The organism is Nostoc sp., assembly GCF_036918015.1.
In the GTDB taxonomy this organism is placed as follows: domain Bacteria; phylum Cyanobacteriota; class Cyanobacteriia; order Cyanobacteriales; family Nostocaceae; genus Nostoc.
Map to the genome: position 1 here is coordinate 115,063 of NZ_JBALEO010000074.1, position 115,343 is coordinate 230,405.

102 protein-coding genes and 33 tRNA genes (2 of these 135 only partly in view) are annotated in these 115,343 nt (G+C 42.2%); 88 read left to right on the forward strand and 47 right to left on the reverse strand.

Annotated features, from left to right (window positions below; translation table 11 throughout):
• The 5 genes from V7K61_RS20655 to accD all read left to right on the forward strand — a co-directional run.
• Nucleotides 1-2,691, forward strand: partial view of a cation-translocating P-type ATPase gene (locus V7K61_RS20655; RefSeq protein ID WP_335056109.1) — the 3' portion only. Its footprint begins 78 nt before the window's first position; 2,691 of the gene's 2,769 nt are visible here — the last part of the coding sequence; its start codon lies beyond the left edge, outside the window; its stop codon occupies nt 2,689-2,691.
• Between the two features lie 236 nt (nt 2,692-2,927).
• Nucleotides 2,928-4,016, forward strand: a complete 1,089-nt coding sequence (gene leuB, locus V7K61_RS20660) for a 3-isopropylmalate dehydrogenase (protein WP_099102670.1) — start codon at nt 2,928-2,930, stop codon at nt 4,014-4,016.
• Between the two features lie 90 nt (nt 4,017-4,106).
• Complete coding sequence (locus V7K61_RS20665; protein ID WP_094347451.1) at nt 4,107-4,367, forward strand: hypothetical protein; 261 nt, start codon at nt 4,107-4,109, stop codon at nt 4,365-4,367.
• Between the two features lie 267 nt (nt 4,368-4,634).
• The gene (locus V7K61_RS20670) at nt 4,635-5,462 is read left to right on the forward strand and encodes a prepilin peptidase (RefSeq protein ID WP_335056113.1); all 828 of its coding nucleotides are present in this window, start codon (nt 4,635-4,637) and stop codon (nt 5,460-5,462) included.
• 639 nt (nt 5,463-6,101) lie between these two features.
• On the forward strand, nt 6,102-7,052 hold the full coding sequence (gene accD, locus V7K61_RS20675) for an acetyl-CoA carboxylase, carboxyltransferase subunit beta (protein WP_335056115.1): 951 nt from the start codon (nt 6,102-6,104) through the stop codon (nt 7,050-7,052).
• A 198-nt stretch (nt 7,053-7,250) separates the two neighbouring features.
• Here the strand turns inward: accD and V7K61_RS20680 are convergent, their stop codons facing one another.
• Nucleotides 7,251-8,672 (reverse strand): MFS transporter, encoded by a 1,422-nt coding sequence (locus V7K61_RS20680; RefSeq protein ID WP_335056117.1) that lies wholly within the window; start codon nt 8,670-8,672, stop codon nt 7,251-7,253.
• 225 nt (nt 8,673-8,897) lie between these two features.
• Here V7K61_RS20680 and V7K61_RS20685 point away from each other — a divergent pair, with 225 nt between their 5' ends.
• Nucleotides 8,898-10,118 (forward strand): ABC transporter substrate-binding protein, encoded by a 1,221-nt coding sequence (locus V7K61_RS20685; RefSeq protein ID WP_335056339.1) that lies wholly within the window; start codon nt 8,898-8,900, stop codon nt 10,116-10,118.
• Nucleotides 10,119-10,299: 181 nt separating this feature from the next.
• Here V7K61_RS20685 and V7K61_RS20690 read toward each other — a convergent pair whose 3' ends face one another.
• Nucleotides 10,300-12,750 carry an ATP-binding protein gene (locus V7K61_RS20690; RefSeq protein ID WP_335056119.1) on the reverse strand — a complete coding sequence of 817 codons (2,451 nt, stop codon included), beginning with the start codon at nt 12,748-12,750 and terminating at the stop codon, nt 10,300-10,302.
• 107 nt (nt 12,751-12,857) lie between these two features.
• On the opposite strand from V7K61_RS20690, the gene V7K61_RS20695 reads away from it, so the two are divergent.
• On the forward strand, nt 12,858-13,823 hold the full coding sequence (locus tag V7K61_RS20695; RefSeq protein WP_442936340.1) for a carbohydrate ABC transporter permease: 966 nt from the start codon (nt 12,858-12,860) through the stop codon (nt 13,821-13,823).
• Nucleotides 13,816-14,652 (forward strand): carbohydrate ABC transporter permease, encoded by an 837-nt coding sequence (locus V7K61_RS20700; protein ID WP_335056121.1) that lies wholly within the window; start codon nt 13,816-13,818, stop codon nt 14,650-14,652. Before V7K61_RS20695 ends, V7K61_RS20700 begins: the two co-directional genes overlap by 8 nt.
• 13 nt (nt 14,653-14,665) lie before the next feature.
• On the opposite strand, the gene V7K61_RS20705 is transcribed toward V7K61_RS20700, so the two are convergent.
• Nucleotides 14,666-14,809: a hypothetical protein gene (locus V7K61_RS20705; RefSeq protein ID WP_335056123.1), complete on the reverse strand. Its 144-nt coding sequence runs from the start codon at nt 14,807-14,809 to the stop codon at nt 14,666-14,668.
• Between the two features lie 26 nt (nt 14,810-14,835).
• Here V7K61_RS20705 and V7K61_RS20710 point away from each other — a divergent pair, with 26 nt between their 5' ends.
• From V7K61_RS20710 to petJ, 4 genes are all read left to right on the forward strand, one after another.
• Nucleotides 14,836-15,051: a hypothetical protein gene (locus tag V7K61_RS20710; protein ID WP_335056125.1), complete on the forward strand. Its 216-nt coding sequence runs from the start codon at nt 14,836-14,838 to the stop codon at nt 15,049-15,051.
• Between the two features lie 133 nt (nt 15,052-15,184).
• On the forward strand, nt 15,185-15,676 hold the full coding sequence (gene psbV / locus V7K61_RS20715; protein ID WP_335056127.1) for a photosystem II cytochrome c-550: 492 nt from the start codon (nt 15,185-15,187) through the stop codon (nt 15,674-15,676).
• A gap of 255 nt (nt 15,677-15,931) precedes the next feature.
• On the forward strand, nt 15,932-16,351 hold the full coding sequence (gene petE / locus V7K61_RS20720; protein WP_335056129.1) for a plastocyanin: 420 nt from the start codon (nt 15,932-15,934) through the stop codon (nt 16,349-16,351).
• 246 nt (nt 16,352-16,597) lie between these two features.
• Entirely contained in the window at nt 16,598-16,942 is a 345-nt protein-coding gene (petJ, locus tag V7K61_RS20725; RefSeq protein WP_335056131.1) for a cytochrome c6 PetJ, read from the forward strand.
• A gap of 409 nt (nt 16,943-17,351) precedes the next feature.
• On the opposite strand, the gene V7K61_RS20730 is transcribed toward petJ, so the two are convergent.
• On the reverse strand, nt 17,352-18,857 hold the full coding sequence (locus V7K61_RS20730) for a hypothetical protein (protein WP_335056133.1): 1,506 nt from the start codon (nt 18,855-18,857) through the stop codon (nt 17,352-17,354).
• Nucleotides 18,858-19,604: 747 nt separating this feature from the next.
• Between V7K61_RS20730 and V7K61_RS20735 the strand changes: the two genes are divergently transcribed.
• Entirely contained in the window at nt 19,605-20,300 is a 696-nt protein-coding gene (locus tag V7K61_RS20735) for an esterase/lipase family protein (RefSeq protein ID WP_335056135.1), read from the forward strand.
• Between the two features lie 100 nt (nt 20,301-20,400).
• A complete protein-coding gene (locus tag V7K61_RS20740) occupies nt 20,401-21,033 on the forward strand; it encodes a cytochrome b N-terminal domain-containing protein (protein ID WP_335056137.1) in 633 nt (210 codons plus the stop codon).
• A gap of 152 nt (nt 21,034-21,185) precedes the next feature.
• On the opposite strand, the gene V7K61_RS20745 is transcribed toward V7K61_RS20740, so the two are convergent.
• Nucleotides 21,186-23,105 (reverse strand): cation:proton antiporter, encoded by a 1,920-nt coding sequence (locus V7K61_RS20745; protein ID WP_335056139.1) that lies wholly within the window; start codon nt 23,103-23,105, stop codon nt 21,186-21,188.
• A 326-nt stretch (nt 23,106-23,431) separates the two neighbouring features.
• Here V7K61_RS20745 and V7K61_RS20750 point away from each other — a divergent pair.
• Nucleotides 23,432-23,504: transfer RNA gene (locus V7K61_RS20750), tRNA-Glu, on the forward strand.
• A gap of 93 nt (nt 23,505-23,597) precedes the next feature.
• Here V7K61_RS20750 and V7K61_RS20755 read toward each other — a convergent pair.
• From V7K61_RS20755 to V7K61_RS20765, 3 genes are all read right to left on the reverse strand, one after another.
• Nucleotides 23,598-24,185 carry an SRPBCC family protein gene (locus tag V7K61_RS20755; RefSeq protein ID WP_335056141.1) on the reverse strand — a complete coding sequence of 196 codons (588 nt, stop codon included), beginning with the start codon at nt 24,183-24,185 and terminating at the stop codon, nt 23,598-23,600.
• Between the two features lie 8 nt (nt 24,186-24,193).
• Nucleotides 24,194-26,212: a GAF domain-containing sensor histidine kinase gene (locus V7K61_RS20760; protein ID WP_335056143.1), complete on the reverse strand. Its 2,019-nt coding sequence runs from the start codon at nt 26,210-26,212 to the stop codon at nt 24,194-24,196.
• Between the two features lie 861 nt (nt 26,213-27,073).
• A complete protein-coding gene (locus V7K61_RS20765) occupies nt 27,074-27,409 on the reverse strand; it encodes a hypothetical protein (protein WP_094347436.1) in 336 nt (111 codons plus the stop codon).
• A gap of 437 nt (nt 27,410-27,846) precedes the next feature.
• Here V7K61_RS20765 and V7K61_RS20770 point away from each other — a divergent pair, with 437 nt between their 5' ends.
• On the forward strand, nt 27,847-28,353 hold the full coding sequence (locus tag V7K61_RS20770; protein WP_335056343.1) for an HNH endonuclease: 507 nt from the start codon (nt 27,847-27,849) through the stop codon (nt 28,351-28,353).
• Between the two features lie 16 nt (nt 28,354-28,369).
• Nucleotides 28,370-28,759: an alr0857 family protein gene (locus V7K61_RS20775; RefSeq protein WP_335056145.1), complete on the forward strand. Its 390-nt coding sequence runs from the start codon at nt 28,370-28,372 to the stop codon at nt 28,757-28,759.
• 175 nt (nt 28,760-28,934) lie between these two features.
• Here V7K61_RS20775 and V7K61_RS20780 read toward each other — a convergent pair whose 3' ends face one another.
• Complete coding sequence (locus V7K61_RS20780; protein WP_442936341.1) at nt 28,935-29,780, reverse strand: polysaccharide deacetylase family protein; 846 nt, start codon at nt 29,778-29,780, stop codon at nt 28,935-28,937.
• A 200-nt stretch (nt 29,781-29,980) separates the two neighbouring features.
• Complete coding sequence (locus V7K61_RS20785; RefSeq protein ID WP_334704939.1) at nt 29,981-30,103, reverse strand: hypothetical protein; 123 nt, start codon at nt 30,101-30,103, stop codon at nt 29,981-29,983.
• 187 nt (nt 30,104-30,290) lie between these two features.
• Here V7K61_RS20785 and V7K61_RS20790 point away from each other — a divergent pair.
• The 31 genes from V7K61_RS20790 (at nt 30,291) to V7K61_RS20940 (ending at nt 33,186) form a co-directional block, all read left to right on the forward strand.
• A tRNA-Asp gene (locus V7K61_RS20790) sits at nt 30,291-30,364 on the forward strand.
• Nucleotides 30,365-30,368: 4 nt separating this feature from the next.
• Nucleotides 30,369-30,445: transfer RNA gene (locus V7K61_RS20795), tRNA-Glu, on the forward strand.
• Between the two features lie 3 nt (nt 30,446-30,448).
• Nucleotides 30,449-30,521, forward strand: a tRNA-Cys gene (locus V7K61_RS20800).
• 4 nt (nt 30,522-30,525) lie between these two features.
• Nucleotides 30,526-30,601 (forward strand) — tRNA-Met (locus V7K61_RS20805).
• Nucleotides 30,602-30,604: 3 nt separating this feature from the next.
• Nucleotides 30,605-30,676 (forward strand) — tRNA-Trp (locus V7K61_RS20810).
• A 72-nt stretch (nt 30,677-30,748) separates the two neighbouring features.
• Nucleotides 30,749-30,821, forward strand: a tRNA-Glu gene (locus V7K61_RS20815).
• A 7-nt stretch (nt 30,822-30,828) separates the two neighbouring features.
• Nucleotides 30,829-30,911 (forward strand) — tRNA-Tyr (locus V7K61_RS20820).
• Nucleotides 30,912-30,915: 4 nt separating this feature from the next.
• A tRNA-Ser gene (locus V7K61_RS20825) sits at nt 30,916-31,005 on the forward strand.
• Between the two features lie 4 nt (nt 31,006-31,009).
• Nucleotides 31,010-31,084 (forward strand) — tRNA-Arg (locus V7K61_RS20830).
• A 25-nt stretch (nt 31,085-31,109) separates the two neighbouring features.
• Nucleotides 31,110-31,184 (forward strand) — tRNA-Phe (locus tag V7K61_RS20835).
• Between the two features lie 6 nt (nt 31,185-31,190).
• Nucleotides 31,191-31,265, forward strand: a tRNA-Asn gene (locus tag V7K61_RS20840).
• 150 nt (nt 31,266-31,415) lie between these two features.
• Nucleotides 31,416-31,488: transfer RNA gene (locus V7K61_RS20845), tRNA-Gln, on the forward strand.
• 3 nt (nt 31,489-31,491) lie between these two features.
• Nucleotides 31,492-31,567 (forward strand) — tRNA-Gln (locus V7K61_RS20850).
• A 6-nt stretch (nt 31,568-31,573) separates the two neighbouring features.
• A tRNA-Leu gene (locus V7K61_RS20855) sits at nt 31,574-31,676 on the forward strand.
• A 6-nt stretch (nt 31,677-31,682) separates the two neighbouring features.
• Nucleotides 31,683-31,760: transfer RNA gene (locus V7K61_RS20860), tRNA-Leu, on the forward strand.
• 1 nt (nt 31,761) lies between these two features.
• Nucleotides 31,762-31,834 (forward strand) — tRNA-Pro (locus V7K61_RS20865).
• A 3-nt stretch (nt 31,835-31,837) separates the two neighbouring features.
• A tRNA-Leu gene (locus V7K61_RS20870) sits at nt 31,838-31,911 on the forward strand.
• A 4-nt stretch (nt 31,912-31,915) separates the two neighbouring features.
• A tRNA-Leu gene (locus V7K61_RS20875) sits at nt 31,916-31,991 on the forward strand.
• A gap of 6 nt (nt 31,992-31,997) precedes the next feature.
• Nucleotides 31,998-32,070: transfer RNA gene (locus V7K61_RS20880), tRNA-Pro, on the forward strand.
• A 4-nt stretch (nt 32,071-32,074) separates the two neighbouring features.
• Nucleotides 32,075-32,147, forward strand: a tRNA-Leu gene (locus tag V7K61_RS20885).
• 10 nt (nt 32,148-32,157) lie between these two features.
• A tRNA-Met gene (locus tag V7K61_RS20890) sits at nt 32,158-32,234 on the forward strand.
• A gap of 7 nt (nt 32,235-32,241) precedes the next feature.
• Nucleotides 32,242-32,314, forward strand: a tRNA-Thr gene (locus V7K61_RS20895).
• A gap of 4 nt (nt 32,315-32,318) precedes the next feature.
• Nucleotides 32,319-32,389: transfer RNA gene (locus V7K61_RS20900), tRNA-Gly, on the forward strand.
• A gap of 9 nt (nt 32,390-32,398) precedes the next feature.
• Nucleotides 32,399-32,470: transfer RNA gene (locus V7K61_RS20905), tRNA-Gly, on the forward strand.
• Between the two features lie 5 nt (nt 32,471-32,475).
• Nucleotides 32,476-32,551: transfer RNA gene (locus tag V7K61_RS20910), tRNA-Val, on the forward strand.
• A gap of 6 nt (nt 32,552-32,557) precedes the next feature.
• Nucleotides 32,558-32,631, forward strand: a tRNA-Arg gene (locus V7K61_RS20915).
• Between the two features lie 4 nt (nt 32,632-32,635).
• Nucleotides 32,636-32,712 (forward strand) — tRNA-Ala (locus V7K61_RS20920).
• A gap of 5 nt (nt 32,713-32,717) precedes the next feature.
• Nucleotides 32,718-32,791 (forward strand) — tRNA-Ala (locus V7K61_RS20925).
• Between the two features lie 6 nt (nt 32,792-32,797).
• A tRNA-His gene (locus V7K61_RS20930) sits at nt 32,798-32,871 on the forward strand.
• Between the two features lie 7 nt (nt 32,872-32,878).
• Nucleotides 32,879-32,961: transfer RNA gene (locus V7K61_RS20935), tRNA-Ser, on the forward strand.
• A gap of 154 nt (nt 32,962-33,115) precedes the next feature.
• Nucleotides 33,116-33,186, forward strand: a tRNA-Lys gene (locus V7K61_RS20940).
• A 94-nt stretch (nt 33,187-33,280) separates the two neighbouring features.
• Here the strand turns inward: V7K61_RS20940 and V7K61_RS20945 are convergent.
• Nucleotides 33,281-34,369 (reverse strand): glycoside hydrolase family 3 protein, encoded by a 1,089-nt coding sequence (locus V7K61_RS20945; protein ID WP_335056147.1) that lies wholly within the window; start codon nt 34,367-34,369, stop codon nt 33,281-33,283.
• Between the two features lie 443 nt (nt 34,370-34,812).
• Here V7K61_RS20945 and pds point away from each other — a divergent pair, with 443 nt between their 5' ends.
• From pds to V7K61_RS20965, 4 genes are all read left to right on the forward strand, one after another.
• The gene (gene pds / locus V7K61_RS20950) at nt 34,813-36,252 is read left to right on the forward strand and encodes a 15-cis-phytoene desaturase (protein WP_335056149.1); all 1,440 of its coding nucleotides are present in this window, start codon (nt 34,813-34,815) and stop codon (nt 36,250-36,252) included.
• The gene (crtB, locus tag V7K61_RS20955) at nt 36,236-37,168 is read left to right on the forward strand and encodes a 15-cis-phytoene synthase CrtB (protein ID WP_335056151.1); all 933 of its coding nucleotides are present in this window, start codon (nt 36,236-36,238) and stop codon (nt 37,166-37,168) included. The genes pds and crtB overlap by 17 nt, the downstream gene beginning before the upstream one ends.
• 116 nt (nt 37,169-37,284) lie before the next feature.
• Nucleotides 37,285-37,376: transfer RNA gene (locus V7K61_RS20960), tRNA-Ser, on the forward strand.
• 192 nt (nt 37,377-37,568) lie between these two features.
• Complete coding sequence (locus V7K61_RS20965; RefSeq protein WP_335056153.1) at nt 37,569-38,891, forward strand: ABC transporter substrate-binding protein; 1,323 nt, start codon at nt 37,569-37,571, stop codon at nt 38,889-38,891.
• An 82-nt stretch (nt 38,892-38,973) separates the two neighbouring features.
• On the opposite strand, the gene V7K61_RS20970 is transcribed toward V7K61_RS20965, so the two are convergent.
• The gene (locus V7K61_RS20970) at nt 38,974-39,798 is read right to left on the reverse strand and encodes a hypothetical protein (protein ID WP_335056155.1); all 825 of its coding nucleotides are present in this window, start codon (nt 39,796-39,798) and stop codon (nt 38,974-38,976) included.
• Nucleotides 39,799-40,463: 665 nt separating this feature from the next.
• Here V7K61_RS20970 and V7K61_RS20975 point away from each other — a divergent pair.
• The gene (locus V7K61_RS20975; RefSeq protein WP_099102821.1) at nt 40,464-40,781 is read left to right on the forward strand and encodes a hypothetical protein; all 318 of its coding nucleotides are present in this window, start codon (nt 40,464-40,466) and stop codon (nt 40,779-40,781) included.
• A 239-nt stretch (nt 40,782-41,020) separates the two neighbouring features.
• Nucleotides 41,021-42,748: a succinate dehydrogenase/fumarate reductase flavoprotein subunit gene (locus V7K61_RS20980; protein WP_335056157.1), complete on the forward strand. Its 1,728-nt coding sequence runs from the start codon at nt 41,021-41,023 to the stop codon at nt 42,746-42,748.
• 82 nt (nt 42,749-42,830) lie between these two features.
• Here the strand turns inward: V7K61_RS20980 and V7K61_RS20985 are convergent, their stop codons facing one another.
• The gene (locus V7K61_RS20985; protein ID WP_335056159.1) at nt 42,831-43,031 is read right to left on the reverse strand and encodes a DUF6887 family protein; all 201 of its coding nucleotides are present in this window, start codon (nt 43,029-43,031) and stop codon (nt 42,831-42,833) included.
• Between the two features lie 243 nt (nt 43,032-43,274).
• Here V7K61_RS20985 and V7K61_RS34180 point away from each other — a divergent pair, with 243 nt between their 5' ends.
• The 3 genes from V7K61_RS34180 to V7K61_RS20995 all read left to right on the forward strand — a co-directional run bounded on the left by V7K61_RS34180 (nt 43,275) and on the right by V7K61_RS20995 (nt 44,109).
• Entirely contained in the window at nt 43,275-43,457 is a 183-nt protein-coding gene (locus tag V7K61_RS34180; RefSeq protein WP_322728555.1) for a DUF6888 family protein, read from the forward strand.
• Nucleotides 43,439-43,663 carry a DUF6887 family protein gene (locus tag V7K61_RS20990; RefSeq protein ID WP_335056161.1) on the forward strand — a complete coding sequence of 75 codons (225 nt, stop codon included), beginning with the start codon at nt 43,439-43,441 and terminating at the stop codon, nt 43,661-43,663. Before V7K61_RS34180 ends, V7K61_RS20990 begins: the two co-directional genes overlap by 19 nt.
• A 260-nt stretch (nt 43,664-43,923) precedes the next feature.
• Entirely contained in the window at nt 43,924-44,109 is a 186-nt protein-coding gene (locus tag V7K61_RS20995) for a DDE transposase family protein (RefSeq protein ID WP_335056163.1), read from the forward strand.
• Nucleotides 44,110-44,187: 78 nt separating this feature from the next.
• Here the strand turns inward: V7K61_RS20995 and ctpC are convergent, their stop codons facing one another.
• Nucleotides 44,188-45,471 carry a carboxyl-terminal processing protease CtpC gene (gene ctpC, locus V7K61_RS21000; protein ID WP_335056165.1) on the reverse strand — a complete coding sequence of 428 codons (1,284 nt, stop codon included), beginning with the start codon at nt 45,469-45,471 and terminating at the stop codon, nt 44,188-44,190.
• A gap of 211 nt (nt 45,472-45,682) precedes the next feature.
• A complete protein-coding gene (gene ispG, locus V7K61_RS21005) occupies nt 45,683-46,909 on the reverse strand; it encodes a (E)-4-hydroxy-3-methylbut-2-enyl-diphosphate synthase (protein WP_335056167.1) in 1,227 nt (408 codons plus the stop codon).
• Nucleotides 46,910-47,264: 355 nt separating this feature from the next.
• On the opposite strand from ispG, the gene V7K61_RS21010 reads away from it, so the two are divergent.
• The 4 genes from V7K61_RS21010 to V7K61_RS21020 are packed head-to-tail and all read left to right on the forward strand — an operon-like array spanning nt 47,265 to nt 47,834.
• The gene (locus V7K61_RS21010) at nt 47,265-47,462 is read left to right on the forward strand and encodes a DUF2281 domain-containing protein (protein ID WP_179065931.1); all 198 of its coding nucleotides are present in this window, start codon (nt 47,265-47,267) and stop codon (nt 47,460-47,462) included.
• Nucleotides 47,459-47,554, forward strand: a complete 96-nt coding sequence (locus V7K61_RS34185; RefSeq protein WP_442936342.1) for a type II toxin-antitoxin system RelE family toxin — start codon at nt 47,459-47,461, stop codon at nt 47,552-47,554. Before V7K61_RS21010 ends, V7K61_RS34185 begins: the two co-directional genes overlap by 4 nt.
• A 27-nt stretch (nt 47,555-47,581) precedes the next feature.
• The gene (locus V7K61_RS21015; protein ID WP_335056170.1) at nt 47,582-47,719 is read left to right on the forward strand and encodes a type II toxin-antitoxin system RelE family toxin; all 138 of its coding nucleotides are present in this window, start codon (nt 47,582-47,584) and stop codon (nt 47,717-47,719) included.
• The gene (locus V7K61_RS21020; protein WP_335056172.1) at nt 47,703-47,834 is read left to right on the forward strand and encodes a hypothetical protein; all 132 of its coding nucleotides are present in this window, start codon (nt 47,703-47,705) and stop codon (nt 47,832-47,834) included. Before V7K61_RS21015 ends, V7K61_RS21020 begins: the two co-directional genes overlap by 17 nt.
• Nucleotides 47,835-48,105: 271 nt before the next feature.
• Here the strand turns inward: V7K61_RS21020 and V7K61_RS21025 are convergent, their stop codons facing one another.
• Complete coding sequence (locus V7K61_RS21025) at nt 48,106-48,999, reverse strand: pentapeptide repeat-containing protein (RefSeq protein WP_335056174.1); 894 nt, start codon at nt 48,997-48,999, stop codon at nt 48,106-48,108.
• A gap of 23 nt (nt 49,000-49,022) precedes the next feature.
• Between V7K61_RS21025 and V7K61_RS21030 the strand changes: the two genes are divergently transcribed.
• Genes V7K61_RS21030 through V7K61_RS21040 form a run of 3 tightly spaced genes read left to right on the forward strand, consistent with a single transcriptional unit; the run spans nt 49,023 to nt 50,731 of the window.
• A complete protein-coding gene (locus V7K61_RS21030) occupies nt 49,023-49,355 on the forward strand; it encodes a hypothetical protein (protein ID WP_335056176.1) in 333 nt (110 codons plus the stop codon).
• On the forward strand, nt 49,352-49,636 hold the full coding sequence (locus V7K61_RS21035) for a type II toxin-antitoxin system RelE/ParE family toxin (RefSeq protein ID WP_335056178.1): 285 nt from the start codon (nt 49,352-49,354) through the stop codon (nt 49,634-49,636). Before V7K61_RS21030 ends, V7K61_RS21035 begins: the two co-directional genes overlap by 4 nt.
• 60 nt (nt 49,637-49,696) lie before the next feature.
• A complete protein-coding gene (locus V7K61_RS21040) occupies nt 49,697-50,731 on the forward strand; it encodes an isochorismatase (protein WP_335056180.1) in 1,035 nt (344 codons plus the stop codon).
• Nucleotides 50,732-50,816: 85 nt separating this feature from the next.
• Here V7K61_RS21040 and V7K61_RS21045 read toward each other — a convergent pair whose 3' ends face one another.
• On the reverse strand, nt 50,817-51,716 hold the full coding sequence (locus V7K61_RS21045) for a LysM peptidoglycan-binding domain-containing M23 family metallopeptidase (protein WP_335056182.1): 900 nt from the start codon (nt 51,714-51,716) through the stop codon (nt 50,817-50,819).
• Nucleotides 51,717-52,016: 300 nt separating this feature from the next.
• Between V7K61_RS21045 and V7K61_RS21050 the strand changes: the two genes are divergently transcribed.
• Nucleotides 52,017-53,225: an HhoA/HhoB/HtrA family serine endopeptidase gene (locus V7K61_RS21050; RefSeq protein ID WP_335056184.1), complete on the forward strand. Its 1,209-nt coding sequence runs from the start codon at nt 52,017-52,019 to the stop codon at nt 53,223-53,225.
• A gap of 97 nt (nt 53,226-53,322) precedes the next feature.
• Here the strand turns inward: V7K61_RS21050 and V7K61_RS21055 are convergent, their stop codons facing one another.
• The 3 genes from V7K61_RS21055 to ispD form a co-directional block, all read right to left on the reverse strand.
• Nucleotides 53,323-53,670 carry a DUF760 domain-containing protein gene (locus V7K61_RS21055; protein WP_094347414.1) on the reverse strand — a complete coding sequence of 116 codons (348 nt, stop codon included), beginning with the start codon at nt 53,668-53,670 and terminating at the stop codon, nt 53,323-53,325.
• A 285-nt stretch (nt 53,671-53,955) separates the two neighbouring features.
• Nucleotides 53,956-54,498, reverse strand: a complete 543-nt coding sequence (scpB, locus tag V7K61_RS21060; RefSeq protein WP_094347413.1) for an SMC-Scp complex subunit ScpB — start codon at nt 54,496-54,498, stop codon at nt 53,956-53,958.
• A gap of 223 nt (nt 54,499-54,721) precedes the next feature.
• Nucleotides 54,722-55,405, reverse strand: a complete 684-nt coding sequence (gene ispD / locus V7K61_RS21065; protein WP_335056186.1) for a 2-C-methyl-D-erythritol 4-phosphate cytidylyltransferase — start codon at nt 55,403-55,405, stop codon at nt 54,722-54,724.
• Nucleotides 55,406-55,474: 69 nt separating this feature from the next.
• Between ispD and V7K61_RS21070 the strand changes: the two genes are divergently transcribed.
• Nucleotides 55,475-56,434, forward strand: a complete 960-nt coding sequence (locus V7K61_RS21070; RefSeq protein WP_335056188.1) for a glycosyltransferase family 9 protein — start codon at nt 55,475-55,477, stop codon at nt 56,432-56,434.
• 255 nt (nt 56,435-56,689) lie between these two features.
• On the opposite strand, the gene V7K61_RS21075 is transcribed toward V7K61_RS21070, so the two are convergent.
• A complete protein-coding gene (locus tag V7K61_RS21075) occupies nt 56,690-57,160 on the reverse strand; it encodes a CRR6 family NdhI maturation factor (protein WP_292817316.1) in 471 nt (156 codons plus the stop codon).
• A gap of 662 nt (nt 57,161-57,822) precedes the next feature.
• Between V7K61_RS21075 and V7K61_RS21080 the strand changes: the two genes are divergently transcribed.
• A complete protein-coding gene (locus V7K61_RS21080; RefSeq protein ID WP_099102549.1) occupies nt 57,823-58,269 on the forward strand; it encodes a Fur family transcriptional regulator in 447 nt (148 codons plus the stop codon).
• A gap of 141 nt (nt 58,270-58,410) precedes the next feature.
• On the opposite strand, the gene V7K61_RS21085 is transcribed toward V7K61_RS21080, so the two are convergent.
• Complete coding sequence (locus V7K61_RS21085) at nt 58,411-61,410, reverse strand: pentapeptide repeat-containing protein (RefSeq protein ID WP_335056190.1); 3,000 nt, start codon at nt 61,408-61,410, stop codon at nt 58,411-58,413.
• A 143-nt stretch (nt 61,411-61,553) separates the two neighbouring features.
• Between V7K61_RS21085 and V7K61_RS21090 the strand changes: the two genes are divergently transcribed.
• The 4 genes from V7K61_RS21090 (at nt 61,554) to V7K61_RS21105 (ending at nt 66,139) form a co-directional block, all read left to right on the forward strand.
• Entirely contained in the window at nt 61,554-63,341 is a 1,788-nt protein-coding gene (locus tag V7K61_RS21090) for a DUF3685 domain-containing protein (RefSeq protein WP_335056346.1), read from the forward strand.
• A 92-nt stretch (nt 63,342-63,433) separates the two neighbouring features.
• Nucleotides 63,434-64,171 (forward strand): diacylglycerol/polyprenol kinase family protein, encoded by a 738-nt coding sequence (locus V7K61_RS21095; RefSeq protein ID WP_335056192.1) that lies wholly within the window; start codon nt 63,434-63,436, stop codon nt 64,169-64,171.
• Nucleotides 64,172-64,860: 689 nt separating this feature from the next.
• Complete coding sequence (locus V7K61_RS21100) at nt 64,861-65,460, forward strand: DUF4360 domain-containing protein (protein WP_335056194.1); 600 nt, start codon at nt 64,861-64,863, stop codon at nt 65,458-65,460.
• 160 nt (nt 65,461-65,620) lie between these two features.
• A complete protein-coding gene (locus V7K61_RS21105) occupies nt 65,621-66,139 on the forward strand; it encodes a hypothetical protein (protein ID WP_335056196.1) in 519 nt (172 codons plus the stop codon).
• Between the two features lie 275 nt (nt 66,140-66,414).
• Here the strand turns inward: V7K61_RS21105 and V7K61_RS21110 are convergent, their stop codons facing one another.
• The 4 genes from V7K61_RS21110 to V7K61_RS21125 form a co-directional block, all read right to left on the reverse strand.
• Nucleotides 66,415-67,866, reverse strand: coding sequence for a dihydrolipoyl dehydrogenase family protein (locus tag V7K61_RS21110; RefSeq protein WP_335056198.1), 1,452 nt, complete (start codon nt 67,864-67,866; stop codon nt 66,415-66,417).
• Between the two features lie 121 nt (nt 67,867-67,987).
• Complete coding sequence (cobD, locus tag V7K61_RS21115; protein ID WP_335056200.1) at nt 67,988-69,091, reverse strand: threonine-phosphate decarboxylase CobD; 1,104 nt, start codon at nt 69,089-69,091, stop codon at nt 67,988-67,990.
• A gap of 26 nt (nt 69,092-69,117) precedes the next feature.
• Nucleotides 69,118-69,402, reverse strand: coding sequence for an HU family DNA-binding protein (locus V7K61_RS21120; RefSeq protein ID WP_010998076.1), 285 nt, complete (start codon nt 69,400-69,402; stop codon nt 69,118-69,120).
• Nucleotides 69,403-70,318: 916 nt separating this feature from the next.
• Nucleotides 70,319-70,960, reverse strand: a complete 642-nt coding sequence (locus tag V7K61_RS21125) for a Uma2 family endonuclease (RefSeq protein ID WP_335056202.1) — start codon at nt 70,958-70,960, stop codon at nt 70,319-70,321.
• 111 nt (nt 70,961-71,071) lie between these two features.
• Between V7K61_RS21125 and V7K61_RS21130 the strand changes: the two genes are divergently transcribed.
• From V7K61_RS21130 to V7K61_RS21140, 3 genes are read left to right on the forward strand one after another with little or no spacing between them, the layout of a single operon-like run.
• The gene (locus V7K61_RS21130) at nt 71,072-71,692 is read left to right on the forward strand and encodes a Uma2 family endonuclease (RefSeq protein WP_335056204.1); all 621 of its coding nucleotides are present in this window, start codon (nt 71,072-71,074) and stop codon (nt 71,690-71,692) included.
• 58 nt (nt 71,693-71,750) lie between these two features.
• A complete protein-coding gene (locus tag V7K61_RS21135) occupies nt 71,751-72,041 on the forward strand; it encodes a DUF2281 domain-containing protein (RefSeq protein WP_335056206.1) in 291 nt (96 codons plus the stop codon).
• The gene (locus V7K61_RS21140) at nt 72,041-72,490 is read left to right on the forward strand and encodes a type II toxin-antitoxin system VapC family toxin (protein WP_335056208.1); all 450 of its coding nucleotides are present in this window, start codon (nt 72,041-72,043) and stop codon (nt 72,488-72,490) included. Before V7K61_RS21135 ends, V7K61_RS21140 begins: the two co-directional genes overlap by 1 nt.
• A 36-nt stretch (nt 72,491-72,526) precedes the next feature.
• On the opposite strand, the gene V7K61_RS21145 is transcribed toward V7K61_RS21140, so the two are convergent.
• The 5 genes from V7K61_RS21145 to pilM form a co-directional block, all read right to left on the reverse strand.
• Entirely contained in the window at nt 72,527-72,769 is a 243-nt protein-coding gene (locus V7K61_RS21145) for a hypothetical protein (protein ID WP_335056210.1), read from the reverse strand.
• A 163-nt stretch (nt 72,770-72,932) separates the two neighbouring features.
• Nucleotides 72,933-75,116 carry an AMIN domain-containing protein gene (locus tag V7K61_RS21150; RefSeq protein WP_335056212.1) on the reverse strand — a complete coding sequence of 728 codons (2,184 nt, stop codon included), beginning with the start codon at nt 75,114-75,116 and terminating at the stop codon, nt 72,933-72,935.
• Between the two features lie 273 nt (nt 75,117-75,389).
• Nucleotides 75,390-76,157, reverse strand: coding sequence for a pilus assembly protein PilO (locus V7K61_RS21155; protein ID WP_335056214.1), 768 nt, complete (start codon nt 76,155-76,157; stop codon nt 75,390-75,392).
• The gene (locus V7K61_RS21160; RefSeq protein ID WP_335056216.1) at nt 76,154-76,930 is read right to left on the reverse strand and encodes a PilN domain-containing protein; all 777 of its coding nucleotides are present in this window, start codon (nt 76,928-76,930) and stop codon (nt 76,154-76,156) included. The genes V7K61_RS21155 and V7K61_RS21160 overlap by 4 nt, the downstream gene beginning before the upstream one ends.
• Before the next feature lie 4 nt (nt 76,931-76,934).
• On the reverse strand, nt 76,935-78,041 hold the full coding sequence (pilM, locus tag V7K61_RS21165) for a type IV pilus assembly protein PilM (protein ID WP_094347393.1): 1,107 nt from the start codon (nt 78,039-78,041) through the stop codon (nt 76,935-76,937).
• A gap of 152 nt (nt 78,042-78,193) precedes the next feature.
• Between pilM and V7K61_RS21170 the strand changes: the two genes are divergently transcribed.
• Entirely contained in the window at nt 78,194-79,492 is a 1,299-nt protein-coding gene (locus tag V7K61_RS21170; protein WP_335056218.1) for an ABC transporter substrate-binding protein, read from the forward strand.
• Between the two features lie 59 nt (nt 79,493-79,551).
• Here V7K61_RS21170 and V7K61_RS21175 read toward each other — a convergent pair whose 3' ends face one another.
• From V7K61_RS21175 to V7K61_RS21185, 3 genes are all read right to left on the reverse strand, one after another.
• Nucleotides 79,552-80,895 carry a bifunctional folylpolyglutamate synthase/dihydrofolate synthase gene (locus tag V7K61_RS21175; protein WP_335056220.1) on the reverse strand — a complete coding sequence of 448 codons (1,344 nt, stop codon included), beginning with the start codon at nt 80,893-80,895 and terminating at the stop codon, nt 79,552-79,554.
• Nucleotides 80,896-81,038: 143 nt separating this feature from the next.
• Nucleotides 81,039-81,164, reverse strand: a complete 126-nt coding sequence (locus V7K61_RS21180; protein ID WP_292747505.1) for a photosystem II protein Y — start codon at nt 81,162-81,164, stop codon at nt 81,039-81,041.
• 293 nt (nt 81,165-81,457) lie between these two features.
• The gene (locus tag V7K61_RS21185) at nt 81,458-81,985 is read right to left on the reverse strand and encodes a gamma carbonic anhydrase family protein (RefSeq protein WP_335056222.1); all 528 of its coding nucleotides are present in this window, start codon (nt 81,983-81,985) and stop codon (nt 81,458-81,460) included.
• Between the two features lie 242 nt (nt 81,986-82,227).
• Here V7K61_RS21185 and V7K61_RS21190 point away from each other — a divergent pair, with 242 nt between their 5' ends.
• From V7K61_RS21190 to map, 5 genes are all read left to right on the forward strand, one after another.
• Nucleotides 82,228-82,743 (forward strand): TIGR02652 family protein, encoded by a 516-nt coding sequence (locus V7K61_RS21190; RefSeq protein WP_442936344.1) that lies wholly within the window; start codon nt 82,228-82,230, stop codon nt 82,741-82,743.
• Nucleotides 82,744-82,898: 155 nt separating this feature from the next.
• Nucleotides 82,899-83,342, forward strand: coding sequence for a VOC family protein (locus V7K61_RS21195; protein ID WP_335056226.1), 444 nt, complete (start codon nt 82,899-82,901; stop codon nt 83,340-83,342).
• Nucleotides 83,343-83,484: 142 nt separating this feature from the next.
• Nucleotides 83,485-86,409, forward strand: a complete 2,925-nt coding sequence (locus tag V7K61_RS21200) for a M16 family metallopeptidase (protein WP_335056228.1) — start codon at nt 83,485-83,487, stop codon at nt 86,407-86,409.
• Between the two features lie 104 nt (nt 86,410-86,513).
• Nucleotides 86,514-87,038 carry a plastocyanin/azurin family copper-binding protein gene (locus tag V7K61_RS21205; RefSeq protein WP_335056230.1) on the forward strand — a complete coding sequence of 175 codons (525 nt, stop codon included), beginning with the start codon at nt 86,514-86,516 and terminating at the stop codon, nt 87,036-87,038.
• Between the two features lie 207 nt (nt 87,039-87,245).
• Nucleotides 87,246-88,073 (forward strand): type I methionyl aminopeptidase, encoded by an 828-nt coding sequence (gene map / locus V7K61_RS21210; protein WP_335056232.1) that lies wholly within the window; start codon nt 87,246-87,248, stop codon nt 88,071-88,073.
• 248 nt (nt 88,074-88,321) lie between these two features.
• Here the strand turns inward: map and V7K61_RS21215 are convergent, their stop codons facing one another.
• A complete protein-coding gene (locus V7K61_RS21215) occupies nt 88,322-89,800 on the reverse strand; it encodes a hypothetical protein (protein ID WP_335056234.1) in 1,479 nt (492 codons plus the stop codon).
• Nucleotides 89,801-90,008: 208 nt separating this feature from the next.
• Between V7K61_RS21215 and V7K61_RS21220 the strand changes: the two genes are divergently transcribed.
• Nucleotides 90,009-91,406, forward strand: coding sequence for an amidase (locus V7K61_RS21220; RefSeq protein WP_335056236.1), 1,398 nt, complete (start codon nt 90,009-90,011; stop codon nt 91,404-91,406).
• A 56-nt stretch (nt 91,407-91,462) separates the two neighbouring features.
• On the opposite strand, the gene V7K61_RS21225 is transcribed toward V7K61_RS21220, so the two are convergent.
• The 4 genes from V7K61_RS21225 to V7K61_RS21240 all read right to left on the reverse strand — a co-directional run bounded on the left by V7K61_RS21225 (nt 91,463) and on the right by V7K61_RS21240 (nt 96,390).
• Nucleotides 91,463-92,506 carry a 1,9-bis(guanidino)-5-aza-nonane synthase gene (locus V7K61_RS21225; RefSeq protein ID WP_335056238.1) on the reverse strand — a complete coding sequence of 348 codons (1,044 nt, stop codon included), beginning with the start codon at nt 92,504-92,506 and terminating at the stop codon, nt 91,463-91,465.
• Between the two features lie 247 nt (nt 92,507-92,753).
• Entirely contained in the window at nt 92,754-94,004 is a 1,251-nt protein-coding gene (gene rocD / locus V7K61_RS21230; protein ID WP_335056240.1) for an ornithine--oxo-acid transaminase, read from the reverse strand.
• 888 nt (nt 94,005-94,892) lie between these two features.
• The gene (locus V7K61_RS21235) at nt 94,893-95,759 is read right to left on the reverse strand and encodes an aldo/keto reductase (protein ID WP_335056242.1); all 867 of its coding nucleotides are present in this window, start codon (nt 95,757-95,759) and stop codon (nt 94,893-94,895) included.
• A 430-nt stretch (nt 95,760-96,189) separates the two neighbouring features.
• Nucleotides 96,190-96,390 carry a heavy-metal-associated domain-containing protein gene (locus tag V7K61_RS21240; protein ID WP_099104264.1) on the reverse strand — a complete coding sequence of 67 codons (201 nt, stop codon included), beginning with the start codon at nt 96,388-96,390 and terminating at the stop codon, nt 96,190-96,192.
• 867 nt (nt 96,391-97,257) lie between these two features.
• Here V7K61_RS21240 and V7K61_RS21245 point away from each other — a divergent pair.
• A complete protein-coding gene (locus V7K61_RS21245) occupies nt 97,258-97,521 on the forward strand; it encodes a DUF3146 family protein (protein WP_094347376.1) in 264 nt (87 codons plus the stop codon).
• Between the two features lie 40 nt (nt 97,522-97,561).
• Here the strand turns inward: V7K61_RS21245 and V7K61_RS21250 are convergent, their stop codons facing one another.
• From V7K61_RS21250 to ntcA, 3 genes are all read right to left on the reverse strand, one after another.
• On the reverse strand, nt 97,562-98,017 hold the full coding sequence (locus tag V7K61_RS21250; protein WP_094347375.1) for a Holliday junction resolvase RuvX: 456 nt from the start codon (nt 98,015-98,017) through the stop codon (nt 97,562-97,564).
• A gap of 149 nt (nt 98,018-98,166) precedes the next feature.
• Nucleotides 98,167-99,657, reverse strand: a complete 1,491-nt coding sequence (locus tag V7K61_RS21255; RefSeq protein ID WP_335056244.1) for a DUF3084 domain-containing protein — start codon at nt 99,655-99,657, stop codon at nt 98,167-98,169.
• Between the two features lie 168 nt (nt 99,658-99,825).
• The gene (ntcA, locus tag V7K61_RS21260; protein ID WP_094347373.1) at nt 99,826-100,497 is read right to left on the reverse strand and encodes a global nitrogen regulator NtcA; all 672 of its coding nucleotides are present in this window, start codon (nt 100,495-100,497) and stop codon (nt 99,826-99,828) included.
• Nucleotides 100,498-100,876: 379 nt separating this feature from the next.
• Between ntcA and fabI the strand changes: the two genes are divergently transcribed.
• The 5 genes from fabI (at nt 100,877) to V7K61_RS21285 (ending at nt 107,805) form a co-directional block, all read left to right on the forward strand.
• Complete coding sequence (gene fabI / locus V7K61_RS21265) at nt 100,877-101,653, forward strand: enoyl-ACP reductase FabI (RefSeq protein ID WP_094347372.1); 777 nt, start codon at nt 100,877-100,879, stop codon at nt 101,651-101,653.
• 138 nt (nt 101,654-101,791) lie between these two features.
• Nucleotides 101,792-102,433: an imidazoleglycerol-phosphate dehydratase HisB gene (gene hisB, locus V7K61_RS21270; RefSeq protein WP_292730822.1), complete on the forward strand. Its 642-nt coding sequence runs from the start codon at nt 101,792-101,794 to the stop codon at nt 102,431-102,433.
• A gap of 218 nt (nt 102,434-102,651) precedes the next feature.
• Nucleotides 102,652-103,635: an ABC transporter ATP-binding protein gene (locus tag V7K61_RS21275; protein WP_335056246.1), complete on the forward strand. Its 984-nt coding sequence runs from the start codon at nt 102,652-102,654 to the stop codon at nt 103,633-103,635.
• 498 nt (nt 103,636-104,133) lie between these two features.
• A complete protein-coding gene (locus V7K61_RS21280; RefSeq protein ID WP_335056248.1) occupies nt 104,134-105,603 on the forward strand; it encodes an SLBB domain-containing protein in 1,470 nt (489 codons plus the stop codon).
• A gap of 816 nt (nt 105,604-106,419) precedes the next feature.
• On the forward strand, nt 106,420-107,805 hold the full coding sequence (locus V7K61_RS21285; protein WP_335056250.1) for a right-handed parallel beta-helix repeat-containing protein: 1,386 nt from the start codon (nt 106,420-106,422) through the stop codon (nt 107,803-107,805).
• 141 nt (nt 107,806-107,946) lie between these two features.
• Here V7K61_RS21285 and V7K61_RS21290 read toward each other — a convergent pair whose 3' ends face one another.
• The 3 genes from V7K61_RS21290 to V7K61_RS21300 all read right to left on the reverse strand — a co-directional run bounded on the left by V7K61_RS21290 (nt 107,947) and on the right by V7K61_RS21300 (nt 112,979).
• Complete coding sequence (locus tag V7K61_RS21290; RefSeq protein ID WP_335056252.1) at nt 107,947-110,175, reverse strand: GumC family protein; 2,229 nt, start codon at nt 110,173-110,175, stop codon at nt 107,947-107,949.
• Between the two features lie 646 nt (nt 110,176-110,821).
• Nucleotides 110,822-112,018: a glycosyltransferase family 4 protein gene (locus V7K61_RS21295; RefSeq protein ID WP_335056253.1), complete on the reverse strand. Its 1,197-nt coding sequence runs from the start codon at nt 112,016-112,018 to the stop codon at nt 110,822-110,824.
• A gap of 280 nt (nt 112,019-112,298) precedes the next feature.
• Nucleotides 112,299-112,979 carry an O-antigen ligase family protein gene (locus V7K61_RS21300; protein ID WP_335056255.1) on the reverse strand — a complete coding sequence of 227 codons (681 nt, stop codon included), beginning with the start codon at nt 112,977-112,979 and terminating at the stop codon, nt 112,299-112,301.
• A 40-nt stretch (nt 112,980-113,019) separates the two neighbouring features.
• On the opposite strand from V7K61_RS21300, the gene V7K61_RS21305 reads away from it, so the two are divergent.
• A complete protein-coding gene (locus V7K61_RS21305) occupies nt 113,020-113,280 on the forward strand; it encodes a hypothetical protein (RefSeq protein ID WP_335056257.1) in 261 nt (86 codons plus the stop codon).
• Nucleotides 113,281-113,523: 243 nt separating this feature from the next.
• On the opposite strand, the gene V7K61_RS21310 is transcribed toward V7K61_RS21305, so the two are convergent.
• On the reverse strand, nt 113,524-114,627 hold the full coding sequence (locus tag V7K61_RS21310; protein ID WP_335056259.1) for a glycosyltransferase family 4 protein: 1,104 nt from the start codon (nt 114,625-114,627) through the stop codon (nt 113,524-113,526).
• An 80-nt stretch (nt 114,628-114,707) separates the two neighbouring features.
• Nucleotides 114,708-115,343: the 3' portion of an oligosaccharide flippase family protein gene (locus V7K61_RS21315; RefSeq protein WP_335056261.1), read on the reverse strand. Its footprint extends 798 nt past the window's final position; 636 of the gene's 1,434 nt are visible here — the last part of the coding sequence; its start codon lies beyond the right edge, outside the window; it ends in the stop codon at nt 114,708-114,710.

Consider the following 115,343-nt stretch of genomic DNA (forward strand, 5'->3'; position numbering starts at 1 on the left):
GGCGAACAAAAGGTTGTGCAAACGTTAGCCAGCAATCCCGAAGCAGGTTTGACCCATAAAGAAGCTACCAAACGACACCAGCAGATGGGTGCAAATCAACTGACTGGTAAAAGTGGAAAAAGTCCTTGGCTACAATTTTTAGAGCAATTTAATCAACCACTACTATATATTTTGCTGACGGCGGGAGTGGTGACGCTGCTGCTGCGAGATTGGCTAGATGCGGGAGTAATTTTTGGTGTCACCCTAATTAACGTCATCATTGGCTACATTCAAGAATCGAAAGCAGAAGGCGCGATCGCTGCTTTATCCAAAGCTGTCACTACCGAAGCAACTTTGATTCGCGATGGTCAAAAAACCCGTCTGGCTTCGACTGAACTTGTTCTGGGTGATTTGGTATTGCTGGCATCTGGGGATAAAGTACCTGCGGATCTGCGGTTATTAAGTGTGCGTGGGTTGCAAGTTGATGAGTCTGCCTTAACAGGCGAATCCGTTCCGGTGGAGAAAGCAACGCCATCACTGGCTGTGGAAACACCGTTAGCCGAACGCAGCAATATGGTGTATGCCGGAAGTTTCGTTAGTTTTGGACAGGCAGAAGGGATTGTAGTCGCGATCGCAGATGCAACTGAAACCGGTCGCATCTCCCAGTTAATTGAAAGCAGCACAAATCTGAAAACACCACTGACGCGAAATATTGACAAGTTTAGCAAAAGCTTGTTGTATGTCATTTTAGCTTTAGCTGCTCTGACATTTGCAGTTGGATTAGGACAAGGCGAATCTTGGATTGATGTTTTCAAAGCGACTGTGGCTCTGGTAGTCAGCGCGATTCCCGAAGGATTACCTGCAATTGTTACCGTCACTTTGGCGATCGGAGTTTCCCGGATGGCACGACGTAAGGCGATTATTCGCAAGCTACCTGCTGTGGAAACTTTGGGAAGTACCACCGTTATTTGCTCTGACAAAACTGGGACGTTAACTGAAAATCAGATGACGGTTCAAAAGATTTATGCAGGTGGACAACGTTACACCGTTAGCGGTATTGGTTATGCCCCAGACGGTGAAATCCTGATCGATCGACAACCTGTTGATTTCAATGCAGATGGACATGTTGCTCTTTGGGAATCTCTGGAAGCAGGATTGCTGTGCAATGATTCTCATATCGAATGGGGAGACGGACAGTGGGACTTAGTAGGAACCCCAACTGAGGGAGCATTGATTGCGGCTGCCAATAAAGCGGGATTGACGCAAGGGAATCTAGAACAAGAATTACCCAGAATAGACACCATTCCCTTTGAGTCTCAATTCCAGTACATGGCGACTTTGCATGAATTGGATGCAAAGCGATCGCTGAATGTGATTTATCTCAAAGGTTCTGTAGAGGCAATTCTCCAACGATGCGTAGTTTACCGCCGCAGGCATCGCCTGCTCGATGCTCAAGGACAACTCGCTCGTCTCAATCCTGCCGCAGTGGAAGAGGAAGTTGCTGGCATGGCAAACCAAGGGTTACGAGTATTGGCGTTCGCCAGCAAAGAAGTTGCCACTAAGCGCTCTTTAAATCGCAATGATATCGATCGAGGACTGGTGTTTCTGGGACTTCAAGGTATTATCGATCCGCCTCGTGAGGAAGCGATCGCCGCAGTAAAAGCCTGTCAATCTGCTGGAATTCAGGTGAAGATGATCACTGGGGATCATGCGCTAACAGCAGCTGCGATCGCCCGTCAAATGGGAATTTGCTCGACTGAAGCACAAGTTTTCACCGGACGGCAATTAGCTCAGATGGATGAAAAAGAATTTGCCCAAGCGGCTGAACAAGGTATGGTATTTGCGCGAGTTGCTCCAGAACAAAAGTTGGATCTGGTAAAAGCATTGCAGTCTCAGGGTGAAATTGTTGCGATGACTGGAGATGGTGTCAATGATGCTCCCGCTCTCAAACAGGCAGATATTGGTGTAGCGATGGGCATAGCCGGGGCAGAAGTTGCTAAAGAATCGGCGGATATGCTGCTAACTGACGATAACTTCGCCTCAATAGAAGCCGCTGTGGAGGAAGGGCGTGGGGTTTACCGCAACTTGCGAAAAGCGATCGCCTTCTTGTTGCCGATTAACGTTGGCGAATCCATGACAATTTTGATTGCCATTCTCCTAGCAACCGCGCTTCCCATCTTACCAATCCAAATTCTCTGGCTCAACATGGTCAGTTCCATAGCATTGATTGCTCCCCTTGCCTTTGAGCCAAAATCTGGACACGTGATGCAACAACCACCGCGCAACCCCAGAGAAAGACTTTTATCGGGTGGGTTACTCCAGCGCATCATCGCGATTTCCGTCTTCAATTGGCTGGTAATTTTTGGGATGTTTCAATGGATACTTCAAACTACAGGCAATGAACCATTGGCGCGCACGATGGCAATTAATGGGCTGGTGGCGGCAGAAGTCTTTTACCTGTTAAGTATTAGCCAGTTTTTACCATCTCTAGTTGCCAGAATCCAAGGTAAACGCACACCCGTAGCCTATGCACCTGCGATCGGAATTGTGGTTGTGGTGATTTTACAATGCCTGTTCAGTCAGTGGAGCATGATGAATCAAGTGTTTGACACTACACCTTTAACATTTATCCAAGCTCTCATTTGTATGGGTGTAGGTTTGCCAGTGGTGTTTATAGCTCTCATCTTGCAGCGTTTCGATCCGCTCAATTAGTAATCTGTCAATAAATAATTGATGGATAAATTACGGTAGAGACGGCGATTTATCGCGTCTCTCTAACCGTCAAAATGAATTTGACAGACTACTAGGGATATAGGACTTTTTTAGTCGTTTCATCCAATGCCAGATGATTACGTTAGAGCTACACCCAAATAAATTAAAAACTCCATCAGTACATTTTGCTAGGTATGATATTTAATCTGTAAGCATTTACCTAGTAAGAACCAGCTATGACCCAGAACTACCGCATTACTCTACTACCCGGCGATGGTATTGGCCCTGAAATTATGGCAGTGGCGGTAGATGTACTGAAAGTCGTAGGGAAGCAATTCGATCTGAAGTTTGAATTCCAAGAAGCCCTTATCGGTGGTGCAGCAATTGATGCCACAGGGGAACCCCTACCATCTGCTACTCTAGAGGCTTGCCGTAACAGTGATGCTGTGTTACTTGCAGCCATTGGTGGTTATAAGTGGGATTCTTTGCCATCCAATTTACGCCCAGAAGCAGGTTTGTTAGGACTGCGTGCAGGTTTGGGATTATTTGCCAATTTGCGCCCAGCGAAAATTTTGCCCCAGCTAATCGACGCCTCAACTTTGAAACGCGAAATTGTTGAAGGCGTGGATATTATGGTGGTGCGCGAACTCACTGGCGGGATTTACTTCGGTAAACCTAAAGGGATTTTTGCTACGGAAAACGGTGAGAAACGCGGTGTAAATACAATGGTTTACACCGAATCAGAAATTGAACGCATTGGACGAGTGGCTTTTGAGGCGGCTAGAAAACGCGGTGGAAAACTTTGTTCGGTGGATAAGGCGAACGTATTAGAAGTATCTCAGTTGTGGCGCGATCGCATCACCCAACTTTCTCAAGAATATCCAGATATCGAACTCTCTCATTTATATGTAGATAATGCTGCGATGCAGTTGGTACGCGCTCCCAAGCAGTTCGATACCATCGTCACAGGCAACTTGTTTGGTGATATTCTCTCTGATGCTGCTGCCATGCTCACAGGTAGTATTGGGATGTTACCCTCAGCTAGTTTGGGTGCTTCTGGGCCTGGTGTATTTGAACCCGTTCATGGTTCCGCCCCAGATATTGCTGGACAGGATAAGGCAAATCCTCTAGCACAGGTTTTGAGTGCGGCGATGATGTTGCGCTACGGTTTAGACCAACCAGAAGCGGCAAATCGCATCGAACAAGCCGTATTGCAAGTTTTAGAACAAGGCGATCGCACCGGGGATATAATTTCTCCAGGCAAAAATCTCCTTGGTTGCCGCGCTATGGGAGACTCACTCATCAAAGCTATCGAACAAAAATAATTTTGTATAGCAACTTGGGCAATTTGGCAACCTTTGCTATAAGTTTCGGGTAGACTAAAGGGAAATCTAGCAATCAAATAACAGTCGATAGTGTACGCATTACGACAAGGTCAAGTAAATTTTACCGCCCCAAAGAACCAATCGCCTTTGATTGATCCCTCTGTAATTAGAGCTGCTGGGCAGATATACTATACTCACTGTGAAGTACATCCCGAAATCGCTGGGCAACCTTCCGGTGTAGCAATTAATCGTGTGACTCATCGAGGTAAGGTTATTTTTACTAACCAACCAGTTCTTTTACCTCAAGAGTGTTTTGTACCCTTAAGTCAAATTGAATCCCACATGTATTAGTCATTGGTCATTAGTCATTGGTCATTAGTCATTGGTCATTAGTCATTGGTCACTTGTACTGAGTTTCGACACTTCGACAAGCTCAGTGCATCGCTGCGCGGTAATCGAGCGAAGTCGAGATTCAACTACCGCGTAGTCGTTGGCGTGGTCACTGAGCGTAGTGGAAGTGCAGCCTCTCGTAGAGAAGTATTAGTCATTAGTCATTGACAAAGCGCAAATGACAAAGCACAAATGACACAGGACAAATGACAAAGGACAAATGACTGTATGGACATTTTGTTCGCCATCCCGGCGAGTGTAATGGTCTTTGCTTTGGGTGCATCTATTGGTAGTTTTCTCAATGTTATTGTTTATCGCCTACCTGCTGGGTTGTCAATTCTTTGGCCGCCTTCTCGTTGTCCTAAATGCTTAAACCAGCTAAAAGCTTACGACAACGTACCAGTGTTCGGCTGGATTTCCTTAAGAGGGCGGTGTCGATATTGCAAAAGCAAAATTTCTGTCCGTTATCCCGTGGTAGAAGGGGTGACGGGCATAATTTTTTTACTAATTTTTTTGGTATTTCAAGTTTCGACTTTAACAATAGGCTATTGGGCTTTTTGCAGTTGGCTATTGGCGCTATCACTCATCGACTTAGATACAATGACCCTACCCAATCCACTTACTCAGTCGGGTTTAGTGGTAGGGATTTTGTTTCAAATGGTAGTTGGTTTTCTACCAGAAGGTAGTTTTGTGGCATTGGTAAATCACCTTATGATGGCGATAGTTGGTGCAGTATTAGGCTTATGGCTGTTTGATGCGATCGCCCTATTGAGTTCAATTGCCTTTAGGAAAACTGCAATGGGTGCAGGTGACGCCAAGTTAGCAGCCATGATGGGAGCCTGGTTAGGCTGGAAATATTTGCTCTTGGCTAGTTTTATTGCCTGTGGGCTGGGAGCATTAATTGGCATCGGTATTTTAATTATGCAGCGATCGCGACAAAAATTAGGACAAAAAATACCTTTTGGCCCTTTTCTGGCTTTAGGATCTGTGATTACCCTGTTTAGCGGCGAAGCCATTTTGTCTAGCTACCTGCGGTTATTTTTTCCAGCGTCTTGAATTGGAGTAGGGAGCAGGGAGTGGGGGAGCCAGGAGAGCAAGGGGGCAGGGGAGCAGGGGAGCAGGGGAGCAGGGGAGCAGGGGAGAAGGAAGTTGCAGTAAGATTTTCCCCTCTGCTCCCTTGCCCCTCTGCCTCTTGTGCCCAATGACCAATACCCATAACTTATGCCCTTTCATAAGAAATATTTATAATTCGTGACTGTAACCAACATTACCCCATCTGCCCTTCACATTTTGATAATATTCAGCTTGTGACTTGTATTACCCTCTTAACGACGATTAACCGTTGGCAAGTACAACTAGTGCAACAGATGCTGATTGTTCAAAACCCAGCAATACAAATAATTGATTAGGGTGGGAGGGGGAAAGCATCTTATTTGGAGGTTGGTATTCTCATGGTTTTGTCACTACGTCCATATAATTAAGTCTGCTGAAAAAAAGAGCAAGAGACTTGTATTGGTATAAGTATTTTCGTTAAGCTGGCAACCAAAGACGAAAATTAAGGTCTGAATTGCTTAAAAACGTAGTTTAACGATGTATCCATAAGTCATTAGTAAAGACAAATGACTTATGAATAAGGACAACCCAATACGGTTTGAAATGTTTTCGACCTCATACCCACTTAAAATAAAATAAAAAATGGCTAACAACGAAGAATCACGTGGTTTAAAGTCTCTATTTGATTGGTTTGCAAATCGAAGGAAGTCAGGATCTACCAGCCTCGAACGCCAAGAACGTGAAATTGCTGATGGTCTGTGGCATAAATGCTCTAAGTGTGGCGTGTTGGCATATACAAAAGACTTGAAAGCCAATCAGATGGTTTGTGTCGAATGTGGTCATCATAATCGGGTAGACAGCGATGAGCGCATCCGTCAATTGATAGATCATAATACCTGGAAACCGATGGACGAGCATTTGCGTCCAACCGATCCGCTAGAATTTCGCGATCGCAAACTCTACAGCGATCGCTTGCGGGAAACACAAGATAAAATTGGCTTAATAGATGCAGTTAGAACTGGTTTAGGTCAAATCAATGGTTTGCCTATTGCCCTTGGGGTTATGGACTTCCGCTTCATGGGTGGTAGTATGGGTTCCGTCGTGGGAGAAAGACTCACCCGAATGATTGAGCAAGCCACTCAACGACGCTATCCTGTAGTTATCATCTGCACCTCCGGTGGCGCGAGAATGCAAGAAGGTATGCTCTCTTTGATGCAGATGGCGAAAATCTCCGCAGCCTTACAGCGCCATAAAGACGCTCGATTATTATATATCCCAGTTTTGACCAATCCGACAACGGGCGGCGTTACCGCTAGTTTTGCAATGTTGGGCGATATAATTTTGGCAGAACCCAAGGCAACCATTGGTTTTGCTGGTCGGCGAGTGATTGAGCAAACCTTGCGGGAAAAACTACCCGAAAATTTCCAGACTGCTGAAGATTTGCTCCAGCATGGTTTTGTTGATGATATCGTACCCCGTACCCAATTAAAGAACACCCTAACCCAGCTGATTGCTCTACACCAGCCGGTATTAACAACACCTCACATGGTTTTGTGGGAAACAATGTCCTTGACTTCTACCGCCGCAGAATAAACAAAAGTTAAAAGTTATGAGTTAGGAGTTATGAGTTATGAGTTAAAAATTTACAACTCCTAACTTCTAACTACTAATACCAATTCAATTAATGATTGCAACACATCCTTGGGTAAAGACGCGATGAATCGCGTCTCTACAAATGGTCTATTTGTCGCATCCTTTTTTCAAATTGGTATAACTTCTAACTCCTAACTCCTAACTTCTGCTTGGCTCTTGGAGAAACATGAGTGGAACCAGGGCTACTAGTCGGAATAGAGCAGAGAGGACAAACAAGCTTAGTAAACCTCCAGACTGGGCAAATTGGGCGATGAAACTGCCTATAGTTGTGCCCAAAGCACCACTTACTCCAGCAACGGCAGCTGCGATCGCAAAATAGATAGACTGATTTTTAGTTGGTGCGATCGCCAATTGTATATTGTTGTTGCACAAGTCAATTGCCGCCCAAGTCCCTCCAGCTAAGATGTGTAACAGAGGTAGCCACAACCAGATGTCAAGGCGATTAACACTAATCCCCAGCCACAGCAATGGTGTAGCTGCAACCAAAATCCCAATACAGATGAGGATGGGACGATTACCAATCTTATCTGCTAATCTTCCCCACAGGATAAGCATTAGCAAAGTCGCCGCCGCCTGAAAGCTGTTGTAGATAGTCACATAGCTCACATCCAAATCCAGCGTATCCAGCATATAGAGGTTAAAAAAAGGACTGCTGAGGTTAACAGCAAGTGTCCAGAAGCTGAAATACAGCAGAAAAATCAAAAAGTTAGAGTTTTTCCAAACACTGTTAGCTAATTGGTCTTGTGGTGGATGAATTGATTGAAGCACTTCAGAAAATTCATCTTTTGCAACCTCTGATTGAATCTCACTTGTTTGAGTTAACTTGCCATAATAAGTGTTTTGCGATAGTGGATTCATATCCACCTGGAAATACTGGCATCCTAATCCCATAATCCCAAACACAACGCTTACCAGTAGAACTATTCCATAACCTTGTAGAGATCCCCCATACCAATGTGATACAACTAGACCGGCCATTGGTACGCAAACCAAAGTGGTAAGGTTAGCAGCACTATTGCGTGTCCCAAAAAACCTGCCTCGTAATCGCCGGGGAACTATCATTGCCACCCAACTTAGCCACGATGCAGTTCCTAGTCCTCCCAAAAGATTGCTGAATAGGACAATCAACAGTGTCAATATGACTAACTGGTGAGTATCAACCACTCCCCAACTGGCGCTGGCAATCCCAATTACTAAAATCAGCCATAGCAGCCGACCAATTCCGTGTGTCCGAAGCGAATATTGAAAGCGGCTGGTGCTGCGTTCTGACAAGTAAGCACCCAACGGCTGAATGAGATTGACCAACATCGGGATAGAAGATAGCATCCCAAATACCACTGGACTAGCACCCAATTCCACCAATAAATTGCTGAGTAAAATCCCGCCAGTTCCAAGAGAGTAAACCGATGCTAAGACAGAATCCGCAGTGGAAGCTTTTAAACTAGTGCGAATAGTATCCTTGGGAATTCGAGAGTTTGGAGAGATTGCTATTGGTGATGAGGCAATCTGGGTAATTTCTAGAGTCAGTGGCGCAGTTGTTTCAACCTGAACAGAATCCATAATCTATGCTTATGGGTGAAGTACCCTGGATAAATCCGGTTGCAGAGAAACTCAGTATGCTTTAATTAGCATTGCTGATAATTTTCGTTATTTTAGCTTGCAATTTTCAACAAAAATTTTAAATAAGTAAAACATCATTCCTTCGTAACACAAGGTATAAGCGAAGAAAGAGAATATTAGTTGTTTGTGAACACTAAAGGATTATTTAATTTTTTGGCATTGGTGATGGCGATCGCGATCGCTATTATTGCTTGTCAAAGCCTACAATTGCCAAGCAAACCGTTAGCATCTACCGCAATCACCATCAAACTCAGTGGTTGGGGAGGTTCTCCCGTTGAGCAAAAACTCTTGAGACAAGTATTGCAAGACTTTGAAGCACAACATCCAACGATTAAGGTCAAATATGAGGTAATTTCTGACCAATACATGGATGTAATTAAAACTCGTTTGGTTGGGGAAGCTGCACCCGATGTTTTTTATCTAGATGCGCTGGAAGCTCCTTTCTTGATGAGTCAAAATGTCTTAGAACCGTTAGATGCTTATATCACCCCCAAATTTGACCTAGCAGACTTTGAGGATAACCTACTCGACAGTTTTAAATATCAGAACCAGATTTATGGTCTTCCCAAAGACTATTCCACCCTGGCTCTGTTTTATAACAAAAAAGCCTTCGCCGCCGCCGGCTTGAGTAGTCCACCAGCGACTTGGGATGAATTACGTAACTACTCGAAACAATTGACAGGCAAACTTAACAAATATGGGTTTGGGGAAATTCCAGAATTAGCGCGTCAAGCTTATAAGATTAAAGCCTTTGGTGGACAACTCATCAATCAAAACGGTTATGCTACCTTTGCCAGTGAGACGGGTTTACAGGGTTTAGAGTTGGTAGTAAACCAGTATCAAAAAGACCGCTCCTCTGCCCAAAAATCTGATGTGGGGACAAACTCAGGTAGTGAAATGTTTGGTCAAAGTAAAGTGGCAATGGTGATTGAGGGTAATTGGGCAATTCCCTATCTAACTGAAACCTTTCCCCAAGTAGAGTTTGCTACCGCACAATTGCCTACTATTAATAACAAAAAAGGCACGATGGTCTTTACTGTTGCCTACGTAATGAATAAGCAAGCACAACATAAAGCCGAAGCCTGGGAGTTGATTTCTTATCTCACAGGTAAAGAAGGAATGCAGAAGTGGACAGGAACAGGCTTTGCTTTGCCAACACGTAAATCAGTAGCAAAGAATTTGGGTTATGACCAAGATCCACTGCGATCGCCATTAGTGGCAGGAGTTAATTATGCTACACCGTGGCAGGTGGGGAAATATCCAGGTGCGATCGTCAATAATTTTGATAACCAATTCGTCAGCGCCTTATTGGGACAACAACCATTAAAACAAGCAATGCTGAAGGCAGAGAATGAAGCTAATCAGCAAATTAGGGCGATGGAGTAATACTTAGTCTAAGCAATCTTTCTTGCCTCTACAAAATCACTTCTTGTCCATTCCTCGGTTGGTATAGTTAAATCCTCAAAGGTGTCTTCACGGAGGGACAGGAGTACCCCACGGCTACTTAGAACCATTAGAAGCGATGCCTACGACGGGCTACGCCTACGCCATTTTTCTTAGCTTATTGCTAATACAATCCCCATTCTAATTTCAGGGTTTCTAACTTAGGATTTTTTACACTCATTCTCCTACACTCTTCCAAAAAATCTTTGACTTGTCCTTCGTTAAGACTTAAGCCACCATCTTGAAGATTATTGATATAAGTAATCACATCTGAAGTTGTTAAAGCCGAACTGATTTCTTCTAGCAGAATAGCATTTCTAACTTCCCGGCAAACCAACTCAATATCTGATGAAGTAAATCTCCCACTTTTATCCGCCAGAATTTCAAAATTGACTAGCTGATTCATATCAATTTTTGATAGATAGTGTTTGAATAAATCTATTCTTTCTACTCGATCGGGTGGGAAAACAGGAATCTTCCAATCCAATCTACCAGAACGCTTCAAAGCGCTATCAATACCACTCAAATAATTAGTAGCAGCAATGACAATTACATCACTATTTTGCAGATTATTTAGTTCTATAAGTAATTGGTTGATAGTTGCCTTTTGGTCTGTGTGTGCATTGTCATCGTTACGATTAAACCCAATACTGTCTAACTCATCAATGAATAAAAGTGAAGGAGATTTTTTCTTAGCTTGAGCAAAAATATCTCGAATATTCTTTTGACTTTGCCCTATCCAAACACTGACAATATCGGCAGGAGAGAACTTAAAGAAGTATCTTCCAGACTCATTAGCAAAGGCATTTGCTAATAGAGTTTTACCGCATCCCGGTAAGCCATAGAAAAGAATTCCGCCAATTGAACTCTTATGTCCTTTAGATTGCAGCTTCAAAAGTCTAGTTAGTTTTTCTTTTTCTTCGTTTAGCCCTTGTACTTGGCTAAAGTCAAGCTTAAATTCTTTGATGCGGTTAGTAATTGGATATGCTTGGACTAAACTAGGTTTTTTGGCTCCATACTTAAAGGATGGATATTCGATAGAATCAAATGATACCGGGACTAATTGGTGTTTTTCATAATCAGGAGCCATAATTATAACTTGGAAGCGATCGCCATAATATCCAGAAAACTTATATTCTAATATTTCCTTAACTTTTTTCAGTTGGTAATAGTTGCGTGCTATCTCAAAACCGGGAATTACCAACCAAAGACTTTCTAGTTTATTTGGCCATACTTTTGATTTTCTTAAAACTCTTTTAATTGAATCTAAAAAGAGATTATTATCCTGAAATTCTTGGTATTTTAGAGTTTCTATCTCAACCACTACCTGATTTTTTACATAGACTTCTATAATTTCATTTTGGTACTCTTCATCATCGTCTGATGGATCTTCATCGATTGCTTCTTCATCTCTAGAAGTCAACTCAACTTCACAGTCAATATTAGACAATCCATATCCTAAGCTTTCCAACGTTTTAATAGCAAAATATTTAAGATAGATATATTCTTTACTTTCCTGCTGCCACTTCAGAGTGTAAAAATGTTCAGATTTCATCTTCAGAAATAACTGAGACTCAGCCTGTATTTGAGCCTTTTGTAATTCGACAAAGTAATCTTGCAAAAATGCATCATCTTCCTCTATTTCATAATATGGAAGTTCCAACAGTAGACGGAAATGGGCGTAAACTTCCTCTTTATATTCAATAGAGGCTTCATTTGGGTATTTACACCGGAGAGTAAAAGTAAAAGGAATTTTACTAGCAACTCTATCTACCAAGTACCCTAAAGCATCTTCTTGCTGATGGGCTTGAATTTCTAATGCCGATGGACAATGAAATAAAATAAAGAACTGTTCGGAATTATATTTATTCGCATATAGAGATATCTGTTCAAACTGCTGATCGAATTTTTCAGAATCAAGCAACTCTAAGCCAGTATTGCCAAGGATAATACTGGTCATAATTGAGCGATGAAACTGGAAAATACTAGCATCGGATATAGGATTTTCTTGCTCATCTGCACAATCTTTATCTTCTGAGAGAATACTTGTAGGAATTTTCCTATTGGCAACTTTTGGTATACTATGATAGCCTCCATATTGAGATTTTCTAATTAATTCATAATTAAAGATTTTGACAACAATATCACAGAAGAAATCTTCTACTTGTGGAATCAAAAAAATACCTACTGGCTGTTGAGAATCTAAACACGCTTGAAATCGTTCATATTCTTGTTCAGAACCAAAATCAAACAAGTAGTAGAAAAAATCATGTTTGACTGAAACTGCCTCTTTTAGTTTGGCTGAAATTGATTGAGGTTCAGCAACTTGATTTGTTGGTTCTACACCTTTAATAGAAATAGCTATTTTTGTATCTAAGGGAATATGTAAATCTAACCGAGGATTTGCACAAAGCCCCAATTCATCCAGGGCAGTATTAAAATCATCTATGAATGATTGACTTCTACGCTGGTAGCCAAACTGTTCTATGATAGTTTTGACCCGTAGACTTTTTTGAGTTTTACCAGTTCTCTGAAGTTTACTTTTAATTGAACGTAAGTAGGCTGTATATGACATTTTGTGAGCATTCCAAGGAAACTAAATATATAGTTCCCTAACTTACATATCCAGCTAACTCACACAGGCAATGTCTTTATTTTTGTCTGGGAGTACGATAAATAATCATGCACGACCTATCGCTACAGTCGGGTTGTGCGGGATTAAGCGGAGGTTCAGTAGTGTTTGAAATCAACAGGCGACGGAATAACCCCAAATGGAATATGACCGAAGACTTGGCTGGGTATATGTTTATGATGCCCACAATTCTAGTTTTGGGAACTTTTGTAGTCTTACCCATTCTCTACGCCGTTTTTCTTTCCCTGCAAAAAGTCCAACTTCTCGGCGGTATTGAGTACGAGTTCATTGGTTTTCGGAACTTCACGCGATTAGCTGAAGATGAACGGGTTTGGATTGCTTTGAGAAACACATCACAATACGTAGCCATTGTTGTGCCAACTCAAACCGTACTAGCTTTAATTCTGGCGGTAACACTAAATTCTGGGATTCGTGGTAAAAACTGGTGGCGCATCCTCTATTTTTTGCCCACAGTCACTTCTTCAGCAGTGCTGACACTGATCTTTATGTGGATTTATAACACTGATGGGCTACTAAACGATTTCCTCGCATTTGTGGGGCTACCGACTTATAACTGGTTGGGCGATCCAGCAGTTGCGCTCAAAGGCATTATGATCATGAACATTTGGTCAACTGCACCGTTTTTCATGGTGATTTATCTGGCGGCGTTGCAAGATATACCCCAAACACTTTATGAGGCGGCGGAACTCGATGGCGCAAATGGGTGGCAGCAATTTATCTACATTACTCTTCCCCTGCTTAAGCCTGTAACCTTCTTTGTGGCAACAGTGGGGGTAATTGGGACTTTTCAACTTTTTGACCAGTCTTACATCTTTTCTGGCGGTACTGGCGGGCCAAACAACGCTACCTTAACTGTGGTGCTACTGATTTATCAAGCTGTGTTTCGGAATTTACAAATGGGATATGCAGCAGCGATCGCATTTTTGTTAGCAGCAGCGATCATTCTCATCACTTTGATTCAGCGGCGACTTTTCGGAGGCGAACGATTTGACTAACACCTCTGGCTTATCCTGGCTCAAAGCCTTGTTATACGTCCTGCTGACACTTTATGCCATTATTACCCTAATACCCTTTCTCTGGGCACTTTCAGCATCATTTAAGCCGTTATCAGAGATTGTCAGTGGTGAACCCAACTTTCTCCCCAATAATTTTACTCTCGATAACTACAAGCAAATCTTTCTCCAAGAACCGCTATTTTGGCGCTGGTTATTCAACAGTGTAGCGATCGCTATCAGCGTCACGCTTTTAAATTTGTTGTTAAATTCAATGGCTGGTTATGCTTTGGCAAGACTGCGCTTTGTAGGTAAACGTTTTTGGTTCTTCCTAATTTTGGCTGTGCTGGCAGTACCGGCGCAAATCACGCTAATTCCCACATTTTTAATTTTAAAAGCGATCGGCTGGCTAAATTCTTACCAAGGCATGATAGCGCCTAGCATGGTTAATGCCACTTTTATCTTCATGATGCGGCAGTTTTTCGTTAATTTTCCTAAAGAACTAGAAGAAGCAGCTCAACTCGATGGCTTAAATACTTTTGGAATTTTTCGACACATTGTCTTACCTTTGGCAAAACCAGCACTGGCGGCGCAGGCGGTTTTTGTCTTCATGGGGAGTTGGAATAATTTTTTACTGCCTATAGTTATCCTATTTGACCCAGAAATGTTTACCCTCCCCTTGGGGCTGAACACCTTCAAAGGTCAATACATCAGCTATTGGAACTACATTATGGCGGCTTCTATGGTCTTCACCCTACCAGCTTTAGGCATTTACGCCTTTTTTAACCGTTACTTTATTCAAAGCGTCACCTTTACCGGGGGAAAAGGTTAATAGGCATTAGTCATTAGTCAAAAGTTAAAAATTCTTCCCCTGCTTCCCCTGCTTCCCCTGCCCCCTGCCCCCTGCCCTCTGCCCCTCCCATTCCCCAAACAGTATTTTGGGCAACAAATTGCACTCCTAACGTGATATTGGTATTACAGCGACTCAATCTCTATCTATCAGTAAACAAGCATTATGGGTTTTGCAGACCTATCGATCGCAGAGATAGCAGACGACTACAGCATTCCTGTAGAACAAGTGTTTTCTCTGTGCAACCAACTGGGAATCGCCTACAAACACCAAAAGACCCGTTTGGCGTTAGAAGATGCAAAGGCAATTATTTCCCAAATATCCTCTGAAATATGCCCCAAAGGTACTAACGACTTGGTGGACGATCGCGAAGTCACCTGAAGGGTTATCTCAGAACTTTGGCTAATAACTGATAGCTAATGATAAAAAACAATGAGTCATTAGCAATTAGCAGCTTGGAGATTGAGAATCGCGTTCTTAGCTGTGTTGAGCGTCAAAATCTTTAAGGGGAAACATGTTTATAAGACTAATTGGCGTTGTTGTGGCTACTGTTTTACTCTCGTTTCAGTTGATTGTCGGTAGCGCGACAGCAGTGGAACTAGACGAAGCTACCCGAACAGTGCCATTAAATACTCAGGGTGATACCGTTGTACTCAGCCTTAAACAAGTCAAAGAAGGCAAACGCTTATTTAATTACGCTTGTGCCCAATGTCATGCTGGTGGAGTTACCAAGACAAACCAAAACGTGGGACTCACTCCAGACGACTTGGCACTGGCAACACCTAACCGTAACAACATTGAAGGTTTAGTAGATTACCTGAAAAATCCCACTACTTACGATGGTGAAGAAGAGATTTCCGAAATACACCCCAGTCTCAAAAGCGCAGATATTTTCACAGCAGTGCGAAATCTGACGGAAGATGACTTGGAGGCGATCGCCGGTCATATTCTCTTACAACCCAAAATCGTTGGTACTAAGTGGGGAGGCGGAAAAATCTATTACTAAATCTCGTAGTTGAGTCCTTGGGAATAGGGTATTGGGCATTGGGAATAGGGCATTGGGAAGAATTCAGTCTCCATTCCCCGTTCCCCATTCCCCGTTCCCTGTTCCCTGTTCCTCATTTACTGCTTATGGGACAGCTTTTTGCAATAAATTGCTCTCCATTCTTAAAAAAAAATTGATCTATGACAGATTGTCATATTTGGTGTTGATTTTATTTAAAATGAGAAAGGGAAAAAAATTGTTTGTTAGGAGAGAGCTATGAAATTAATTTCGGCAAGCTGGCGACGCCTTAGTTTAGCTGTGTTGACAATCCTTTTAGTTGTTAGCAGCTTTGCTGTTTTTACTCCCAGTGCTTCAGCTGAAACCTACAAGGTGAAATTGGGTAGCGATAAAGGAATGCTGGCATTTGAACCGAAAAAGTTGACAATTAAGCCAGGTGACACTATTGAATGGGTGAACAATAAAGTTCCTCCCCATAATGTTGTGTTTGATAATGCCAAAAACCCCTCTAAGAGCGCCGATTTAGCTAAATCTTTGTCTCATAAGAAGTTGCTCATGAGTCCTGGTCAAAAGGAAACAACCACCTTTGCAGCAGACGCACCTGCTGGTGACTACACCTTCTACTGTGAACCTCATCGTGGTGCTGGTATGGTTGGTACAATCACTGTCGAAAGCTAGAAACACCAGCGTTTGACACGAGATGATTACTCAGTGAAATTAGCTCATCGCCACACGCTACACTCCTAGAGTGACGCATAAGAATGCAGAAATGGCGGTAACGAGTTCTATCCTTCCCTAAGACGCTAAACTAATTTGTAGCGATCGAGGAGTGAACTTGTTACCGCCAATTTTGATCAAATTTGACTTAATCAGGGATTAATCGCGTTTATACTCTTGCTGGAGGCTTGTTGCGAGGAAATACTGTTGAGAATACTTTTATTAATTCTACTGTCGGCGATCGCCCTATTCAAATTTACATTCATTAGTCCAGCACTAGCTGCTGAAACATCCAACGGTGCGAAAATTTTCGAGGCTAACTGCGCTTCTTGCCATATAGGTGGCGGTAACATCCTTATCAGCCAGAAAACCTTGAAAAAGGAAGCATTGTCAAAGTACCTAGAAAATTACAATCAAGACTCAATCGAGGCGATTATCCACCAAGTGCAAAATGGTAAAAATGCCATGCCTGCCTTTAAAGACAAGTTAAGTTCTGAGGAGATTCTGGAGGTAGCTGCTTACGTTTTTCAAAATGCGGAACAAGGCTGGTAAAGTAGCTATACCGTATAGTTTTTTGGGGTGAGCGTTTGCCTATCTTTAGTTAATAGCCTGGCTAGACGCTCACCCCACAGGAGAATTTATTTGTTGGAAATCCCTCAGTGCATTTCCTTCTTGGATTTAACGAACTTCTAAATTAAGTATTATGTATAACGAACTAGCGATCGCTAGTTCGTCAACTACTAAAAACAATATTTTAAACCCAAAAACCTGATGTAGAAACGCGATTTATCGCGTCTTGAAACTACACCAATAACCCTTAACTCAAACGTATTGTATTTTAAATAGGACTTATGCAAAAAATAGTCGAAAAGAATGATTTTCAGGTAGGCTTTTTTATCAGACGCTGCAAATGCATCTAGATAAATTCCCCCTACCTGAATCCAAAATCATCAACGGGCGATTATTTTTCTGGATTAGACTTTTGTCGGTTTTCCTTAACTTCGCGCAACCGTTCTACTAATTTTTTATCTGATTCAGCAGCAGATGTAGACTGGCCCTGATTGATTTTCGGCAACAATAAAGGTTCAGAAGTAGTAGCTGTCGATGAAGGCGTAGGCTGGTTATTTTTAATTTGCAGTTCAGATAATGGTTTGGGAGTAGCTGCTGGTGTAATTAATGGTTTGAGAGTACCTGTTGGTGAGGACGTAGGCGGGTTATTTCTGATTTGTAAATCAGGTAATGGTTTAAAAGTAGCTGCTGGTGAGGGGGTAATCTGATTGTTATTGATTCCCGGTGCAGATAATGACGAGGGGTTTTGCTCTTGAGTAGTCCCAGTAAGATTGCTCGTGCTGTTTTGGAAACGTAGGTTGAATGGATAGGAACTAATCTGTTTATCTCCCTTGGGGGATTGCTTGTTGAAGTATTGCCTTGCTTTTAATTGCAATTCTGGGGAAATTAACTTGTCTTGAAATTTGATATCTAAGACCTTACCATCAGGATCTACCACCAATACACCCAAAACAGCACCTTCAAGATTTGACTTATTCGTGGATAATGTTTGACGGATGACTGGTTTTTGTTCAGCGTTGGGGTATTGTTGCTGAACTTCCTTTCTCAGGTTGGCGTAAGAGTCTAGCTGTGCAATTGCCTGTTGAGTTCCCTTCGTTGATAAATCCGCTGTTTGTAGCGTGCTTCCCCTAGTTCCAATTAAAGTATCCCCATTCCTTGGAGCTTGTTTTAGAGAATTTATCAGCGGGTTTTGAGCAATTGTAGACGACGCATTAGGAATTGGTTGCGTCATTGGCTGCGAAGTCGGATTTACCTGTGCTGTTGCAAGTGGTGTAGTCTCAGATAAGATTGGGGGCTGGGCATTCCGCAGTATATCAGCAGGTATTTGCTGCGACTGCAATTCTGGCAACCTATTTACAGCTAGCGGCTTAGGTGACTCGTATTTGGCGACACTCTCATTCACATTCACACGAGGAACTGGTTGAGAGAATCTGGCGCTGGTATTAAATTTAGAACTATCAAATTTAGAAGCATCAAACCGCAAATTATCACTAGGAATCATCCGCAAAGACTGCCTTGTAGGCAAGGAAGAGACTCGATAGTTATTTGATGATGCGGGTAGCGGAGGCAGTACCAGCTGGCTGGATGGTGATGGCGCTAATGGGGTTAATCCCGGTTGGAGGCTAAAGTTTGAACCAGCAAGTGGGGCGACTGGAGGTAATTGTTGTAAACCAATTTGGGGGGTGCTTTGCGGCAAACGGTTTTGGTCAGCTTGGCTCAATTCCAAAAGTCCGACTGTTTTGGATGATGCTGTTTCTTTGGGCTTGTTAGACTCCATCGGCATCAATGGTACGATCATGGCGATCGCACCGTGGATACCAAGGGAGGCTATAGCTGCTATCCCAATTGGCTGGCTTAAGATTTCTGGTATATTTTTCAGCAGGGAGACGTAAGACATGGCTGTTATCGTTCACTCACTCAGTTGCAGTTGACTAGCGATTTTCTCTTTTCGACATTGCAATATCTTGCAAGATATGCGTTCTTCATAAGGAAATAATAACTTCCTCTCCTGGCAATCAAAACGCCAAAATTGCCATTTATTCAAATTTTTAATTAATCAATGACGCTGTATCATATTTTCAAAATTCGAGTCTGCTAAAGAGGTATTTGAAAAATTACTACTTTTGATTTTTTATTGTTAGTTATGACACACAATTAAAATTAATATCTGGGAGTTTTATAAAGTTTAGGTGATTTCCGACAAAGAAAATACCTATGTTGGCGAGTTTCGACTTCACTCAACTCTCGATCTAATCAGTTGGTTGAGCGAAGTCGAAACCAACGGCATCGGTATATTTATTCTTGTAAATCACCTTAAGTAAACGCACAAGTTTGAATACATCAAAACATCTGCCGAAGTTACCTTGTTTTTCAACTGTTTTTCAGTCAACTAAACTTCTGTAACAGATGACACACGTGTTTCTCCGAGACTAGTCCCTATTTGAAAATACTACCACATTGGTAGCCCCTCAAACTGTTGCAAACCGTACAATTTTATTGACATTCTAGCCTTAAATTCCACCAAAGCTATTGGTTTTTTCTCCAAGCGGTGAGTTAGACGATCGCAATTCTAGCTCCTCAATATGAATGACTACTTCTTCGTCAAAAAAGTTCAAACCCTCAATCATCGCATCCAAAATTTCAAATGCCGTTACCGACAGTTATTTTGCCTGGATATCTAGAAAGTGCGATCGCTTATCGCCAACTAGAACAATCCCTACAAAACTTAAATTTTCCCACAGTTACAGTCCCACTGCGGCGGCGTGACTGGCTCCCCACTTTAGGAGTAAGACCCGTAACATTGATTCTGCAACAACTCGATTACACGATCAAGCATATATTACGTCAATGTAATGCTACTCAAATTAACTTAATTGGTCACTCAGCCGGAGGTTGGATATCCCGCATTTACATGGGAGAAAAGCCCTATTTAGCACGCGGCGATGTCAAACCATTTCTCTGCCAAGGGCATCCCTTGGTTGCTACTTTCGTCACCTTGGGTACACCCCATATTAGCCAAGAACGCTGGACACGTTCCAATCTAGATTTTGTCACCAATAACTACCCAGGAGCGTTTTACAAAAACGTTCGTTACGTTTGTGTGGCTGGCAAAACTATCTTTGGGAAAAGGCGTCCTGGTAGTTGGTTAGCTTACAGTAGTTACCAATTAACCTGTGGTAAGGGCAACACATGGGGAGATGGCATTACGCCCATTGAAGCTGCTCATTTGGAGGGGGCGGAAAATCTGGTGATTGAAGGTGTCAAGCATTCTCCCAGAAGTCCCGGAATTTGGTATGGCTCACCAGAACCCTTAAAAGCTTGGGTGCAATATTTGATTTAAAAAACTTTATTTTTATATAAGAAAAGTAAAATTTATTAAAATTTCTTAGCTAAAATTGTAATAAGAATAAATACTTAGTTAAGAACAGGAGGGGTGAGCCATGCAAAGCACCCAGTTCGATCAGATTTTGCGACGAATAGCGACGATATTATCAGTCGTGATTTTGACTCTGTGTTTAATTTATATCTCTACCGGAGTTTTGCTGTCTTTTTACTATGAACCGACAGCAGGCGGAGCTTATAACTCATTAAAGATGATTAATACACAACTGCCATACGGCTGGTTGTTTTGGAGAGCGCACGATCTTGCTGGTAACGGGGTAATTGCGATCGCTCTCATTCAAATTGTGGTGATGTTTTTAGGTCGGCAATTTCGCAAGAGTTGGCTGGCTGCTTGGATTAGTGTGATTTTGTTAACCCTAAGTGCGATCGGGCTGAATTGGACAGCAATGATTTTAGATTGGACTCAGGAAGGGTACTGGCGTTTTAGCATTGAGCTAGGAACCATCGAAGCCATTCCTTTGATTGGTGGGCAACTGCGCGAAATCCTGACTGGTGGTGGAGCCATTAACACAATTACCGTCGAACACCTTTACACAATCCACAGTTATCTGATTTCGGTAGCGACGCTAATTCTCGCCATAGTACATTTGTCTGCTTTACTCTGGCAAGAATGGCAAATGTATCAAGAAACGCCAAAACCAGAAAGCGAATTTATTCCTTCCGAAGGCTAATAAAGAGCCAAAGAGGAGTAAAAGGGGCAGTGGTTATAAGGAAGGGACAAGGTAAATGGGGAAGATAACGGAGAGACTTGTTCAATAATTTCCCCTTGTCCCCCTCTGCCCCTCTGCTCCTCTGCTCCTCTGCTCCCCTGCTCCCCTGCCCCTCATCCCCCAGAAGCCTCACTAGTAGAAAGTTGAGATAATTGGGCGAGGGATAAATCTTCAACCTCTGGTAACTTTTCTAAAGATAGGGGAGTGGATTGGGTAGCACCAGATAAACGTTTTAAAAGGCTAGGCCTGGGGTCATGTAATAGATAAATAATGCGATCGCCAATTTCCCAATCTTGGTTAGCTGGCATTACCTGTAAGCGTTCTGCTCGTTCTACCAATAGTGGTATCAACACCCCAGTCCGAATCTTTTCTTGGATGCGATCGCATTGAGTTGAAAACTCCAACTCATCTAGCGTAGTTGTCCCCAACTTCACTCGCCCATCATTCAAATACTCATTCCAAGTTTTAATTGCTAAGTCTGGGATAAAAGCTTGATTAACTTTATTACTAGCCGAGGTACTCGCTTGCGGATCGCGGGGAAAAACAGCTAAGACACGCGGAGGTTTAAACTCCTCAGCTGCTCGTTGAGCCAAAACAAAATTCACCTCCCCATTACTTGTCATCGCCAAAAAAGTACCCATAGAGGCAAGTCCTGCCTCTTCTAAAACAGCAGCATCCAGCGCACTGCTGGCAATCACCCGGAGATTTTGCGCCTCGGCTTGCACAAGACATTCGGGGTCAGTATCAATCATCACCACGTTTTCTCCGCGTTCTTGAAAGAAGCGGGCAATCACAAGACTCAAGGGATTACAACCCACAATCACTGCCCCAGTTACGTCCTTAGAGGTGATTTGCAGCCATTTAGCAACCCAGCCAGCTGTTAGTCCTTGGCAGACAACAGTCATGATAATTGTGAGGAATACTAAAGCTTTGATGGAATCACCGCCGTTAATGCCTCGCTGTGTCAACGAAATCGCAAAAAAAGAAGCTACAGAAGCGGCAACAATTCCTCTCGGAGCAACCCAGCTTAAAAACAGTTTCTGTCTCCAGTTGAGATCACTGTTCCAGGTACATAACAAGATATTAATCGGGCGAACGACAAACATTAGTACTAAAACAGTGAATAAACTACCCCAACCCAAAGCAAACACACTGGCAATGGATAGGTCAGCAGCTAATAAGATAAATAGCACCGAGACGCTGAGAATTGTCAGCTGACCTTTAAAGCTGCGTAACAAACGTTCTTCCGGGACTGAGGAGTTAGCAAAGACTGCTCCTGCAACTACTGTTGTCATTACTCCCGATTCACTGCGGATCATCTGCGATAAGGTAAACAAGCTCCAAAGTATCGCCAACACCACTAAGTTTTTTAGCTCAAATGACAGAAAACTGGCGCGTTTGAAAATCAAACTCATCAGATAACCGCCAGCACCACCAATTGCTGCTCCGACACCCAGACGTATAAGTAAACCGACGATCGCATTAATCGGGTCAGCATCGCCGTTCAAAATCGTATCGAGGACAACGAAGGCGAGGATAGCCCCTACAGGGTCAATTAACACCCCTTCTCCTTCCAAAAGTGTTGCCACTTGTCGATCTACATTGATTTGTTTGAGCAAAGGGCCAACGACGGTTGGGCCTGTCACCACGACTATGGAAGCATAGAGAAAAGCTATATTCCAGGGAAATTCACCCAGCCAGTGAGCAGCCATACTCCCGCCAAGCAGGGTGATTAGCGTTCCTTGAGTGACGAGCAATTGTAGGCTGACTGAAACTCTACCTAACTCACGCAGATCCAAGTTAAGCCCGCCTTCAAACAAAATGATTGCCGTTGCTAGAGCGACTATAACTTCCAGTCCAGTGCCTAGCGAATGGGGATGCAATAGCCCTATGCCATCGGAGCCAAACAAAATGCCCAACAGCAATAACAAGACGATGCTGGGTACACGAAGGTATGCAGCCAGCACTTGGGCGCTAATGCCTGCAAAGACAGCGATCGCCATCTGTATGGTGATTTCAAAAGATGCTTCCATGTTGTAGATTTTGAGCGATTTATTTCAAAATCTCTTGTAAAAAACCGTAGATATTAACTCTACAGGGTACAACATCATACCCTTTGTTCCTTGCTGTCTTCAGCGTTTGTTAGATATGTGTATACCCCGAAATTCCCCACACCCAACGCTGATGCACCCTGCGACTGACCGCAGAAGTATCTACGGACTTTTTTCTCTGTCTCCATATCTTTGTATCCTCTTTAAGCTTTTGCTTCCACCCAGTTTAGCTGCCACAAACTTTTTTTGGCAAAACCTGTTGACAAGAGCAAGAAAATTGGTTAACTTATAAAAGGTCTGAGTCCGATGCCCCCATCGTCTAGAGGCCTAGGACACCTCCCTTTCACGGAGGTAACGGGGATTCGAATTCCCCTGGGGGTACTTAAAAACAATAAAAAGCAAAAGCTTTTTTGTTTGAAATCTAGCAATAAAAACCATCATCCAGGAATACCCTGAATGATGGTTTAATTGTTGTTATGCATACGGTTCTTTGCTGGCTAGCTCTTCTACACGTTGGTGAATAGCCAAAAGATTTAACCGCAAATCTTTGCTTAGGCGATTTTCAATAATTCCCACTGGCATAGTGAGTTTAGGCCAAACTTGAATTGTGTAGGACAGATTTGTTCCTAGATACTCACCGAAAGAATAAGGCTCTAAGCACCAGCTACCAGAAAAGCCTTTAAAATCTCCCTCTACCATGCGGAAATTAATTGTTTTGGGGAAGCATTCTTCCAAATCCAGAACTACCCGCGCAGAAAAATTGAAATTCAGTAAGCGCTGGGAGCCTACTTGCTCCAGTCGAATCCCACCATCGGGATGCTCAATTAGACAACTCTTAGCGAGGTTGGGGAGGAAGTCAGGTAAGGCTTCATAATTTGTCAGAACCTTCCAGATTTGCTCCACGGGGTGGGGAATTTGGACTCTAGCACTGATTTGCCGCTGTCGCTCTGCTATTTTCTCAATTTGAACTTCTACCTGAGCAAGCAAATCCTCTTCTAGTTTGGTGTCATCAGTGGAAGACTGCAAATCAGGGTTCTCTGTGATGTTCTGTTTTTTAGTCACTTTCAGAATTATGGTTTGCTTTCGTCAGAAAATTGGGGCAGAGTCAGGGTGAAGCAAATTTCGCTCTGTTCAGAATCCGAAATTGGGAGACTTTCAACTGCGATCGCTCCATTCAGATGCTGCACTAAAGACTTGACTAAAGCAAGTCCCAAGCCAGTCCCTGGAGTCCAGCGCCCTTTTCCTCGACGGAACTTATCAAAGATGTAGGTCGCTTCTTCTTCAGAGATGGCACGTCCTGTATTCGTCACCTTCATGATAACTTGATCGATTTGCTGATCGACTCGGTGAGCCGCTTCAAGGCGGACTATTGTATCAGCCTCTGAGTATTTACAGGCATTCGTTAATAATTCTTGCAGGATACGGTCAAAACTCTCCAGTTCAGTTTGCAGTTTGAGGGATTCCTCCGGCAAATCTATAGAAATTTTTAATCCCTTTTCCGCAAGTTTTTTCTCAAAAGATGCTGCTATATCTTGAATTCTAATATTTAAATCTATAGATTCTAATTGCGGGGCTTCGTGAGGCGACTCTAGCTTTTGGAGTGTCAACAAGTCATTAATCAAGTTGATTTCCTTTGAACATTCCTGCTCAAGAATATCTAGATATTTACCCTGACGCTCTGGCGCTATTCCTGGCAAACGCAAGTTTTTTATTGACATCAGCATATTTGTCAAAGGATAGCGGAGGCGATCGCTCATGTTACTCAAAAATTCATCTTTGAGTTCATTAAGTTTTCGCAGCTGCTCGACATATTGCCGTGTTCTTTCATGCAATTTTGCCTGGAGTTCTAGACTACTCTGGAGTTTCGCCGTCCGTTCATCTACCAACATTTGCACTTGGCGCAATGTCTGTGACTGAATTATGGCGTTACTCACTTGGGCGCAAACCATTTCCACAAGATTTAATTCTGCTGGTTGCCAATCGCGAATCACAGATTGCTGTAGCACCAAGAATCCTAAAATTTTACCTTGACTTTCCAATGGCACTAAAAGTACCGCAGGCAATTCCTCTATTGCAAATAATGGAGCAGCTGTCAAGTTCTCGTTTTGATCTGTATAGTCATCGAAGATTACTGGTTTTCCAGAATCCATGAAGGCACGCTGGCTTAAACCACAGTCTGAAATCAAGAAAGACTGAGCTAACGTATCTAGTTTACTAGTGCCAGAATTTTGTGTTTCTCTAGCCCATTCACCAATCACGGTACCTTTCGCTTTGGGAATTTGTTTTTTAGCTTGAGTCCTAAATAGTGGATCTGTATATTTCAGCAATATGAGCAAACCCCGATCTGCCTGTAGAGATTCGGCAGTCGAAGCGATAACTAACTGGAGCATTTGATTCAGCTCCAAGTTGCTACGACTCAATATAGTTAATTGCTTGATCAAGCTTTGGTGCTGGTTGCTCTTTTGCAGGGATTGCTCTTGATGGGCAATTTGTTGAGCTTGTGCCACTCCAGAAAAAGCGATCGCGCAAGCCGACTCCACTTCTTTGAGCAATTGTTTTTCTGATTCACTCCATTCATAAGGTTGGAATTTAATCAGATTAATCACTCCATTATTATTGCCACCAAACCGAGTCGGAATTGCCAAAACCGCTTTTATCGGTAGTGGTAAATATTGACACCCAATTACCAGACTGTTCTGAATGATCGAAATGTCTTCAATAGTCAATGGTTGGGCAGCGCATTGCAGCACTGGCGAGTGCATAAGCAACTGTTCCATCGAAAACATTTCTTCTGGGTGCGGCAACCCTAGATACTCATCAGCACACCAATTAGTAGTAGTTGCTTCGTCTGATGTCTCATCCGCCACTGAAACCAAGCAGCAGCAATCTACTTGAAAAGCAACTCCTAGTAATTGGGCAATCTCTTGCAGCATCAATGCTGTAGCCGAGCTATTAGCAATGATTTGGTTAATCTTTTGTACCAGATCGCGGGCAGGTTCTTCCTGATGCTGCATCAGCTTGACTTGGTAAGGTTGTAGTCGATCTATGTCATCTATGTAATGTGGCGGCGATGATAAAGGCTTTTTCATTTTTGGCACGCCCTCGGATAATAACCCCATTGTTCTTGCACCCAACCTCTTGGCATATTTTTCACCGTTAGTTGTGTTGCGACACCCTGAATAATTGACAAATTTTTTGTGAATACTTTCTCTCACCTGTTATAGCCCTTTTCTATCTCAGATGGCCAAATTTCCACTGTATCAAGCAAATTGCTACATTGGTACATAAGTAATAGAATACTCAAGATATCCTATAAATGCTTAAGTTAGCTTATTTTTAACTGCTCTATTTTGAAATAATGCACTAACTTTATCCTGTCTGTAAGTATACATAAACCGTAATTTCTCTGGAATTACAGCAAAATTCCCCTTTTGAGCGCGTAAAATTACGTAACTTGCTTTATGAAGCTTTATTACATTTATTCAAAAAACTAGTAGGTTTAACAAGCTACTCCTCGATCTCCGTAACTCTCAGTAAAATATCAATAAAAGTAAAGGATGCAAGAAGAGGTTGCTCTTGCAGTGTAAGTAAGCTTCTCTTCTCTAGGAGAGGCTGCATCAACGAGACGCACTCGTGTTCAGACCCGATCTACACTGATATCGTAACTATGCTAGCGAGTTCGTAAGCGTCTTCCAACCTGTGGCAGAAATTTGGAGTAGAGCTTAAATTTAAATAAATTCTTGCTCACTAGAGGTTGCGGCAGTTCTGGCTAAATTGTGAATGCAGCCTAGTTATTAGTAAAAATAACTAGGCTGCATTCGTTTGAATATAAAAAAACCACATTTATTTTCAGAACTATATTTTTTAAAGTAGTAGAGCATTTTGTACTCCCTGCTGGTGTAGGGCGGACTAGATGCCCGCCTTACACCAGGTTTCAAAATGGACGAAGTTTATCCAGCCAAGCTCTCGACACTCAGAGGAACCATATCGCCATTCCTCGTTAGTCCTAACAACATCGGTTCTTGGGGTTGAATTAGTTGACCTGTAAGTACACAGCGTTCTTCTTGCTGAGCTGTAGCAGCTATGCTAGCTCGAATGTCGGATCGCGAAAATCGAGGCTTCCACTCACCTGATTTTTGCTGGACATAATTCCAAAGGATATCTCGGATCAGAGCTTGATATCCCTGATTCCCAGCTATTTCTTTGAGTTTATCTTTGAGTTCCCGTTCTAGGCGAATGCTGGTAACTTCCATATCGGTGGTTGGGGTGCGAGCGATCGTATGCATCAGTTTTTCTCCTTAAAGGTATAGACAGGATAGTAATACAAGTGTAGTATGTTTAAAGGAATGTTCAATAGGTGAAATTTTCTGTGAAATCCATTTACCCCATCTCTACTTCAATTTTGTGCCCTACCAATTGCCGAACCAATTGGGAATCAGCTGCTATGGAAGTGGAGTATTTATTTATGGGCGATGGTAGCCGAGATCATGGGCAAATCACAGAGGGTAATGATGATTATAAGTATGTAGGCTTTAGTGCACTAATTGCAAAACCACAACTAAATCAAAAAAGCGGGGGGTACAGGCGAAGGAATCCTGTACCGATATGAGACCAGAAAATTTTCCGGTCAATTCTAACCCCCGCTTCACCGAAAACTTGAAGCGGGGGTTTTTTTATAAGGAGTTAAGCTGTGACGATATCTTCCATGCGCGGCGCGAACGCAATGCAAGTGTTAGAGCAATCTGTGGTGGTGTTTTCTCAAAATTACTTGCCACTATGTCGGGTCAATATCAAGCGGGCGATTGTGCTGTTAGTAACCAACAAGGCGCAACCGCTGGGTTTTACCACAGAAAGCGGCTGGCAAGTTCACTCACCCAGTTTGGTAATTGATGTGCCAAAACATATTCGCTTGACAATCACTTCTAATGAGCGGATGTGGAAAGTTCCGCCAGTGAATCGGCGGGAAGTGTTGCGACGAGATCATCACAGTTGCCAATATTGCGGTAGCAGCAAACATCTAACGCTAGATCATGTGATGCCGCGTTCTAAAGGCGGTTCTCACACTTGGGATAACGTAGTCGCAGCTTGTGAAAGATGTAACTCCCGTAAAGGCGATCGCACCCTATTTGAAGCTGGTATGCAACTGCGTACCAAACCAAAAGCGCCAATGCACCCCGCGATTTCTTTTGCTGAACAGTTTTGGATAGATATGCAAGCAAACCTGGAATAACAGGAGAGCATAAGGAATGCTGAAATTAACTTACACTGAAAGCAGTTTTGATTTGGAATGTGTCACTCTGTCGCTAGAAGAATGGGTAGCGCAGCGAGTGATTTTAGCCCTGCGAGTTGGGCAAAGTTTATGCATTGAACCCACTACCGCTTCCTTTTTGCTTCCTGTTGATTTGCCAGGAGTAGAAGTACTCAGGGCTGAGGTAAAAAGAGATGACAGAGAAATCATTGCCCTCTGTGCCTGCGATGCCGAATATCTGGAAGTCACCCTGCGCGGTTCTTGGCTATCAGATAGTTCTAAGGGTTCTGTAGGTGTGTTTGTCACCGCTATGAGCGATCGCGCTGAGTTCTTTTTGCACAAACTTTGGCAGGAAGCTCAATCTTGTGCTTCTGTCCTGAGCGAATAAACGAAATAGTCGGGTGACTCAATTTTGGATTTTGGATTTTAGATTTGTTCTCACGTTGAAATTCGGGGGTAACTCTTGGAGACGCTGCGAGAACAAACATTTTGGGATTTTGGATTGAGTAATCCAAAATCCCAAATTTAAAATCTAAAATCAGGTGAGGAGAATTTCTCACCCTTTATTGCGCCATTTTTAGTAGTTCAGGAATTGTCACAAATTGGTAGCCTTGCTGTTTGAGTCCGCTGATAATTTGTGGCAAAGCTTCTACAGTTCTGTGGCGATCGCCACCACCATCATGCATTAAAACAATAAAACCAGGTTTTGCGCCTTTCAGGACATTATTTACAAATGCCTGCGGTTTGGCGTGAGGATCGGTATCCGCTGAAGTTAGTGACCACATAATTACAGCATCTTTCTGGCTTTTGGCGTAAGCGGCTAGTCCGTTGTTTAAAAAGCCTCCAGGAGGACGAAATAGAGAAGTTTTGACTCCTGTAGTTTTGTATATCAAATCGGCTGTGCGATCGATTTCACTCTTGGTTGTGGCTTCATCCATCCGCCGATACCAATGATGCCAAGTATGGTTGCCGATGGCGTGTCCCTCGGCTACTTCACGCTTGGCTAGGTCGGGATTTGCTTGTAAGGCTTGTCCTACCCAAAAGAATGTGGCTTTAACATCATTTTGCTTGAGGATGTCCAGCATTTCTAGGGTTGTTTTTGGCCAAGGTCCATCATCAATGCTTAAAGCAATAACCTTTTCGTTATTGCTGGGTTGCACCTTATAAACTGTTTTTCCCTGAAATTCATCTGGGACTGTAAAGGTAGGGTTTTCTACTTTGGCTGATGGCGGTAACTGGGCATTAATTTGGCCCTTTGCTGGATCTTGAAGTGCAGTATGAATTTTGCTTAGTGGCTGGTTCAACCCCGATTGTGGGGAGATACCTGGAGCAATACTACAAGCTGTAATACTAGAGGCGATCGCGACAATACTAATTATCTTTTGTCGCATGAGGTAGTTGTCTGTCACGTCAGGCTTTTAAAGACTCACCCAATCATAAGCTGTAGTTTGACTTTTCAGAGGGTTTAGCAAGTTCAAATCTAAGTGCAGAAGCTTTTATAGACAATTTAAAAAAAAACTTTCTAAAACCCCTTGACACCTCTTGTAGTATTTTGTAGTATATTTGTAGTGGAGCAAAAGACAAGCTTCCCAAGAGTCAAAGTTACCTTCTACATACAACTAAAGGAAAGGCGTTGAAACAAACCAGAGTCCTTAGTCAACAAAGCTGCTCCTACTTGCAAACCATCGGCAGTAGAGGCAATAAACGAAAAAAGTTCTAATTTTGCACTCATCAAAACCACTGAATACATCCGTAATACACAACAGGCTTGCTACCTAGAGTTTCGGTTGTTTTCCTCACAGTTTCTAACAGTTAAAAGTAAATTTTCTGAACCTTGAAAACTAAATAAGAAATGGGCAAGTTCACCAACCAAATCTGTGCCTAAAAACTTCAAAGTTTAGGCACAGATTCCAAAAAATCGGGGTGTAGCTCAATTGGCTAGAGCGTTCCGTTGTCTGCGGAAATGTTGCGGGTTCAAGTCCCGTCACCCTGGTTGCAGTCCTGTAGGCGAATAGTTTAAGCCGTCAGCCTCTCAAGCTGAAGATTGCGAGTGCAAATCTCGTCGGGACTCCCAAATGGTCAGGTAGCCAAGTTGGTAAGGCGTTGGTCTGCAAAACCGATTAGCGCGGGTTCAAATCCCGCTCTGACCTCTGTCGCAGCGTAGCTTAACCAGCAAAGCCCCAGGTTCATACCCTGGTATATGCGGGTGCAAATCCCGCCGCTGCCACCAAATGCAGGGATGGTGTAACGGTAACACCTCGTGACTCCAAATCCGATGTTCTAGGTTCAAATCCTAGTCCCTGTGTCAGACAATTTTGGATTGCCGATTTTAGATTAAAAAATTTAATCCAAAATCTAAAATCTAAAATTCCAATTATGCCCTCGTGGACTAATGGTTAAGTCAGTGTTCTTTCAAAGCACAGATGCGAGTTCAATTCTCGTCGGGGGAATGATTATGGGTCGGTGGCCGAGTCTGGTTGAAGGCGACAGTCTGTAAAACTGTTCTTTTTTGCGCGCAGGTTCAAATCCTGCTCGACCCACTATGGAGAGGTGGCTGAGTGGCTAAAAGCGTCCTCCTGCTAAGAGGAAACGGGTAGCTAATACCCGTCGCAGGTTCAAATCCTGTTCTCTCCGTTTTGAGAGTGTGGTGTAACTGGATAACATCTCAGTTTACGAAACTGAAGACGTGAGGGTTCAAATCCCTCCACTCTCGCTCGTTACATGATCTCTTCTCATATCCCCCAGTAGCTCAGTTGGTAGTTAGCGCCTGTCTGAAGAACAGGAGGTCGTCGGTTCGATTCCGACCTGGGGGGCTTCGTTGCCTCATAGCTCAATGGTAGAGCAAGCGGCTGTTAACCGCGCGGTTGTAGGTTCGAGTCCTACTGAGGCAGCCAATCATAATTCGTAATGACTAATTCGTAATTCGTAATTAAATAGGGGTCGATACCCAAGTTTCTATAAACGGCTTGTATGTTAGTTGGGGTTTAAATCCCTGTCACAAAACATAATTACGAATTACGAATTACGAACTACGAATTGTTTAATGCCGGGTGGACGAATTGGTAAGTCGCATCGCTCTGAACGATGAGGTTGCAGGTTCAAACCCTGCCCTGGCAATAAAGCCCTGTGGTGTAATTGGCAACATAGCGCCCTTTGAAGGCGAAGATTCCAGGTTCGAGTCCTGGTGGGGCTGCCAAACTTTGCTCTTGTAGCCCAACTGGAAGAGGCTGCCGTCTCAAAAACGGTAAGTTGTGGGTACCCTGCGGGAAGCCGCTCCGCGTCTACGACTCCCACCAAGAGTACCAAAATTTGCTCCTGTAGCCCAATTGGAAGAGGTGGCAGACTTAAAATCTGTTTGGTTGTGGGTTCGACTCCCACCAGGAGTACCAACGGGATGTAATTCAGTGGCCAGAAGCCATGCTTTGGGAGCATGGAGTCGCAGGTTCGAGTCCTGCCATCCCGATATGCCCCTGTGACGGAACTGACATACGTGCTGGAATCAGAGTCCAGATTTTGCAGGTTCAAATCCTGTCAGGGGTACTAAGCTCTCGTGGCGGAACGGAAGACGCACTAGACCGAGGATCTAGTTTTTGCAGGTTCAAATCCTGTCGGGAGTACCAAAATATCTGGGTGTGGCGCAGTTGGGAGCGCGGGAGTTTCGGGAACTCCAGGTCGCAGGTTCAATCCCTGCCACTCAGACTTTGCCCTTGTAGCCCAACGGAAGAGGCGCTTCGCTTAGAACGAAGAGGTTGCTGGTTCAAATCCAGTCAGGGGTATTGGTGAATATGCGGGGATAGAGCAACGGTGGCTCGTCAGGTTCATAACCTGAATATCGGCAGGTTCAACTCCTGCCCCCGTCACCAAAACAGTGCTGGTGTAGCTCAATTGGCAGAGCAACTGATTTGTAATCAGTAGGTTGCAGGTTCAATTCCTGTTACCAGCTTGATGCGGGTGTGATGTAACGGCAGCATGAGACGTTTCCACCGTCTTCGTGCGAGTTCAAATCTCGCCGTCCGCTCTGAAACTTGCGGGTGTGATGTAATCGGTAGCATCTGAGTACGCCATACTCAGTGCGTGGGTTCAACTCCCTCCACTCGCTTGCGTAGTCCTGTAACTCAATTGGTAGAGTGTCTTCCTTACAAGAAGAATGTTGCGGGTTCAATTCCTGCCAGGACTACCAAATATTGGGAGTGTAGCTCAATGGAATAGAGCTTCGAGCTTCTACCTCGAAAGTTGTGGGTTCAAGTCCTACCACTCCCGCTATGGGTCTGTAGCTTAATTGGTAAAGCGTCTAACTGGCTGTTAGAAGGTTGTCGGTTCGATTCCGACCAGTATCCACCAAATATGGGGTCATAGCTCAAATGGCTAGAGCGCCTGCCTTGCAAGCAGGAGGTTATGGGTTCAATTCCCATTGATTCCACTGATGGTATCTGAAGCCAAAGTGGTCGAGGCGCTGGTTTGTGGAACCAGTCATAGCGGGTTCAAGTCCCGTCAGATACCCCTGAATGGAAGATGCTGCTGAATGGACGGCAACTGGTCTTGAAAACCAGGGTATGGGCAACTGTAGGGGTTCGATTCCTCCATCTTCCACCTATCCACCTGGAGCCGAAAAGCGAGGCGCTGTGCTGATAACACAGAAATAGGAGGGGCAGTACCTCCCTGGTGGATTTATATCTAGTGTTGGTGTTACAAGGCTTGCGATGTAATACGATCGCAGCGGCTCATTTCTTTTTCACATTAACTAGGGTGGTTGGCATACCGGCTGTGCAGCGGGCTTTTAACCCGCAGAAATAGGTTCGACCCCTATACCACCCATTAAACAATTAAAAATTAAGAATTAAGAATTAAAAATTGCAATCTTTGTTAGCCTTTTAGCAATTGCTAATATACAACTTGAATGCACGTTGGGTTATGAATAGCAACTAGCGATCGCTAGTTGAGCATGTTGCAATAATACATCTTTATCCAAAGCATGTATGGGATATTGCGGTGTTACTGCCAGCAGTTTCTCAATTCTTTCTCTGGCTGCTTCTACCACTGCTTCATCTAAGCTACCGTTACTGAGCGAATCAGCAAAATCTTCAGCAATCCGATAAGTTCTTTCAATAGATGATGAGTTGATATTGCGCGAAACAATAAACAAGTCACAGCCTGCATTAAATGACCGCGCCACAGTACCAGCTTTCATAAACATATCTGAAATAGCTTTCATATCTAAATCGTCAGATACAACTACTCCCTCAAAGCCAAGTTCCTCTCTAAGTATGGTTTTGAGGATAGCCTGGGAAAGGGTTGCTGGCACATCAGCATCTATTCTGGGAAATAAAATATGGACAGTCATCATCAAAGGAATCTGTACTTCGATTAAGGCTTTGAAAGGTATAAGTTCTCGAAGTCGCAGGTCTTCTAGAGTTAAATTCAGTATTGGTAGCTCAATATGAGAGTCTTTGCTGGTGTCTCCATGTCCGGGGAAGTGTTTGGCGCATCCCAAAATTCCTGAATCTCGAAGTCCAAGGTAATAGTCACGGGCACCTTGAGTAGCAGTTTCGGGAGTGTTACCAAAGGCGCGAGGCCCAATCACGGGGTTGTCGGGATGGGAAAAAATATCGGCTACGGGTGCCCACGATAAGTTAATGCCCAGTGATTTTAGTTCTACTGCTGTGGCTTTTGCTACTTCATAAGCGTGCGATCGCAGCAATAAGGCATGAGGAAAGCGGGTAATTGGCGGTGGTGTACGAATTACACGACCGCCTTCATGATCGAGAGTGATGAACATGGAATCACGCTCAGTGTATTCTCGTATCTGCCTGTTTAAATCCTTGAAGCTTTCCAGCCAAACCTGATATGGGGCGCCATCCAAAAAGTTCTTAGCAAAAAAGATCGCCCCAATCGGTTTCAATTCATTGAGTGCGCGTTTATCGTCATCGCTTAATGTCGTGCCGGAAATACCTAAAATCAGGTGATGTCCAAAGCGCTTGAGCTCTTGCGATACACCCATAACTTTTACCTATAAGTTGTGCGGTAAACAACTCGGTTGTTCAGCCTAGAGGACATAGATTTTTATCCTACACCTTATGGGAAGCAGAAAGTTTTCCAAGTAGTCTTTAACCAATACCCCCGATATTTACTCAAAGCAAATACACGAATTAGCAAATAAATCAACTATTTTAAGACAATATTTGAGATTAACTTATTTTCAGTCAAAGGAAATACTTTTGTTTGCCTAATTTTTCTCCATGTAAAGATAGATGAAATGCTCGCTCAAACCTATTACCAACAATGGTATTGATAGTTTGCTTGGGTAGGTGCGCGTAGGTAAAATTCCCTTTGGCAAAAGTTTTTTGCGGAAGCGATCGCACAATAAATGCCAAATGTAACGGATTGCAACGTATAATGAGAACGATAAAACGGTTAAGAAATATTGAAGAGCAGTAGGGTTACATGCGAGTAGCGATCGCGGGAGCGGGACTAGCAGGACTTTCCTGCGCGAAATATCTTACGGACGCAGGCCACACACCCATTGTCTTGGAACGTCGAGACGTTCTAGGCGGTAAAGTGGCTGCATGGAAAGATGCTGATGGAGACTGGTACGAAACAGGTCTGCACATCTTTTTTGGCGCATATCCCAATATGTTGCAGTTATTCAAAGAACTGGACATTGAAGATCGATTGCAGTGGAAAGAACACACAATGATCTTCAACCAGCCAGATGCACCAGGTACTTACAGTCGCTTTGATTTCCCAGATTTGCCAGCACCAATTAATGGTATAGTGGCAATTCTGCGAAACAACGACATGCTGACATGGCCAGAAAAAATCCGCTTTGGCATCGGATTATTACCGGTCATGATTCAGGGGCAAAAGTACGTTGAAGAAATGGACAAATATTCCTGGACAGATTGGCTGCGGAAACACAACATACCAGAACGGGTCAATAAAGAAGTTTTTATTGCCATGGCCAAGTCGCTGAACTTCATCGACCCAGATGAAATTTCGGCAACCATTCTTTTAACTGCCCTCAATCGTTTCCTCCAGGAAAAAAATGGCTCGAAAATGGCCTTTCTGGATGGTTCGCCCACAGAACGATTGTGTCAGCCACTAGTGGATTACATCACCGAACGCGGTGGAGAAGTCCGCTTGAATGCCCCTTTGAAAGAGATTTTGCTAAACGCCGATGGCAGCGTCAAAGGATATTTAATTCGGGGATTGAATGGCAAAGAGGATGAAGTTTTCACAGCGGATTTGTATGTATCTGCCATGCCGGTTGACCCTCTGAAGGTGATTTTGCCAGCACCTTGGAAGGAAATGGAGTTTTTCCAAAAGCTAGAAGGCTTGGAAGGCGTACCTGTGATTAACGTGCATTTGTGGTTTGATCGTAAACTTACGCAAATTGATCACTTGCTATTCTCGCGATCGCCCCTCCTCAGCGTTTATGCTGATATGAGCAATACCTGCCGTGAATACGCCAACCCCGAACGCTCGATGCTGGAATTAGTTCTAGCGCCGGCAAAAGATTGGATTGCCAAATCCGATGAGGAGATTGTGGCTGCCACTATTGCCGAGTTAGAAAAACTCTTCCCCGACCACTTTGGGGGAGACAATCCAGCAACATTGCTGAAATCTCATGTGGTGAAAACGCCCCGTTCAGTTTACAAAGCGACCCCTGGTCGTCAACAGTACCGTCCCTCGCAAACAACCCCCATTAGTAACTTCTATCTCTCAGGGGATTACACCATGCAACGCTACTTAGCCAGTATGGAAGGTGCCGTACTTTCTGGTAAGCTGACAGCGCAGGCGATTTCTGAGGCCCTCCCGGTAGCAAATTCCTCAAACCTGCAAACGCTCACCCGACCGCCCGCAACGAATGCTGCAACTGCCTGATTCCCCGCCGCGCATGAAAACGCTGGTCTCTGTAGACGAGTCATATAAACTTTGTCGGCATCTCACAGCAAAGTATGCCAAGACTTTTTACCTGGGTACTTTGCTCATGAGTCCGGTAAAACGTCAATCTATTTGGTCAATTTACGCTTGGTGTCGCCGTACAGATGAATTGGTGGATGGCCCCGCATCTGCTATTACCACGCCAGAAACCCTAGACCTATGGGAACAGCAGCTGGAATCGATTTTTGCGGGACGCCCATTAGAAAATTACGATGTAGCTTTAGTTGATACCCTCCAGCGCTTTCCGATGGACATTCAACCATTTCGGGATATGATTGCCGGTCAGCGCATGGACTTATATCGCAGTCGTTATGAAACCTTTGAGGATTTATACCTCTACTGTTACCGTGTTGCTGGCACTGTTGGCTTGATGTCAACATCAGTTATGGGTGTGGATAACACCATATATACAGCACCGTGGCGGCAAAATAAACAACCATATCTTCCCATAGAAGAAGCGATCGCTCTCGGAATTGCCAATCAACTCACCAACATCCTGCGGGATGTGGGAGAAGATGCCAAACGGGGACGGATCTACATTCCCCTTGAAGACTTGGCAAAATTCAACTATACCGAGCAAGACTTCTTTAAAGGTGTGGTAGACGATCGTTGGCGGGCATTGATGCGCTTTCAAATTGACCGCGCCCGCCAATTTTACACCACATCCGACCAGGGAATTACTTATTTAGCATCCGATGCCCGTTGGCCTGTGTGGGCAGCATCAATGCTGTACGGTCAAATTTTGGAGGCGATTGAACGCAACGATTACGATGTATTCAGTCAGCGGGCTTACGTTCCCCAGTGGAAAAAGTTACGCACCTTGCCCATAGCTTGGATGCGATCGCAAGTCCTTTGAATTAGTCATTAGTCATTAGTCCCTAGTCCTTAGTATTTTGTGAATAACCAATGACAAATGACAAATGACTATTGACTATTCCCAACAAACCTGCTACTATTGTTATTCGTGAGTCAGGAGAGGTGGCTGAGTGGTCGAAAGCGGCAGATTGCTAATCTGTTGTACGGCAGGCAACTCCGTACCGAGGGTTCGAATCCCTCCCTCTCCGTTTTTCAGCTTTTGATACACGGAGAATATTCTGTGTACAAAAACAATTACTAATATCAGCGTAAATATTTCTACTCCCAAAGATGGATGATATGATTTATCCTTTGGAGTCTTGATAAGATCCAGCTAAGTTACAAACCTAGTTTGGATCTTATTTTTAGGCTCCTAAATATCTGAGGAGTGAAAGTAATTTATGAGAAAAATTAGCGCCGCCTTAAGTTTAAGTATAGCTACCCTTGCGGCAGGGTTTCTACTTGGGGCTTGTGGTGATAGCAGTACCCCCAACGGCACAGCTAACAACGGAAATACCGCTACCCCAGCGGCAAACTCAACGACTACAAGCAGTGCTAAAGGGCTAAAAATTGGTTCCTTGCTACCGACGACAGGCGACTTAGCTTCTGTGGGACAGCAGATGCTAGGCTCAGTACCTCTACTAGTGGATACAGTCAACGCTTGCGGTGGAGTGAATGGCGAACCTGTTACCTTGGTGCAAGTAGACGACCAAACCGACCCCAAAGCTGGAGCTGCCGGTATGACTAAACTAGCAACTTTGGATAAAGTAGCAGGTGTAGTTGGTTCCTTTGCTAGTAGCGTTTCAAGTGCAGCAGTTTCCATTGCCACACCGAATAAAGTCATGCTGGTTTCCCCTGGTAGTACCAGTCCTGTATTTACTGAAAAAGCCCAAAAAGGTGACTATAAAGGCTTTTGGGCGCGTACTGCTCCCCCCGATACCTACCAAGCACTAGCTTTAGCCCAACTTGCCAGAAAAAAAGGTTTCAAGCGAGTTTCTACAGTCGTAATTAATAACGACTATGGCGTTGGTTTTGAAAAAGCATTCGTGCAAACCTTTGAAAAATTGGGTGGAACCATCGTTAATAAAGATAAGCCTGTCCGCTACGACCCAAAAGCTCAGACCTTTGATACAGAGGCGGCTGCTGCATTTGCAGGTAAGCCAGATGCAGTACTGGCCGTACTCTATGCGGAAACTGGTAGTCTGTTCCTAAAGGCCGCCTATCAGCAAGGTGTGGCGAAGGGAGTGCAAATTCTGCTGACAGATGGGGTAAAATCACCTACTTTTCCCGAACAAGTTGGCAAAGGCAGTGATGGTAAATATATTTTAACTGGAGCGATCGGTACAGTACCGGGTTCCGATGGTAAAGCATTAGAAGCTTTCAACAAGCTGTGGAAGGATAAAAAGGGTAGTGCGCCAGGGGAATACGCTCCTCAAGCTTGGGATGCAGCAGCTTTATTGACATTGGCGGCGCAAGCTGCTAAGGAAAATACAGGCGTTGGCATAGCCAGCAAAATCCGGGAAGTTGCTGATGGGCCTGGCACAGAAGTTAGTGATGTCTGCGAGGGACTGAAGTTACTTAAAGATGGTAAAAAGATTAACTACCAAGGAGCCAGCGGCAACGTAGATGTTGATGCTAACGGCGATGTCGTCGGTGTATACGATGTTTGGACAGTAGGAGACGATGGCACAATCAAGGTGATTGACAAAGTTACCCCTAAGTAGAAATTTAGGAGTTAGGAGTGATGAGTTATAAATTTAATAATTGAATCTTAATAACTCCTAACTCCTAACTCCTAACTCTTAACTATTTAATTCCACTGAAGTTATAACCAACTCCTAACAAAAAGCCCACATCAGTTTGATCGAAAAATCCGGCATTGATAGCAGCTGTTGCCGTAAATTGAGAAGTTAGCGGCACATCAATGCCACCAGACACCAAAAAGGCAAATTTTGAATCATCACCAGTTTTGTAAGCTGCACCCACTCCGACGTAAGGTGCGATCGCTAATGGTTCGCTAAAAGCATCTGCTGATTTGAAGGTAAAATCGTAGGTGATCGGAAGTAGAACTGTGGTGTTATCCCCAAATATGGCTGAGGGTCGCACTGATATAGAATTTGTCAGTCCGATTTTGCTAACTACTGCGAAATTACCGTCGCCCAAAGACGTGTCACCACCGCTCAAACCAATGTTAGCAGCGATCCCAAGATAGCTACTACCACCACGGGTAGTTCTACCTAAATCAATATCCGATTGCGCCACTCTTGTCGCAGATGGTTGAGCAGTCGTTTGAGAAGTCGGTTGTACAGACTCAGAGGTAAGCGTTGCAGATGAGGTCGCCACTGTGCCTGGAACGGGTATGGGTGTTACACTGGCGTTTTCTTGTATCGCAGTGTTGGGCAGTTGCTCTACCTTAGTTAAATTTGTGACTGTAAAAGTTTCAGTTGTTTCTGTAGAGAGATTTTGGCTAAACTCTTTGGGAGACGCTACGGTTGCGGAAGGTTCGGTTAATGGCTGATTACTCGACTTGTTTACTGTCTGGGCGCTTGCAGATAAACCGCTACTCAGGAATGCAAGAGCAGCTATACTTGGCAACCAAAAAACACCTTTACGAAAAAAAATAGTATTCACGTTCACTCCTAAAACAATGTTGCCGCGAAAAATAAAGATTTTTGTTGATTTAAATCAACAAATTTGGGCAATATTCAAAATTTAACATCAAAAAATCGGTTTTTGCATTCTGACTTTACTTGATTTCTCTAATTAATATTTACTAGCAAAAAATTAAATTCTATAGCAATCCTAAATAACTTGTCAGAAACAAGATACCCCAATACTGTTCGGTTCAGGCAAGAGACGCGATGAATCCCCGTCTCTACAATAATCAGTTTCGTATATACGGCAATTTATCGCATCTTTGGCGATCAATAATTTTCATAAAATAAACCTTAACCGAACCGTATTGCAAGATACCCAACAACTTTTACAAAATCGGGGATTTGTGGGTTGCAATTTTCAGCAACTCCTAAATAAAATTGATATATTTATTTTAAATATCCTTAATTTGATAGATGACAAATAGTCTCTTTGCTTAAAACCAAGATAGTATTTGTTAAGGAGGCGATCGCAACCTCTCCTAATGCAGAGAAGAAGTTTTTTAGCATAGCTGTCTTAGCGCCAAAGGCAGCTAGATTGTGAAGTGATATTACGAAGCTTGCAAAAATATTTAGAAATTGCCTAGAAGGCAAACATAGTTCTAACGTAGAACCTATTAGGAGAGACTGGAGGCAAATGTGATGAGCGAAAATAATATTCAAAAGTATCGGTTTGTCTGTACCCTGACTTTCGGTGATATCTACGGTCAAATAATTGTTTGGTTGATTACGATTACCCTAAGTTTGGCATCAGCTTTAGCGCTGATGGGTGCCAAGCGGCCTGTGTACGCTTTAGCAACAGCGGGTCTTGTCGTTCTGCTATCGCTACCTTTCTTGTTGTTTGCGTTTGTCACTACCTTGTTAAATCATATTGAAGTTAGTCCTGTAGGGCCGGGAACCAAAATGGAACCTATACCAGGTAATGTGTCTCAACAACAACCTGTACAAGCAACTAGCTAAAGAGTTAGGAGTTATGAGTAGAGACGTGATTAATCGCGTCTGTACAAGAGTTATAAGTCACTCTATTTGTGCCATAACTCTTTGTTTTTAACTTTTCACTCCTAATTTAAAAATTTGTTATAACGTCCCTGTCTGTAGGCAGGGAATTTTTTTGTAGAGATGCTACTGTTACAACGCACTAGCTGATTAATCACCTCTCTACAATAGAACAGCAGTGGTTTGCAATCAGGGGGCTAATTATGCTGGAACACGATGTGATTATTGTCGGGGGTGGATTGGCGGGATGTCGCGCTGCTGTAGAAATTGCCCGCACTGACCCTAGTTTAAATATTGCTGTGGTTGCCAAAACCCACCCAATTCGTTCTCACTCGGTTGCAGCTCAAGGTGGTATGGCTGCATCGCTGAAAAATGTTGATTCCGAAGATAGTTGGGAAGCACACGCTTTTGATACTGTCAAGGGTTCTGATTATTTGGCAGACCAAGATGCTGTAGCAATTCTCACCCAAGAAGCGCCGGGTGTGGTGATTGACTTGGAACACATGGGGGTTTTGTTCTCTCGCTTACCCGATGGGCGCATTGCCCAACGGGCTTTTGGCGGACATTCCCACAACCGCACTTGTTACGCTGCTGACAAAACTGGTCACGCGATTTTGCACGAATTGGTTAACAATTTGCGGCGTTATGGGGTGCAAGTTTATGAAGAGTGGTACGTGATGCGTCTCATTTTGGAAGAGAATGAGGCCAAGGGTGTGGTGATGTTCCACCTTTTGGATGGACATATAGAGGTGGTGCGGGCTAAGGCGGTGATGTTTGCCACAGGGGGCTATGGTCGCGTTTATAATACTACCTCTAATGATTACGCTTCTTCGGGTGATGGTTTGGCAATGACTGCGATCGCAGGTTTGCCTCTGGAAGATATGGAATTTGTGCAGTTTCATCCTACTGGTTTATATCCAGTAGGAGTGCTAATTTCAGAAGCGGTACGGGGCGAAGGGGCGTATCTGATTAATAGTGAAGGCGATCGCTTTATGGCGAATTATGCACCCAGTCGGATGGAACTAGCTCCTCGTGATATTACCTCACGAGCGATCGCTTACGAAATTCGCGCTGGACGTGGTATTCATCTTGATGGCAGTGCTGGCGGCCCCTTTGTCTATCTGGATCTACGCCATCTGGGCAAAGAAAAAATTATGAGTCGCGTTCCCTTCTGCTGGGAAGAAGCCCATCGCTTGGTAGGCGTTGACGCGGTAACTCAACCGATGCCAGTCCGCCCGACAATTCACTATTGTATGGGTGGTATACCAGTTAACACTGATGGTCAAGTTCGTAGTAGTGGCGATGGTTTAGTTGATGCTTTTTTTGCGGCGGGTGAGACTTCTTGTGTTTCCGTACATGGTGCTAATCGTTTGGGGAGTAATTCACTGCTGGAATGTGTCGTTTATGGTAAGAGAACTGGGGCTGCGATCGCCAAATTTGTGCAAAAACGTAAGTTGCCTTCTGTAGATGAGCAACGGTATGTAACAGAAGCCCAGCAACAAATTCAAGCTTTGTTAGAACAACCAGGACAGTACCGCATTAACCAAGTCCGTGAAGCTTTTCAGGATTGTATGACTGAGTACTGCGGTGTTTTCCGCACTGAGGCATTAATGACTGAAGGGTTGCAGAAATTAGAAGAAATACAACAAAAATACCCTCAAATTTATTTGGATGACAAAGGTACTTGCTGGAATACGGAACTCGTGGAAGCTTTAGAATTGCGAAGTTTGATGGTAGTAGGGCAGACCATTTTGGCATCAGCCCTAAATCGCCAAGAAAGTCGTGGCGCTCATTTCCGCGAAGATTATTCTGAGCGAGATGATAGCAACTTTCTCAAACACACAATGGCTTACTATTCACCCGCGGGAATTGATATTCAATATCGACCGGTGGCGATTACTATGTTTGAGCCAAAAGAGCGGAAGTATTAGCCAAAGATAAATTTATGTGAGAAATCGAGGTGATTACAAAAATTTTGTCCACCTCGATTAAAAATATGAAATGATTAAGTTATCAATCAGAGCCTAATAGTTTTTGAATTACATCTGTTATTTTTTCTTCCCAAGCCGGATCATTTAATTTTATTGCAGCATCACGATGACGAGATTTTCGTCTATCCATATAAGCATAAAAAGCTTCCTTATCATCTCTGTGGGTGAGAAAGTAACTCTTTAGCTCTTGGTCGCTCATTGCTGCATAGTTTACCTTATTCATAGTTCTCTATAATTCTCGGTTTCAGAAACTTGCTGAGGCTGGTAACGTGCCTCATATTCATTCAATAACTTTCTCAATAACAGTAATGGGTGTATCCTCGAAACGCACAGCCAGGGCTTGAAGCCTCTTGTAAATGGGATTAGGTATTCTGATAACTGGCACCGTAATATATGCTTGTATGCTCACTCTCTTTATAAAGGAGTAACACATTTATATATAAAATCTCAGCTGCCATATAACCTTATGCCAACACAGAAACAATCGGATACAGCGATATTCCTTTGTCAGTTACTTTCTAATCTGTATCAGCCTATCCAGGTTTTCCGCTACGACCAAAAGCTGAAAACGCTTTATATACAAGCTGGTTTGAACGATGAGATTTCAGTCATAATTGATCAAGATGGGAATTGGAAATTTGTTCTATGATGCAAAACCTCAACCAGATGACCAATACTGAAATAAAACGATATATTTCAGAACATAGAAATAACGAAGAAGCGTTTCGGGCTGCATTACAAGTTTTGATGAGTCGTTCTGACTTCTCTACACAACATCCTTATCCTTTCGATCTTGAAAATCCTGAGAGTGAGGTAGAAGCTCTTCTATTAGAGAAACTCAATCGAACTGAGTGATTGCCTATCTATCGTCCATAGTTTAAATTCAGGCTTAGTAAAGCTTTGCGTAAATTCGTAACGAATTGACAAAGGAAAACTATTGAAGTTAGGGTGAGCAACAGGAACTATCCTCAAGCATCCAAGATATAATTGGTCAGCAAAAAAGCTACAGAGTTCTACGATCGCACCTACAGAATGTAGGATTTAGCAGTAAGTGCGAAGATATTTTCTGTATGCAGTAAAATTCTGACTATAAAAACAAGATTTTTATTTAAAATATGAACGGATCACAAACTTGGTATATTGTCAAGCGCTCTGCTGGAAACTGTGAAATTATCCCCACCGACCAAGTTGGCGACGATAATCTAGAAATTATAGAACAGTGGGGGCCTTTTAGTTCGCAAGAAGAAGCGATCGCTCGACGTATCGGACTTATTAGGGCTGGAAAGTGCAAACCAGTTTAAGTTAGTAGTTAGAAGTTGACAGCGATGGACTTTATTCCTAACTCCTCACTATTCACTCCTAACTTTATTCCTAACTCTTCATTTTTCTGCTGTAGGTGTCCCCTGAGCAGCAATTTTTTTACCTATCACTTCCACCGCTTTAGCGAATTGAGGGTCTGCAAGAGTCGCGAGTTTGTCACGTTCATGGAGCCACAAATCCTCCATCTGCTTTTTGCTCAAATCCACCTTCACATCTGGCGAAATGCCTTTGTGATTGATATCTGTACCATTGGGAGTATAGTAATGAGCAATTGTCACCGCTAATCCTGAGCCATCTTCCAGGGGACGCACCGATTGCACTAGTCCCTTACCAAATGTTTGAGTACCGACCAAAGTAGCACGCTTATTATCCTGCAAAGCCCCTGAGAGGATTTCACTGGCACTAGCTGAACCTTTATCTACCAGCACCACCAATGGTTTAGTTGTCAAGGCTCGTCCGTTTGCCTCTTCCTTTTCTGCCTCTCCTTGGCGTTCAACAGTGGAGACAATCTTACCTTTATCTATCCACATCCGGGCAATATCGACACTGGAGAAAAGTAAGCCACCAGGATTACCACGCAAATCAAGGATATATCCAGCTACCTTTTTGCTTTCTAAATCTTTGATGGCAATTTGCATTTCTTTACCAGCATTGGCGCTAAACTGGTTCAAGCGGATGTAGCCAAGATTTCCGGCTGGGGTTTTCTTTTGAGAAAACTTAACTGGATGGATTTCAATGCGCGCCCGTTTGATGTCAAACTGTTTTGTCTTACCGTCACGTTGAATAGTCAAGCTGACTTGAGATCCTGCTTCACCTCTAATCAAGGATACTGCCTGATTGGTATCCATCCCCTTAGTATCTTTGCCGTCAATTTTGAGGATGATATCTTTTGCCAAAACACCAGCTTTAAAGGCTGGTGTATCTTCGATTGGCGCAATTACAACCAATTGCTTGGTTTTTTCATCCTGACTAATGGTGATTCCAATCCCTGTCAATTCTCCAGAGGTATCCACCTGCATATTTTTGAATTCCGATGGGTCCATAAATCGGGTGTAGGGGTCTTCTAGCTTTTTCAGCATTTCCCGAATGGACTTATACGCATCCTGTGGATTACTGTAGGACTTGCTCAAGTATTCCTTACGAACAGCCTGCCAATCTACCTGATTAAAAGTACCGTCAACATATTGGCGCTGAACAATTTGCCAAACTTCATCTACTAATTCTTTAGGACTTGCTTTAAATAAAGCCTGACCTCGCGAATGAATGCCAAGGCTTGTAACAGCGATCGTGGAGAGTGTAACTGCCGTAGCACCCAAAACAAGCCTACTTTTTGTAATCACCATAATGACAGCTGCGTCAGAGGGAAAATTTATAGTCAGTATGCTCAATCTAACACAGGCTACCACTGTACAGACCGAGTATGTATTCTTAATTTAAACAAAATACTTGACAATCTGGCAAATTGGGGGGTTGGGGACTAGGGATTGGGGATTGGGTATTACTTATTCTTCCCCTGCTCCCCCGCTCCTCTGCCCCCCTGCCCCCTTGCTCCCTTTAAGGTTCTACCCAGCGTTCATCTGCTTTAATGAGGTTAATTAATTCCTCTACACCTTTGTCTTCTGGGACTTTTTTAATTTCTTCTCGACCACGATACAAAGAAATATAACCAGGAGTTTTGCCAACATAGCCATAGTCGGCATCGGCCATTTCTCCGGGGCCATTGACAATGCAACCCATAACTGCAATGTCTAGTCCAGTTAGGTGTTTAGTGGCTTCCCGGACTTTGTGCAGCACTTCTTCTAGGTTAAACAAAGTGCGTCCACAGGAAGGACAAGCGACGTATTCCACCATCGTTTTTCGCAATCCCAAAGCTTGGAGAATGCTGTAACAGACGGGAATTTCTTTTTCAGGTGCTTCTGTGAGTGAGACGCGAATTGTATCGCCAATGCCATCAGCAAGTAAGGTGGCAATACCAGCCGTGGATTTAATTCGCCCGTATTCGCCATCACCGGCTTCTGTAACGCCTAAATGTAATGGATAATCCATACCCAGTTCATCCATGCGTTTGGCAATGAGGCGATAGGCGGCTACCATCACCGGGACTCGTGAGGCTTTCATGGAAATTACCAAGTTGCGGAAATCCAAAGATTCACAGATGCGGATGAATTCTATAGCGGATTCCACCATTCCTTCGGGGGTGTCACCGTAGGTAAATAGCATTCTCTCTGCAAGAGAACCGTGATTTACCCCAATCCGCATCGATTTTCCTTGATCGCGCAAAGAAACTACCAGAGGTTCTAAGGTTTCGCGGATTTTATCGCCAATTTCGTCAAATTCGCTTTTAGTATATTCAGTTCGATTGATGTTTGGCTTTTCAAACACATACAAGCCCGGATTAATCCGTACTTTCTCTATGTGCTTGGCAACTTCCACAGCGATTTTTAGCCCGTTGTGATGGACATCAGCCACAATGGGCACGTCTTGGTAAGTTTTAATTAATTTTTGTTTAATTTCTGCTAAAGCTTTCGCATGAGCCATACTCGGCACTGTGACGCGGACAATTTCGCAGCCAATTTCGTGCAGACGACGAATACCAGCTACGGAACCATCAATATCAAGAGTGTCTTCGTTAATCATGGACTGGACTACAACGGGGTAGCCGCCGCCAATGGTGACATTTCCCACCTTTACAGGACGGGTTTTACGCCGCTTGATAGTTGTATCAAAGGTGGCTGGAGTTGATGTGATGCTTGAAGTGTTTACTGTGGGCAGAGTTTGCATAACCTGATTAGGTAAATTTGCTGTTGCTCAAATATCAGATTTAATAAATCTCTGTTTCCCAGATTGCCACAGGTGGTGGCTCTTTGGGTGATTAGATAGAAAAAAATCAGACAATAACACAGCACAACAGATCAAGAGCGATCGCTTTTCTCTTGTGAATGCTAAGGAGCGATCGCTTTCCCATTCTCATATACGATCAACTGCGTCAGCTTTTCTCACTACCCACAGTACGATGTCTTGAATGATGAAGTGCGTTGGCGTAGCCCGCCACAGGCATCGCAATTTCTTACTTGAGTTAGCAAGACTTCAATAACCATTATTTTATAATATAGTCAACTAGCATAAAGCGGAATTTATGAATGCCAAACAGAAAATAATTGAAGAGATAGAAAATGTACCAGAAGAAATTGTATACGAGGTTCTGGACTTTTTACTTTTTTTGAAAGCCAAAGAAGATAAAGAAGATTTAGAAGATGCAAAAGCTGCATTAAAAGAAGCACAAGAGGTTGGTACGATTTCCTTGGGTGAACTCAAAACGGAATTAGGTTTGTGAGTTACGAAGTAGAAATTGCTCCGGTTGCAAAAAGACAGATTAAAAAATTACCTTATGATGTTCAACAAAAAATAGTTGCTAAATTGGAATAACTTGCTTTTGAGCCTCGTCCTGATGGTGTGAAAAAATTAGAAGGTTCTGATAATTTATATAGAGTCAGATTGGGAAAATATCGAATTATTTACGAAATACAAGATGGTTTATTATTAGTCACAGTGGTCAAAGTAAAGCATCGTAGTGATGTTTATAGATTGTGAACAACTAAAAATCGGGAGCATCCCAAATGTGCAAAAACGCTATGGTTGGTTTACAGATGAGTGGTTAGATCGACGGTTGGTGATGTTGCGAAGTTGGGATGACAGCGAGCGCTAAATTTATGTTTTTATAATACAAAAGTACTATTAATTAAGGAAGATGAAAAGCGATCGCGCAACGTTCAGTAGGAAAGCTTAAGGAAGCGATCACCTTATTACTGAGTTATCAATATTACTTATAATCTAGGAACTCCATGACCCAATCTGCAATACTTGTAATTCACTCAATTCCTGATAGTGCAGCTTTAATTACAACTATACTCTGTGAGTATCCAATTCCTAAGCCTCATAGGTGTAAGTGATGGAAATTAATACAAATGGTGAATAAATTATTGATCGTCATCATCAAAAGTTAATTCGTCATTATCTAAATCTAATATATAATCAATCTCTTCAGGATCTTCAACGTTATGTAGTTGATTTTCTTCAATTCTCTTTTCTGGCATGATATTGTTGCAGAAAATAGCGCCCTGCAAGTCTGTATATCTCAAATAAGTATCTCGCAAGTCTGTATTTGTGAGGTTAGCATTCCTTAAGTCTGTGTGTATTAAGTTAGCACCTCTTAAATTACTGCCACTCAGATTTACACCTTGCAAGTCAAGATTCCTGAGATTACAACCGCTAAAATCTAGTCTACTTAAGTCAGCACTGGGATATATGCGAATTACACCTGGTGGATCATTTGCTGCTGTGTCTTTAAAACCACGAGAATTATAGTAAATAGCGTCAGTTAAATTTGCTTCACAGTTATTTATTTCATTGGTATCATCAACATATAAAACAGTACGCTTAAGATAAACTTTTTTCAAGTAATGCTTAAATTCGACTACAAACCAACTATCAATATTTGCTTTTTCCCAGTTAGTATCACTGAGATTTACACCCTGCAACCCAATTTCTCTTAATAGAGCTTGACTCAAATCAGCACCAGTTAAATTAGAACCTATAAAAGATGACTGAAATGCATCCATAGCTCTTAAGTTAGCACCTGTTAAATTGCATTCATCAATGCGAGTATGATCTAGGTTTACTCCACTTAGGTTAGCTTCTTGCAAATTGCTAGAAATGATGTCAGCATAGCCTAAATTGACATTACTTAAATTCGCCTTGCTGAGGTTGACACCATACAACTCAACACCTTTTAGTTTGACACCACTTAGGTCAACTCCTGAAAAATCTCTCTCACCTGCGGCATAGCGTTTGAGTAATTGATCTCGATTCATAAGAGTGATAACTTCGTTAAGCTTTGCTAACGCTAAATTTATTTAATAATACAAATATACTATTAAGGAAGGAAAATGAGGAGCGATCGCCTCTACCACCAGCTAAATTAGACTTATCACCAAATGCTTTAACTCCCATGCTAGAAAAAACATCTACATTCCAGAAAGCCATAGAAGCAGTAGAAGCATTAGATCCAGAAGCTCAGGCTATTCTTGTAGATATTATCCAAAAGCGCCTCAAGCAACAACGACGGGATGACCTTTTAAAAGAAATCGCGCAAGCAGAGAGTGATTATGCTCAAGGTAATGTCCGGCGTGGTTCAGTTGCAGATTTGATGGCGGAGTTAGACGAGTGAAAAACTTGGTTTGGAGTCCGACTTTTATTCGTGCTTTTAAGCGTCTAGTCAAGAAAAATCCTGAGTTACGTTCTCAAATTGAGCAAGTATTACAACAAATCGCTGAAGACCCATTTCAACTCAGTTTACGTAGTCACAAGTTAAAAGGTGATTCATCGGGTAGATACTCATGTTCAATTGATTATCGGAATCGGATTTTATTTAAATTTGTTACAAATACTGAATCAGGAGAGGAAGAAATTTTGTTGCTAACTTTAGGTTCCCACGATGACGTTTACTAAATTCAGCATTATTTTTAACTAAGTCAAGCCTAATAATTAGAAAATAAGTACAGATTTTAGATGAACACCCAAATAATACAACTACCCATTCCTCCACACTATAACCCTGAAGAAGTGGGCAAAGTCTGGCGCGTACCTTACCAAGAACGTGCCGCTGATGCTGAAATCTGGGCAAAACAACAGGATATTAAACCTGCATCTTTAGATAAAACTCGTATTTGCCTACTGTTAATTGATGTCCAAAACACCTTCTGTATCCCTGAATTTGAATTATTTGTAGGTGGAAAATCCGGGAATGCGGCGGTGGATGATAACGTCAGATTATGTGAGTTTATCTATCGAAACTTGGGAATAATCACGAAAATTATACCAACTCTAGATACTCACACAGCAACGCAAATATTCCATCCAATCTTTTGGGTGAATGCTGCCGGAGAACATCCCACACCAGCAGCGACTAGCATCACACCAGCAGATATTGAACAAGGTATTTGGAAAGTCAACCCAGCAGTTGCTAACAGTGTTACGAATGGGGATTATGAATTATTAGAAAAACACGCTTACCATTACCTTAAAAAACTTAGTCAAGATGGGAAATATCCCCTCACTGTTTGGCCTTATCATTCTATGTTGGGTGGTATTGGTCATGCTTTAGTTTCATCAGTAGAAGAAGCGATATTTTTCCACGGCATTGCGCGTCAGAGTCAAACGCAATTTGAAATCAAAGGTGAAAATCCTTTAACAGAAAACTATTCCATCTTACGTCCAGAGGTGTTAGAAGATTTTGAACAACGTCCACTTGCTCAAAAGAACACGCGCCTGATTAAACAACTTTTAGAATATGATGCAGTAATTATTGGTGGTCAAGCTAAAAGTCATTGCGTCGCTTGGACAATTGACGATTTATTAACAGAAATTAAACAGGTAGATGCCACCCTTGCTCAAAAAATCTATTTGCTAGAAGATTCTACTTCGCCTGTTGTTGTTCCCGGTATTGTGGACTACACAGAACAGGCAGATGCGGCATTTGCAAGATTTGCAGAGGCAGGAATGCACATCGTAAAATCTAGCGAAAATATAGCATCCTTTATTTAACGCAAAGGATCGCAAAGGTTTCGCAAAGGTTTCGCAGAGGAACACAGAGATTTCCTTTGCGATCCTCTGCGTTTCAAAACAAACCTCATTTCTTCAAATAACCCTTGGGATCTTGCGCTACCCAACCCAGAGAAGAGCTAGAACGCACTTCAAAATGGAGATGCGGTTGAGTGGATGTTGGTTTTCCACTAGTGCCTACTGTTCCTAGTAGGTCTCCTTTTTTCACTTGCTGTCCAATAGTAACTTTGATGCTGTCAAGCTGGGCGTAGCGGCTTTGGAGTCCGCCACTGTGGTTAATAATAACCAACTTGCCATAAGAACCTTGATCGCTGGCAAAGGCTACGGTTCCAGGTGCGATCGCTAACACATTAGTACCAACTGGTGATAATAAGTCAACACCACTGTGGAAGAAAACTTCACTTGTCGCAGGATTAATTTGCCAGCCGTAAGCTAATCCTACAGTTGCCACTTGTGCCAAGGGATATCCAGACAAGGATGCACGGTTTGGTGTACCTGCATCAGTAGGTAAAGGGGACTTAGTTACAACACCATTGGGCGACCAATTTACCCCTGGAACAAACACAACTCTGGGGTTTTGTTGGCAGCCATTCACCTCAAACAGGCTATCAGCACGAACTTTATATTGTGCCGCCACTTGTCGCCAAGTTTGACCGCGGGGTACTTCGACTACAATCCCATTGTAGGGAGGAATCTGAAGCACACTACCAACGGCGGCAGTTGCACCGTTCTGCAAAGCTGGATTCATGCCAATAATAGTTGTCGGAATGAGATTGTAGCGCTGCGCTATACTCTCCAAAGTTTCGCCACGAACAACTTTATGGCGTTGGAAGCGAGATAAGGCTGGAGTTGAGCAACCACCCACAGCAGCGTTAGCACTGTTTGAGTTTGAGTATGCCAGTATGCTTACTAGGCCCAAGGCGCTAACTAAGCTACAGAGAAACAGTTGACGAAAGGGTAAAGTCATGTACACAGGTCAAGAGCGCATTAACTTTAGATTTTAGATGGGAAGAGTGGGGACTGGGGATTGGGTATTGGGTATTGGGTATTGGGTATTGAATATTAGAAAACTCTTTTCTAGTCCCTATTTCTTAGTTCCCACTTCCGATCTCCTAGTCCCCAGTCCCTATTTCTTAGTTCCCAGTTCCGATCTCCTAGTCCTCAGTCCCCAATCCCCAATTTCTCATAAATTGATCTGTCCACTTGCCGTTCGCTTGACTACACTTAGAAATTAGCAACTGCATTGCTGTTATTGAGCAAAACAATTATGAAGTTATCCTTAAAGCAACTGGCGGTTTATGTGTTTTTACTGGTAATTGGCGGTAGTGCAGGTTTGTTTGGCAGTCGCTATCTCATTCCCCAAAATCGCTCGTTCCAACAGTTAAAAAATGTAACAATGGCTTCGCCTCCAGAATCCGTAGTTCCGAATTCTCCTAACGGAGCGATTGGAGCTACTGGTGGCGACAACGTGAATTTTATTGCAACGGCAGTGCAAAAAGTTGGCCCGGCTGTAGTGCGAATTAATGCCACTCGCAAAGTAGCCAATCCCATCTCTGACGCTTTGAAAAATCCCCTCTTGCGGCGATTCTTTGGAGAGGATGATCAACCAATTCCTGAAGAACGCATTGAACGCGGTACAGGATCGGGATTTATTTTGAGCGAAGATGGGGAATTACTCACCAACGCTCATGTAGTGGCAGATACAGATACAGTACAAGTTACCCTCAAAGATGGTCGGAGTCTAGAAGGGAAGGTGGTAGGAGTTGATTCTGTGACAGATGTGGCGGTGGTAAAAATAAACGCGAATGGTTTGCCGACAGTGAAACTGGGCAATTCGCAAAACCTGGTGCCGGGACAATGGGCGATCGCTATTGGCAATCCTCTGGGTTTAGATAATACTGTTACTATCGGCATCATCAGTGCTACCGATCGCACTAGCACTCAAGTTGGTGTCCCAGATAAACGAGTCAGCTTTATCCAAACTGATGCCGCAATTAATCCTGGTAATTCTGGTGGCCCCTTATTAAACGCCCAAGGCGAAGTTATTGGTATTAACACTGCCATCCGCGCTGATGCTCAAGGACTCGGTTTCGCCATCCCCATTGAAACCGCCGCCCGCATCGCTAATGAACTTTTTACTAAAGGGCGTGTAGAACATCCCTTCTTGGGTGTTGAAATGGCAGACCTTTCTCCCATCAGAAAACAGCAGATTAATCAAGAAAATCAACTAAACATTCAGCAGGATGCTGGAATTGTGATTAAAGGAGTCACAGATGATTCCCCAGCCAAGCGTGGAGGACTGCTTCCTGGAGACGTGATTCAAAAATTTAACGGGAAACCAGTCAAAACTTCAGCCCAAGTTCAGAGGCTGGTAGAGTCTAGCAAAGTTGGAGACATAATAGCTCTCGAAGTCAACCGTAGCGGTAAGGTTCAAACCTTCAAAGTACAATCAGCAGCTTATCCTGAAAAGAAGTAGTCAAAATAATTCGTAATTCCTAGAAAGCGTCATTCCGAATTACGAATTAGTAATTATTTGGTCAATAGTTCCAGAATGTTTGACTACTGACTATTAATTATTGGCCATTAGACAAATGCTCTAACTGCATTCTTTGTTCCATCTGGCGCAGAAAATACCCTGTCATCATGGCTGATGCTAGAAGCCCAGCTAAGTTCTCCCGATCTGTTGTGATTTGCACGTTGAAATTTTCCGCGGGGAGCATTCCCACTAGCCCTTGGACATTTTGCGAGATGATTTGTTTAATTTCGGGGCTGGCGGACTGAGCAACCCTAGCTAAAACATCAGGAGACTGATGCTGTAGATATTTGAGTAACTGATTAGGGTATTCCTCAGAGTGGTCGGAAAGAAGTTGATTAGGGTGTTCCTCGGAGTTGTCATTCAAAAAGTCAGGATTAAACACCATTGGCAGTTTTATTTAGCTTAATTGCTAACTCTACTCTAAACCATAGTACAAGGCTAGCGCATTCACCACGGGTATAAGTCTAGAGGAAGGGAGTGTGATTAGGGGAGAGATGACAGATGACAGGTTATAGGGCAATACGGTTCAGTTAAGGGTTTATTGGTGTAGGTACTTGGTCTTTGAAGACGCGATAAATCGCGTCTCTACATGAGGGTTTTGGGCTTATCTGAACCGTATTGGGTTATAGGGAATAATCTGCACGCTGTAACCTGTACCCTATTCCCTTCTTTACTCCCCACTCGCCACTGCCTTTAGTTCTAGTTCTAGTTCTAATTGTTCTTCCTTCTGACTGGTAGAAAGTATTTGCGGGAGTTGTTCGATTTGGAAATACTGATGGAATTTTGGGGTTACTTGGAGTGAGTAGGAGCGAGAATCGCTGTCTCGGCGCTTGCGGATGAAACCAAGTTCGACGAGTTCTGGAACGTGTTGATATACTCCCGAACCGCGCAGGTTAATCAGGTCACTCTGAAGTATCGGACTATTAAGAGCGATCGCGGCTAAAGTCCGTAATGCACCTACACCCAATTCCACTGGTATCATCGTTTGCACTAAATCGTGAAAGTCAGACCGGAGTTGCAAACTATAACCATCTGGGGTTTCTATTACCTCTAGGGCACTATCTCGGTGAGCATAATTGTCCATGAGTTCAATTATGCCTTCTTTGACAGTGGCGCGATCGCACGCGGCATACTCGGCGATTTCGCCGAGCGACAAGGGTTTACCCTTTAAATAGAGAATTGCTTCTATCTTCGTCGCTGTGGCTGTAATCATTTAGTCATTAGTCGTTAGTCATTGGTTATTAGTCATTGGTCATTAGTACATGACAACTAACAATCAACAAGTGTGTGGCATTATATCCTAAATTGTCAAAATATTTGTTGACTATTTCAAATTGGGCATTGGGCATTGGGTATTGAGCATTGGGTATTGGGCATTGGGCATTGGTTATTAATTATTCTCCCCTGCTCCCCTGCCCCTCTGCCCCTCTGCCTCTTCAAAAGCCTCTACTTGTGAGAATAAATTCTGCGATCGCTAAATCTTGTGGAGTGGTCACTTTTAAATTTGTCTCCTCTCCCTCGACAATTCGGACTTCGATGCCGCACTTTTCAAATAAAGCAGCATCGTCTGTTACTTCCCAACCTTGACGGACTCCTTCAGCATGGCACTGTTTCAACAACTTGACATCAAATCCTTGGGGAGTTTGTGCCGCCCATAGTTGTCGTCTGTCGGGTGTATCTTGAATTATGCCTTGTCCATCAACAACTTTGATGGTGTCTTTGACGGGTACACCAGCAATTAAACCGGGACAGTGGCGAATGGCCTCGGCACAAGAGTTAAACAAATCTGGTGTGGCCAGGCATCTAGCACCATCGTGAATCAACACTTGTTCTGCGTCTATAGGCAGAGATTGCAAGCCATTGTAAACAGATTCTTGGCGGGTGGAGCCACCTTGAATCAATTCCACTGGTTTAGTCAGCTTCAGATCGGCGAGAATTGCATTGAACTCTGGCCAATCGCTAGACTGAGAAATAATCCCGATCCAACTGATTGTAGTGGCGGCTTCTGCGGCTAATAAAGTCCAAGCAATAATTGGTTGCGATCGCACTTTTAGCAGGAGTTTATTGCGGTTACTACCCATTCTTTTTCCGATTCCCGCAGCTGGAATTAGTAAATACACAGAATTCCTCAATCTTTAAGCTATATATTTTCCCCTAAAATAGGGAGCGAGTAAGCGTCAATAAATATTATGCGAGTAGTAGCCCTTGTACCTGGCGGAATTGGCGACCAAGTTCTCTTCTTTCCGACTCTAGATGACCTGAAGCGCCATTACCCTAACGCTCAGATAGATGTCTTTGTTGAACCCCGGTCAAAGGCTGCCTACCGAGTGAGCAAGTCAGTTCACGAGGTGCTGAACTTTGATTTTAATGACCGTAACAGTCTGGCAGATTGGGGTAACTTAGTGGGGACGATTCGCGATCGCGAATACGATGTTGTCATTACTGTTAAGCAAAATTGGTTGCTTGGTCTTTTACTCTGGTTGACGGGAATTCCTATACGTATTGGCTACCAAGGCAAAGGATCGGGTTTTCTTACCCATGCTGTGCCTTTCAAACCATCCCAATATGCGGCGGAAGTATACCACGATTTGCTGCAACCGTTGGAAATAAATAGCCCTGTCCCAGAGTTAGCAGTAAATGTGCCCAAACCAGATATTGAATGGGCACAAAAGGAACAAAAACGTTTAGGGGTTCATGAAACAGGCTATATCTTGATTCATGGCGGTTCTGGCCAGTTATCCCAGGCTAAAGAACTGGATAAAATCTACCCTGTCGAAAATTGGCAGCAAATTATTCAAGCCTTCCAACAAAAGCAACCGGATTTACCTGTGGTTGTTATTAAGGGAGTTGATGATGAGCAGTTTGTGCGATCGCTTCTGGAGTCTTCTCCAGATATCAAGGTGACTGCCCCAGATGATATTGGTAAGTTAACTGCCATAATTGCTGGGGCAAATTTGATGTTATCGACTGATAGTGCGGCACTACAACTAAGTGTTGCAGTTCAAACCTATACCATTGCCATCTTGGGCCCCAGCGATCCGGCTAAGTTGTTGCCGAAAAACGATAAATTCCTGGCTATTGAATCCCTCACAGGAAAAACAGCGGATATTTCACCAAACGCAGTTTTAGAGAAAATTTGGGGTGGCTAAACCAGTAATTTTTTGAAGAAGTCAGAAGTCAGAATTCAGAAGTCAGAATCAGAAAGTGGGAGATTCAGATCCGCTATTACGAAAGTTGACCACAAAATCATAGATTTTATGGGGGTGCAATAAATGCCATTGATTTAGCGTTCGACTGAGCGCTCATGCAGAAGTCCGCTTTTTAGTGACGCTCGTAAACTCGCTACCGCTACGCTATCAGAATTCATACTGAATTCTGGCTCCTGACTCCTGAATTCTTTCTTCTCAAAATATCCCAAAAAAAGCATCATCTAATTCATAACCCAGCATTTGGGCCATGGACTTTAGGCGCGAGAGGCTGGGGATGTCTTGTTGTTTGAGCCAATCGCCTAAGATAAAGATTTTATGCATCAAAAATATCTCTAAGGCTTCAGGATTGTACTGAATACCTTCTTGGGAACTAAACTGGTGTGGTACAAGCATGGCGGCATAACGAGCAAATTCTCCAGCTTTCCAATCTAGTAAAAATGGCAACCAGGGATATTTGGCATCTAGGCGCACAAACCACAGGCGCACCTCTGGAATTTCTGAAAGTTCCCGCGGATCGCCAGGTTCGAGATTGTAATTGATATCAAAGCGTAGCTGCTGTTCATAGGATACAACCCCATCTTGCAGCAGTTTTTCAATCACCGTTGACGCAGGCGACAAATCCAGATTGTTAATGAAGTCATTATTGAGTGCGATCGCAATTGTCATTGATTCAGCAGCCACTTTCTTGATGCTCAACTGTAGGATCGAGAATATACAGTAGCAGCTTTCAGGGATTGACGCTACATTGACTTTTAATAGCACAAAGTTTTCTTCACAAATCAATTAGTATTTACTGATACTTTTTTGCTGATAATTTCGTCAACCTACACAAGATTTAGACACAAGTCTGAACTGCTTAAATTTATTTGATACTTTTACTGAATTTTCGCTAGTTATAACAAATATACATCCAGTTACTAGCCCTGATATGAGCCACTGGCTATGGCTACTCACTTCAGCGATTTTTACTCAAGTTAAATGTTACTTTGATCGTTGCTATAATTACTCGCCTTTAACTAAATAATTACTACACGATTAATATGGTACGCCATTAGAATTAGCCTACTTGGGTAAGGCAATGCCTGCCCCAAGGTGGACATTTACGGCAATTTTAAGTTAAAGTTGTAATGAGTTTGTTTTAGATTAAGGTCTGAGAAAGTAGCCGTCAACAACCAAAAAAAATCATTATCGCCACCTGTCACTTCCACAGCATCAAAAGCCAAAACATAAGTGCAGGTAAAACAGCAGCGTGCAATATGATTGCATATATTAAATAACCAATAAACATTTAGATGGGAATATTCCCTCAACAGTTAACAAGCTGTAATATGCAAAAACAAACAATTACTACAAGACCAATTCGTTCTTTAGAAGATGCACTTGAGCGCTGCCAAATCCTGGGTATGCGCGTCAGTCGTCAGCGTCGCTTTATTCTGGAATTACTTTGGCAAGCAAATGAACATCTTGCAGCAAGAGAGATTTACGATCGCTTGAACCACCAAGGCAAAGAGATCGGCCATACCTCTGTTTATCAAAATTTAGAAGCATTATCCAGTCAAGGCATCATTGAGTGTATTGAACGCTGTGATGGGCGTTTGTACGGCAATATCAGTGACTCTCACAGTCATATAAACTGTGTGGATACAAATCAAATTCTTGATGTTCATGTGGAACTACCAGAAGATTTGATCCGCAAAATTGAAGAAGAAACAGGAGTGCGGATTACTGAGTACAGTATTAACTTTTTTGGCTACCGCAATCCGCAGGAGGGATAGGGGTTGGGGAGTGGGGAGCAGGGGAGCAGGGGAGCAGGGGAGCAGGGGAGCAGGGGAGAAGTTGCAGTAAGTTTTTCTCCTCTGCCCCTTTGCACCTCTGCCTCTTGTGCCCAATGTCCAATGCCCAATGCCCCAATCAAATTAATTGCCAAAAACTGTCTCATCATCGGCATCATCATCATCTAAATCTACTGACAAAATTGCGCCTTCACAGCTTTCAATTAGTCCGATCGCAGGGGTTTTGCTCCAATTGATGTTTGTGTTTGGCGTAATTTTCACGGTGTTTAAGAAGGGTTGCTGCGATCGCAAATGTTTCAGTTTTTGAAACATTTCTTTAGAGAACAAGGCTCCATTATCAGCGGCCAATTTTTTGTCAGTCGCAGCAAGGATGGCGTCAAATAAGCAGGCGTTGGTGAGATCGGCAGAATTAAGATTTGTCCCCATCAGGTTAGCCTGTTGCAGGTTTGTGCCTGTGAGATTTGCCTGTTGTAGGTTTGCGCCTGCGAGGTTAGCGTTTTGTAAGTTCGCGCCTGCGAGGTTAGCCTGTTGCAAATTGGCTCCAGCTAAATTCGCCCCCATTAACTCCGCATTAGATAAGTTTGTTTGCTCAAGATTTACCCCAGTTAACATCACTTGCGATAAAGAGGCTCCCGATAAATTGAGTCCAGACAGAGACTTGATTCGGGTTGCAAAAGCGCTTTTATGCAAAACCGTTGTTCTAGCAATTAGCACACTCAGCACCTCTGGGTTGAATTCTGTTAAATTGACTGGATTCCCACAAGGCCAAAATGGAATTTTTGTTTCTCGGTAGCAAGCACAAAGCAATAAAAACACATTCAGTCCCACCGCAGCATTCACCTGTTCAACATTCACAGGGTTTTGCAGTTCGTGAAAATTAGTCAAAGCGTTGTGGGCTATCCCCTCATCTAACCAACGCCCTTGACAGTAAGCACGCCAGAAAGATAATAGACGTTGAAATAAAACTTCAAACGAAAATTTGTGTTTTTGCTGGCGACGCAATCCAGCGATCGCCAGTTCTTCAATTTCTTGGCTAAGTATCCCGTAACCTAGTAAATTATAAATATTCTGGGACACACTACTGGGATCGAGTATAAAAGTGGGCGTACCATAAGCCTCATCTTGGTATTGAGTCAGAAATTTAAGTTGGGCAGCAATAGCATCTGCACAAAGAGATTCTCCTAACTTGAGATGCGAAAACTCAATTAAACTACTTTTCGCAGTGCTTTCGCCTGAGCTTTCTACATCCCAAATTTTAAAATAAAACGCTGGTAAACTATTAAATTCACCAGCCACATTAATTTGATGACGCTGCGAGTGTAAAATTTTGAGAGCGATCGCTTGCATCTGCTCAACTAAATCTTGGGGATGACGATTAGCGAGTAAATTAGCGATCGCTTCTGGAGTCCGATGGATATGAGCCGTTCCTGAACGCAGTAGCATCGTCTTGATCCCACCAATTAGCGGATAACCCAACAACCATCCACTCAGGCGATGATGAATTTCCCATAACAGAAAAGACTTTTGGGTATTAGCTGCTAACTGCAATAGTTCATCATCTAGCAATCCCTCGCGGTGCAAGATGCCCAACAAATGCAGCATTAGGGGTTGACGAACAAGGGGAGATAATTCGCTTAACTTTGATTGGCTGTTAAATAACCCTGCCTGTTTTAACAATGTAAAGAAATTTTGAGCAATGGGTAATGATTGCACTTTTGCCCACTGTTGAAACCATTGCTTGAATTCGTCCACATCCAATGGCTGAATAATAATTCGCCTCAACAATAGCGGTAGTTCCGAGACGATTTCTGGTAGAGTCGTTGAACGACTTGTCAACACAATTTTGTGGCGGTGCTGAGATTGAAAGTTCAGTAATTGCTGAATAAAAATTGCTTGTGCCCTGATACCCATAGCAGAATGGGGTAATTCATCCAAACCATCCAGCAGCAACAGACAAGGAAGATTTTCTTGCTCTAACCAAGTTGAAAGATTAACACCAAAGGCAGAATTTAGAGTTTCGATTAAAGTTTTACCGTATTGTACATCTCGCAACCTAATTACTATCGGCATCCAAGTAGGGTACAATTCCTGTGCTACCTGTGCTGCCCAAAGTTGGCAAAAACTAGTTTTTCCATAACCCGGTTCTGACTCAATGACAGCGATCGTTTCTAAATCAGTTAACTGTTGCTGTGCCCATGTTTTTAAATCAACTGGTTTAACAGCTTTTTTATCCTGCTCAGAAATATTTTCTTCTATTGGTAAGCCTTTCTGTGGCACATAGATATCCTTAAGCGCAAAGGATTCCATCAGCAAAGGGATACTGAGGTTTTTAATCAAACTTGCACGGTAATGTTCTCGGTGCAAATCAATTTTTTCACTAACTGTAGAAGCAACTTCTGGGGTGATGAAATTGGGAGATAATGAAATCCCCAAACGGAAAAATTTTTGCAGTTGGGCTAAAGGTGCAGCATTCTCGGTGACGACTACCAATATGTCACCAGGAAGTGAGTTGACTAAACGCTGTGTTAGAAGTTTAGCTTCCGCTTCCTCTGCACCATTGGCAACTAACCAAGCGATCGCAGCGTTATTTATTTGTTGCACCAGTAATGAATCTGCAACCGAAGACAGTGCTTGTTCTGCTTGAGTATCAGTCAATTTACCTGGGCTGAGGGTTTTCAGCAATCCTTGTAATTGTGGATCTTGGAGGATGAGTTTACCCACATCCTCTTTAAGTATGTGTGGTTGTATGGGTATAATTGCCCGGTCTAACCACGGTTTTTGTAAGCTTGCTTCCTGCTCTAGAATTGCTTGCAAAGCTTGGAGATAGGCAATTTGAAACGCTAGCCATGTGCCTTCGTTACGTTTTAACGGTTTTTTTTGGCTGAGGCTACGCAAAAGTTTTTCTGTCAACTGGGAAATGACACTGATTTCTTCCCAAACAATACTTAAGGGCAGTTCTAAAACCTCTGCCAAGGTACAGATATCAAAAGGCATGAGGCTTTTGAGTTCCATATCCTGAACAATACGGTAGGCAATACCTGCCAATTGCCCCTCAGAAAACTCTCTGATTTGATTGATTGCGATATGGCGTTCTGCCAACCAGTGCCGAATACTCAGGTTCATTTAATCACACAGTGAAAGCTGTTTATGGCAATTATGATCGATTTATCAGTTTGCGAAAACAGGTGACAATGGGGAAGACAAAGTTTTGTATAAAAGTTGTTTTCTGATTGGTAAAAAACAGTGCCGATCTAATTGAGTGGATTATGAGCGATCGCCCTTTAAAATTATTGTTAATCGACCAAGACCCGATTTTTCGTCTAGGATTACGGGTAGCTTTAGAAGCGATTCCTAACCTAGAAGCGATCGCAGTTGTAGAAACTGACACCGTTGCCTTGCAGATTTTAGCAGAAATTGCTGAAAAAGACCCTAACCAGGTAAATTTGGTAGTTTTAGAATTCGGTAATGGTCGTACCACCAGTCAACAGCTAGGTTTACAATTCTGTCGGCAACTCAGAGGCTTATATCCCAACCTACCAATCCTACTCCTCAGTTCTATTCAAGAACAAGGACTGCTATTAGCGGCGAAATCTGTTGGTGTAAATGGCTACTGCCCCAAAGGTACACCACTTCCTGAGTTAGTCGCCGCTATGCAAGAAGTTGCAGATGGTGGTTCTTACTGGTTCCAGGACACAGAAGCAATAATAACTCCTAACCCTTCTCTACGAGACGCTGCGCGAACGGCAGGCTCAGGGCATCGCTCCTCACTCCTAACTCCTAACTCCTCACTCCCTTTCTCTAAACTGCGAAATAATTTACGTTTGTCAGGAATTGCTAACATTGATGCTACCCTAGCCGCAGTAACAGCACAATTACAAGTTCCCGGACTACCAGTACTAGATCGAGCAATTCTAGCTGGACAGCGGCGAGAACTGCTAGCGGCTCGTTGGTTGCTAAATCGGTTGTTGGTTTCACCACAAGAAAGGCAAGCGGAAAAGATTTCGGTTGCTGATGAGCCGCCTGTGACTCCTTCATTAAGCATTCAACAAAGACAAACCCTATCACCTTTACTTAGTCCGGGAACCCTACAATCTGCCTTGTTTACATCTTGCGTTACTAAGCTTCAATTTCCTTTAATAAATGTCACAGATATACCTTTAGAAATTGATATCTTTCGTGAAGATAAAAAACGTGAATTACTTTATCTGATCCTACAAAAGTTGTCCGAGCAGTTAGATGAATTGCGTGCTTCTCAAATAGAGATAAATCAATTATATGAGCTAAAAAATAGCTTGGTACGTGATTTATGGCAAGTAGCGATTATAGACTTTTTTGGAAAGTTTTCTCGGATAAAATTAGCTAATCAAAACATAGAAATTGTTAAGTTATTGCTACAAAATACAGATGCTGTGCAAAGAGAGATTCTTCAAAAAATTCCGCTATTTTGTGAGTTGTATTCTTATCTCTTATTTCAAACAGAATTGAACATTGATAATCGCTCATATCCAGTAGTTAGCGCTGAAGCCAAGTCCCAAGCACTGATGCTTTTAGAGAACTTATTGATTCAGGTAGCGAATGGAGTAGTTCAACCACTGTTAAATTATTTAGCAGATGTAGAAGAGATTAAGCAAAACTTTTATGGACGCCAATTGATTTCTACAAGAGAGATTGAACGGTTTAGAAATGATTTGTCGTGGAAATATAGATTAAAAAATTATATAAATGAGCCAAAAGCTGTTTTTGAAAGTCGCTATGAGCTATTTGTAATTGCGCCTCGTGGCATTGCCAATACCTCAGTTTATGCTCCTCGAAATCAAGAGTTAGTAAAACTTTCTAATATTCCCTTAATAGTGACATTGCTCCTAGAATTTAGTGATGCGATCGCACCGCGTTTAAAATCACTATTAGCTGTTTTCGGTAGCGGTATAGTTTTTATCCTTACCCAAATAGTTGGTCGGGGTTTAGGTTTAATCGGTCGTGGTATTCTTCAAGGTATTGGTAGCGTTTCGTCAGTAGAAAAGAACTTTAGACGAAATAGCGATCGATCTAAGTGAAGGAGCAGGGAGGATAAAGGAGACAAGAGGGACAAGGGAAATGACAAATACTTCGGCTTCGCTCAGTACAAGTGACAAATGACAAATGACAAATGACAAATAATTTTATCGGGCTAGCAATTTCTTATATTTACGCTATCAGTCTGCTTGTAATTGGCGAGGGATTGCGTAGGCTATTTGGTGTAAAGCCAGATTTGACCCGCAAGGTAATCCATATTGGTGCAGGGATGTGGGCTTTCGGAGTCCTGCTACTGTTTAAGAATTGGGAAATCGGAATTATACCTTTTGCTACCTTTATCGGACTTAATTACCTGTTTTACCGCTACCGAATCATCGGCGCAATGGATACCCAGGATAGCTCACCCGGCACAGTTTATTTCGCTATCTCAGTGACATTGCTGTTCGGGCTATTGTGGCGACCAGATGGGCCAGTAGATAGCGTTGCGATCGCCGTAGCAGGGATAATGGCAATGACCTGGGGTGACGCACTAGCAGCATTAATCGGTAAACCTTTTGGGCAACATAAATACCAAGTGGGAAGTTCTATACGTTCCTGGGAAGGTTCAGCAGCAATGTTTATAGTAAGTACAGTAGTAATTTTCTTGGTGCTGTTACTGCTACCTGGTTCGTCGCTAAGTCCCCTAGCAACGCCTTTAAGTTTAGGTTGGGCCTTTTTGACAGCAGTAGTAACTGCTACTTTCGCAACTCTAGCAGAGGCAGTCTCGCCCCACGGCACAGATAACCTCAGCGTACCTCTAACAGCGGCGGGAGTAGTTTGGATTTTTATGCAGGTTTTTAAGGCACTCCCAATTACCTCGTTCCCAGTCTAAGACTAGAATTTCAGCCACTCATAATATAGATTCTCAATAAAAACAGCTATTTCACTGCGATATCTGCGGCGGTCTGTTACGCTCTACGGCTCGCTCTAAGCGTTGGCGCAGCCTCTCGTAGAGAAGACTTTACGCTGCGCTATCGGTATCGCACTATTAATTCAGCGATTTATACCCCTAATTTTTAGCACCTAACTTTGGAGTACTGCTACTTCATACTACAATACTACTATTTTGAAATTGGCAGTGTTCAGAAACACAATATATCTGTGATCGAGAACACATATTTTCTGATTAAGACAACTATATGATCTTTCCCACATGGACTTACAGCAAGAATACATCTTGTAACTTGATGTCCATCTTCTTTCTGTTAACTCCAGCAATATACAGTTATGCTTCATTTTCTGATTGAGCAGAAATTGTCAAAGCATACTTGAAAGGATTTCCCACAATTGAAGAAGGCAGAAGCCTGTAAGTATCAATCAAAACTCTAGTTGCGGGTGATTGCCCACTACTAGAGCAAAATTGTGTCGAGATATGTAACACCAAACACAAAGCATCCTTGCTTCAATCTCACGCTTTTAAGCGTGGGATTCAAGCAAAGATGCCTTCATACCTCCTACCTTCTGCCCTCTGAATGCATTTTTCATCAAAAAACAATCTCTAGCAACATAGGTACAATCAATATGAACTTTAAACAATTTGGTGTATTACTTTCTATATCTACAATTCTTGGACTCAACGTGATGGCGACCAAGGCTTTGGCTCAAGAGTCGCCTAGTATTACTTTTGGAGATGCAATCGGGTCTGGCGGATGTATTGTTGACGATCAGCTTCCTGGAGAGGATGGTAGAAGCTTATCGATCATCTTGGATAACTTTAGTGCATTCAATGGTCAGCGTCAAAGGTGTATTTTACGCGTTCAAACTTTTATTCCAAGTGGTTTCATCGTCCAAAATGTACAAGTACTGTACCAAGGAACTACTGATATTGATAGCAAGAGTAAAGGTACCAGCTTAGGCAGAACTTATAGCTTTAGTGGTGGTGCTCTTGGTCAAGCTGTAGCTCCCCCTAAAACTACCAAGTTTACATCTAGTAAGGCATTTGCGGAGCAAGATGAGATTACTGTTGTAGCTGCTACAGGTTTATGTAGTGGTGGTGGACAAGGATTATTAGGTATTAATCTGACTGCACAATCCTCATCAGGAAGTTCTATTTTCGTTGATACAGCCGATATCAATGCTGGGGATGTGATACTTTCTTTTGACCTAAAGCGTTGCGACTAGGTGCTTTTAGCGATTCTGCGGATAGATGGTGATACAACGCACCAAATTCCAACTTTAGTGGTCTTCAATGAGTGGGGGATTTAGACACACCACTCATTGAATCTACTGAAGGTATTCTTTTTTGAAGATTACAAATATTCTGTTAATGGAGAATAAAATTATGTTGAGATTAAGTGATGCACGTAATTTTTTCATATTAATGTGCTTGTTTTTTTTCTATTCTTATGATGCCAATTCATCTAGTACTGCTGCTCCAGTAAACAACCAGCCACGATTTTCGGTTAATAGGGGATGTAATATAACTTTCAATCCGCAAATAAGTCAGTTTACACTTCGCGCTCCTATAACTATAAAGGCACAATCGTCAAGAGCTAGATGTATCATTAGAATTGATACCTCTAATACTCAAAAGCAATTTAGGCTCGTGCCTTTAGCTTTAAAAGGTGTAGTCAAGAAAGCACCAGCACAAGTAGCTATCACATCATTTTTACTTGGCGATAAACCAACTCCATATCAAATAAGATATGGAAGCGCTATAAATTTTGATTTGACCAAGCAAATACTTCCAACTAACTATACAAGTACAGGAAAAAGTGTTTTAGGCATTAATTTAGTATTAACAACAACCGGAGGAGAATTAGAGTTGACAGATTTAAAGTTTGCACTTCAACAAAAATAATAAGCTCAATTTTGAGGGATGCTCACCAATTATGATGACGTTGCGTTTGCAATCAAGGTGCTGTCAATATTGCTAAAGGCAGCGAGAACTGCAAAGTCAGTATCCTTGTGGAAGTCAGTAATGATATAGGACTCATATCTGATTTTTGAACGACATTTTAGATAAAATCCTTATAAAACAGGCTTTTCAGTCTCAAGATGTTTTCAGAAATCAAATTGGAGTCCTATATCAGTACCTTGTTTAAGTTATTATAGTGACAACTCCGTGCGTAAGTGCTAATTCCAATTGCGGCGGAAATGAAAGAAGCCTTCTAAAAACTCTTGCAAAGGAATGTTGGTATTTAACTTTTGCTTACTCCACTCTCTTGCAGTTCGTTCTAGAATTTCTGAGAAACTGGGATAGGCAGGAGATAAATTTGCTAGATGTTTGACTTTAATTTTTTGTGATATTGCCAAGGCAATCAAATTAATTAATTCTCCAGCTTCTGCCCCCAATATCGAAGCTCCCAAAATTTCCCCATTGCGTAACACAATTAATTTACACATACCAGTGGTTTCATCCCGAAGTTGGGCTGCTGCCACTGTTTTAAAATATTGTCGCAAAACTAAAATTTTATCTCGGCTAAATATGCGTTTTGCCTGTGCCTCTGTCAAACCCACTTGTGCCAGCATAGGTACAGAAAACATCGCCCAAGGAATTGAGGAATAATTGACTCGTAATCTAGGGAAAAATAGTGCATTGTTCAAAGCAATTTTTGCTTCATAATTAGCGACATTGGCAAAGTCGTAACCACCAATTACATCACCACAAGCATAAATGCGGTGGTTAGTGGTTTGCAATTTATCATTTACCACTAAGCTACGCCGATGCCATTTCACACCTACTGCTGCCAAATTTAGAGATTCAAGATTCGGCTGTTGTCCAGTCGCCACTAGAATTTCATCAGTTTCAATGGCCTTATCTCCTGCTTGAATCCACTTTTTATTTTCAATTAGCCTCACCTGAGTTACTGGTTTTTCGGTGAGGACGCGCACACCTTCTACTTCTAACTGCGCCTGAAGCAATGTGGCTATTTCATGGTCTAGATATGGAAGAACATAAGGATGCTTGACTACCAACGTCACACTGCAACCAAACCTTGCTAAAGTTTGAGCAATTTCAATGCTTTGGGGAATTCCACCGATAATTACCCAATTTTTGGGTAATGTCGTTCCCTGAAAAGATTGCCAAATATTAGAAAGGGTTAGATAGCCAGTGGTTTGTAATCCTTCAATCTCAGGAATTTCTGGACGCGAACCACTAGCCAGCAAATAAGTACGGGCGCGTAGTAGGCGATTGTTAACAGCAAAAGCCAGTTGGGGTGAAGATTGAAATTGACCACTGCCAACGATGATATCGACTCCCTGCGCCGCTAGGATGCCTGGGGAATACTGTTCTTGGAGATTTGAGGCGACGCATTGAGCATACAGCATCGCTTCTTGCCATGCCATAGATATATGGCATTCTTCTGAGGTATCAGTGTGTGTGGCATGAATACCAAAACCAGCCGCATCCTTCAACTTCTGCGCTAGTTTACCAATTTCAGTAAGAGCATGGTGAGGAGCAAACCCATAGTCTACTTTGGGTTGTACCAGGGCAACTGTAGCACGTAGTTGGGTTGCAGCAAGTGCAGCATAGTATCCAGCAAGACTGCCGCCAATAATTACAACATCGTAGTCAACGGTCACGTGAATTTAGATTAGAGTTAGGAGTTAAGAGTTAGGAGTTAGGAATTAAGAGTTAGGAATTAGGAGTTAAGAATTAAAAACCTTTTTTAACTTATAACTCCTAACTTATAACTTATAACTCCTAACTCTCTTTTAGCGCTGTTAGTAAGCGTTGGTTATCGGACTCTTCACGTACAGCAACCCGGAAAAAGCGATCGCCTAGTTCTTTAAAACTAAGGCAATCGCGGATTAAAATCTGGTGATACTTGAGTAATTGTTGCTGTAACTGGGAAGTAGATTCTTGGGACTCAACCAGTAAAAAGTTAGCAGCACTTGCTTGGGGTTGCAATCCTGGGATTTCAGCTAAACCCTGAAACAGTTGGTTTCGTGCAGGTGATAGCCATGCCCAGGTTTGCTGCTGAAACTCCGTATCTTGGAGTGCTGCAATTGCCGCTGCTGACGCTAGTGTGTTTACGGGCCAAGGATCTCGCCATAGCTGCCATTTAACTAGGCAGTCAGGATGTGCGATCGCATATCCTAATCGCAGTCCTGGGAGACTGTAAAATTTGGTCAGCGATCGCAATACTACTAAATTCGGATATTCCTGCACCACCGGAATCAGGCTTTGTTCCTCATTGGGCGGCACAAAATCCATAAATGCTTCATCCACCACAACCAAAGCAAATTGCTCCAGGTAGGGCAAAATAGACTCCCGTGAAAATAGTTTTCCGGTTGGGTTGTGGGGGTTATTTAGCAATAGTCCCCAGTGAGTGCTGAGTGCTGAGTGCTGAGTGCTGAGTAAAACTGGTAACTCAGCACAGGCTAAACCATAGCTATCCGCTAACAGCACTCGTTGCTCATAACTAATCAAAGGACACTCCAGCACATTAGCGTTGTACGCTGCCAAGGTTCGGTAGTAGTCGCCAAAGGCTGGAGTGATTAAAATTGTCGCGGCTAATTGAGCTAATTCCCTACCGATTAAAGTGAGTAATTCTGCGGAGCCGTTACCCGGCAGAATCCACTCAGACGGCACTTGATGGAAGTGACTGAGAGCTAGTCTCAGTTCACTATAATTTGGGTCTGGATAGTGCTTAAGATTACCAATTTGGGACTTAATAGCAGCGATCGCGCTATTTGGAGGCCCCAACGGGCTGATGCTAGCAGAAAAATCCAGAATAGCATCAGGGGGACAGCCAGCCAGTGCTGCTGCCCAGGCTAAATTTCCCCCGTGTGCAGGTTGCCGCATTAAAAAAGGGTTCCCGAAGACAGAACCTATGCTTTTGGGGGTGCTACCTTTTCTCTAAACAGTTTTCCTGCGGAGAAGGCAGGAACCCTCGTCGCTGGAATTTCCATTTTTTCATTTGTTTTCGGGTTGCGACCTTCACGGGCTTTACGTTCCCGTGATTCAAATGAGCCAAATCCCACCAATGTCACCTTATCACCAGAGGAAACCGCTTCAATAATCGTTTCCAAAGCGGCAGTTAAGACTGCATCCGCTTGTTTCTTGGTAACACTAGCCTTTTCAGCTACGGCATCAACTAATTCACCTTTGTTCATGTCAAACTCCTGAAGGTTTACTTAAGATTTCAGTACGGATGCAAAATAATACATCTGTACTGAAATCTTTGTTCGCAGAAATACAAAAATCATCCTTTGGGAGTATTTTTACTCAAAACGGCTGTACATCCCATCGGCTCGACTTTTCAATGAATCATTCTAAGGTGTTGTAGCCTGATGTGGATAGATGAAACCATTAATTTATATAGATTTCAGGATTTTTTGTAATTTTAGAGTACTTGTTCCACTAAAAACCACCCCAAAAGTAGGAAAAAATACCTAGTAAATCCCGCAATTGCCAAGAAAACAGGGGAGTGGGGAGGTGGGAGATGGTCAATGTTTGTTGGCATTCATTACCGATGTTAAAGAGTTATTGCTGAGATTAAGCAATTTTTATGGAAATTGAAGGCTCAGATTCCCAATTTCTCTAAAAAGTCGGAGATTTTACTCACTTTTCATCTGATGTGGAAAATCCAATGCTAAATTTAACCCCATCGCAAGCTTCTTTAGTAGGGAAGGGGTAAAAATTAAAGCTTCTCCGCTACAAGGCTATCCATTAGTCACATCTTTCTTAACATTTATGGTGGCGATGCCTACGGCGGTAAACTACGCTGCGACAAGTTCTCCTCTGCAAGACGTTACGCGTAGCTTGCTTCCACCTAGTATTAACGTGAGTTCGATGAACCTCTCCCTCCCAGCCTCCCTCTGGGAAACGGAAAGGGAGGAGCAACGAAAAATTCAGATTTTTGCTCCCCTCTCCGTGTCGGAGAGGGGTTGGGGGAGAGGTCAAATAAGACTTGTCGAACTCACCTAGTATTATGACGAACGCAGGCACTCAATAAATCTTTGTAAGAATCAATACTGAAAGCCCCTGAGTATGTGGCTGTTGAATATCCGCGCATTCATGCCGATTGAGTCAATCCCTAGTAGAAATTTTTTGTTGCACCCAAGCCCGAAAAGCACGGGTAGTAGCAATTTCCCCATTCTTTTTAGCTTCTTGAATAAACCGAGGAATCTCCTTCACCGACACAGACGCAAAAGTAGGGCTGGTTTGAACTTCTGAATATTGTCCACCTGCAAGCGTGTAAACTCTCAACACACTGCCGTTATAACGCCAAAATTCGGGAACTCCCATTGCAGCATAAAGCCTCAGCTTGTCTATTGCAGACCTGGAATATTCGACTTCCAGCACCAGATCAGGGGGCGGGTCGGTGGCGAGGCCAATATTTTCTTTATCTCGAACTAGGGCTTCATTTTGAATATAGTAGCTACTATCTGGCTCGGCTCCCTTCTCTAAATCATCTCGCGTTAAAGTTAATGAACCAGCGCGTCTAATTTCCCAGCCCAACTCTTCGCACAGGACAACAACAAAACCTTCAATTACACGGTTTGAGTTTTCGTGTGGCATTTGTGGGGTCATAATTTCTATCGTTCCATTGTCATAAGCAAATCGGGAATTACGCTCTGAACCCATTTCAGCCAGCATAGTTTTAAATGTCTGCCAGCTGATGTTTTGCAGTAAAACCCTATTTTCTGCGGATGTTTTTATTGCCACCATAGTTTAGTTCTCCGCAACAAACTTTTTCGAGTACTGTACCCCTTAATATTACTGTTAAGGCTGAACGTAAGAAAGCGATATGATCGAAACGACTACTAGGGGTAATAAATTATGACTCAAGCCATACCAAAACTAGTAAAATTTGAAGATTTTGCAGCGTGGCGACCCGAAGGTGGAAGATATGAATTACATGATGGAGTGATTGTTGAAATGGCACAACCAGTAGGAGACCATGAAGATGTTGTAGGTTTTTTAGCAAGAAAATTAACAGTAGAATTTGACCGATTAAATTTACCTTATACAATCCCCAAAACTGCGCTGGTAAAACCAACTAATTCGGAATCTGCCTATTCCCCAGATGTGCTATTACTCAATCGCCCTAATTTAATCAATGAGCCGCTATGGAAAAAAGAATCAACTGTAAGCCTTGCAGCATCAATTCCCTTAGTAGTTGAGGTAGTTAGTACGAACTGGGATGATGACTACTACACAAAACAGGGTAAGTATGAGGGTATTGGAATTCCTGAATACTGGGTTGTAGATTATCTCGCTCTAGGTGCTAAAAAGTTCACTGGCAATCCCAAACAGCCTACTATATCTATTTATCTATTAATCGATGGTGAATACCAAGTTACTCAATTTAGAGGCAGCGCTAACATAGTCTCGCCTACTTTCTCGGAATTGAATTTAACCGCCGAACAGATTTTTCAAGCTGGATATCTACCAACTTAGCCACAACCCTACTTGCTGTTTTACACTACTAAAAAATGTCAGTTCAAGAGGCGTAAATATGAAAATTAAAGAACAACTTATCGAAGAAATTGAATCAGCACCAGATGCACTTTTGACTGAAACACTTAATTTTTTACGTTTTTTGAAAACAAAGCAAACTCAAGTGCAACCAACACAACATCAAGTAGAATTTGCTAGTCATACTACTGTTAATTCCACAGGAAGCTCACTTCTAGAACATCTGAAAACTATAGGTACTTGGGAAGGTGATGACTTAGAGGAGTGTCTAAAACTAGTAATTGCTAGCCGTGGTCAAGCAGAGTTTAATGAAGATAATCCTTTTGAATAATGTACCTACTCGATACAAATCACTGTAGTCTAGCTATTTTAGGTAATGTCAATATATTAAGTCGCCTTGCTGAGATTGAAAACAGTCTAGTTTCAACTTGTGTCATTGTGCAGGGAGAATTAATAGATATGGCAGCACGTTCTCAAAAACAACAAATTAATTTAGCATTAGTAAGAAATTTTATTACAGGTATTTATATTTACAATATTGACCAGCAAACTGCTAATATTTATGGTCAACTCAAAGCTGCTTTATTCAATCAATTTGCACCAAAAGAAAAAAGTAAACGCAGAAAAACTAAATTAACTGATTTAGGTTTTGGTGAAAATGATTTGTGGATTGCTTCTATTGCTCTGCAACAAAATCTCACTATTGTCTCAGCCGATAGCGACTTTCAACGTATTCAACAAGTCAGAAAATTATCTGTTGAATCTTGGATTACAATCTGAAAACTTACATTTTTTCGAATCTTTTTTAAGTTATTTTCATTCTTCTCTACCCTGTAGCCCACCTCTGCGACTGGCGAGTTCTTTTTCGATTTCATCTTCATCTAATAAATGTTTACCAGAAGCAACAATCCTAGTGCGAATTTGCTGTAAACGTTCTCCCAATGGGACTTTATTTGCAGAGTTTTTCAAACCAAGAAATTCAACAAAATCTAAAATTTCCTCTTGTTTTTCTTGTGGAAGAGAACGCCACTTTGTTAATAAGTCTTGTTCTGAACTCATTAGTATTTACCCACTACTGCTACTTCTATTGTGATTGGGTATTTTTATTGTAGAATGACATTTAAACTTAAACCTACTCGTAAAAAAAGAAGATCCCCAACTTCTTAAAGAAGTTGGGGATCTGAGTCTTTAGTAGAGGTGACTCACTTACTGATTATCTTTATCACCTGCCAGGACTCTTCAACCCACGACGCTCAAGGATTTGCCGCACTTCAGGGCTAGGGGCGTAGTTATAGCCGTAGGAGGAGTTATCAGAGTCATCCATAATCTGAGGTGTAAGCAACACAATTACCTCTTGACGCTGGTTCTGTCTGTTTGTACTTCTAAATAGCGAACCAATCAGTGGGAGATCGCCTAAGATAGGAATTTTGGAAACCGCTGTTCGGTCTTGGTCTTGAATTATACCACTCAGGATTAGTGTTTGACCATCTCGTAAGCGAATTAAGCCAGAAGTAAGAGAGCGCTCAGACACTAAAACAATTTGTCCATTTCCTGTATCTTGTGAGGCGGAAGGAGCGCTGACAGTAGGGGCAACCGATAAAGAAACGAACCCATTATCGTCAATCCGCTCAATTTTTACACTCAAGGTTAAGCCAACTTTTTGTTTCTCAATTGTTCTTTCTGTCCTAGAACCACCAGAAGTATCCGTTGTTTCCAGGGTTATATTTCCCACTACTTCTTGAGTCAGATTTACCAGAGCTTGCTGACCTTCTTGGACAATTAAGGTTGGGTCGGTCAAAATTTTGGCATTGCCATTTGTAACCTGAGCCTTCAAACTAGCGAGAAGACTTTTGGTAAACCGATATGGTGATGCAATAGTACTAGCAACATTATTGATGATCGGTGTACTAGTCAAGCTATTTCTTGCTTCATCACTAGTAGCTGGTCTAGCACCGCCAAAATTCAGAGAGGCGACACCACCATCATTGCTAAAGTAGTTGTTACCAACCCCAAAAGAAAAGCTAGTGTTGTAATCCTGAATGTTCGAGAGGTTGACATCAATAATCTTGACGTTGACTGCCACTTGACGACGGCGGATATCAAGCTGAGTTAGTTGAGCCATCGCAATCTCAATGAGTCTAGGAGAGCCAATTAGGGTTAGGGAATTGGTACGCTCGTCTCCTAATGCCTGTAAACCTCTTAGTAATGGACTAGAGTCTTTAAAATCAACGCGTAGAGGTTGAACTTGGGTTTCTGTAGTCGTCTGAGTTTGGGTGATGGGAGCAGCCGCATTACCCACAGCCACAGCACTAACGCTAGTAACTTGTCGTTCGCGGCTGACGGCACTTTCTGCTCCCAATGCTACCAAAAAATTCAGGGCGACTCCTACCGTTACCTGATTGAGTCGCATACTACGCATAACCATGTCACGGGTCGCATTAGGTAATTTAGCCCCGACAAAAACTGTCCGACCACTACGGTTAGCTTCTAAACCACTCAGGCGCAAAACGTAGTTAAATACATCTTGCACTGGCTCATTTTCTATATCTAGCGAGATTGTTTGAGAAACTGCTGGTGCATTAGCACCGCCACCTGCCTGTCCTCCACCACCTTGCTCACCTCCGACGTAAGCCAGGTTCAAACCAGCAGCACGGGCAAGCAATGATAAAACCTCACGTACTGGGGCATCTCGCAGTACTAGACGAGGTACACGTTCCTGAGTTGCTAAGTCAACAGTGCTAGGAGAAGCATCGGTAGCGGAAATAGCAATATCTCCCACTGGTGGGGCGACGGCTCTAGGTAAGAACGGTGGAGCCTGACTTAGAGGTTGACCTGGCCCAGCAGCTTGTGCAGGTTGTCCGTCAATAGTTACTTCCGGGTTAGGAACGAGAACACCTGGATTTTGACCAGGTTGGGCTGGAGTAGTAACGGGTGGTGCTGTGGATGTTGGGGCTGTTGGCGTTGGGGCTGTTGGCGTTGGCGCTGATGCTGTAGTGCCTGTTGAAGGGCTAAAGCTGAGTGTAATTCCATTTGGCGATCGCATTACAGGTTGACTGCCAGGTGCATCGTTGCTGCCAGTTACTGTCACCCGAACACTATTAGCATCAAGCTGACTAACCTCAACAGATGCAATTCCTGGTGCTGGGTTATCTTGACGAAAACTATTACCTTGTGGTAATCGTAATTGAGTGTTGATAACATCAGCAACTAAAGCCTTGCCTCTTTTCGTAGTGAAAACTTGGGGGCGTGACCCAGAAGAAGTTTTCAAAGCAACGCTAATTCCACCATTAACGGGATTTAACTTGACATCAGTAACTTGACTAATTTGTGCCCAAACTGGTTGAGCCGCCAAAAATACAAAAGCGGCAGTACCTAAAATAAAACTATTACCGTGAAGCTGTTTCACAGTTCATTCCTCACCTTATAAAACCCTGTTTACATACAATTTTGATTAGGCGGTTAGAAACCGCACGCCAATTGCTTATGGGGTTTCCCCATTGGCGCTAGCTTCTTCCTGTGGGAGAAGACCGCACTTTGACTACACGAGACTTTACCCACCTACCCTGCAAGAACGCCAATGGAGAACGTGAGTTTTCAAAACCCTCAATTATTTCCTTAGTCTGCGGGAAGGTTTGTCTACGCTTGTGTAGCCGCGAATTCTATTCGTCCTCTCATGTGACTACTTTTTCGGGGCAGCTGTAGCAGCAGCTGCGGCTATTTCTTCTGGACTAAGTGGCATCAAGACCTGTAACTGGAATGATGTATTAATCCCTGCTGGGCCTACCTGCATCGGCGTTTTATCTAATGGGGATCTTGTCTCTGCTGGAGCCAAAGTTGCTTGATAATCTTTAACTATTAACAAAGGCTGTAACCGCTCAATGTTACGAATTATCGATTGTGTTTGTTCATAAGTTGCTGTAATCTCAGCGCTGATAGTACTGCGTTGCAACTTGCCGTTAACCCCTACTCCTAGACTTCCATCGGTAATCGGTTCTGGTTTTTGGGAAATCGGCACATATTTCTTCAGTTTGGCTCTTACTGCATTAATAGAAGTTGCACTATTGCCAGACTCAATTAAGCGGTTCAAATCCAATAGCAATGTATCTAAGGTTTTTTCGTTAGCAAATAAACTTAAAACCTGAACTTTTTGCTGCTTTGCCTGTGCTAGTTCGTCTTTAACTTTGTCAATCTGTTTGATATTGGCTTTTTTTTGCTCAATTTGCCCTTGCAGTTCAGTGCTTTTGGCTTGCTGCTGCTGATAGCTTTCCCAAGCTGGCATCAGCAGGTTTAACAATATATAACCTGCTCCTGCTAAACCAATTACCCCCACTATGATCCCAATAATTTTTGGTGTGAAGGCAATACCAAATACCACACGTGGGGCTGGCCCTGCCTGATCGAATTCCCCACCATGTTCGGCAAAATTTAAATCATCACTCAGCGTCATTTTGAAATGACTCCTGTTTGTTGCATATTACGAATTCGAGTTACTAACCCCACTGTGCCTTTTTTTTCTAACTCTCGAATTAATTCCGACGCTGGAACGTCGTTCATGCTCGATTGAATAGTGTATTTAACTACTTGAGGTGGCTTAATAATTACATCATTAGAAGATTGACTCGCACTTGCTGTTAAGGGAGCCTCTACTAACGTTGCTGTGAGAATTCTGGTTTCTGTGGGCTTTAAAAACTGAGACTGTTGTAAACTCAATAAGAAATCATTGACATCATTAAAGGAACGAGCCAATCCGTTAATTTCTAATCCCCCGGCGGGATTATTTGGTGGCTGACCTGCCGCTACTGCAATGGGTGGGATTTGCTTGATGTTCTCGATTTGCACTGCCGTTGGGATGCGATCGCGCAAATCTTGCAGCATTGCTGACCAAGGACGAATCTGGTCAAATACAGTTACTAAAGCTTGGGTTTCCCCTTTAATTGCATTTGCCTCGGCTTTGATTTTGTTAATATTTCCTATTTCTGTATCTAACCTCTTGCTTTCTTGGTCTAGTTGTGCAATTTGACCATCTAATTCAACAATCTTCCCTTGCAGCAACCACCAACCAACTCCGAATAAAGCCGGAAGACCTATACCTACTGCAACTCCCACATACAGTAGTGTCAAATCCCCCGTAGGAAATTTTAGAGCTATTCCTCCCTTTCTCTCTGGCTTTTTCTGGAATGCTGGGCGGTCTTTAAGAAAGTTAACATCTAGGCTGTACATTTTGTTACACCTCCCGCATTCCTAGACCAAGTACAATCGCCAAGCCAGAGCGTTGTACCTGTGGATATTTATCAGTGTCAACTTCCAAAGATAAAGACCCGATTGGATCTATTTGGGTAGTTGGCAAACTCAATCGTTGAGTAAAAAATTCATCTAGCTGTTGAAGTCCACCTCCTGGCCCAGCTAATAAAATCTGCGCTACCTCCAAATTTTCACTTTGATTCAGGTAAAAATCGATGGAACGGCGCAGTTCATCTGTTAGTTCTCCCAAGACTCTCAATATGGCAGCCATGCCAGGATCGAGTTCGGTAACGCCAGTTTTACCACCGTCTATGGGAGTTGCAGGAATAACCATTCCGTGTAACAGTTCCATGTCTCGTGATGTAGGTAAGCTCATTGCCCTTGCTAAGGCAGTTTGCATTTGATAAGTCCCGATGGGGACTGTGCGCGAAAATTGCGGCACTCCGTTAACGATGATGGCGATTTCTGTACTGTCGAACTCGATATCAACTAGTACTGCTGCTTCTTGCGGCCCAAATTGTCGCAGTTGTTCGCGAATAGTCCGAATCAGAGCAAAACTGTTAATTTCTAAAACATCAATGTGTAATCCTGCCTGCTCGAAGGTACTTATATAGGTATCCGTTATCTCCTTACGGGTGGCAACTAGGAGTACGTGTACTTTTTCAATGCCATCTTCATCTACAAAATACCCAAGTTTCTGATAATCTACATCAGCCTCTTCACGAGGATAGGGTAAATACAAACCTGCTTCATGGTTCAGCACCATTTCTCGCAGTTCTTTATCGTCTAACTCTGCTGGCACTGGTATAATCCGAACGATAGAATCTCGTCCTGGTACACCAGTCGCAACGTGAGAAGTTTTGATTTTGCTCTCAGCTAGCGCTTGCTGAATTAATTGCGCCATTGCCGGAGGGTCGCTGATTTGACCATCGATAACTATCCCTTCTGGAACTGCTACCGATGTATAGATTTCTAATTTCAAGCCTTGACCCTGCTTGCGTAGCTGAACAACATTTACCCGTTCGGGAGCAAGTTCAATGCCTACCCCTTTTTTCGATTTGCCAAACAGACTATTGAAGCTTTTTACCACAGTTGTGCCCGCTGGACTGCTAAATTGAAAATTTAAATTTGTTGCAGTAAAGGCGTTATATATTACGTCTTTACGGGTAATTTATTTAGCCTATAATCTCAACAATTCTGTCTAAGCTTTTCACACCGATCAAGCGTAAAAATACTGGGAAAATGATTCAATTGCGAAAATTTAAACAACTTGTTGCTTTGGTACTGCTTGGCTTATTAACCAGTTGGATTGTAAGTTGCAGCACAGGTAATGTTAATACAAGTACAAAACAAGCTACTTCAGGAGTGGGAACTGTTGAGTTTTGGACAATGCAACTCCAACCTCAATTTACCGACTACTTCAAAAGCCTAATTGCGAATTTTGAATCGCAAAATCCAGGTATAAAGATTAACTGGGTTGATGTACCTTGGGCAGCAATGGAGAACAAAATATTAACAGCTGTCTCCGCAAAAACGCCACCTGATGTAGTCAACTTAAATCCGGGTTTTGCTTCCCAACTTGCCGGACGAAATGCCTGGTTAGATTTAGATGCGAAAGTCCCGAATGATGTACGTTCCTCCTATCTGCCGAATATCTGGAAAGCAAGTACGCTTAATGGTAAGAGTTTTGGGATTCCCTGGTATCTCACCACACGGTTAACCATTTATAACACTGATTTATTAAAACAGGCAGGTATCAATAAAGTCCCCGCAACCTACGCAGAATTGGCACTAGCCGCGCAACAAATTAAAGACAAGACGGGTAAGTATGCCTTTTTTGTGACTTTCGTACCGCAAGATTCCGGTGAAGTGCTGGAATCTTTCGTGCAAATGGGAGTCACCTTAATAGATGCTGAGGGTAAAGCGGCGTTTAATTCAGCACAAGGAAAAGCCGCGTTTCAGTATTGGGTAGACTTGTATAAAAAAGGTTTGCTTCCTAAAGAGGCTTTAACCCAAGGACATCGCCACGCGATCGATTTATACCAATCTGGAGAGACTGCCTTTTTAGCTTCTGGGCCAGAGTTTCTGAAAACGATCGCAAATAATGCCCCAAAAATTGCTCAAGCTTCGGGAATAGCACCTCAACTCACTGGTGACACAGGAAAGAAAAATGTCGCGGTGATGAACATAGTTATTCCCCGCGATAGCAAACAACCAGATGGCGCTGTGAAGTTTGCTTTATTTGTCACCAATGACGAAAATCAGTTAGCCTTTGCTAAAGCTGCAAATGTCCTACCTTCTACAATCAAAGCATTGTCTGATACTTACTTTAAAGATGTTCCAGCTAATGCTTCAACAATAGAAAAAGCGCGAGTTATGAGTGCTCAAGAACTGCCAAAGGCAGAAATATTGACCCCTACATTGAAGGATTTTAATAAACTGCAAAAGGCTGTTTATGAGAACTTGCAAGCAGCAATGTTAGACCAAAAAACTGTAGATAAAGCTGTAGAGAATGCGGCGCAAGAGTGGAACAACAGATAAATTCGTAATTCGTAATGACGCTCGAAGACTCGCTAACGCTACGCTAACGTAATTCGTAATTATGATTTACGAATTATATTGGTGGCTGCTAAAAAATCGCCGACTAAATAAAGGGAACCACACAAAACGATTAAATCTTCTGTGGTAGCGGTTGTGGTGACGGCTGCTAGTGCTGTGAATAAATCTGGATGGATTTGGCGATCGCTTAATTCGGGACAGAGGCTGTAAGCTAGATTTGATAAGTAGTCTAGATCCGCAGAAGTCCTACCCGCCCAAGGTTCTACTGGTATTGGCACTAAATAAAGGTGATCGCCTGGTCGCAGTAAAGCGGTAAAAATATCAGTATGATCCTTATCGGCAAACATTCCCATAACCCAATTTATGGGTTTGGGGTTAACTGCGTCTAAGCTATCAACATACTGGCGGAGAACTTGGGCGGCGGCGGTATTATGAGCGCCATCAAGTAATAATTTATGGTTTTTCCAAGTAGTCCATTGCATCCGCCCCGGCCATTTAGTTTTGGCCATGCCGTTAGTTATGGCTTCTTCTGAAATCTGCCAACCCTGTTGTTGGAGAATTTCTAAAGCGGCTAAAGCCAAAGCTGAATTAGTTAACTGAATTTGTCCCGCTAACGGCAACGGATATTTAATAGAGTGATGGGCTGATTCTTTAATTTCCCCCTCTGCCCCTCTTCCCCTCTGCCCCTCTGCTTCACATATATACTCTGCCCATCCTGTAGCGATTTGACGGGCAGGTTGAGGTGTAAAAATCGGGCATTGTAATTCTAAGGCACGCGATCGCACCACTTTGTCTGCCTCTGGTGGTAATGGCCCAACCACAACGGGACATCCAGGTTTAAGAATACCTGCTTTTTCTCTAGCAATATCAGCGACGGTAGGGCCAAGTTGTTGCCAGTGTTCGCGGCTAATGGAAGTGATGAGCGTAACCAAAGGTTCCAAGCAAACATTGGTAGCATCTAAGCGCCCTCCTAGTCCGACTTCTACCACAGCCACATCAATTTGTTGCTGGGCAAAATATAACCAAGCAGCCGCCGTAATTACTTCAAACTGAGTTGGCGGCTCGTCATCAGGGCGAATAACCGCTTGGACTTTTTCTAATAATTGACTCAATTCCTCAGAGGAAATTGGCTGTTCATTCAGACAAATACGTTCCGTCCAATCAACTAAATGGGGGGAAGTGTAGCGTCCTGTACGATAACCAGCCTCAGTGAGTACCGAGGAAAGATAGGCACACACTGAACCTTTGCCATTAGTGCCAGCAACATGAATAACCGGGACTTGGTGATGGGGATTGCCGAGATTTGCCAATAGATTGACAATGCGATCGAGTCCCAAATGGACACCAAAGCGTTGCAGGGGTTGTATTACAGAATCGATATTCAATGAAGAGGGAGTGGGGGGATGAGGGGGACAAGGGGGACAAGGAGAATAACCTATGCCCAATGCCCCATTAATTTATATGAATAAAACCGACTGTCCTTGTAAAGAGAAACAGTCGGTTGGAGAGTAATGATATTGAGCCGAATTTAAGCTTCTCTATCCAAAAAGCCTTGAATTTGTCTTAAAGCCGCAGCGCCAATATTAAACACTGCCCAGCTAGCTGCAATAGCAACTGGTGCTAAAACGATCGCTATACGAAAATCGATATCCATATCTAGAACCCCTCTCTTAAGTAGAAATTAAAGTTTTGTCAACAGCTCTCATTTTTATTTTTAGCTGAAGTGGGCAATTTTTCCAAATACAAATGTAAAGAATGTTTAATTTATGGGGCACTTGTACTGAGCGAAGCTGTTGGCGCAGCCTCTCGTAGAGAAGTATTGGGCATAAGAGGCAGAGGTGCAAAGGGGCAGAGGGGAAAAACTTACTACAACTTCTTTTCTTCTCTGCTCCCCTGCTCCCCTGCTCCCCTGCTCCCCTGCTCCCCTGCTCCCCCACTCCCAACTCCCTAAGACTTGCTAAAGCCGATATCAGTACCTTTACCAGCATGAACTAAAGCTAACTTTTGGTAACGTTTAGCGTGTTCAATCAGTTCTGCGGCTTCAACATCTGTTACTTGGCGTAACACTTTACCTGGAATACCGACAACTAGGGACAAAGGCGGTACATTTTTAGTTATCACTGCGCCAGCACCAATAATGCTACCAGCGCCCACTCGTACCCCGTCTAAAATCACTGCGCCAATGCCAATCAAACTTCCACGCTCAATGTAAGCAGAATGTACCACAGCACGATGCCCTACGGTAACATGATCTTCTAAAATTGTTGGAAAACCAGCATCACCATGTAAAATTGCACCATCCTGAATATTTGTGCATTCGCCAATTTCAATCCGTTCTACATCTCCCCTCACCACTGCTCCATACCAAATGCTCACTCCTGTTGCTATATTTACCGAACCCATAACAACAGCATTGCCCGCAATGAAGGCAGCTTGAGAAAAATCAGGAGATGTCCAGTAAGAAGCGGTAGACACGATAGAATATGAATATGGTACCCAGGAACACTGGAGAAACTCCAACCTTTGAGGCTGGTTGCACAACCAGGATATCACAGCGTCAAGCCTCTACGCTGAGGAAAACACTAGTGAACAATGTTCCTGCCGCAACACAGTGTCTATGCAGCAGTGAGCAAGTAACTCAAAGTGGTTGAACCGAAGTGTATAATCCAACCCACTAGTGCTGGTGAAGACAAAATTATGTTTGTACGCACTTCATGATGAATCCAGGTTTGCAGTACCCGATGTTTGGGCCGGAAATACAGTGTCCCCATTGTCGCCAGACTATTCCGGCGCTGACACTCACAGATACCTATTTGTGTCCGCGTCATGGCGCGTTTGAAGCTAATCCTAAAAATGGAGAGTTAATCCATTTGCAATCGGGGCGTCATTGGCGGAGGTGGAATAATGAATGGTATAGACAACATACTCATCCTGATGGTATTCGCTTTGAAATTCACGAAGCATTAGATAAGCTCTATACCCAAGGCTTTCGAGCAACACGAGTGATTATTGCTCGACGCTATCAGGAATTGATGAGTGGCTATTTAGAACGCAGCACGCCTTGGCGTTCTGGACAACCAGAAGCTACTGCTGCGCGTTTGTACGGTTTACCCGTGGAGTTTAGCCCCGATACCGATACTTCAGAAGATGACTGTTGGGAAGTGATTAATTTTGACTTGGAAAAAGAGCCTGGTGTCCCTGTACGCTACCCTTATTTCAGGTTGTTTGAGTAATGGTCAATAATTAGTGCTGAGTGCTGAGTGCTGAGTGCTGAGTTCTGAGGGAGAAGAAGTTTTAATTGCACTCAATTAAAAAGTTTTTCATCCTTAGAATTTAAGTTTAAGGTCTTACTCAGCACTCGTTACTCAGCACTCAGCACTACTGTCTTATGCACCACGCTTCTATTCGGACTGCGAATATTCATCGAGCGATCGCTTTCTACGAACTTTTAGGGTTTACAATCTCAGAACGCTTTACCACAGGCTACACCCTAGCTTGCTGGATGGAAGGATTGGGCGGCAGAATCGAACTGATCCAAATTCCCGAACCAAAACCAGCCCCAGATGCCTTTGCTGATGAGCATTATGTAGGGTATTATCATCTCTCGTTCGATTTAACTGAGATTACACCAGATTTACCTAGCTGGTTGACAAGTTTACAAGAACGTGTTTCAGTAACTGCTGAGAGTCAACCCGAAGGATTAGAACCGTTGAAGGTGCTTTTAGAACCGACACAACAGCAAATAGGCGATCGCATTTACGAAGTAGCTTTCATCGCCGATACTGATGGCTTACCTCTGGAATTCATTCGGGTTTTAGCAAAACTCCCATAATTTAGCTTTTTTATTAGCTTTGTTGCTAATATATTGTTTTTCTGTATTGTTACTGAAGTCACAGATTTTTTTACCAGATTAAAGTGTAGTCACTCACAGAAATAACTATGTAACTTAATTTACAGATAAATCTGCTAAATACATGGATGGATTTTCCAAATTTTATTCTAAATTTTATAAATATCCCTTGCCGTTATTACTTTTAAGTTTATGGCTAGTAGCTGTTTTTTTGTTGAGCGATCGACCTGCTCATAGCCAACATCCAGTTATATCTACTAACAAAGAAAAATATCAGTCAACCTTGCTAGCAAAAAGAATAATGCCCTCAACACTGACAGAAAATGTCCGCAAGACAGTGCTGGAGAATGGTTTAACTGTCCTGACAAAGGAAGTGCATACTGCGCCAGTGGTGACGGTGCAGGTGTGGTACAAGGTTGGCTCGCGTAACGAAGAACCGGGCGTGAATGGCATTGCCCACCAGTTGGAACACATGATGTTTAAAGGCACTCGAAATCGTCCAATTCAATTTGGACGTTTGTTTAGTGCTTTAGGTAGTGATTCTAATGCTTTCACTAGCTATGACCAAACTGCATATTACGGTACTGTGGAACGAAACAAGCTGAAAGCGCTCTTGGTGCTGGAAGCAGACAGAATGCGAAATTCCCAAATTGAGCCAGAGCAATTAGCCAGTGAAAAGCGGGTAGTAATTTCCGAGTTGCAGGGTTACGAAAATAGTCCAGAATATCGCCTCAACCGCGCCGTTATGCAAGCGGTGTTTCCGAATCATGCTTATGGGTTGCCTGTAGGTGGTACTAAAGCTGATGTCGAGAAATTTGAAGTTGAGCAGGTAGAAAAATATTACCGCAATTTTTACAGTCCCGATAATGCTGTCTTAGTGATTGTTGGAGATTTTCAAACTGCAAACACTCTGGAAACAATTAAAGAGGTGTTTGGCAAATTACCGAGGCAGGAGGCAGGGGGCAGGGGGCAGGAGGCAGGAGTTATTTCTCCCTCATCTCCATCACTCAGCACTCAACACTCAACACTCAACACTCAGCACTCAGCACGGGCTAAACGCCCCGCTACCGCTAACAGCACTCAGCACTCAACACTCAGCACTCCCATCGTATTGCGAGAACCGGGAGCAGGGCGGCTGTTACAAGTTGTGTATCCGCTACCCGATGCAAATCAACCGGATATCCCGGCGCTGGATGTGATGGATTACATCTTGACAGAGGGACGGAATTCTAGACTTTATCAGGCATTGGTGGAATCAGGTTTAGCTAGTGAAGTTACAGCATCCGTCACCAGTTTGCGAGAATCTGGCTGGTATGAAGTGTTGGTAACGGCTGGAGCTAAACAAGATTTGAAAAAAATTGACTCAATGTTGAGTAGTGCGATCGCTAATGTAGCAGAAAAAGGTGTGACATCTGAGGAAGTAGAACGAGCCAAAACTCAATTAGCAGCAGATGTAATTTTGAGTAACCGTGATATCACTTCTCAAGCAATGCGATTGGGCACTGATGAGACAACTGTTGGTGATTATCGCTACACAGACCGCTATTTGGCAGCTGTTCGTTTGGTGAAGCCGACGGATGTTGTTGCTGTCATTAACAAATACTTGACAAAAGAAGCGCGGACAGTAGGCTTTTTTGAACCAACCCAGAAGCGGATAACAGAAGTTCCTGACAAACCACACTCAGCCCAAACTACAGAAAATTTCTCTCCTGGGGTACCCGTGCTTTTTTCTGAGGTGATAAAGTACTTACCACCTGTGGATTTGGCTACAGATGCGATTGCCCAAGTCTTACCCCAGGAATTTAAATTGACTAACGGATTGCGGATATTACTGTTACCCGATCGGAGTACTCCCACCGTTACCTTAAGCGGTTATATTCAAGCTGGGACGGAATTCGATCCAGAGAATAAAGCTGGATTGGCTGCTTTTGTGGCAGATAATTTGCTAAATGGTACTAAGAGCAAGGATGTTTTAAGTATTGCTAAAGTCTTAGGAGAACGAGGGGCAAGTCTAGATTTTCAAACCTACCGCGAAGGTGTGCATATCGAAGGTGATAGTTTAGCAGATGATTTGCCGATACTCCTGGAGATATTAGCAGATGTTGTTAAAAATAGTAACTTCCCAGTCAAAGAGTTAGAACTGCATCGCCAACAAACTTTAACTGATTTGCAACAGGAATTAGATGAGCCATCAGAAGTAGCCAGAAGAGTATTTGTTCAGTCAATTTATCCGAAAAAACACCCCTTACATACCTTCCCCACAGAGGAGAGTTTACAGCAGATTCAGCGCCGGGATGTGATTGATTTCAAAACTAAACATTATCGTCCAGATACAACAGTGCTAGCGCTGGTGGGAGATTTCGATCTAGACAAAGTGCGATCGCTGATAAAAAATAAGTTTGGTGATTGGGAAGTTAGCGGAAAAGCACCCACATTAAAATATCCCCCGGTGGCAATGCCCCAGAAAATCGTCAGTGTCAACCCAGTTTTACCAGATAAAGCCCAAGCTGTAACTTATATGGGTTACACAGGTATTAACCGTTACGATCCTCGATTTCATGCAGCCCTAGTATTGAACCAGATTTTGGGAGGCGATACCTTATCTAGTAGACTAGGTGCAGAAGTGCGCGATCGCCAAGGTTTAAGCTATGGAATTTATAGCTCCTTCCAAGCCGGGAAGAATGTAGGGACATTTTTGATTGAGATGCAGACTAGTCCTGAAGATAGCAGTAAAGCGATCGCTAGTACCCGCCAGATGCTACAGCAAATCCATCAACAAGGTGTAACTGCACTGGAAGTAGACACAGCTAAACGCACCCTCATCAGCAACTACAACGTTTCCCTGGCAAACCCAGAGGAATTAACAGATAGAATTCTGATGAATGAGGTGTATGGACTAGATAAAGTAGAATTGCACTCCTTCACTGATAAAATCCAGAAAGTCACCCTTGCCGAAGTTAATCAAGCGGCTCGTGAGTTACTCCACCCAGATCGAATCGTAGTCGTTACTGCTGGGCCATCTGTGTTAGCAGAAAAAAGTATTAGGTAGAGATAAGGCACTGGGCATGGATAATATAAAGAATAGGTAAAGTGGTTTTTCCCGCTACCTATTAGTTATTCCTGCTCATCAGCATTGCCTTTTGAGAATTAGTGATGAAAATTTATAACTGTTTTTACGAAATTGTAATTAAATCCCTTAGTTTCACAATTCCTAGTTTGGTAAAAATATTACGGCGTAACTACGTGATATTAACATTGCTTCTAGCTCTAAATTTCATCGCTGCTACTCCAGCAATGGCGGCGAATAAGTCTTTTGATTTGCTCAAGCAACCAGCCACAGAAATTACAGTAAGCTTGGGTAATGCGGCTAACGAACTCAAGTTTGAGCCAAATAATTTGGAATTTGAGGCTGGTAAACGTTATCAACTACAGCTTAATAATCCCAGCCAGCTGAAGCACTATTTTACCGCTAAAGATTTTGCCGATGGCATCTGGACACAAAAAGTCCAAGTAGGGAAAGTAGAAATCAAAGGAGCCATTCACGAACTAGAACTCAAACCCGGTGCTGAAGCCGAATGGGTATTTGTCCCCCTAAAATCTGGTACTTATGGCTTACGTTGTACAATACCGGGACATACAGAAGCAGGTATGACTGGAGAGATTGCCATCAAAAATTAAAAATAATTGAGCTAAATACAACATTTAATTAAGGTGATTAAATTCTCTGCGTACCTATGCGCTTAAATTTGAAACCTCAATTCATCACAATTTTAGACCAAACTACACTAACTCCCATAGTGTTAAATTATAGATATTATTTCTCAATTAATCTAGAGAAAGCATTCATACTTCAGCGTCAAAGCCACCAGTAATTATTAATTTACCATGAACATTTTCAGTAACTTACTTTCTCAAGCTACTCAACCAGCACCAGCGAAAAAACAGCGCCGAGGAATTGAAATTAAATCGCCGCGTGAAATTGAAATCATGCGGCAATCATCGGCAATTGTCGCAACTGTCCTAAAAGAAATTGCCGAGCGAGTAAAGCCAGGAATGACCACGGCTGATTTGGATACTTATGCAGAAAAACGTATCCGCGAAATGGGTGCAACACCGAGTTTTAAAGGATATCACGGTTTTCCAGGTTCTATCTGTTCCAGTATTAATAATGAAGCAGTACATGGAATTCCAAGCCCCAAGAAAGTGATTCGCGTCGGCGATGTATTAAAAGTAGATACAGGCGCTTATTTCCAAGGTTTTCATGGTGATTCTTGCATTTCAATTGCTGTCGGTGAAGTGACGCAAGAAGCTGCTAAATTAATTCGTGTAGCCGAAGAAGCTTTATATAAAGGCATTGAGCAAGTAAAGGCTGGTGTATACCTGCTTGACTTAGCTGGAGCAATTGAAGATCATGTTAAATCTAACGGTTTTAGTATAGTTGAAGAGTTTACTGGACACGGTGTCGGTCGTAACCTGCATGAAGAACCTTCAGTATTCAACTATCGCACTCGTGAGATGCCAAATGTTAAACTCCGGGCGGGGATGACGCTAGCAATTGAGCCAATTTTAAACGCGGGTTCTAGACACACGCGGACATTATCAGACCGTTGGACAGCAGTTACTATGGATAATTCTTTGTCGGCTCAGTTTGAGCATACAGTTTTGGTAACTGAGACTGGTTATGAGATTTTGACTGACCGTTCTAAGGTGTAATTGTCAGTTGTAATTATCTGTTGTTGAGAGAGGTAAAGCGTTGAAAAAGGACGATTTACCTCTTTACTTTTTTAACGCAATTTGTCAAATATTCAATAACTGCTATATAGTAATCCTATCTAATACCAATTCAATTAATGATTGCAACACATCCTTGGGTAAAGACGCGATGAATCGCGTCTCTACAAATGGTCTATTTGTCGCATTCTTTTTTCAAATTGGTATAATTTTTCACAAACACAAATGATTTAGGACTGCTGATTAGTTGCCGCATAATTAGTTTTATAAATAGAAAGCATCTCTTTAGCCTGTATAGAGACAGACGTACTGTCTGGAATAGCTTCTAATAAATTAATTGCTTGCTGCCATTTATCATGTGCTTGCTTTCGCCTTAGTTGTGAATGAGGTGAATTTTGGACAAATAAATTAGCTTCTGTTGCTAACTTGTGGGCTGATTCTAAGTTTTCTAGAGCTTTCTTTTCAATTAGCACTCTTTGGCTGATAGATTTATAGTTAATTTGATAGTAAGCTAATTTCTTCTTTGCCCGGTCATAAACTGATGTTTTAGCAGGAATTTTATCTAATAAAATTATTGCCTGATACCATTTAGTTTCTGCTTGTTGCCAGACTTTTAGAGGATGCGGTGGCTTTTGAACCAGAGAAGCAGCTTCCATACCAAGTTTTTGAGCAGATTTAAAGTTGCTGATGGCTCCGCCATCGTCTGCGACGAACGCACTTCCTTCTTGAGTTAAACTTAGACTTTGTTCTCTAATTTTCAAAGCACCAAAAGTTAAGATTAATAAACTTGAGGCGATAATCAAAGCTGAACGTACTATTTTGGGTGTTGAAAACTTTGTTAATATTCCTACTTCCTGGTTACTAATTGCTTCTCTACTAGTTTCCTGTTCAATCTTTTTCAGGGCTTCTTCTCCCTGTAGACTTAAAGTATCACCTTGAATAATTAAAGCAGCAATTTGCTCTTGGAAATAATCACAATCATTGAGAATATCTGTCAATTCTTGAAATTTTCCCTCACTCGATATGATTAATTCGTGGTCATCATCTAACCACTCTAAAGCGAAACCAGATTTACCATAAAAAGCTGAGACACCTAATAAAATATTTAATAAACTGCGACTATTTTTAATAGTATCGAAAATATAATTTAGTTTTTGCTGTAACTGTAATAGTTGTTTTTGATAATCTCTAATTTTTTCAATTTGATGTCGTAAAATCTTAGCTTTACCCAAAGCTAAGTCAATTTTTAAGCTGTCATTAAGTGTTTGAAATTCATTTGATATACTTAAATTAATAATGTCAGAATTTAGTTGATTTACTAATTTAAGATCGCTAAGAATATCAGTGGCTATTGCTTGTAAAAAATAATTCCATTCAATCCAAGCATCAATTTTTAATTGTAAATCAGCCAATGAAATTTTAGTTTCTGAATTTCCAAATTTTTCTGCGATCGCTGGATCTACTAATCCAACACTAGGTAAAAATAAACTAGCTACCGTACCTATTCTAGGAAGTGTAGCGATCGCAGAATTATTGATCCGATCGAATCTCAATTCCTGAGCGATTAATTTTTTAATATTTCGTAGCTGTTCTTGAGCATTATTAATTAGGATAATTTGTTCCATGATTTGATTAGAATCGCCAATAGTCAGTTTTAAATTCTGAATTAGTGTTGGCAATTCACTCACAAGTATTTCTAGGTTAGCCATAAATACCCCTTGGGGATTTGTCGAAAGTTTATGCGGAACAATTAAAATGGCTTGAGTAAGAATACAACCACACCTATTGCATCTGAGCATCCTAAATGAGTCACAAATCTTAGGAGCTATAAAATGTATAGTTCCCGGAAATCCTGCTAAAGTAACAATTTCAGTTTAAAAATCCCAGAGAAAGACAAAATTACCCATTCACTAACCTATGAATGAAGTTGATTTAGCATTTACCCCAGCACTAGAGTTGGCGCAATTAATTCGTCGCCGGGAAATATCACCGCTAGAGTTGGTAGAAGTATATTTAGAACGGACTGGGCAATTAAATCCCCAATTAGGAAGTTATTTTACGGTGACGGCAGAATTAGCGATCGCAGATGCCAAAGCTAAAACAGAATTATTAACAACTACCTCAGAACTACCGCCATTTTTTGGCGTGCCGATTTCCATTAAAGACCTCAATGCTGTAGCAGGTGTCACCTGTACTTACGGAAATCCGGCATTACTGAATAATATTCCTAACTATGATGATGGGGTTGTGACAAGGATTAAGCAAGCTGGATTTACTATTCTCGGTAAAACAGCCACTTCCGAATTAGGTTCTTTTCCCTACAGTGAGCCTGCGGGTTTTCCCCCAGCCAGAAATCCGTGGAATTTAGAATACACCCCTGGCGGTTCCAGTGGTGGCGCGGCGGCGGCGGTAGCAGCGGGATTGTGTGCGATCGCTCAAGGTTCTGATGGCGGTGGTTCAATTCGGGGGCCTGCGGCTTGTTGTGGTTTGGTGGGACTCAAACCATCCAGAGGTAGGGTGAGTAAAGCACCCGTAGGCGAACGCCTAGCTGGAATTGCCGTCAACGGCCCCATCGCCCGGACTGTCGCTGATGCTGCTGCCCTTTTGGATGCCATATCTGGTTACATGACAGGCGATCCTTACTGGTTGCCAGATCCCGAACCATCATTTCTTGCCGCCACTCAGACAAAACTTGGTGCTTTGCGAATTGCCTTTGACACTAGTATTTCTCCTTTGGGAGAAGCTGACGCGAACTGTCAGCAAGGTGTCCGCCAAACAGTCCAGTTATTAGAACAACTCGGCCACCACGTTGAACAGAAATCCCCGGATTTCAGTGCTTTAGTTGAACCCTTTCAAATCGTCTGGCAAGCTGGGGTAGCGGCGGCGGGACTTCCGGTTGAAGCCTTGCAACCATTGAATCGCTGGCTATTTGCACGCACCGGTTCCGTTGCCCAGTACCTCCAAGCAGTTTCTCAAATGCAGGTAGTGGCACGGCAGATTGTGGCGTTTTTCGATACCGTGGATGTGCTGGTATTGCCAGTTTATTTACATTCACCCATCCGCGTTGGGGAATGGGCTTCGCTGAGTCCAGAAGAGACATTCCAAAATATTATTGAGTGGGTTGCCCCTTGTCCGCCTGCGAATGCAACTGGACAACCTGCGATCGCAATTCCTGTCGGCTTTGATAGTAAGGGTTTACCCATCAGTGTGCAGCTAATTGGTAAACCTGCCGCTGAAGCCACAATTATCAGCCTAGCAGCACAACTAGAAGCGGCTAACCCTTGGATTCATCATCGTCCAGCCTTGGTAATATAGGGCAATATGGGTCGATCGCCTTCTTGTAGAGGGGACAAAAAAGCCCCCTCAAATTGCTATACAGTCACTACCTTGGGTTGAGGTTTAGTGAATAACTCAGCTAAACGATGTGGTTGGCGATCGCGCCAGTTCCCCTTATGATACGCATACCCCGCGATTAACGGGAACGCCACAGTCGCCTCAGAAAACACCATCTGTTCAGTAGCTTTATCCACCTTCCCCCAAGAATGCGCTTCTTTGAGAGTAGAACCAGATAAAGCCCCATCCCGCTCATCGGCGACGGTGACTTGAATTGTATACTTGTGCATACTCGTCTCAAACCCCAGCATTTCCGCAGCTACCACCGTATCCTGGGCGAAGTTTTTTGGTACACCACCACCAATCATCACCAATCCAGTGTAGTTGGAAGCCAGTTTGCACTGCGTCAACTCCCGGAAGTCTCGTACTGAGTCAATGGTTAAATGAGATTCTGGAGAATTCCATTGGTGATGGACAAGCCCAAACCCAGCCGAACAGTCACTAAAAGCAGGGACAAAAATTGGTACTTGGTGTTGATAAGCAGCTTGCACTACAGATTGACCATAGTTACCCCGACGTTCTAAATAAACCGCCATCTGCTCAATAAATTCCCGTGAAGAATAGGGACGCTTCTCTAAATTCTCGGCGATTTCTGCGATCGTCATGTCACACACCCGCAGTTGATCTTCATCAATGTAGGTGTCATATATGCGGTCTATCCGTTGCTGTCTTAGCACTTCATCATCAGCAAAGGGGTCGCCAACATAATGACGATAACCTAATGCTTCAAAGAAATCTTGATCAACAATGTTAGCGCCGGTAGACACGATCGCATCTACCATATTGTGAGTAATTAAATCGTGGACTATTCCCTTGAGTCCAGCACTAAATAAAGACCCAGCTAAACACAGAATAATCGTACATTCTTTATCTTGCAGCATTGCGTCATAAATTTTTGCTGCCCGTCCCAAATTTCGACCTTGGAAAGCTGTTTTACCCATAGCTTCCACTAAGCCAACAACATCGAAAGCTTTGATGTCAATTGGTTGCACAGTCTGTTGCAAAAGTTCTTCACGATTCATGGTAGATTGTCCTTTTTGAAAATAAAAGTCATACGGTCTGCATAACGACTAGAAGGCAAGTCTTGCCAATGTACTAGGCGCTTCGCAGTGGTCGTACCAGGACAAACCAGGATCTGATTGCCGTCTTTTATTTAACTTGACGTGCAATTCCCAGATACTCATGAGTTGGATGAAACGATTGTTCAATTTTGCTATTAATGACTTTTTAAACACTACAATTCACCCATCATACTCAATTTACTCCAAACTAACAAGTAGTTGTCAAAACTAGCTCAATTTTCTCCAATGCCCAATCTATTTCATCTAGGGAAATAACCAAGGGTGGAGCAAAACGAATGACATTATCTCTAGTTTTTTTGGCTAATAATCCCTCTTTAGCTAAGGCTTTACAAAAACGTCTAGCACCACCCGCTTCGGGGTGCAATTCCATGCCAATTAATAAGCCTTTACCACGCACTTCCTTAATATATGAACTCTCAATTGATTGTAATTTTTCTATAAAATATTCCCCCAGTTTTAAGGCTTTTTCTGGTAACTTTTCTTCTATAAGAACATCCAGTGCTGCAATGCCAATAGCAGCAGCTAAGGGATTTCCGCCAAAGGTACTACCATGATCTCCTGGTTGAAATACATCCATCACTTCGTCAGTAGAAATAAACGCAGAAATGGGATAAAATCCACCAGATAAAGCTTTTCCTACAGTTATGCCATCTGGCTTAACATTCTCATATTGATGGGCAAACATTTTACCTGTTCTTCCCAACCCAGTTTGAATTTCATCAAAAACCAGTAATACATGATGATGGCGACAGATTTGTTCTGCTTGCTTTAAAAACCCATGAGGAGGAACAATAATACCTCCTTCACCCTGAATTGGTTCTACTAAAAATGCAGCAGTGTTAGGAGTAATTGCTTTTTCTAACGCTTGGGCATCACCAAAAGGGATAACTTTAAACCCACTCGTCAAAGGCCCAAATCCATCTTGATATTGTTCTTCTGTAGAGAAACTGATTAAACTAATAGTGCGTCCCGAAAAATTATTACTACAAACAATAATTTCTGCTTGATTTTCTGGTACACCTTTTACTTTATAAGCCCATTTCCGAATAGCTTTGATAGCCGTCTCTACAGCTTCGGCTCCCGAATTCATGGGTAGCACTTTAGGTAAACCAGAAATCTCAGAAAGCTTCTCATAAAATCTTCCCAATTGGTCATTGCGAAAAGCCCTGGAAGTTAGTGTAACTTTCTGAGCTTGCTCAATCATGGCTGCAAGAATTTTGGGATGACAATGACCTTGATTTAATGCTGAGTAAGCTGAAAGAAAGTCTAGGTATTTTTTACCTTCTATATCCCATATCCACACTCCTTGTCCTTTAGTGATGACTACATCTAAAGGATGATAATTATCAGCCCCATATTGCTGTTCTAGTTCAATATAATCCTGGGTATTCATAGTATTGAGGTTGGGAATTCCCAGAGTTACGTTTGTTGCTTGCATATTTACTCCTGACAGCTTTGAGGGGTTGAAATAAAACTAAAAAATATCTGAAATACTACCAGTCGAATGAAACATTCAACTGGTATAATCTGAATTTGAAAACATCCAGCTTCGTTGTTTGTTATAGAATTTAAAATTCCAGCACGCTACTTACAATGAGAGTGAAAAATCTTCTCCCAATAGCAGCGATTTAATGTCAAAGACAATGGATTTTTTCTGATTATCTAAATAGCCAGTTTATTAACTAGATATTTACTCATCTTCCAGACACGCAACTTTTATAGGACATTTTCTACCTAGTTTTAGTGAAGAAAACCCGTTGCCCATTCTGTCTGAATATGAAACTTTGCTGGCATAAATACCTATCGTATAAACTGTAATTTTTTTGATGCTACTTTTGTTTTAGCTAGGCATAGCTAAAACATAATCAATAGGTGACTGATGTCTCTAGGAATCCGCTTTGATTCTTGAATTTATCTGCGTAGGCAGGGACAGGGGGATTGTAAGGAGTTTTGTTTAGAAATTAAATATGATTCCTATATAGTACAAGTTATCAGGAAAATTCTAACTCCTCAATGCCAGGGAGGGGCATATTAAAAATAGGTGGTTGCAAACAGAAGATTCCCTGAGCTAAAAATTGGTAGATTTGGCAGGTTATAAGCGCTGGTTGACGAAGTTTTAATGGGGCGCGATGATCGCCCGATAGTCTCAGCTTTTTTTGCACTTTTTCAACCCGTCGAACTCACGTTAATTCTTAGGGTCTTTTGGTAAGATTTATAGTGTATTTTAATAAATAGACCAAAATAGAGTAAGCATTAAAATGCTCACTCTACAAGGCATGAAAATCTTTGGCAACTTTCACTACATCTACCTTAACTAGTGGAATGATTAAGTTGCCCGATCAATTTTTTGCACTTCTTCATCAGATAGTTTCACATTGAGAGCTTGTGCCGAGTCTTCAATACTGGAAACCTTGCTAGCACCAGGAATAGGCAAAATAGCGGGCGACTTGGAACGCAACCACGCTAAGACGATATTATACACCGACACGCCTTTTTCTTTAGCTAATTTAGCGATCGCAGAAATATCTTGCAAGTCCTGATGGCGACGCCTACCACCAAATGGACTCCAAGGTAAAAAGGTTAATCCCTGTTGTTCGCAATACTTTAACACGCCGTCATTTTCTGGCTGTCGTTGCCAAGGGCTGTATTGATTCTGCACCGAGACAATATCCACCACATCGCGCGCCCGCTTAATTTGTTCAACGGAAAAGTTAGAAACTCCCACAAACCGAATCAAACCAGCTTCCACTGCTTCTTTAACTGGCGCAAGGGATTCTTCAATAGTGTAATTAGTATCGGGAGAATGGTATTGCCAAACATCGATGGGTTTAGTACCACCCAACGCCTCAAAACTGACTCGAATTGTTTGGCGCAAATGTTCTGGGTTGCCGTTGCTTGTCCAGTTGCCATTGGGACGCATCAACCCGCCCTTAGTGGCTACAATCACTTGGCTAACATCGCCTTTGTAACTACTAAGTGCTTTGTGAATTAGCTGCTCATTGTGGTGCTTATCTGACTCATCTTTGCAGTAAGAATCGGCAGTGTCAATAAATGTAATACCCAAATCTAAGGCACGATGAATAACTTGGATTGATTCCGATTCAGGAGGACGATTAGCAATTGACATGGGCATACCACCCAAACCAATCGCACTTACAAAGATACCAGTTTTTCCTAGTTGTTTGGTTTCCATGCTTTTAGTTATAGCTTTCTGCACCAATTATCTATCAGTTCGTTATTCATTAGAAATCCTCCCTAGTACTTAGACTTGAGGATAAGTGAATGTAATTTTTCTTTCTGCTAGGTGTGAGAATATCACATTATTTGACAGACAACCGTCTTTGTCTCTAACTTCTACTTAATAATGAGTACTAACATAAGATTTAGTATTTAATTTTATTTAAGTCATGTTTGATTGCAGTTTTGGTGAATTTAATTCTTATTCACGCTTGCTAATATTTAGATCCATTTGCCATCTTAGTAGAGGAGGAATAGTTGCAATAGAGTAGAGTAATTATTAATATTTACGCCCTGAAAACGGACGTAAATATCATTAAGTTATTCTGCTGGCTAATTTATTTTTTCTAAATTTTCTAATAAATTTAGAAATTTAGAAAAAATAATTAATAGCCCTCTATAGTATAACCAGCAGATTGAACCATCTGTTTAATTGACTCTTCAGAAGCCGCAGCATCTACAGTTACAGTTTTAGTATCAACATTTACATCTACTTTGGCATCAGATTCCATAGTCAGAATAGATTTAGTTATTTTTTTGGCGCACTCATCACCTTTAATATCTGGAACTTTCAATTGAATTGCCATTACTTACCTCATTACGTAAACGGAAAATTACCTTTAATAAATATAATATCGATTTTAAGAGTGAGCGCACATCTTACTTGAGTTAGGGAATTGAACATCACAAAAATAGTAACAACTAATAGTTATATCTAAATCATTATTGACAAGCAAAACCAAAATAAAACACCAAAATATATAAAGTTATTTATGAAAATGCACTTAGTGCTACTAGCTTATAAAAAGCCGCTAGTTTAGTTTCTTCTAAAGACTCCACCAGACATTCCCTCTGTTTTTCTAGGCGTTACTGTTCGAGGTAGTTGTTCTTATAGGATTGCCCGATCGTACAAGCGTCTATGCGTAATTCACGAAACCTTTTTATCTGTAGTTTTTAATTTATTGTATGCTTCAGGTACTTTTGCCCAACATTTGGAGTACATATGAATTCAAAAAACAGCTATCTTGGGGCATAAATATACTGTGGGTTCCCAACAAAGACTTTCAGCGACACAATTATGATAAGAATGTTAGAGACTGCTAATTTGGGTATTTAAGCTAGAGAACGATTCCTGAAATGTAGCAGTAGTTGAAATGCGATCGCTAGAAGCAACGAAAAAATTAGCATTTCTCGTTTGATTTATTTTCCAATCTTTATGACGAACTACGATCCTCGAAGTAAAACTCGCTAACGCTTCTCTAGAAGACGCTACGCGTAGCTTGCTTACGCTATCGGTGGCACAACTTCAGGATGCTGAAGTAATCTTACTCATCAACACAACCTAGTAAACTACAAATACCCACTTTGTCAGTTTGTCTAATTAAGCTATGTTTGGTAAATAAAGTAAGTAGCCTAAATAATCGGCTGTTATTCCACACTTGACATAAAGCATTGTGAGTGCAAAACGTCTGCCAGAAACCACTGCCCATGTCAGAATTACCCGCCAATCCTGGCAACACGGCTTCCTAGAAGGCGAAGTGAATGCGGGTGAGTTTGAGTGGCATTTCCAGTGGCATTTTCGCCGGGGAGAACTTGCCGTCAAGCCTTCCCAAGGCCGTGCCTTAATCAAAGAACCCCTCGGTCGATTTTTGGAGCAACAAGATTATCAGCTAGAGCCTGGAGGAGACTATGCTTTTACGATTCGGGCGGAACTTTAAAAGTTAAAAGTTAGGAGTTTGGAGTTAACGATCTAATTCCTCACTCCTGACTGCTTAGTGTTGATTCCGTGAGGCGATTTAAGTATCTTTCGATTAAGAGGATGGCAACGATGTCATCTATGGGTCTTGGAGGCTGTCGTAGACCCTGTGGCAATAGCTTGATTAGCCCTTTGGGCGGGAACATTTGCCAATAGCGATCGCGTGCTTCTAAGGTTGTGTAGCGCTCATCCACTAAAATAATACTCAGGGGTTCTGTCAATTCTTGATATAATCTCTGTCTCCACTGTTTGGCTGTAGTTTGGTCGCCCATGACCATCAAAGAGATCGGAAACCTTTGACGCAGTGTCTCAATGGTAGCGATCGCCTCTTTTGCTAGCACGACTTGATGGTAATACAGTTGCCGATCCAGTCCCATCACTGCTAAACCACACTTATCTCGACCTGGATCAAACCCCAATATGACTGGTTGCGTTGCTGAAAATTCACGGAAATTCATAATAAATTAAAAATAAAAAATTATAAATGTACCCTTACAGGGATCTTGCTACGCGTAGTGTCTGCTAAATAAAAATGCAGCTACAGCAACTATTCTGGCTGCTGTTCAATATGTTTAAATCTTACTAATAACAGCGTGCAAATAATTTTTTAAGTACTAAAAATAATTTTTCCGTTGACTATTGCCACCAATTTTACTCTCAATGGCCCGGCTGTATAAGTATCCTCTGCTGCGATCGCTTTGATCTCCAAGGGTTGATTATACTGTCTTAATTGGCTGACAAAGCGCAGAAAAGTCCCCTCTACTTGCACATTTTCGACAATTCCGGCATTACGGGCACGAAATTGGGAAGCAGAAATCAGTATTTCTAGCCGCTGCTGTAACTGATAAGATGTCATGGTTTTGGAATCAGCAGTAGTCGTGGCTAGCACCGCGCCTCCCGAAAAAACTAATTGATTCTGGGCTGTATCCGCGAAAAATTCTATCTGCTTTTCTCCCCTGACGTAATTACCAGCAGAGAAAATTCGCACGACATATTCTTTACCATCCTCAATCTGCTTGCTTAATTGATCGACCCTATCCTGGGTCACGCGCAGTAACTCTACATTTGCCGGATTTGCACCAGGCTCGCTTAATTCCAGGTTGGCATTGCGATTCGCCTCTTGTAAAAGTTGTATCACTGCCTGACGAGCAGCAGCCGGTTGGGTAACACGAATTACAGCAGCAGACAGAACTTGACCACGAACTAAGGCCAGCTTACCCAAACGCAGGTCGCGGTAGGACTGATAATATTTTTCCAGTCTGGCAACTTCCTGTTCTAGTTGCTCCTGTTGTGCTTCCAACTCTTTGAGGCGCGATTCCCGCTTGGCAATCACTTGCTCTCGTGCTGCAACTTCTACATTACGTTTTTGAATTAGTTGATCCAGTTGGGAAATTTTTTGATCGCGCGCTTCTATAGCTTCTTGACGGTTAGCAAGTTCGCGATCGCGTTTTTCAATTGCTGTTTTGGCTTCGTCAATGGCTTTTTTCGCTTCCGCGTAAAGTCTTTGGCGTTCTGTCTTCAGTAGTTCAACTGCCGCCTGTAGTGCCTTTCTCTGGTCGTAAACGCTTTGCAATTCAGCTATGGCTTTTTGGTATTGAGTTACCACCCGATCTAGCTGTCCTTGAGTGCGTTGGAGTTGAGTTTGGGTTTGGGCTTGTTGACTAATGGTGCGGTTTAACTGAGCTTGTGTTTGCCTCTGTTTGGCATTTGCCGCCTGCAAGGATTGATTAATTGCCTGTAAGTCCTGTTGTGCCTTTGCTTGGGCAATTCTTGCTTGGTTTAGCTCACCTTCTACCTGACTTTTCTGAGTTTCTGCGGTTTTTAGCTGTTCCCGCTTCTGTCGGAGGTCTGTTTGAATATCTTCTAACTCAAAGACTCCTTTTCGCAAGCCTTCGTCGGCAGCGAATAAAATCCCTAAAGTTGATGCTGAAATTAAACCACCAGTAAAAATTGTTACTAGTACGGCAGTGTTTTTCGGACGAAGCTTAAAAAGTGAGAGGCGGGCTTTGCCAACTCGTGTGCCGATGCGATCGCCCACGGTGGCAATTACGCCTCCCAGAATCAAAATTGCTGCGATGAGGATGTATCCGGTGGTCATCTTTAGCTACCGAAATCCTTCCAGATACAGCCTACTACTTTTAAGCATTGTCTGTGGAGAAGTGGAAATTGGCAATAGCTGAAATTATTCAATTTTAGATTTACCTCTAGCTATTAGTGTCATTTTTCAAAATACAACACGCGCCGATTCCCCTTTCTCCAATTGTTTTTATGTGAACTGTCTACTTAAGGTAACAGGTTTATGCACAGTAATCTTCTTTTTGTGGATGGAAATCATCTTTTTCTCACGCAAATCTCCCAGTAGCCTAGTAACGGTAACACGAGTTGAACCAATTGCCTCTGCGATCGCTTGATGAGATAACTTCAGATCAATTGTGATCCCATCTGCACAAGGAACGCCAAAATCCCGACAAAGAATTAACAAAAAACTCACCAACCTAGAACCCATATCTCGGTGGGCAAGAGTTTCAATCATCATCTCCGTTTGTAAAATTCGCGAAGACAGACCTCGCAGCATTAACATTGATAATTCTGGATTTTCCTTAAGTGCTAGCTCCACCTGTTCAATTGGTGCCGACAGTAATTCTACAGGAGTAAATGCAACCGCATGGTAAAACCGATCCGACTTATTTCCTGTCAGCAATGACAATACACCAAAAACACTATTTTCCCGCAGCAACGCTACCGTTATTTCCTCTCCTGCCTCGTACACCCTGGAAAGTTTAACAGCACCTTTCAAAAGAAAATAAACTCGTTCGGCAGGATCGCCAGGAAAAAAGATCGTTTTATTGCGTTCAAACGTTTCCACAACTGGCGGAAACGCCCCGGTCGCCATCTGACGAAAAACATTTGCTAGGGCTTTATCTTGTGTCACGATCATCTCCCTTCCCCTACCCAATGCCGGAAAAACAAAAACTGATTACCTAAGAATACACCCGAAAAATGAATAAAGCACCGTCAACCTTTCTGTACTTTCCTATACTCAAACTAATCTCTTCATAACTCTTTGTTTATAATGATACATAATTGTTGATCCTTTCAGCTACTAATTGTTGATAAGTAGTTCCAATAGCTGTATTTAAAAGGTTTTTTGAAGAACAAATAAAGATATCTTGAGAATATCTTTATAAAAAATCAAGATTTTTCTCACACAAAACACCCTTAGCAATATTCATTTTTGCAAATCATGTATAAAACAAAGACAAAACGTGCCTCAGATTCTAGTATGCTCCTAATGATCGATCGCATTAACAATTTCTATGCTAAATCTGACTGGAAAAAATGCCCTTGTTACAGGTATTGCCAATAACCGCTCGATCGCCTGGGGCATCGCCCAACAGCTGCACAAAGCTGGAGCAAACCTGGGTATTACCTACCTACCGGATGAACGCGGCAAGATGGAGAAAAAAGTTGCGGAGTTGGTAGAACCTCTCAACCCCAGTTTATTTCTTCCTTGTAATGTCCAAGATGAAGACCAAATTAAATCTACCTTTGAGACAATCCGCGAACAATGGGGAAAGCTAGATATCCTCATCCATTGTCTAGCCTTTGCTAGCAAAGACGATTTAACTGGAGATTTTAGCCAAACCTCTCGTTCTGGCTTCAACACCGCCTTAGAAATTAGTACCTACTCGCTGGTGCAGTTAAGTGGTGCAGCCAAACCTTTGATGACAGAGGGAGGTAGCATCGTCACCCTGACATATTTAGGTGGTGTTAGGGCAATCCCCAACTACAACGTCATGGGAATTGCCAAAGCGGGGTTAGAAATGAGTGTGCGTTACCTAGCTGCTGAACTAGGGCCGCAAAATATCCGCGTGAATGCCATCTCCGCAGGCCCCATCCGTACTTTGGCATCTTCAGCGGTAGGTGGGATTTTGGATATGATTCATCATGTAGAAGAAGTAGCTCCCCTACGACGCACCGTCACTCAGTTAGAAGTAGGCAACGCTGCGGCTTTCTTGTGTAGTGATTTGTCCAGTGGGATTACCGGACAAATTCTATATGTAGATGCAGGATATGAAATTATGGGAATGTGACGCGATAAAGTTAGGAGTTAGGAGTGAGAAAATTAGGAGTTAGGAGTGAGGAGTTAAGAGTTAAAAATTTTTAACTCTTAACTCATAGTTCTTAATTCCTAACTCATAACTCCTAACTCCTAACTCTTTTCACTCCCCATGCAAACAACCAATCGCCAAGTTAATTCAAACTACGATCGCTTAACTGAAACCCCTCGCATTGCCACTGTTCACCGCACCACTGGTGAAACTAATGTGCAAGTTACCATCAACCTGGATGGTAGAGGAACTTGCACAGCTGCAACAGGTATTCCGTTTTTGGATCACATGTTGCATCAAATTGCCTCCCACGGGCTGATTGATATAGATGTCCAAGCCAAGGGAGACTGGGAAATTGATGACCATCACACCAATGAAGATGTAGGCATTACTTTAGGGCAAGCTTTCAACCAAGCACTAGGCGACAGAAAAGGTATTGTCCGCTTTGGTAATTTTCTTGCGCCACTAGATGAAGCCTTAGTTCAGGTAGCGCTAGACTTTTCTGGACGGCCTCACCTCAGCTATGGCTTGCAAATTCCTACTCAGCGGGTAGGAACCTATGACACCCAACTAGTGCGAGAATTTTTTGTGGCTTTGGTGAACCATAGCCAGATGACACTGCACATTCGGCAACTGGATGGCATTAATTCCCACCACATCATTGAAGCGACATTTAAAGCCTTTGCAAGAGCAACACGGCTGGCGGTGGAAATTGACCCCCGACGTGCTGGCTTAATTCCCAGTTCTAAGGGCGTTTTATGAAAGGAGTCAAATTGGGGATTGGTCATTTGTCATTTGTCATTTGTCATTAATTATCCTCCCCTGCTCCCTGCTCCCCCTGCTCCCCCTGCTCCCTTGCTTCTTCCCCAGTCCCCAGTCCCCAGTCCCCGATAATTGACACACCAACAGTTGATGGTTATTATCAGCCTACCGGGTAATTTTTAATTAATACCAAGCTGATAAATAGTGATTTAACCGAGATGAAGTCTGTTGCAGATGACTCTAATTCTCAACTTAATACGATAGACATTCCACCAGTAGTCCTAACTTCTGAGTTGCGAAAAGTCTATCGCACTGGTTTTTGGCTAAATCAAAAAGTCGTATCTCTCAAAAACTGTTCTTTAACGGTTTACAAGGGCGAAACCTTTGGTTTGCTGGGGCCAAACGGTGCTGGTAAAACCACCCTTTTAAAATTATTGCTGGGAATTATTCATCCCACCTCTGGACGAGGATCGTTGTTGGGTAAACCAATAGGCGATCGCACTGTGAAGCAACATATCGGCTATCTACCAGAAAATCCCTATTTATACGACTATCTCACTGGCTGGGAATTTTTGCAGCTAGCTGCTGGGCTATTCCAAATTCCCCAAAGTGTCCAACGCCAACGTATTCCCCAACTGCTGGAATTAGTCGGTTTATCCCAAGCCGACGCTCGTAAAAAGCTGCTGCGCGGCTATTCCAAAGGAATGCTACAGCGTGTTGGTATGGCACAGGCACTAATTAACGAGCCAGATTTAGTTTTTCTGGATGAACCAATGTCTGGACTCGATCCGGTGGGGCGCTACCAAATGCGAGAAATTATCCTGGCACTCAAAGCTGCTGGTAAGACAATTTTTTTCAACAGCCACGTTCTTAGTGAAGTAGAACAGATTTGCGATCGCATTGCCATCCTCGCTCAAGGTGAACTAATTTGCTCTGGTTCTCTCAATGAACTTTTAGGTGGGAAAACCACATATCAAGTCAAAGGTCAAGGTGGTGACTGGGAAATTCTCAAAAAATGGATACCTACTCTCATCTTTGAGCCTGATGGTTCCTGGCACGGTACACTACAAGATGATTACTATGATTTTCTTGCCAGTCTTCGTCTCATGGAAGGTAAAATTATCGCCATGAACTTGTCACGTCACTCCCTAGAAGAATTTTTTATTCAACAGATCCAAGGAAAAAACAACCCCTTGAATTAGTCTTGTTGCCAAATAGTAAATTGCCGACTGGCTTGAAGAACAAAATCCAAATTCTGTCTTTTTAAGTTCTCTTTGCCCAACACAATCCACAAAAAATAAAATTCCGACATCTTTTCAAGGTTATTTATATTTATTTAATGAACTTGTTCCTAATTTTAGTAGTCCCTTACTACTCATCACAGATTTTAAATGTCATCAAATTAACTTTGACAAGAAAACTTTATTTGTGACTACTTGATTGTTGGCTAAGAGACAATTTCTTGTAGAAACTGGGTTTAGTTGCGTAAATCCGATATTTTTTGATATTACTCTATTCAAGCAACATTAACTTTAAGCTAACTTCACTAAAAATTTAAGTTCAATAAACAAATTTCCTCCGGAAAATAACACTTTTCTAGGAAAATAAGAGTGTCGGGGAACTTGAATACTTAGGTATAGTCAAAATAAAAATGTTTAGACAGTACTTTATTGATCGTAGTTTCAGAGTCTCAGGTAAATATGCTTAACAAAAGTTTGTCTAAATTCCTAATTCAGCCAGCTGTCGGTATGGCTTTGTTAACTGCTGTCAATGCCGCTATGTCATCTGCCAGTTTAGCTCAGGGACAACCATTACCACCAACTACACAACCACCAATCACAGAAACACAATTAGATACTAATTATTCATTAGGAGGCGGCGATCTCATCCGTGTAAATGTATTTGAAGTACCTGAATATACAGGTGAATACCAAATTCCCCCAGGTGGAGCAATCAACCTACCTTTAATTGGCAGTGTGTCGGTACTAGGGCTAACAACTGAACAAGCTTCTGACGAAATAGCTAGAAGATATGCTCGCTTCCTCAAACGCCCCTTAATCTCAGTCAATCTGTTGTCTCCTCGTCCCATCAATATTTTCGTTGCTGGAGAGGTGACACGTCCTGGAGCTTACACTCTAAGCTTGAGCGGAGGCGCCGGGAACAATCCAGGCGTACAATACCCCACTGTATTAGCCGCATTAACAACAGCACAGGGGGTAACTTTAGCTGCGGATGTGACTCAAGTTCAATTACGACGTAAAATAGGACGTTCTTCAGAGCAAGCCGTCACCGTTAATTTAAAGGAACTCATTCAAACAGGCAAGTTATCGCAGGATATTACTTTGCGGGATGGAGACACTATAGTTGTGCCAACAGCAACAAACTTCAACCTAGCAGAATCTCGCAATATATTTGCAGCTAACTTTGCCGCCAGTCAAACCACGCCCCGCACAGTAACAATTATTGGTGAAGTTAACCGTCCTGGTTCATATCTTGTCACCCCAGGTAACACAGATAGCCAAGTGGGCGCAACCCCTAACAGTGGTACTGCCAGTCCCACTGGTTTACCAAATGTGACACGGGTAATTCAATTAGCTGGCGGAATTACAGCACAAGCTGATGTACGTAATCTCAAGCTACGCCGACCTACAAGAACTGGCTCAGAACAATCTATAGATATTAATCTTTGGCAACTGTTACAGAGTGGTGATGCCAATCAAGACATCATTGTGCAAGACGGAGATACAATTGTTATTCCGACAGCAACTGAAATTAACCCCGCAGAAGCGACTCAATTAGCTACCACTACTTTATCTCCTACACGGATTCAGGTTGGTGTGGTCGGCGAAGTTAAAAAACCAGGTCTAACAGACGTTCAGCCAAATAGCTCTTTAAATCAAGCTATACTCGCTGCTGGCGGATTTAATGATGCCAGAGCTAGTAGTAAGGCTGTTGATTTGATTCGCCTCAACCCTAATGGTTCTGTCACTAAACGTATAGTAAAAGTGGATTTCTCCGCTGGGATTAATGAGCAAACTAATCCCATACTCCGCAATAATGACGTTGTAGTAGTCAATCGATCTGGTTCAGCTAAGACTGGCGATACCGTCAATACTATAACTGGACCTCTAGGTGTTATCTTTAATCTTTTGAACTTATTCGGACTCTAGTTTAAGAGATAAATGCAAATTGGGGGCGTTGGCTAACCGTCTTCGTCCCTAAAATTACACTATCCTTTAATCAAAGGCAAGTTAAACATATCAGATGTTACACAAGGCATCGCTTCTTGCAAATTGTGTTTTATAGCGGTTTCATACTGTTACGACAAGTCTGCTATGGCCGCTCTCTTGTGATTTGCCAATGTTCTAAGCTATCTGACTACTTCTATATATCCATCCTTATAATAATTTTAAGTAATATTACTCGTAGAGAAATACTAGAAACTTTAAAACTCTTACTGTAACTTCATAATGTGCATTGATAGATTTTTGAAATCTTTATTGTAGGTACTCGGATTTCTTATGATAATGAGAATATTTTAGAAAGCAGATTCTGTAAATACTAGTCAATAACTGCTTTTGAGTCATTTAGTGATTCTTATTATCATAAGAATTATTTAAGTAAATTAACCAATTGATGACAGATATACTATTTTAACCACAGATACCGCATATACACAGTAGAATGATGTCGAATTGGAAATGACGCCATTTGTACGGTTGCTTGGTGTTCATGAATAGGGTAACTCTGGATACTGATATTTTTTATTCAGTGATCTTATCAGATGTTTGCGATTTTTTGGAACACAAGCTCAAAAGGTGGTTCAGCCATATTTACGCGAAAATGCGCAGGTTTAAACTTATAAAACCGTGTATAAACTTACAAGTGGCAGTGATACGACCGTATCCAATACTGGGTTATTAACTAAGGCTAGAGTTACTAACCGTTAACGATTGAGTTTTTGCAACATACCCTATTTTTTCCCTATGATGATTCATGGTTTCGGTTTTCTCAGTTTGAGCGCATCTCTTGTACTTCCCTGGGCATTAACAGGTCTGGTTCAAGGACAGAGAATAACAGAGTCTTTATTTAAAGATGTTCCTCAACCATCCACTATTAAGGAAATACCACTACCTAACCGCAAGCTGATCAGTGGTATTTCAAGTGCGACAACATACTATGTTAGTGGTAACGGAAACGACAGAAATAGCGGACTCTCTACCTCATCGGCCTTTAGGACACTTCAAAGGGCAGCGAACCTTACTAATCCTGGCGACACGGTACTTATTATGAACGGGCAATACAAGAATGGGCCCAAAAACGGTGCTGTACTAGGTATTAGACGTTCTGGAACTGCAAATGCATGGATTAAATATAAAGCATATCCTGGGCATTCTCCAAAAATTCAGCACAATACATGGAATGGTATCTCGATTTCAAATGGAGCTTCATATATCGAGATTAACGGGCTGGAGGTTATAGGGAACAATGCTAATATCACCCGTGATTATGCGTTAAGTCAGAAATATAACAGATCAAATCCGCTGACTAACGGAAGTTGCATAAGCATTGAAGGAGGAAACAAAGGCCGTTCTCATCACATAAATATTCTGAACAACAAAGTGCATGATTGTGGAGGAGCAGGTATCTCAGCAATCCAAGCTGATTATGTGAAAGTGGATAATAACACTGTTTTCAATAACGCTTGGTACACAGTTTATGGTTGCAGTGGCATTTCCATGCTTAATAATTGGAGTTCTGACAACAACCAGGGATACAAGATATTTGTAACCAATAACAGGAGCTACAACAATCGAATGTACGTTCCTTGGATTGGTTCCGGAACGATCTCAGACGGTAATGGTATTATTGTTGATGTTTCAAAAGGATATAGAGGACGGGTTTTAGTTGCGAACAATCTCACCTACAAGAATGGCGGTTCAGGTATTCATTCCCATGATAGTCAGCATATCGATATTATCAACAACACGGCATATTTGAATCAGCAAAGTCCAGAAGTTAAAAAAAAGGGAAAGGGCGAAATTTATGCGGGTTATTCGTCTGATGTCAAAATTTTCAATAACATTATGTATCCTTCCCCTGGTAATGCTGCGAATAGCAACATGAAAAACGTCAACGTCAATTATAACTACAATGTTTATCCCAGTAATTCGACGATCAAGATTACAGGATCTAACGATATGATTGCAGATCCACAGTTTGTTAATGCCTCGGCTGGTGACTTTAGATTGAAATCAACAAGTCCGGCAATTAATAGTGGTTTAAAGTGGAGTAGTGTGAAAACCGATTTTCTAGGCAATCCTCGTATCTCCGGTTATGCAACCGATAGAGGAGCAATTGAAAATCGGTAGTAGTTAAAAGTATCGCATTGGGTTGTATGGTAAAGTTATTATTTATACAGTTTTTTGGTCTACAACCCAATTGGAAACGGGCGAGGAAGAGCTACAAGAGAAAACAAGAAATGTAACTCCTAAAATAATTTTTTAGAAGCTTTATTTCTTCGCCAGTCCCTTAAGCTCTTTTGTCAACTCTCTTGGTTTAAAATATTCGTGAGAATGATATCGATAACTACTAGATTCATTTTTATCAATGACTCCATTGACTACTAAACCTAGAACGTTGTAACTGGATCTCTCTAATATCTCTTGAGCAGCATTAGCACTGTTGGAATCAATTACTCCGGGTCGGGCTACTAACAAAATACCATCTGTCATTTGGCTTAAAGTCAAAGCATCCGCTGCCAAAAGCAGTGGAGGGGCATCAATAATTACAAAGTCATACTTGTACTGAGATGAGAAATTCTCAATAAGTGATGCCATCCGTTTTGAGTCAAGCAAAGCAAGTGGGTTGGGAGGTCTAACTCCAGCAGTTAAAACATCAAGGTTGTCCATTACCTGAGATACGGCAATTTCAAATTCAGCCTGGCCTACAAGAACCTCACTCAAACCAACTTCATTGGTTAGTTGCCAGAGATGATGCTGAGAAGGAACTCGCATATCTGCATCAATTAGTAAAACTTTACGTCCTAGTTGAGCGATCGCTGCTGCCAAATTCGCTGAAACTGTAGACTTGCCTTCTTTCGGAATTGCACTAGTTATTACAATGGTTTTGAGCAAATTATCTGAACTTAAGAATTTCAGATTTGCTTGAATCATCCGATACATTTCACTCGTTAAAGAGTGGGGAGTATCCCTGACGGCAACTGTTTGAGATGTGGATTCTGCATTTGAATCACGAGAACGAAGCTTTTTAACAGATAAAGGAACAATTCCTAGCAAAGTATATCCAAATACATCTCTAACTTCTTTAAGTGTTTTTAGAGATCTATCTCTCATAGCGAGAAAGAGTACAGTTGTGGTGGCAAAAAATAAACCGAACATGACTCCTAGCACCACGACAATTATTTTTTTGCCTAATGTAGGATCTTTGGGCACTAAAGCCTGAGCAATAATTCGGGAACTAGGGGTATTTGTATTTTCAACTAATTGTAATTCTTGAACCTTTTTCAATAGAGTTTGATAGGTCGATTCTGCAACTTCAACTTTCCGTTCTAACTCCCGCTGGTTTTGTGCCAACTGGGGTATAAGTTTCACCCGCTGTTCGTAACTGACACGAGAATTATATAGAGAGGAGAGTCTTTGAGTTAAGCCAAAACGTTGTATTTCTGATTGCAGAAAGTTTTGTATCAGGCTTTGTCTGAGTTCTCCAATCTGCAATAGGTTTGTGGGAACTTGTGTTTGATTGCCAATAGTCTGACCAACTTGCTGTTGCAAGAGAGATTTTAGATTAGCTTTTTTTGCTTCTAGGTTAATAATTATAGGGTTGTCATCTAGAAAACGGCTACGCTCAACCGCTAGCTGCCGATCGGTCTCTTGGAGTTGTGTAAGAATTCCCTGTACTGCTGGTGACTGACTGAGGGCACTCACAGCGATCGCTTCCTGAGAATTTAGCTCTACTTTCTGCCGCAGTTCATTGGTTTGGGCATTTACCTCATCCAGTTGAGCCTTGACAGTATTCATCTCATTGTCTAGATTTCCAATAGTCGCAACAGCCGATCTTGTCTCCTCGGATAAATCTGCAATCTGATGCTTTTGTTTAAATATACGTAGCGCTACTTCTGCATTATTAACAGCAGCTTGAGTCGTAGGAAGTTGCTTGGCCATAAACTGACGAGTAGCTCCTGCCTCAGAGCGATTTGTCAGAATATCATTTTCTAAATAAAACCTCATAACTGTGTTGACTACTGCCGCTGCTTCTTCAGGATCGTGACTGCTATAACTAATACGCAATACATCTGTCCCACCAACAATTTTTAGGTTCAGGGCTTTTTGTAGTGCTTTCACCTCCAGAGGTTCGCCTTCCTTGTCTTTGAGTTGTAGTTTGTCTATTGTCCGTTGCAACAAAGCTGGGGAAGAAATAACTTCTATCTGACTGCTTATGGGATTTTGAGTTGCTACCAATGGTTTCAAATCTCCTGAGTCTCCTCCTTCAGAGGTACCAGGGGAAAGATTATTGCCTGCTACTTTAAAACTGGGAACTCTGAATAACAGTTTTCCTTCTGCTTCATAGTCTGGCTTCAGAAATTTTGTAGATATAGCACTTAAAATAACTGTCGCCACAAATATACTAAAAGCAGGCACCCACCACCGTTTCAATATCAACAAGTAACGATTAAGGTCTAAATCAATAGATTCTCTAGATTCCATAGATTTTTCTGACATAAATCTTCCAAAGTACAGGTCTTAAGCAAGAAACTCAAAATTGACTTATAACAGCCACAAACCAGTGCAATTTACAATACTGATTATGTATAATTTTACAATATAAAATATAGTATAGAGCAATACGGTTCAGTTAAAGCTTAACTCTATATCAAAATCATTTTTTTAACGAACCGTCAAAGACGCAACAAGTGCTTAACTGAATTGTATTGTAGTATATATTTAAGTTAAAAATTTATAAAAATTTAGTCCCCATGAGTACAAAATTGTAACGGTGGTGTGTATACCTTTATTGAGCAAAATCTTTGTTAATTTTGGGATTTGAGGTGAGTTAACTGCCTCCTAACTATAACTGCGGTCTCATAAATCAACCCTTTAGTAACAGGACGTTCAATTAAAAGTTTTTTGCATTAGCCATAAACCATTAATATTCATTCAAATTTATTTCTGGATTATCAAAGACTTGATTTTTTACTCGAATATTATACGGCTATATTCATTGTCAGATCAACTATCTTAGCCAAGGGCAAAATTTCAAAGTCAGGTAAAAAACTCGATCTTTAATCAGGTTGTAATTTTTGACCATAAACATCTACTAATTACTCAACTCACTTACTTAATATAGTAATTCTGAAAGTTAAAGTAGCTACCTACTTTGCCAAACTTGATCATAAGCATCTAACAGTTTTGGAGCTTGATATTGCCATTCAAGAATCTCCTCCATTCTGCGTCGCCCCTCAGATCCGATCTTTTGTCTGCGTTCAGGAGAATCTAGAAGTTCCAAAATTTTCTCGGCAAATTCTACCTCATCGTTAGGCTTGGCATAAAGAGATGCTTCTTGTGCAGAACGTCTTCCCTCTCGCAAATCAAACTGGACAATTGCTTTTCCCATTGCCATGTATTCAAGGATTTTATTCATGGTGCAGTTTTCGTTATAAGCAGATGTTGGAGAAGGTTCTACACACACATCGCAGCTGGAAAGTCGCTCTAAAAGTTCTTCACCTTGCTTAAACCCTGTAAATTCTACAAACTCATTCACTTCTAACTCTTTAGATAAGTCCTTGAGCTTTTCCGCCATAGGTCCACTGCCAATTAGCATAAAGTGAATATCAGAGCGATTTTTTTTGTGGACAATGTAATATACCATTCTCAGGAGATAATCAATACCCTCTGGTTCTCCCATGACACCCATGTAACCTATCAAATAGTTTCTACCTCTACGGTAATTGGGGTTTGGAGGCATTCGGCGAAAGCGCGAAAGATCCGGCGCACTACGAACTACAAATACTTTCTCTGGTTTCTTGTGCCCACGGTTAAGAGCTACCTCTCGGTGTGACTCGTTCGTTGAAATTACCATGTCTGCTGTGGCATAGGTCAAGCGTTCAGCCCAACGTAATCCATGATAAAAAATATCGCGCCGCCGATACTTAGCTTCATACATTTCCGGACTGAGGTCGTGATGATCGAAGATAATAGATATACCATGAAATAATTTAAACCATGCTGCTACCAAGAAAAGTAAATCGGGCGGATTACAAATATGTATGACATCAAAACCACGCTCTCGCCATACCCTTTGAGCTAGACGGAATTGCCAGTTAATTGCCCAACTGTACTCTCGGAGATAGCCAATGACAGAACTTTCTTCCGGTGGTAGAGGATGACGGTAAATGTGAATCTGCTCAATGATTTCGTAATCTTTTTCAAAGCCATTACCTGTAGGTGAAATTACGCTAACTTCATACCCAGCTTTTTGCAAAGTAGTTGCTTCCATCCATACCCGTCTATCAAAGGGAACTGGGAGATTTTCAACGATAATTAGTACTTTCTTCGGTGATGCCATAATAATTTCAATTTTTAATCAGTTTCGCAAGTAATTATTCACTCACTCGGTAAAATGGTCAAAACCCATACATAATTTATGGGTGATAGGCAGGGGAAATATGAAACGTTACTTTAGTAAAACAATCACTTGTCAATTCTAAAATATACCTTATTTATGTAACCTATAGTCATCCTTGGCGAAACTGGGTTGGATAATAAATATGTATGTCTACATCATAATAGCTGCCAGATTTGCGGTTACTAGCTGGTTATAGTTATGTTGATTAATCATCTGATTTTTACATTCTGACTGAGAGAGATGCCGCCACATAGAGAATCCAAGTCAAACTATTTGATTCCATCAAGTTAGACTCAGTGAGGCTAGATAAGACTATAAATGTCATGTGTATAAGTGGCCAAATATCGAATGCTGTTTTACTACTACGTACCCAAGCAAATCCTTGCAGATAACTGCGCCAAAATCCTAAAAAGAATACTCCTAACCCTAAAAAACCCAAATCTAGGCAAAGAGCCAGATAGCCATTGTGGGGATGGCTTGGCGTCCATCCAGCGGCAAGCCAAACATAGGCCGATTCGCCATTCCATCCTTGCCAGAATCCACCATAACCATAACCAAGCCAAGGATGTTTCCAAATCATATCAATTACTAATGGCCACAACTCTGTTCGACCCGTCAGTGTCGCATCTTTACCAATTGCACTGAATAGGATATCAGCATCGTTAGATAACCAAAAATATAAACTTTGGCTGATAGTAGCTACCATTATTAAGGCTGGTACCATGAATTGGTATGACCAGCGCCAAATTTGAAAAGCAAAAAATGCCAATATGAGAATTAATAGATTAATTAGAGATGAACCTGAAGACGCAAGCAGTAAAAGTAATACTGACAGGCAAAACCCACCCCGAAAAAGCCAACTACTTCTTTGATTTTGATAACCCAGGATCAAAAAAGTCATACTACTCGTTACCATTCTTGCTCCCAGACCGTTTTTGTGCGTGAATACTCCACGCCACTTTGAGCTACCCAAATCGCTCTGTATACCGTATTTAGGCAATGCTATAGCAAAAATGCAACTAAGTATTATAATAATTGCAAAGTTCCAAGCAAGTAAATGTAACTGCTGTTTTAAGCTATATCGCGAAGCAAAATATAGTCCAAATAAACTGGAATTAATGAGGGCAAAACTATTTTTTAATGTTGTTGATGGTTCAAAAGACCAAATAATAGAAACAGCTGCTAATAAAATTAAAGAATAAAGCAAAAAGCTTTTACTAAGTAAATAAAGAGTTTTCTTCCAACGCAAAACTAGTAGTACTACGGTAACTGCGTAGATTAAAGAATAAATAATCCGAATCAGAGAGCTATCATATTCTACTAAATCGCTCTGTCCTGCTCCTCCTGACAGTACAAGAACAAAGATTGCCCCTGAATACATCAGTAAGCTCGCAATTGTGAATCCCTGTTCAGCAAAAATTAGTATTTTCTTCATAATAGTTTAACTAATATTTATTTTGCATATTCAGTTCTTTATAATAAAGTTGAGCTGTTTGAGCGGCAATATTTGACCAATTTAAATCTTCCTGACAACGAGCTACTGCCGCAGTTTGCATACGTTTTTGTAAATCGCGATCGCTTAACAAATAAATAATGGCATCAGCTAAAGATTGGACATCACAAGGTGGAACTAACAACCCATCTTTTTTATGCTGAATTATCTCACTTAATCCCCCTACTTCAGAGGCTACAACCAGTGTTCCCATCCCATAAGATAAGGCTGCTACACCACTTTGAGAGGCTTCTATGTATGGTAAAACTGTTACTGTACTGCGTTGAAATAGATTACTTACTTCTTCAAGGGGGATAAAGTCATTGATAATTTCATAGCGTTTCTCATCATAACCATTAGGAAAATATTGTATGATATTTTCTCCCCGTCCAGCGATAATCAGCTTAACTTCAGGTATACGTTCAGCAATTAAAGGCATAGCCTGAAGTAAATATTTCAATCCTTTGTAGGGCCAGATGCGTCCAAAAAATAGTAATGTATTTGGCTCACGAGTTTGACTATTCTTCTTGCCGCGACGCTGATACAAACTACCAAGTTCCCCATGTGGCAAAACATTAACTCGCTCTTGAGGTATACGAAATTGTTCAGTTAGAATCTTTTTTAGTTGATGAGTATGGACAATCAATTGTTGGGAACGATAGAAGGCAATACGCCTGGTATACTCTGAACCGAATACAGCCATGCTATCTCCTGGGTGACGGAATATATCGTGGATAGTTGTCACCAATGGCGGCATTTTGTTGAGTAACAAAGTCCAATCATACCAAGGATCGTTAGTTTCTTGCACGTGCAAGACATCTGGCTGTATGTCTTTGATAATACGCATCATCGCGTACATGGACAATAGGTTGCGTGGGTCGCGAATCCGTGGCTTTTTAAAGCTAATTACGCGGATACTGGAATCAAGAACATTGCTACAGACCTTTGAGACTTTTTCCGGGTGAATTAGCGTTAAATCAACATGTTTAACCAGACTGTTTGCTAATTCAATGGTGTAATCTTCAAAGCCAAAATGTAATAAAGCAACCTTAATCATAATTAAAATTATCCTCTCACCTTAAATTATTTATTTCATCAATTTTTATGAGTTAATGATAAGAATTTATCGGAAACTAATTACTGTGATTTTAATAATTTTAACCATAAAAAACGAAACCCTCCAAAGGCACGAATCCCTAAATAAATCACAAATAAAGCATAGGCACAAGTTGAAATAATTAGAGTTAATATAAAGTCTAAGTTAAGCTTTTGTAATAATATTAATATAGGTAGCATTAAAATAGTTATTATTAATGGTCGGCGGATAATTCGCCATAAATTTAATGGAAATAGGCGAGTATAAGTGAAATAAATATACTGGCTAAAACCAGAAACAGTCATTAATAATGCCATTAAAGCTGCACCTAGTAACTTATAGTGCGAAACTAATATCACACCTCCTAAGCTGCCTAATGTAGTGGTAATAACTACTTCACGTAGGTTCACTATCTCGAAACCATTGGCTACAAGTAAATAAGTCAGTGAGCGTGTAAACGGCAAAAAAACGAGTGATGCAGCGCTTATAATAAGAGCTATATTTGCTTCAGCAAAGCTAGCATTATAGAGAAAAACTAATAAATCTTTCCCAAATAATAAGATTCCAAGAAATAAGGGCAATGCGATGATTAGTAGGATTTCGATAATATTTTCAGCTATCTGCCTCTGCTTTTCCCGTCCTTGCTCTACTGCCTTTGAAAGTCTTGGAAATATTGC

What these genes read in the sequence shown, in the direction of transcription:
- V7K61_RS20695 (WP_442936340.1), top strand. Translation starts at nt 12,858, where the DNA reads ATGCACGACCTATCGCTACAGTCGGGTTGTGCGGGATTAAGCGGAGGT.
- pds (WP_335056149.1), top strand. Translation starts at nt 34,813, where the DNA reads ATGCGAGTAGCGATCGCGGGAGCGGGACTAGCAGGACTTTCCTGCGCG.
- petE (WP_335056129.1), top strand. Translation starts at nt 15,932, where the DNA reads ATGAAATTAATTTCGGCAAGCTGGCGACGCCTTAGTTTAGCTGTGTTG.
- ntcA (WP_094347373.1), bottom strand. Translation starts at nt 100,497, where the DNA reads ATGATCGTGACACAAGATAAAGCCCTAGCAAATGTTTTTCGTCAGATG.
- map (WP_335056232.1), top strand. Translation starts at nt 87,246, where the DNA reads ATGAACATTTTCAGTAACTTACTTTCTCAAGCTACTCAACCAGCACCA.
- V7K61_RS21250 (WP_094347375.1), bottom strand. Translation starts at nt 98,017, where the DNA reads ATGAATTTCCGTGAATTTTCAGCAACGCAACCAGTCATATTGGGGTTT.
- V7K61_RS21050 (WP_335056184.1), top strand. Translation starts at nt 52,017, where the DNA reads ATGAAGTTATCCTTAAAGCAACTGGCGGTTTATGTGTTTTTACTGGTA.
- V7K61_RS21025 (WP_335056174.1), bottom strand. Translation starts at nt 48,999, where the DNA reads ATGAATCGAGATCAATTACTCAAACGCTATGCCGCAGGTGAGAGAGAT.
- accD (WP_335056115.1), top strand. Translation starts at nt 6,102, where the DNA reads ATGGCTAACAACGAAGAATCACGTGGTTTAAAGTCTCTATTTGATTGG.
- V7K61_RS20760 (WP_335056143.1), bottom strand. Translation starts at nt 26,212, where the DNA reads ATGAAAAAGCCTTTATCATCGCCGCCACATTACATAGATGACATAGAT.
- V7K61_RS20765 (WP_094347436.1), bottom strand. Translation starts at nt 27,409, where the DNA reads ATGCATACGATCGCTCGCACCCCAACCACCGATATGGAAGTTACCAGC.
- V7K61_RS20985 (WP_335056159.1), bottom strand. Translation starts at nt 43,031, where the DNA reads ATGAATAAGGTAAACTATGCAGCAATGAGCGACCAAGAGCTAAAGAGT.
- V7K61_RS21130 (WP_335056204.1), top strand. Translation starts at nt 71,072, where the DNA reads ATGACTCAAGCCATACCAAAACTAGTAAAATTTGAAGATTTTGCAGCG.
- V7K61_RS34180 (WP_322728555.1), top strand. Translation starts at nt 43,275, where the DNA reads ATGCCAACACAGAAACAATCGGATACAGCGATATTCCTTTGTCAGTTA.
- V7K61_RS21235 (WP_335056242.1), bottom strand. Translation starts at nt 95,759, where the DNA reads ATGGAAACCAAACAACTAGGAAAAACTGGTATCTTTGTAAGTGCGATT.
- V7K61_RS21055 (WP_094347414.1), bottom strand. Translation starts at nt 53,670, where the DNA reads ATGGTGTTTAATCCTGACTTTTTGAATGACAACTCCGAGGAACACCCT.
- psbV (WP_335056127.1), top strand. Translation starts at nt 15,185, where the DNA reads ATGTTTATAAGACTAATTGGCGTTGTTGTGGCTACTGTTTTACTCTCG.
- V7K61_RS21105 (WP_335056196.1), top strand. Translation starts at nt 65,621, where the DNA reads ATGTTGAGATTAAGTGATGCACGTAATTTTTTCATATTAATGTGCTTG.
- V7K61_RS20685 (WP_335056339.1), top strand. Translation starts at nt 8,898, where the DNA reads ATGGCGATCGCGATCGCTATTATTGCTTGTCAAAGCCTACAATTGCCA.
- V7K61_RS21085 (WP_335056190.1), bottom strand. Translation starts at nt 61,410, where the DNA reads ATGAACCTGAGTATTCGGCACTGGTTGGCAGAACGCCATATCGCAATC.
- V7K61_RS20775 (WP_335056145.1), top strand. Translation starts at nt 28,370, where the DNA reads ATGCTGAAATTAACTTACACTGAAAGCAGTTTTGATTTGGAATGTGTC.
- V7K61_RS20690 (WP_335056119.1), bottom strand. Translation starts at nt 12,750, where the DNA reads ATGTCATATACAGCCTACTTACGTTCAATTAAAAGTAAACTTCAGAGA.
- V7K61_RS21310 (WP_335056259.1), bottom strand. Translation starts at nt 114,627, where the DNA reads ATGATTAAGGTTGCTTTATTACATTTTGGCTTTGAAGATTACACCATT.
- rocD (WP_335056240.1), bottom strand. Translation starts at nt 94,004, where the DNA reads ATGCAAGCAACAAACGTAACTCTGGGAATTCCCAACCTCAATACTATG.
- V7K61_RS21170 (WP_335056218.1), top strand. Translation starts at nt 78,194, where the DNA reads ATGATTCAATTGCGAAAATTTAAACAACTTGTTGCTTTGGTACTGCTT.
- V7K61_RS21285 (WP_335056250.1), top strand. Translation starts at nt 106,420, where the DNA reads ATGATGATTCATGGTTTCGGTTTTCTCAGTTTGAGCGCATCTCTTGTA.
- V7K61_RS21205 (WP_335056230.1), top strand. Translation starts at nt 86,514, where the DNA reads ATGAAAATTTATAACTGTTTTTACGAAATTGTAATTAAATCCCTTAGT.
- V7K61_RS21240 (WP_099104264.1), bottom strand. Translation starts at nt 96,390, where the DNA reads ATGGCAATTCAATTGAAAGTTCCAGATATTAAAGGTGATGAGTGCGCC.
- V7K61_RS20745 (WP_335056139.1), bottom strand. Translation starts at nt 23,105, where the DNA reads ATGGAAGCATCTTTTGAAATCACCATACAGATGGCGATCGCTGTCTTT.
- ctpC (WP_335056165.1), bottom strand. Translation starts at nt 45,471, where the DNA reads ATGGTGATTACAAAAAGTAGGCTTGTTTTGGGTGCTACGGCAGTTACA.
- V7K61_RS21010 (WP_179065931.1), top strand. Translation starts at nt 47,265, where the DNA reads ATGAATGCCAAACAGAAAATAATTGAAGAGATAGAAAATGTACCAGAA.
- fabI (WP_094347372.1), top strand. Translation starts at nt 100,877, where the DNA reads ATGCTAAATCTGACTGGAAAAAATGCCCTTGTTACAGGTATTGCCAAT.
- V7K61_RS21135 (WP_335056206.1), top strand. Translation starts at nt 71,751, where the DNA reads ATGAAAATTAAAGAACAACTTATCGAAGAAATTGAATCAGCACCAGAT.
- V7K61_RS21180 (WP_292747505.1), bottom strand. Translation starts at nt 81,164, where the DNA reads ATGGATATCGATTTTCGTATAGCGATCGTTTTAGCACCAGTTGCTATT.
- scpB (WP_094347413.1), bottom strand. Translation starts at nt 54,498, where the DNA reads ATGATTACAGCCACAGCGACGAAGATAGAAGCAATTCTCTATTTAAAG.
- V7K61_RS21075 (WP_292817316.1), bottom strand. Translation starts at nt 57,160, where the DNA reads ATGACAATTGCGATCGCACTCAATAATGACTTCATTAACAATCTGGAT.
- cobD (WP_335056200.1), bottom strand. Translation starts at nt 69,091, where the DNA reads ATGCGGCAACCTGCACACGGGGGAAATTTAGCCTGGGCAGCAGCACTG.
- V7K61_RS21280 (WP_335056248.1), top strand. Translation starts at nt 104,134, where the DNA reads ATGCTTAACAAAAGTTTGTCTAAATTCCTAATTCAGCCAGCTGTCGGT.
- V7K61_RS20730 (WP_335056133.1), bottom strand. Translation starts at nt 18,857, where the DNA reads ATGTCTTACGTCTCCCTGCTGAAAAATATACCAGAAATCTTAAGCCAG.
- V7K61_RS21220 (WP_335056236.1), top strand. Translation starts at nt 90,009, where the DNA reads ATGAATGAAGTTGATTTAGCATTTACCCCAGCACTAGAGTTGGCGCAA.
- V7K61_RS21190 (WP_442936344.1), top strand. Translation starts at nt 82,228, where the DNA reads ATGAATCCAGGTTTGCAGTACCCGATGTTTGGGCCGGAAATACAGTGT.
- V7K61_RS21140 (WP_335056208.1), top strand. Translation starts at nt 72,041, where the DNA reads ATGTACCTACTCGATACAAATCACTGTAGTCTAGCTATTTTAGGTAAT.
- V7K61_RS21040 (WP_335056180.1), top strand. Translation starts at nt 49,697, where the DNA reads ATGAACACCCAAATAATACAACTACCCATTCCTCCACACTATAACCCT.
- V7K61_RS21200 (WP_335056228.1), top strand. Translation starts at nt 83,485, where the DNA reads ATGGATGGATTTTCCAAATTTTATTCTAAATTTTATAAATATCCCTTG.
- V7K61_RS21020 (WP_335056172.1), top strand. Translation starts at nt 47,703, where the DNA reads ATGTTTATAGATTGTGAACAACTAAAAATCGGGAGCATCCCAAATGTG.
- V7K61_RS20965 (WP_335056153.1), top strand. Translation starts at nt 37,569, where the DNA reads ATGAGAAAAATTAGCGCCGCCTTAAGTTTAAGTATAGCTACCCTTGCG.
- V7K61_RS21155 (WP_335056214.1), bottom strand. Translation starts at nt 76,157, where the DNA reads ATGACGCTGAGTGATGATTTAAATTTTGCCGAACATGGTGGGGAATTC.
- V7K61_RS21080 (WP_099102549.1), top strand. Translation starts at nt 57,823, where the DNA reads ATGCAAAAACAAACAATTACTACAAGACCAATTCGTTCTTTAGAAGAT.
- V7K61_RS20945 (WP_335056147.1), bottom strand. Translation starts at nt 34,369, where the DNA reads ATGGGTGTATCGCAAGAGCTCAAGCGCTTTGGACATCACCTGATTTTA.
- V7K61_RS21195 (WP_335056226.1), top strand. Translation starts at nt 82,899, where the DNA reads ATGCACCACGCTTCTATTCGGACTGCGAATATTCATCGAGCGATCGCT.
- V7K61_RS20770 (WP_335056343.1), top strand. Translation starts at nt 27,847, where the DNA reads ATGCAAGTGTTAGAGCAATCTGTGGTGGTGTTTTCTCAAAATTACTTG.
- V7K61_RS21045 (WP_335056182.1), bottom strand. Translation starts at nt 51,716, where the DNA reads ATGACTTTACCCTTTCGTCAACTGTTTCTCTGTAGCTTAGTTAGCGCC.
- V7K61_RS21255 (WP_335056244.1), bottom strand. Translation starts at nt 99,657, where the DNA reads ATGACCACCGGATACATCCTCATCGCAGCAATTTTGATTCTGGGAGGC.
- V7K61_RS20995 (WP_335056163.1), top strand. Translation starts at nt 43,924, where the DNA reads ATGAACGGATCACAAACTTGGTATATTGTCAAGCGCTCTGCTGGAAAC.
- V7K61_RS20670 (WP_335056113.1), top strand. Translation starts at nt 4,635, where the DNA reads ATGGACATTTTGTTCGCCATCCCGGCGAGTGTAATGGTCTTTGCTTTG.
- V7K61_RS21090 (WP_335056346.1), top strand. Translation starts at nt 61,554, where the DNA reads ATGAGCGATCGCCCTTTAAAATTATTGTTAATCGACCAAGACCCGATT.
- V7K61_RS20975 (WP_099102821.1), top strand. Translation starts at nt 40,464, where the DNA reads ATGAGCGAAAATAATATTCAAAAGTATCGGTTTGTCTGTACCCTGACT.
- hisB (WP_292730822.1), top strand. Translation starts at nt 101,792, where the DNA reads ATGCAAACAACCAATCGCCAAGTTAATTCAAACTACGATCGCTTAACT.
- V7K61_RS20740 (WP_335056137.1), top strand. Translation starts at nt 20,401, where the DNA reads ATGCAAAGCACCCAGTTCGATCAGATTTTGCGACGAATAGCGACGATA.
- V7K61_RS21145 (WP_335056210.1), bottom strand. Translation starts at nt 72,769, where the DNA reads ATGAGTTCAGAACAAGACTTATTAACAAAGTGGCGTTCTCTTCCACAA.
- V7K61_RS21160 (WP_335056216.1), bottom strand. Translation starts at nt 76,930, where the DNA reads ATGTACAGCCTAGATGTTAACTTTCTTAAAGACCGCCCAGCATTCCAG.
- V7K61_RS20680 (WP_335056117.1), bottom strand. Translation starts at nt 8,672, where the DNA reads ATGGATTCTGTTCAGGTTGAAACAACTGCGCCACTGACTCTAGAAATT.
- V7K61_RS20710 (WP_335056125.1), top strand. Translation starts at nt 14,836, where the DNA reads ATGGGTTTTGCAGACCTATCGATCGCAGAGATAGCAGACGACTACAGC.
- V7K61_RS20980 (WP_335056157.1), top strand. Translation starts at nt 41,021, where the DNA reads ATGCTGGAACACGATGTGATTATTGTCGGGGGTGGATTGGCGGGATGT.
- crtB (WP_335056151.1), top strand. Translation starts at nt 36,236, where the DNA reads ATGCTGCAACTGCCTGATTCCCCGCCGCGCATGAAAACGCTGGTCTCT.
- V7K61_RS21295 (WP_335056253.1), bottom strand. Translation starts at nt 112,018, where the DNA reads ATGGCATCACCGAAGAAAGTACTAATTATCGTTGAAAATCTCCCAGTT.
- V7K61_RS21120 (WP_010998076.1), bottom strand. Translation starts at nt 69,402, where the DNA reads ATGAACAAAGGTGAATTAGTTGATGCCGTAGCTGAAAAGGCTAGTGTT.
- V7K61_RS20735 (WP_335056135.1), top strand. Translation starts at nt 19,605, where the DNA reads ATGCCGTTACCGACAGTTATTTTGCCTGGATATCTAGAAAGTGCGATC.
- V7K61_RS21275 (WP_335056246.1), top strand. Translation starts at nt 102,652, where the DNA reads ATGAAGTCTGTTGCAGATGACTCTAATTCTCAACTTAATACGATAGAC.
- V7K61_RS21290 (WP_335056252.1), bottom strand. Translation starts at nt 110,175, where the DNA reads ATGTCAGAAAAATCTATGGAATCTAGAGAATCTATTGATTTAGACCTT.
- V7K61_RS21300 (WP_335056255.1), bottom strand. Translation starts at nt 112,979, where the DNA reads ATGACTTTTTTGATCCTGGGTTATCAAAATCAAAGAAGTAGTTGGCTT.
- V7K61_RS21225 (WP_335056238.1), bottom strand. Translation starts at nt 92,506, where the DNA reads ATGAATCGTGAAGAACTTTTGCAACAGACTGTGCAACCAATTGACATC.
- V7K61_RS21100 (WP_335056194.1), top strand. Translation starts at nt 64,861, where the DNA reads ATGAACTTTAAACAATTTGGTGTATTACTTTCTATATCTACAATTCTT.
- V7K61_RS20785 (WP_334704939.1), bottom strand. Translation starts at nt 30,103, where the DNA reads ATGAGTGCAAAATTAGAACTTTTTTCGTTTATTGCCTCTACTGCCGAT.
- leuB (WP_099102670.1), top strand. Translation starts at nt 2,928, where the DNA reads ATGACCCAGAACTACCGCATTACTCTACTACCCGGCGATGGTATTGGC.
- ispG (WP_335056167.1), bottom strand. Translation starts at nt 46,909, where the DNA reads ATGCAAACTCTGCCCACAGTAAACACTTCAAGCATCACATCAACTCCA.
- V7K61_RS21095 (WP_335056192.1), top strand. Translation starts at nt 63,434, where the DNA reads ATGACAAATAATTTTATCGGGCTAGCAATTTCTTATATTTACGCTATC.
- V7K61_RS21125 (WP_335056202.1), bottom strand. Translation starts at nt 70,960, where the DNA reads ATGGTGGCAATAAAAACATCCGCAGAAAATAGGGTTTTACTGCAAAAC.
- V7K61_RS21070 (WP_335056188.1), top strand. Translation starts at nt 55,475, where the DNA reads ATGCGAGTAGTAGCCCTTGTACCTGGCGGAATTGGCGACCAAGTTCTC.
- V7K61_RS21215 (WP_335056234.1), bottom strand. Translation starts at nt 89,800, where the DNA reads ATGGCTAACCTAGAAATACTTGTGAGTGAATTGCCAACACTAATTCAG.